117 protein-coding genes (2 of these 117 only partly in view) are annotated in these 111,537 nt (G+C 57.0%); 54 read left to right on the plus strand and 63 right to left on the minus strand.

The annotated features are described in order from the left end of the window. From FIL88_RS02850 to FIL88_RS02895, 10 genes are all read right to left on the minus strand, one after another. Window positions 1-692 carry the 5' portion of a P1 family peptidase gene (locus tag FIL88_RS02850; RefSeq protein WP_142852293.1) on the minus strand. The gene continues 295 nt to the left of window position 1, outside the view, so only the first 692 of its 987 coding nucleotides appear in the window; it begins with the start codon at window positions 690-692; its stop codon lies beyond the left edge, outside the window. An 87-nt stretch (window positions 693-779) separates the two neighbouring features. Beyond that, window positions 780-1,991 carry a hypothetical protein gene (locus tag FIL88_RS02855; RefSeq protein WP_142852294.1) on the minus strand — a complete coding sequence of 404 codons (1,212 nt, stop codon included), beginning with the start codon at window positions 1,989-1,991 and terminating at the stop codon, window positions 780-782. A 131-nt stretch (window positions 1,992-2,122) separates the two neighbouring features. Continuing rightward, window positions 2,123-2,863 (minus strand): SDR family oxidoreductase, encoded by a 741-nt coding sequence (locus FIL88_RS02860; protein WP_142852295.1) that lies wholly within the window; start codon window positions 2,861-2,863, stop codon window positions 2,123-2,125. Window positions 2,864-2,916: 53 nt separating this feature from the next. Then, a complete protein-coding gene (locus FIL88_RS02865; RefSeq protein ID WP_142852296.1) occupies window positions 2,917-4,074 on the minus strand; it encodes a winged helix-turn-helix domain-containing protein in 1,158 nt (385 codons plus the stop codon). A 2-nt stretch (window positions 4,075-4,076) separates the two neighbouring features. Further along, entirely contained in the window at window positions 4,077-4,499 is a 423-nt protein-coding gene (locus FIL88_RS02870; RefSeq protein WP_142852297.1) for an acyl-CoA thioesterase, read from the minus strand. Between the two features lie 11 nt (window positions 4,500-4,510). Then, window positions 4,511-5,950: an aldehyde dehydrogenase family protein gene (locus FIL88_RS02875; protein ID WP_142852298.1), complete on the minus strand. Its 1,440-nt coding sequence runs from the start codon at window positions 5,948-5,950 to the stop codon at window positions 4,511-4,513. Next, window positions 5,951-7,528: an ABC transporter ATP-binding protein gene (locus FIL88_RS02880; RefSeq protein ID WP_142852299.1), complete on the minus strand. Its 1,578-nt coding sequence runs from the start codon at window positions 7,526-7,528 to the stop codon at window positions 5,951-5,953. Beyond that, window positions 7,525-8,349, minus strand: a complete 825-nt coding sequence (locus FIL88_RS02885; RefSeq protein WP_142852300.1) for an ABC transporter permease — start codon at window positions 8,347-8,349, stop codon at window positions 7,525-7,527. The genes FIL88_RS02880 and FIL88_RS02885 overlap by 4 nt, the downstream gene beginning before the upstream one ends. Further along, entirely contained in the window at window positions 8,346-9,293 is a 948-nt protein-coding gene (locus FIL88_RS02890; RefSeq protein WP_142852301.1) for an ABC transporter permease, read from the minus strand. The genes FIL88_RS02885 and FIL88_RS02890 overlap by 4 nt, the downstream gene beginning before the upstream one ends. A 62-nt stretch (window positions 9,294-9,355) precedes the next feature. After that, complete coding sequence (locus FIL88_RS02895; protein WP_142852302.1) at window positions 9,356-10,168, minus strand: division plane positioning ATPase MipZ; 813 nt, start codon at window positions 10,166-10,168, stop codon at window positions 9,356-9,358. Window positions 10,169-10,434: 266 nt separating this feature from the next. Between FIL88_RS02895 and FIL88_RS02900 the strand changes: the two genes are divergently transcribed. From FIL88_RS02900 to FIL88_RS02910, 3 genes are all read left to right on the plus strand, one after another. Then, entirely contained in the window at window positions 10,435-10,779 is a 345-nt protein-coding gene (locus FIL88_RS02900; protein ID WP_142852303.1) for a Lin0512 family protein, read from the plus strand. Then, on the plus strand, window positions 10,779-11,144 hold the full coding sequence (locus FIL88_RS02905; protein ID WP_142852304.1) for a Lin0512 family protein: 366 nt from the start codon (window positions 10,779-10,781) through the stop codon (window positions 11,142-11,144). Before FIL88_RS02900 ends, FIL88_RS02905 begins: the two co-directional genes overlap by 1 nt. 80 nt (window positions 11,145-11,224) lie before the next feature. Next, window positions 11,225-11,479: a peptidase gene (locus FIL88_RS02910; RefSeq protein WP_185960821.1), complete on the plus strand. Its 255-nt coding sequence runs from the start codon at window positions 11,225-11,227 to the stop codon at window positions 11,477-11,479. A 52-nt stretch (window positions 11,480-11,531) separates the two neighbouring features. On the opposite strand, the gene rpmE is transcribed toward FIL88_RS02910, so the two are convergent. The 3 genes from rpmE to FIL88_RS02925 form a co-directional block, all read right to left on the minus strand. After that, the gene (gene rpmE / locus FIL88_RS02915; protein ID WP_142852305.1) at window positions 11,532-11,753 is read right to left on the minus strand and encodes a 50S ribosomal protein L31; all 222 of its coding nucleotides are present in this window, start codon (window positions 11,751-11,753) and stop codon (window positions 11,532-11,534) included. Between the two features lie 11 nt (window positions 11,754-11,764). Next, window positions 11,765-12,139, minus strand: a complete 375-nt coding sequence (gene rplS / locus FIL88_RS02920; RefSeq protein WP_142852306.1) for a 50S ribosomal protein L19 — start codon at window positions 12,137-12,139, stop codon at window positions 11,765-11,767. Between the two features lie 218 nt (window positions 12,140-12,357). Further along, the gene (locus tag FIL88_RS02925; protein WP_142852307.1) at window positions 12,358-12,954 is read right to left on the minus strand and encodes a TetR/AcrR family transcriptional regulator; all 597 of its coding nucleotides are present in this window, start codon (window positions 12,952-12,954) and stop codon (window positions 12,358-12,360) included. A 101-nt stretch (window positions 12,955-13,055) separates the two neighbouring features. On the opposite strand from FIL88_RS02925, the gene FIL88_RS02930 reads away from it, so the two are divergent. Beyond that, window positions 13,056-13,640: an NAD(P)H-dependent oxidoreductase gene (locus FIL88_RS02930; RefSeq protein WP_142852308.1), complete on the plus strand. Its 585-nt coding sequence runs from the start codon at window positions 13,056-13,058 to the stop codon at window positions 13,638-13,640. A gap of 92 nt (window positions 13,641-13,732) precedes the next feature. Here the strand turns inward: FIL88_RS02930 and FIL88_RS02935 are convergent, their stop codons facing one another. Together FIL88_RS02935 and trmD are read right to left on the minus strand one after the other, a co-directional pair. Then, entirely contained in the window at window positions 13,733-14,539 is an 807-nt protein-coding gene (locus FIL88_RS02935; protein WP_142852309.1) for a mechanosensitive ion channel family protein, read from the minus strand. A 36-nt stretch (window positions 14,540-14,575) separates the two neighbouring features. Continuing rightward, entirely contained in the window at window positions 14,576-15,424 is an 849-nt protein-coding gene (trmD, locus tag FIL88_RS02940; protein WP_142852310.1) for a tRNA (guanosine(37)-N1)-methyltransferase TrmD, read from the minus strand. A 51-nt stretch (window positions 15,425-15,475) separates the two neighbouring features. Here trmD and FIL88_RS02945 point away from each other — a divergent pair, with 51 nt between their 5' ends. After that, window positions 15,476-16,462: a phosphotransferase gene (locus FIL88_RS02945; protein WP_142852311.1), complete on the plus strand. Its 987-nt coding sequence runs from the start codon at window positions 15,476-15,478 to the stop codon at window positions 16,460-16,462. On the opposite strand, the gene rimM is transcribed toward FIL88_RS02945, so the two are convergent. The 9 genes from rimM to FIL88_RS02985 form a co-directional block, all read right to left on the minus strand. Further along, complete coding sequence (gene rimM, locus FIL88_RS02950; protein WP_142852312.1) at window positions 16,459-16,983, minus strand: ribosome maturation factor RimM; 525 nt, start codon at window positions 16,981-16,983, stop codon at window positions 16,459-16,461. The two genes, FIL88_RS02945 and rimM, sit on opposite strands and share 4 nt — an antisense overlap. Next, window positions 16,980-17,129: a hypothetical protein gene (locus FIL88_RS16610; protein WP_185960822.1), complete on the minus strand. Its 150-nt coding sequence runs from the start codon at window positions 17,127-17,129 to the stop codon at window positions 16,980-16,982. Before FIL88_RS16610 ends, rimM begins: the two co-directional genes overlap by 4 nt. Window positions 17,130-17,135: 6 nt before the next feature. Continuing rightward, window positions 17,136-17,765 carry a 5,6-dimethylbenzimidazole synthase gene (gene bluB / locus FIL88_RS02955; RefSeq protein ID WP_142852313.1) on the minus strand — a complete coding sequence of 210 codons (630 nt, stop codon included), beginning with the start codon at window positions 17,763-17,765 and terminating at the stop codon, window positions 17,136-17,138. A gap of 21 nt (window positions 17,766-17,786) precedes the next feature. Further along, the gene (rpsP, locus tag FIL88_RS02960; RefSeq protein ID WP_142852314.1) at window positions 17,787-18,176 is read right to left on the minus strand and encodes a 30S ribosomal protein S16; all 390 of its coding nucleotides are present in this window, start codon (window positions 18,174-18,176) and stop codon (window positions 17,787-17,789) included. A gap of 44 nt (window positions 18,177-18,220) precedes the next feature. Beyond that, window positions 18,221-18,517 (minus strand): chorismate mutase, encoded by a 297-nt coding sequence (locus FIL88_RS02965; RefSeq protein ID WP_142852315.1) that lies wholly within the window; start codon window positions 18,515-18,517, stop codon window positions 18,221-18,223. Further along, window positions 18,514-19,038 carry a GNAT family N-acetyltransferase gene (locus FIL88_RS02970; RefSeq protein ID WP_142852316.1) on the minus strand — a complete coding sequence of 175 codons (525 nt, stop codon included), beginning with the start codon at window positions 19,036-19,038 and terminating at the stop codon, window positions 18,514-18,516. The genes FIL88_RS02965 and FIL88_RS02970 overlap by 4 nt, the downstream gene beginning before the upstream one ends. Beyond that, entirely contained in the window at window positions 19,035-19,589 is a 555-nt protein-coding gene (locus tag FIL88_RS02975) for a GNAT family N-acetyltransferase (RefSeq protein ID WP_142852317.1), read from the minus strand. The genes FIL88_RS02970 and FIL88_RS02975 overlap by 4 nt, the downstream gene beginning before the upstream one ends. A 6-nt stretch (window positions 19,590-19,595) precedes the next feature. After that, window positions 19,596-21,110 carry a signal recognition particle protein gene (ffh, locus tag FIL88_RS02980; RefSeq protein ID WP_142852318.1) on the minus strand — a complete coding sequence of 505 codons (1,515 nt, stop codon included), beginning with the start codon at window positions 21,108-21,110 and terminating at the stop codon, window positions 19,596-19,598. 167 nt (window positions 21,111-21,277) lie between these two features. After that, on the minus strand, window positions 21,278-21,781 hold the full coding sequence (locus FIL88_RS02985; RefSeq protein WP_142852319.1) for a hypothetical protein: 504 nt from the start codon (window positions 21,779-21,781) through the stop codon (window positions 21,278-21,280). A gap of 125 nt (window positions 21,782-21,906) precedes the next feature. On the opposite strand from FIL88_RS02985, the gene FIL88_RS02990 reads away from it, so the two are divergent. From FIL88_RS02990 to FIL88_RS03010, 5 genes are all read left to right on the plus strand, one after another. After that, the gene (locus FIL88_RS02990; RefSeq protein ID WP_142852320.1) at window positions 21,907-22,314 is read left to right on the plus strand and encodes a universal stress protein; all 408 of its coding nucleotides are present in this window, start codon (window positions 21,907-21,909) and stop codon (window positions 22,312-22,314) included. Window positions 22,315-22,404: 90 nt separating this feature from the next. Then, complete coding sequence (locus FIL88_RS02995; protein WP_142852321.1) at window positions 22,405-22,791, plus strand: TFIIB-type zinc ribbon-containing protein; 387 nt, start codon at window positions 22,405-22,407, stop codon at window positions 22,789-22,791. 70 nt (window positions 22,792-22,861) lie between these two features. Then, entirely contained in the window at window positions 22,862-23,182 is a 321-nt protein-coding gene (locus FIL88_RS03000) for an antibiotic biosynthesis monooxygenase family protein (protein WP_108857005.1), read from the plus strand. Window positions 23,183-23,202: 20 nt separating this feature from the next. Continuing rightward, the gene (locus tag FIL88_RS03005; RefSeq protein ID WP_142852322.1) at window positions 23,203-23,787 is read left to right on the plus strand and encodes a rhodanese-like domain-containing protein; all 585 of its coding nucleotides are present in this window, start codon (window positions 23,203-23,205) and stop codon (window positions 23,785-23,787) included. A gap of 92 nt (window positions 23,788-23,879) precedes the next feature. Continuing rightward, a complete protein-coding gene (locus FIL88_RS03010) occupies window positions 23,880-24,275 on the plus strand; it encodes a hypothetical protein (protein ID WP_142852323.1) in 396 nt (131 codons plus the stop codon). Window positions 24,276-24,313: 38 nt separating this feature from the next. Here the strand turns inward: FIL88_RS03010 and FIL88_RS03015 are convergent, their stop codons facing one another. After that, a complete protein-coding gene (locus FIL88_RS03015) occupies window positions 24,314-24,706 on the minus strand; it encodes a hypothetical protein (protein WP_142852324.1) in 393 nt (130 codons plus the stop codon). Window positions 24,707-24,864: 158 nt separating this feature from the next. Between FIL88_RS03015 and FIL88_RS03020 the strand changes: the two genes are divergently transcribed. The 4 genes from FIL88_RS03020 to FIL88_RS03035 all read left to right on the plus strand — a co-directional run bounded on the left by FIL88_RS03020 (window position 24,865) and on the right by FIL88_RS03035 (window position 31,451). Continuing rightward, window positions 24,865-26,661, plus strand: a complete 1,797-nt coding sequence (locus tag FIL88_RS03020; RefSeq protein WP_142852325.1) for an ABC transporter transmembrane domain-containing protein — start codon at window positions 24,865-24,867, stop codon at window positions 26,659-26,661. A gap of 135 nt (window positions 26,662-26,796) precedes the next feature. Continuing rightward, on the plus strand, window positions 26,797-28,692 hold the full coding sequence (locus FIL88_RS03025) for an acyl-CoA synthetase (RefSeq protein WP_246066594.1): 1,896 nt from the start codon (window positions 26,797-26,799) through the stop codon (window positions 28,690-28,692). A gap of 796 nt (window positions 28,693-29,488) precedes the next feature. After that, on the plus strand, window positions 29,489-30,376 hold the full coding sequence (locus FIL88_RS03030; protein ID WP_142852326.1) for a LysR family transcriptional regulator: 888 nt from the start codon (window positions 29,489-29,491) through the stop codon (window positions 30,374-30,376). A gap of 175 nt (window positions 30,377-30,551) precedes the next feature. Then, on the plus strand, window positions 30,552-31,451 hold the full coding sequence (locus tag FIL88_RS03035) for an EamA family transporter (protein WP_142852327.1): 900 nt from the start codon (window positions 30,552-30,554) through the stop codon (window positions 31,449-31,451). 234 nt (window positions 31,452-31,685) lie between these two features. Here the strand turns inward: FIL88_RS03035 and FIL88_RS03040 are convergent, their stop codons facing one another. Further along, a complete protein-coding gene (locus FIL88_RS03040) occupies window positions 31,686-32,207 on the minus strand; it encodes a CBS domain-containing protein (RefSeq protein ID WP_142852328.1) in 522 nt (173 codons plus the stop codon). Between the two features lie 79 nt (window positions 32,208-32,286). On the opposite strand from FIL88_RS03040, the gene FIL88_RS03045 reads away from it, so the two are divergent. Further along, a complete protein-coding gene (locus FIL88_RS03045) occupies window positions 32,287-32,472 on the plus strand; it encodes a hypothetical protein (protein ID WP_142852329.1) in 186 nt (61 codons plus the stop codon). A 10-nt stretch (window positions 32,473-32,482) separates the two neighbouring features. Here the strand turns inward: FIL88_RS03045 and nqrM are convergent, their stop codons facing one another. Both nqrM and FIL88_RS03055 read right to left on the minus strand, forming a co-directional pair. Next, on the minus strand, window positions 32,483-32,722 hold the full coding sequence (nqrM, locus tag FIL88_RS03050) for a (Na+)-NQR maturation NqrM (protein WP_142852330.1): 240 nt from the start codon (window positions 32,720-32,722) through the stop codon (window positions 32,483-32,485). Between the two features lie 17 nt (window positions 32,723-32,739). Then, window positions 32,740-33,762: an FAD:protein FMN transferase gene (locus FIL88_RS03055; RefSeq protein ID WP_246066595.1), complete on the minus strand. Its 1,023-nt coding sequence runs from the start codon at window positions 33,760-33,762 to the stop codon at window positions 32,740-32,742. Between the two features lie 202 nt (window positions 33,763-33,964). Here FIL88_RS03055 and FIL88_RS03060 point away from each other — a divergent pair, with 202 nt between their 5' ends. The 7 genes from FIL88_RS03060 (at window position 33,965) to FIL88_RS03090 (ending at window position 40,638) form a co-directional block, all read left to right on the plus strand. Continuing rightward, a complete protein-coding gene (locus FIL88_RS03060; protein ID WP_142852331.1) occupies window positions 33,965-35,308 on the plus strand; it encodes a Na(+)-translocating NADH-quinone reductase subunit A in 1,344 nt (447 codons plus the stop codon). A gap of 4 nt (window positions 35,309-35,312) precedes the next feature. Further along, on the plus strand, window positions 35,313-36,512 hold the full coding sequence (locus tag FIL88_RS03065) for an NADH:ubiquinone reductase (Na(+)-transporting) subunit B (RefSeq protein ID WP_142852332.1): 1,200 nt from the start codon (window positions 35,313-35,315) through the stop codon (window positions 36,510-36,512). Next, window positions 36,505-37,317 (plus strand): Na(+)-translocating NADH-quinone reductase subunit C, encoded by an 813-nt coding sequence (locus FIL88_RS03070; RefSeq protein WP_142852333.1) that lies wholly within the window; start codon window positions 36,505-36,507, stop codon window positions 37,315-37,317. Before FIL88_RS03065 ends, FIL88_RS03070 begins: the two co-directional genes overlap by 8 nt. Further along, entirely contained in the window at window positions 37,317-37,970 is a 654-nt protein-coding gene (locus FIL88_RS03075; protein ID WP_142852334.1) for an NADH:ubiquinone reductase (Na(+)-transporting) subunit D, read from the plus strand. Before FIL88_RS03070 ends, FIL88_RS03075 begins: the two co-directional genes overlap by 1 nt. Further along, on the plus strand, window positions 37,970-38,578 hold the full coding sequence (gene nqrE, locus FIL88_RS03080; protein ID WP_108856976.1) for an NADH:ubiquinone reductase (Na(+)-transporting) subunit E: 609 nt from the start codon (window positions 37,970-37,972) through the stop codon (window positions 38,576-38,578). Before FIL88_RS03075 ends, nqrE begins: the two co-directional genes overlap by 1 nt. A gap of 11 nt (window positions 38,579-38,589) precedes the next feature. Next, window positions 38,590-39,813 (plus strand): NADH:ubiquinone reductase (Na(+)-transporting) subunit F, encoded by a 1,224-nt coding sequence (gene nqrF, locus FIL88_RS03085; RefSeq protein WP_142852335.1) that lies wholly within the window; start codon window positions 38,590-38,592, stop codon window positions 39,811-39,813. Window positions 39,814-39,981: 168 nt separating this feature from the next. Beyond that, window positions 39,982-40,638, plus strand: coding sequence for a Crp/Fnr family transcriptional regulator (locus tag FIL88_RS03090; RefSeq protein WP_142852336.1), 657 nt, complete (start codon window positions 39,982-39,984; stop codon window positions 40,636-40,638). A 310-nt stretch (window positions 40,639-40,948) separates the two neighbouring features. Here FIL88_RS03090 and FIL88_RS03095 read toward each other — a convergent pair whose 3' ends face one another. The 3 genes from FIL88_RS03095 to FIL88_RS03105 form a co-directional block, all read right to left on the minus strand. Continuing rightward, window positions 40,949-43,822: an ATP-binding protein gene (locus tag FIL88_RS03095; RefSeq protein WP_221931121.1), complete on the minus strand. Its 2,874-nt coding sequence runs from the start codon at window positions 43,820-43,822 to the stop codon at window positions 40,949-40,951. A 20-nt stretch (window positions 43,823-43,842) separates the two neighbouring features. Continuing rightward, window positions 43,843-46,761: an acetoacetate decarboxylase family protein gene (locus FIL88_RS03100; protein ID WP_142852338.1), complete on the minus strand. Its 2,919-nt coding sequence runs from the start codon at window positions 46,759-46,761 to the stop codon at window positions 43,843-43,845. Between the two features lie 493 nt (window positions 46,762-47,254). After that, complete coding sequence (locus FIL88_RS03105; RefSeq protein WP_185960823.1) at window positions 47,255-47,989, minus strand: helix-turn-helix transcriptional regulator; 735 nt, start codon at window positions 47,987-47,989, stop codon at window positions 47,255-47,257. Between the two features lie 84 nt (window positions 47,990-48,073). Between FIL88_RS03105 and FIL88_RS03110 the strand changes: the two genes are divergently transcribed. Beyond that, window positions 48,074-48,430: a VOC family protein gene (locus FIL88_RS03110; protein ID WP_142852339.1), complete on the plus strand. Its 357-nt coding sequence runs from the start codon at window positions 48,074-48,076 to the stop codon at window positions 48,428-48,430. Window positions 48,431-48,529: 99 nt separating this feature from the next. Here the strand turns inward: FIL88_RS03110 and FIL88_RS03115 are convergent, their stop codons facing one another. The 5 genes from FIL88_RS03115 to FIL88_RS03135 form a co-directional block, all read right to left on the minus strand. Beyond that, entirely contained in the window at window positions 48,530-49,765 is a 1,236-nt protein-coding gene (locus tag FIL88_RS03115; RefSeq protein WP_142852340.1) for an aspartate kinase, read from the minus strand. Between the two features lie 166 nt (window positions 49,766-49,931). Next, complete coding sequence (locus FIL88_RS03120) at window positions 49,932-50,576, minus strand: SDR family oxidoreductase (protein ID WP_142852341.1); 645 nt, start codon at window positions 50,574-50,576, stop codon at window positions 49,932-49,934. 89 nt (window positions 50,577-50,665) lie between these two features. After that, complete coding sequence (locus tag FIL88_RS03125; protein ID WP_142852342.1) at window positions 50,666-51,118, minus strand: GNAT family N-acetyltransferase; 453 nt, start codon at window positions 51,116-51,118, stop codon at window positions 50,666-50,668. Window positions 51,119-51,179: 61 nt separating this feature from the next. Continuing rightward, on the minus strand, window positions 51,180-51,665 hold the full coding sequence (locus tag FIL88_RS03130; RefSeq protein ID WP_142852343.1) for a DUF1178 family protein: 486 nt from the start codon (window positions 51,663-51,665) through the stop codon (window positions 51,180-51,182). A gap of 88 nt (window positions 51,666-51,753) precedes the next feature. Further along, window positions 51,754-52,248: an NUDIX hydrolase gene (locus tag FIL88_RS03135; RefSeq protein ID WP_142852344.1), complete on the minus strand. Its 495-nt coding sequence runs from the start codon at window positions 52,246-52,248 to the stop codon at window positions 51,754-51,756. A gap of 296 nt (window positions 52,249-52,544) precedes the next feature. Here FIL88_RS03135 and FIL88_RS03140 point away from each other — a divergent pair, with 296 nt between their 5' ends. After that, window positions 52,545-53,354: a M90 family metallopeptidase gene (locus FIL88_RS03140; protein WP_142852345.1), complete on the plus strand. Its 810-nt coding sequence runs from the start codon at window positions 52,545-52,547 to the stop codon at window positions 53,352-53,354. A 17-nt stretch (window positions 53,355-53,371) separates the two neighbouring features. Here FIL88_RS03140 and metG read toward each other — a convergent pair whose 3' ends face one another. Together metG and FIL88_RS03150 are read right to left on the minus strand one after the other, a co-directional pair. Next, window positions 53,372-55,087 (minus strand): methionine--tRNA ligase, encoded by a 1,716-nt coding sequence (gene metG / locus FIL88_RS03145; protein ID WP_142852346.1) that lies wholly within the window; start codon window positions 55,085-55,087, stop codon window positions 53,372-53,374. Between the two features lie 63 nt (window positions 55,088-55,150). Continuing rightward, a complete protein-coding gene (locus tag FIL88_RS03150) occupies window positions 55,151-56,389 on the minus strand; it encodes an Hsp70 family protein (protein ID WP_142852347.1) in 1,239 nt (412 codons plus the stop codon). Between the two features lie 237 nt (window positions 56,390-56,626). Between FIL88_RS03150 and FIL88_RS03155 the strand changes: the two genes are divergently transcribed. The 6 genes from FIL88_RS03155 to FIL88_RS03180 all read left to right on the plus strand — a co-directional run bounded on the left by FIL88_RS03155 (window position 56,627) and on the right by FIL88_RS03180 (window position 61,950). Then, window positions 56,627-57,718, plus strand: a complete 1,092-nt coding sequence (locus tag FIL88_RS03155; RefSeq protein WP_407642318.1) for an ABC transporter ATP-binding protein — start codon at window positions 56,627-56,629, stop codon at window positions 57,716-57,718. Between the two features lie 224 nt (window positions 57,719-57,942). After that, a complete protein-coding gene (locus FIL88_RS03160) occupies window positions 57,943-58,158 on the plus strand; it encodes a twin-arginine translocase TatA/TatE family subunit (RefSeq protein ID WP_142852349.1) in 216 nt (71 codons plus the stop codon). Between the two features lie 24 nt (window positions 58,159-58,182). Then, window positions 58,183-58,809 carry a Sec-independent protein translocase protein TatB gene (gene tatB / locus FIL88_RS03165; protein WP_142852350.1) on the plus strand — a complete coding sequence of 209 codons (627 nt, stop codon included), beginning with the start codon at window positions 58,183-58,185 and terminating at the stop codon, window positions 58,807-58,809. Beyond that, on the plus strand, window positions 58,806-59,747 hold the full coding sequence (gene tatC, locus FIL88_RS03170) for a twin-arginine translocase subunit TatC (RefSeq protein WP_142852351.1): 942 nt from the start codon (window positions 58,806-58,808) through the stop codon (window positions 59,745-59,747). Before tatB ends, tatC begins: the two co-directional genes overlap by 4 nt. A 141-nt stretch (window positions 59,748-59,888) precedes the next feature. Further along, complete coding sequence (locus FIL88_RS03175) at window positions 59,889-60,743, plus strand: ATP-binding protein (protein WP_407642319.1); 855 nt, start codon at window positions 59,889-59,891, stop codon at window positions 60,741-60,743. 61 nt (window positions 60,744-60,804) lie between these two features. After that, complete coding sequence (locus tag FIL88_RS03180) at window positions 60,805-61,950, plus strand: DUF2235 domain-containing protein (protein ID WP_142852353.1); 1,146 nt, start codon at window positions 60,805-60,807, stop codon at window positions 61,948-61,950. A 9-nt stretch (window positions 61,951-61,959) separates the two neighbouring features. On the opposite strand, the gene serS is transcribed toward FIL88_RS03180, so the two are convergent. After that, a complete protein-coding gene (serS, locus tag FIL88_RS03185; protein WP_142852354.1) occupies window positions 61,960-63,252 on the minus strand; it encodes a serine--tRNA ligase in 1,293 nt (430 codons plus the stop codon). 165 nt (window positions 63,253-63,417) lie between these two features. Between serS and yajC the strand changes: the two genes are divergently transcribed. The 9 genes from yajC (at window position 63,418) to FIL88_RS03230 (ending at window position 70,347) form a co-directional block, all read left to right on the plus strand. After that, the gene (yajC, locus tag FIL88_RS03190) at window positions 63,418-63,747 is read left to right on the plus strand and encodes a preprotein translocase subunit YajC (protein ID WP_142852355.1); all 330 of its coding nucleotides are present in this window, start codon (window positions 63,418-63,420) and stop codon (window positions 63,745-63,747) included. A 55-nt stretch (window positions 63,748-63,802) separates the two neighbouring features. Then, the gene (gene secD / locus FIL88_RS03195) at window positions 63,803-66,433 is read left to right on the plus strand and encodes a protein translocase subunit SecD (protein WP_142852356.1); all 2,631 of its coding nucleotides are present in this window, start codon (window positions 63,803-63,805) and stop codon (window positions 66,431-66,433) included. Further along, a complete protein-coding gene (locus tag FIL88_RS03200) occupies window positions 66,426-67,181 on the plus strand; it encodes a sulfite exporter TauE/SafE family protein (protein WP_142852357.1) in 756 nt (251 codons plus the stop codon). The genes secD and FIL88_RS03200 overlap by 8 nt, the downstream gene beginning before the upstream one ends. A gap of 10 nt (window positions 67,182-67,191) precedes the next feature. Then, a complete protein-coding gene (locus tag FIL88_RS03205; protein ID WP_142852358.1) occupies window positions 67,192-67,545 on the plus strand; it encodes an Mth938-like domain-containing protein in 354 nt (117 codons plus the stop codon). A gap of 9 nt (window positions 67,546-67,554) precedes the next feature. Next, on the plus strand, window positions 67,555-68,196 hold the full coding sequence (gene ccmA, locus FIL88_RS03210) for a heme ABC exporter ATP-binding protein CcmA (protein ID WP_142852359.1): 642 nt from the start codon (window positions 67,555-67,557) through the stop codon (window positions 68,194-68,196). Further along, the gene (gene ccmB / locus FIL88_RS03215; RefSeq protein ID WP_142852360.1) at window positions 68,193-68,849 is read left to right on the plus strand and encodes a heme exporter protein CcmB; all 657 of its coding nucleotides are present in this window, start codon (window positions 68,193-68,195) and stop codon (window positions 68,847-68,849) included. The genes ccmA and ccmB overlap by 4 nt, the downstream gene beginning before the upstream one ends. A 71-nt stretch (window positions 68,850-68,920) precedes the next feature. Continuing rightward, a complete protein-coding gene (locus FIL88_RS03220; protein WP_142852361.1) occupies window positions 68,921-69,655 on the plus strand; it encodes a heme ABC transporter permease in 735 nt (244 codons plus the stop codon). Next, window positions 69,648-69,803 (plus strand): heme exporter protein CcmD, encoded by a 156-nt coding sequence (locus FIL88_RS03225; protein WP_142852362.1) that lies wholly within the window; start codon window positions 69,648-69,650, stop codon window positions 69,801-69,803. The genes FIL88_RS03220 and FIL88_RS03225 overlap by 8 nt, the downstream gene beginning before the upstream one ends. Beyond that, window positions 69,796-70,347, plus strand: a complete 552-nt coding sequence (locus tag FIL88_RS03230) for a DsbE family thiol:disulfide interchange protein (protein WP_246066596.1) — start codon at window positions 69,796-69,798, stop codon at window positions 70,345-70,347. Before FIL88_RS03225 ends, FIL88_RS03230 begins: the two co-directional genes overlap by 8 nt. Window positions 70,348-70,716: 369 nt before the next feature. On the opposite strand, the gene acnA is transcribed toward FIL88_RS03230, so the two are convergent. Beyond that, window positions 70,717-73,407 carry an aconitate hydratase AcnA gene (gene acnA, locus FIL88_RS03235; protein WP_142852363.1) on the minus strand — a complete coding sequence of 897 codons (2,691 nt, stop codon included), beginning with the start codon at window positions 73,405-73,407 and terminating at the stop codon, window positions 70,717-70,719. Between the two features lie 226 nt (window positions 73,408-73,633). On the opposite strand from acnA, the gene FIL88_RS03240 reads away from it, so the two are divergent. Beyond that, the gene (locus FIL88_RS03240) at window positions 73,634-74,365 is read left to right on the plus strand and encodes a DUF1223 domain-containing protein (RefSeq protein ID WP_142852364.1); all 732 of its coding nucleotides are present in this window, start codon (window positions 73,634-73,636) and stop codon (window positions 74,363-74,365) included. A gap of 3 nt (window positions 74,366-74,368) precedes the next feature. Here FIL88_RS03240 and FIL88_RS03245 read toward each other — a convergent pair whose 3' ends face one another. From FIL88_RS03245 to urtA, 9 genes are all read right to left on the minus strand, one after another. Further along, entirely contained in the window at window positions 74,369-75,250 is an 882-nt protein-coding gene (locus FIL88_RS03245) for a lysophospholipid acyltransferase family protein (RefSeq protein ID WP_142852365.1), read from the minus strand. An 89-nt stretch (window positions 75,251-75,339) separates the two neighbouring features. Next, window positions 75,340-76,458 carry a flagellar motor switch protein FliG gene (locus tag FIL88_RS03250; protein ID WP_246066597.1) on the minus strand — a complete coding sequence of 373 codons (1,119 nt, stop codon included), beginning with the start codon at window positions 76,456-76,458 and terminating at the stop codon, window positions 75,340-75,342. 61 nt (window positions 76,459-76,519) lie between these two features. Further along, window positions 76,520-76,681 carry a hypothetical protein gene (locus FIL88_RS16615; protein ID WP_185960825.1) on the minus strand — a complete coding sequence of 54 codons (162 nt, stop codon included), beginning with the start codon at window positions 76,679-76,681 and terminating at the stop codon, window positions 76,520-76,522. A gap of 67 nt (window positions 76,682-76,748) precedes the next feature. Next, the gene (purB, locus tag FIL88_RS03255; protein ID WP_142852367.1) at window positions 76,749-78,056 is read right to left on the minus strand and encodes an adenylosuccinate lyase; all 1,308 of its coding nucleotides are present in this window, start codon (window positions 78,054-78,056) and stop codon (window positions 76,749-76,751) included. Between the two features lie 311 nt (window positions 78,057-78,367). After that, window positions 78,368-79,063, minus strand: a complete 696-nt coding sequence (urtE, locus tag FIL88_RS03260) for an urea ABC transporter ATP-binding subunit UrtE (protein WP_142852368.1) — start codon at window positions 79,061-79,063, stop codon at window positions 78,368-78,370. Between the two features lie 3 nt (window positions 79,064-79,066). Beyond that, window positions 79,067-79,807 (minus strand): urea ABC transporter ATP-binding protein UrtD, encoded by a 741-nt coding sequence (gene urtD, locus FIL88_RS03265; protein ID WP_142852369.1) that lies wholly within the window; start codon window positions 79,805-79,807, stop codon window positions 79,067-79,069. Then, window positions 79,804-81,036, minus strand: coding sequence for an urea ABC transporter permease subunit UrtC (urtC, locus tag FIL88_RS03270; protein WP_142852370.1), 1,233 nt, complete (start codon window positions 81,034-81,036; stop codon window positions 79,804-79,806). Before urtC ends, urtD begins: the two co-directional genes overlap by 4 nt. 3 nt (window positions 81,037-81,039) lie before the next feature. Further along, window positions 81,040-83,007, minus strand: a complete 1,968-nt coding sequence (gene urtB / locus FIL88_RS03275) for an urea ABC transporter permease subunit UrtB (protein ID WP_142852371.1) — start codon at window positions 83,005-83,007, stop codon at window positions 81,040-81,042. Between the two features lie 59 nt (window positions 83,008-83,066). Beyond that, window positions 83,067-84,347 (minus strand): urea ABC transporter substrate-binding protein, encoded by a 1,281-nt coding sequence (urtA, locus tag FIL88_RS03280; RefSeq protein WP_142852372.1) that lies wholly within the window; start codon window positions 84,345-84,347, stop codon window positions 83,067-83,069. A gap of 453 nt (window positions 84,348-84,800) precedes the next feature. Here urtA and FIL88_RS03285 point away from each other — a divergent pair, with 453 nt between their 5' ends. Genes FIL88_RS03285 through ureG form a run of 7 tightly spaced genes read left to right on the plus strand, consistent with a single transcriptional unit; the run spans window position 84,801 to window position 89,611 of the window. After that, window positions 84,801-85,562 carry an urease accessory protein UreD gene (locus FIL88_RS03285; RefSeq protein WP_281281297.1) on the plus strand — a complete coding sequence of 254 codons (762 nt, stop codon included), beginning with the start codon at window positions 84,801-84,803 and terminating at the stop codon, window positions 85,560-85,562. 1 nt (window position 85,563) lies between these two features. Further along, a complete protein-coding gene (locus FIL88_RS03290; protein WP_142852373.1) occupies window positions 85,564-85,866 on the plus strand; it encodes an urease subunit gamma in 303 nt (100 codons plus the stop codon). Window positions 85,867-85,875: 9 nt separating this feature from the next. After that, on the plus strand, window positions 85,876-86,181 hold the full coding sequence (locus FIL88_RS03295; RefSeq protein WP_142852374.1) for an urease subunit beta: 306 nt from the start codon (window positions 85,876-85,878) through the stop codon (window positions 86,179-86,181). After that, window positions 86,181-87,923 carry an urease subunit alpha gene (gene ureC / locus FIL88_RS03300; protein WP_142852375.1) on the plus strand — a complete coding sequence of 581 codons (1,743 nt, stop codon included), beginning with the start codon at window positions 86,181-86,183 and terminating at the stop codon, window positions 87,921-87,923. The genes FIL88_RS03295 and ureC overlap by 1 nt, the downstream gene beginning before the upstream one ends. Then, complete coding sequence (locus tag FIL88_RS03305) at window positions 87,923-88,369, plus strand: urease accessory protein UreE (protein ID WP_142852376.1); 447 nt, start codon at window positions 87,923-87,925, stop codon at window positions 88,367-88,369. The genes ureC and FIL88_RS03305 overlap by 1 nt, the downstream gene beginning before the upstream one ends. Further along, window positions 88,335-89,003 carry an urease accessory protein UreF gene (locus FIL88_RS03310; protein WP_246066598.1) on the plus strand — a complete coding sequence of 223 codons (669 nt, stop codon included), beginning with the start codon at window positions 88,335-88,337 and terminating at the stop codon, window positions 89,001-89,003. The genes FIL88_RS03305 and FIL88_RS03310 overlap by 35 nt, the downstream gene beginning before the upstream one ends. Then, entirely contained in the window at window positions 89,000-89,611 is a 612-nt protein-coding gene (gene ureG / locus FIL88_RS03315; RefSeq protein ID WP_142852377.1) for an urease accessory protein UreG, read from the plus strand. The genes FIL88_RS03310 and ureG overlap by 4 nt, the downstream gene beginning before the upstream one ends. A 219-nt stretch (window positions 89,612-89,830) precedes the next feature. On the opposite strand, the gene FIL88_RS03320 is transcribed toward ureG, so the two are convergent. After that, window positions 89,831-90,802 (minus strand): helix-turn-helix domain-containing protein, encoded by a 972-nt coding sequence (locus FIL88_RS03320; protein ID WP_185960826.1) that lies wholly within the window; start codon window positions 90,800-90,802, stop codon window positions 89,831-89,833. 554 nt (window positions 90,803-91,356) lie between these two features. Here FIL88_RS03320 and FIL88_RS03325 point away from each other — a divergent pair. Continuing rightward, window positions 91,357-91,683: a hypothetical protein gene (locus FIL88_RS03325; RefSeq protein ID WP_142852379.1), complete on the plus strand. Its 327-nt coding sequence runs from the start codon at window positions 91,357-91,359 to the stop codon at window positions 91,681-91,683. Window positions 91,684-92,289: 606 nt separating this feature from the next. On the opposite strand, the gene FIL88_RS03330 is transcribed toward FIL88_RS03325, so the two are convergent. The 6 genes from FIL88_RS03330 to FIL88_RS03355 form a co-directional block, all read right to left on the minus strand. Next, complete coding sequence (locus tag FIL88_RS03330; RefSeq protein WP_142852380.1) at window positions 92,290-93,423, minus strand: Gfo/Idh/MocA family protein; 1,134 nt, start codon at window positions 93,421-93,423, stop codon at window positions 92,290-92,292. A 9-nt stretch (window positions 93,424-93,432) separates the two neighbouring features. After that, the gene (locus FIL88_RS03335; protein ID WP_142852381.1) at window positions 93,433-94,176 is read right to left on the minus strand and encodes a sugar phosphate isomerase/epimerase family protein; all 744 of its coding nucleotides are present in this window, start codon (window positions 94,174-94,176) and stop codon (window positions 93,433-93,435) included. A gap of 25 nt (window positions 94,177-94,201) precedes the next feature. Continuing rightward, entirely contained in the window at window positions 94,202-95,290 is a 1,089-nt protein-coding gene (locus tag FIL88_RS03340) for an ABC transporter ATP-binding protein (protein WP_142852382.1), read from the minus strand. 4 nt (window positions 95,291-95,294) lie between these two features. Continuing rightward, window positions 95,295-96,200 carry a carbohydrate ABC transporter permease gene (locus FIL88_RS03345; RefSeq protein ID WP_142853436.1) on the minus strand — a complete coding sequence of 302 codons (906 nt, stop codon included), beginning with the start codon at window positions 96,198-96,200 and terminating at the stop codon, window positions 95,295-95,297. 4 nt (window positions 96,201-96,204) lie between these two features. Beyond that, window positions 96,205-97,128 (minus strand): carbohydrate ABC transporter permease, encoded by a 924-nt coding sequence (locus tag FIL88_RS03350; RefSeq protein WP_142852383.1) that lies wholly within the window; start codon window positions 97,126-97,128, stop codon window positions 96,205-96,207. Window positions 97,129-97,228: 100 nt separating this feature from the next. Further along, a complete protein-coding gene (locus FIL88_RS03355; protein ID WP_142852384.1) occupies window positions 97,229-98,458 on the minus strand; it encodes an ABC transporter substrate-binding protein in 1,230 nt (409 codons plus the stop codon). 147 nt (window positions 98,459-98,605) lie between these two features. Here FIL88_RS03355 and FIL88_RS03360 point away from each other — a divergent pair, with 147 nt between their 5' ends. From FIL88_RS03360 to FIL88_RS03370, 3 genes are read left to right on the plus strand one after another with little or no spacing between them, the layout of a single operon-like run. Continuing rightward, complete coding sequence (locus FIL88_RS03360) at window positions 98,606-99,640, plus strand: LacI family transcriptional regulator (protein WP_142852385.1); 1,035 nt, start codon at window positions 98,606-98,608, stop codon at window positions 99,638-99,640. Window positions 99,641-99,665: 25 nt separating this feature from the next. Then, a complete protein-coding gene (locus tag FIL88_RS03365) occupies window positions 99,666-100,721 on the plus strand; it encodes a sugar phosphate isomerase/epimerase family protein (RefSeq protein WP_142852386.1) in 1,056 nt (351 codons plus the stop codon). After that, window positions 100,718-101,830, plus strand: coding sequence for a Gfo/Idh/MocA family protein (locus FIL88_RS03370; RefSeq protein WP_142852387.1), 1,113 nt, complete (start codon window positions 100,718-100,720; stop codon window positions 101,828-101,830). The genes FIL88_RS03365 and FIL88_RS03370 overlap by 4 nt, the downstream gene beginning before the upstream one ends. A gap of 19 nt (window positions 101,831-101,849) precedes the next feature. On the opposite strand, the gene FIL88_RS03375 is transcribed toward FIL88_RS03370, so the two are convergent. Then, entirely contained in the window at window positions 101,850-102,371 is a 522-nt protein-coding gene (locus tag FIL88_RS03375) for a gluconokinase (protein WP_142852388.1), read from the minus strand. A gap of 493 nt (window positions 102,372-102,864) precedes the next feature. On the opposite strand from FIL88_RS03375, the gene FIL88_RS03380 reads away from it, so the two are divergent. From FIL88_RS03380 to FIL88_RS03390, 3 genes are read left to right on the plus strand one after another with little or no spacing between them, the layout of a single operon-like run. Continuing rightward, complete coding sequence (locus FIL88_RS03380; protein WP_407642320.1) at window positions 102,865-103,758, plus strand: sulfotransferase; 894 nt, start codon at window positions 102,865-102,867, stop codon at window positions 103,756-103,758. A gap of 49 nt (window positions 103,759-103,807) precedes the next feature. Further along, the gene (locus FIL88_RS03385; RefSeq protein ID WP_142852390.1) at window positions 103,808-104,779 is read left to right on the plus strand and encodes an ATP-grasp domain-containing protein; all 972 of its coding nucleotides are present in this window, start codon (window positions 103,808-103,810) and stop codon (window positions 104,777-104,779) included. A gap of 4 nt (window positions 104,780-104,783) precedes the next feature. Beyond that, window positions 104,784-105,434: an HAD family hydrolase gene (locus tag FIL88_RS03390; RefSeq protein WP_185960827.1), complete on the plus strand. Its 651-nt coding sequence runs from the start codon at window positions 104,784-104,786 to the stop codon at window positions 105,432-105,434. Here the strand turns inward: FIL88_RS03390 and FIL88_RS03395 are convergent. The 6 genes in view from FIL88_RS03395 to FIL88_RS03420 are tightly spaced (at most 8 nt apart) and all read right to left on the minus strand, a layout consistent with a single transcriptional unit that may run on beyond the window. Next, on the minus strand, window positions 105,431-106,501 hold the full coding sequence (locus FIL88_RS03395; RefSeq protein WP_142852392.1) for a glycosyltransferase family 4 protein: 1,071 nt from the start codon (window positions 106,499-106,501) through the stop codon (window positions 105,431-105,433). The genes FIL88_RS03390 and FIL88_RS03395 overlap by 4 nt on opposite strands. A 3-nt stretch (window positions 106,502-106,504) precedes the next feature. Further along, window positions 106,505-107,506 carry a glycosyltransferase family 2 protein gene (locus FIL88_RS03400; RefSeq protein WP_142852393.1) on the minus strand — a complete coding sequence of 334 codons (1,002 nt, stop codon included), beginning with the start codon at window positions 107,504-107,506 and terminating at the stop codon, window positions 106,505-106,507. Further along, the gene (locus tag FIL88_RS03405; protein WP_142852394.1) at window positions 107,503-108,465 is read right to left on the minus strand and encodes an NAD-dependent epimerase/dehydratase family protein; all 963 of its coding nucleotides are present in this window, start codon (window positions 108,463-108,465) and stop codon (window positions 107,503-107,505) included. Before FIL88_RS03405 ends, FIL88_RS03400 begins: the two co-directional genes overlap by 4 nt. 8 nt (window positions 108,466-108,473) lie before the next feature. Next, entirely contained in the window at window positions 108,474-109,718 is a 1,245-nt protein-coding gene (locus FIL88_RS03410) for a class I SAM-dependent methyltransferase (RefSeq protein ID WP_142852395.1), read from the minus strand. Further along, window positions 109,715-110,818: an acyltransferase family protein gene (locus FIL88_RS03415; RefSeq protein ID WP_142852396.1), complete on the minus strand. Its 1,104-nt coding sequence runs from the start codon at window positions 110,816-110,818 to the stop codon at window positions 109,715-109,717. The genes FIL88_RS03410 and FIL88_RS03415 overlap by 4 nt, the downstream gene beginning before the upstream one ends. Next, window positions 110,815-111,537, minus strand: partial view of a DegT/DnrJ/EryC1/StrS family aminotransferase gene (locus FIL88_RS03420; RefSeq protein WP_142852397.1) — the 3' portion only. The gene runs 483 nt beyond the window's last position; only the last 723 of its 1,206 coding nucleotides appear in the window; its start codon lies beyond the right edge, outside the window; the stop codon is at window positions 110,815-110,817. Before FIL88_RS03420 ends, FIL88_RS03415 begins: the two co-directional genes overlap by 4 nt.

Consider the following 111,537-nt stretch of genomic DNA (forward strand, 5'->3'; position numbering starts at 1 on the left):
GTGGTGTTTTCGCCCAACTGCGCTTCGGGGCGCGGTTCAAGCCCTGGATTATGCTGCCCCATCCCGCGCGCGCCGAATTCGCCGTCCATCTCCCACGGGGCGGCCCAGAACGCGGCGCCGTCGCCCATCGTAACAGACCCCAGCGCGTTAACGGCGACCAAAGCCCCCACTGTAACGCCATTGTCCAAAACCAAAGACGCCGATCCAAGCCCGCCTTTCAGGCCTGCAGTGGTTGCGCCAAACCCGGCGCCATGACTGCCAATCATGAATTCGGTCGATGCCGACGAATAGGCTGCGCGCCCAAACCCCTTATAGGGGTTCTGGGCCCAACCCTTGTCGCCACCATTCAGAAGGTCAAACAGGATGGCTCCGGAAACGATGGGCACGTGTTGGTCGCCCACCTGAAACCCGCGCCCTTCTTCGCGCAACGCATCCGCGACACCTGACGCGGCGTCCAGCCCGAAGGCAGACCCGCCGGACAACACTAAGGCGTCCACCTGTTGCACCAGTTTGTCCGGGGCCAGCAGATCCGTCTCGCGCGTGCCGGGGGCACCGCCCATGACATGGACACCTGTGGTAAAGGGCGCATCGCCCACCAAGACTGTGGCGCCGGTCTTGATGACCGGATCGTCAGCATTGCCAACACGCAGCCCTGCGACGTCTGTGATCAGATTTCGGGATCCCGGTTTCATGGGCGGTCCTTCCGTTGCTTACCAATTTCTAACGCGATGTGGCGTGCAACAGAAGGATCAACTTAAACGCGGGTCATTGGGGTCGGCCTATAGCTGGTCCACCGCAATGTCGCGATCATGGAAGCGCAGGATTTCTATGTTGCGCAACGTATCAGTTCCAATTCCGTCACCACTGACCTGAACACCCGCGGCGTTTTTGCTTACGGTCACTTGTGACGATGCCATGTCGAACTGCACCACATCCTGTCCGGCCTGCCCGTCGATCATATTGTCGCCTGCATTGCCGATCAGGATGTTGTCGTGGTCATTGCCTGACAGGCCAGAGGGCAGATCGCCCAGAAGTCGCGCGTTCAGCAGATATTGCGATTTATGCGTATAGGGCTGGTCAGAGTTCAGGCTCATGTCGAAGGTGCCGCTGAAACTCGGGTCGATCCGGGCCATATAAGTGATCATGTCGGGCAGGAAGCTTTCGACCAGTGCGGTGCCCTGCGGGTCCAGCTTGCGGACATCCGCGCGCGTCTTCGGCTCGTAAATCCCCCACATGCCATATTGGCCGTCCGTCCAGCCTGCCCAATAGCCATAATAGCTGTCCAAAATGGCAGCGAGGTATTCTTGCTGCAGACTGCCTTCAGCGCCCAGCTCTTTGATCCAGCCCGCGATGTCGGGCATGCGTTCGGTGCTTCCCCACACACCGCTTTCCATTGCGTCCGCAGTGGCCTTGGCGGCCTCCACCTGGAACGTATCTTTCAGTGCGCCATCTGTGTTGCGGGTTCCGATGCCATAGTCATGGACCATGTGGAAGATTTCTTCGAAACCGGCGTCTCGCTGCTCGTAGTCATTGGTCAGATAGGGCAGGGATCCTTCGACGGGGAATTCAAGTTCGTAAAGGGGTTGGCCGACCAATGCCCAGCCCCAAATCGGGCTGCTGCCGTCGGCGCCGCCGGGCAGGACCATTTGCGCACCGTTTTCGGCCATGGTGTTTGCAACAGCAGTTTTGTCTGCACCATAGCGAGAGCCGGGAACATCAGTCAGATAAAAGTCCAGAATGTTATACGCGCGCAACAATTGCTCGTCCGAGACATCATCTGTCGCCAGAAGTGGGACGGTGCCACCATTCGGGGTCTTGTAGGCGATGAACTTGTCATAGTTGCGTCGCACGATAAGCCCGAATTCCCCAAGATCTCGCTGGATCAACGAAGGTTCGGGATAGGAAGTATAGTTCGGGTTTTCATAGGTTTGTGCAAGTGCACCAGATGCGGCGCAAATTGCGATTGCGGTCGCTGCATAGACACGTTTCATATTTTCATCCTCGATGATGCGCGTTCTCAGAGATGTCGTGATTGAGATGTGTAAGCGTTTGAGAAAAATCAACGTTGGGCAGGGCGTTTTAGCTTTCCCATTGCGGTCAGCAGCGGAATTTTGCCGCCGCCTTAAATACAACGCCCGCCGTCGACTTCCATTGCCACGCCCGTCACCATCGACGCTTCGTCGGAGCAAAGGAAACATGCCGCATTCCCCATATCCTCGGGGGTCGAGAAGCGCCCGATCGGAATGGTCGACACGAACTTTTCGCGCATCTCGGGCGTGTCTTCCCCCATGAAGCTGGACAACAGCGGAGTTTCCCCAGCAACCGGGCAGATCGCGTTCACGCGGACGCCATGCGGGGCCAGTTCGACGGCCATGGTCTTGGTCGCAGTGATCATCCAGCCTTTTGAGGCGTTGTACCAATTCAGGTTCGGGCGCGGACTGAGGCCAGCCGTCGAGGCGACGTTCAACACGGCCCCGGTGCCAGCGGCCTTCATGCCCGGTACGAAATAGCGGGCGGTTAGGTAAACGGATTTGGCATTCACAGCCAACACGCGGTCAAATTCACCCTCATCGACCTCTTCCATCGGTTTGGGCAGGTGGGTGATGCCCGCATTGTTCACCACGATGTCCACATGGCCCCACAGCTCGTGCGCGGCGCGTGCCATCTGGGCAACGCTGTCCCCGGACGAGACATCGACATGATGTGCCACGCCTTCGATGTCAGCAGCGACCGCGCGGGCCAGTTCGTCATTCAGATCGGCAACCATGACGCGGGCGCCCTCGGCTGCGAATTTGCGCACGATGCCAGCACCAAAGCCTGACGCGCCGCCTGTGATGATGGCTGTTTTGTCCTGAAGCCGCATGGTCACCTCCTGATTTTACGGGCAGCTTGCGCCCAATCGGATCGATGTGCAAGTCAGCTGCGCGGGGTGTGCCAAGTGGTGTTGGTCAGCCCTGCAAATCGCGCAAATCGAGTCAATTCAGCGTCAAGTTTTGCGTGGCGTGCCGCGCCCCAGCGGGTGCCGGATTCGGGCCAAAAACCGATGACGGACAAGTCGCCACTTTTGCGATCCGCTTTCAACTCGATCCGGCCGACGAAACGGTCGCCCTCCAGCAGCGGATAGACATAGTAACCCCAGCGCCGTTTGGCTTTCGGTACGAACATTTCGTTTCGGTAATCAAAGCCAAACAGCTTCTCAAGCCGCGCGCGGTCGCGGATGGCGGGGTCAAATGGGTTGAGAATGCGCAGGCGCGTTGTTGGGGCTGGCAGGGTTTCGAGGCGCACCTCGATATCCTGTGGGGCGAGCGCGGCATAGATGTTCCCGTCCGCGGTTTCGATCTGAACCGGAATCAGGTCGGCATGCTCGCACCACGCCTTTGCCTCGTGCGCACGCATCGCGTCCCAGAAGCGTCCAATTTCGCCCGTCGTACCAAAGGATAACCGATCCAGCGCGGCGCTGCACAGCCAATCAACGGCATCCGAGTCCGGTATTGGATCATGGGTGGGGAAGACCCGCTTCCCCAGATCATAGAACTTCACGAAATTCTTTCGGTGGCAGGTGGCAAGCTCGCCTGCATACCACATCTGATCCAACGCTTTTTTATGCGGAGGTCGCGCCCACATCTCGCGCTTTTCGACCTTGGTGTCGAAGGCATGGGTGGACAAGGCACCTTCGCGTTCGATGCGATCCCGGATCTCGGTGATTTGCGCCTTGGCAAGGCCAGACTGATACCACTCGCTGCGCCCAACATGTGCGCCCAGACGGTCAAACTGCCGCGTCCAGTATGGCAAGACACGTATGTCGATCAAGCTGGCATCATGGGTGAAATGTTCGAAGATTGTGCGATCCGAAAGCTGCTTCCAAATCGCGCCCTCGCGGACGTTCTGGTTGCGGCTCCACAGGATGTGATTATGCGCACGGGTCACGTTTCGGATCGTGTCGATCTGCACGAAACCGAGCCGCCAGATCATGTCTTGCAGATCGAACGCTCCCGTCGGCGTTTCCGCCAACAGGTTCGTTGACAGCCAAAGGTGCCGCGCCTGCCGGTTCGAGATCTTAAACGCGGCGCTCATGATCAGCCCTCGACCAGAAAGGCTTGCATCTGAGTTTTTAGATCCTCGTCGATCACCGTGGCTTTGCGCGCCTTAAGATCCATTAATACGCATTTCGCCGTCACATCGAACAAGAGCGTGTCATCTGCCCCGCGATACATCCAGTGCTGGAACGTTGCCGAGCGACGCCCGACATCTGCAATCCCCGAACGCATATAGATCCATTCGCCCGCCAGAACCTCGCGGTGATAGGTGGCGTCAGAATGGACCATCGCAAAGGCTTGGCGACGCCCGCCTGTCAGCTGGTCATGCCCCAGCCCGAAGGCCGTCATCAAGCCCAGACCTGCATCCGAAACACAGCCAAAATAGCGGCTGATGTTCATATGCCCCAGCATGTCACAGTCAGTTGGGTCGATCACCCGGCGGTAGGTTTCGATGATGGCCATTGGGCCTCCTGTCAGTCGTGTTTCGCGGCGACGGTTTTCAGTTGCGAGAACCCATAAAGCGCCTCGAACCCTTTTTCGCGTCCATGGCCCGATTTGCCAACCCCGCCGAAGGGCAATTCGACGCCGCCGCCCGCACCGTAATTGTTGATAAAGACCTGACCGGCGCGCAGGCGTTTGGCCAGCCGCATTTGCCGTGCACCATTGGCAGTCCAGATGCTGGCGACCAAACCATAGTCGGTGTTGTTGGCGATGTGGACGGCGTCCTCTTCTGTGTCAAACGGGATGATGACCTGAACCGGGCCGAAGATCTCGTCGCGGGCCAAGGGGTGATCCGGTGGAACATCGGCGAAAAGGGTGGGGGCCACATAGTGTCCGCCGTCCGGCGCGTTGGTGACCTTGCCTTGGCCGACGCGTCTCAAATCTGCGCCCTGTGCCAAGAAGCCCTCGACAATTTCTTTTTGTCGGGCCGAGATCAGCGGCCCGACATTCAAATCGGCGGTTGCGGGGCCGACCCGCAGCGCGCCATAGGCGGCCCCCAAACGCGTGACCAAGTCGTCATAAACGCTGCGCTGGACCAAAATACGCGAGCTGGCCGAGCAGGTCTGCCCCGCGTTCTGAATGCAGGCCCCGACAAGGAAAGGCAGGGCTGCATCAAGATCGGCGTCTTCAAAGACCAGTTGAGGCGACTTGCCCCCAAGCTCTAGCGTCACGGGCACCACGTTTTGGGCCGCCGCGGCCTGCACCAGACCACCCACCGGAACTGACCCGGTGAAGCTGATATGATCGACGTCTGGATGCGCTGACAGGGCGGCCCCAGCTTCCTCGCCTAGACCCGTCACGACGTTGAGCGCGCCTTTGGGTAGGCCCGCTTCCTCGGCCAATCGCGCGAAGGCGAGGGCGGTCAGGCAGGCCTCTTCCGCAGGTTTCAAGACGCAGGCATTGCCCATCGCCAATGCCGCCCCGACCGACCGCCCGATGATCTGCATGGGGTAATTCCACGGCACGATATGACCCGTCACGCCATGCGGTTCACGTAGGGTATAGACGGTGTAGCCGTCTAGATAAGGGATCGTCTCGCCCATCACCTTGTCCGCCGCGCCGCCGTAGAATTCCATATATCGGGCCAGTGCAATGGCGTCGTTTCTGGCCTGTGTCAGAGGCTTGCCGACATCGCGGGCTTCCAGCGCCGTCAGATCGTCAATGCGGGTCTGAACCAGCTGGCCGATACGTGTCAGGATGCGGCCACGTTCGACCGCTGTCATGCGGCCCCAATCGCCATCCAAAGCGGTTCGCGCAGCTAAGACCGCCGCGTCCACATCCTTTGCGCTGCCCCGGCCAATACGGGTGAATTTTTCGCCAGTCGAGGGGTCTTCGACAGGCAAAGTATCCGTCGCCTTTTGCCAGTCTCCGCCGATCAGGATTTCCGTGGGATCAAACCAAAGCGCGTCCATTCAAGCCGTCCTCCACGCAGGCGGGATTTTCGGCGCCGCGTTTATCAGGTTTCGAGTGTAGTCATGTTGTGGGGTGGTGAACACGGTTTCCGTTTCACCTTCTTCCACGATCTGGCCTGCGCGCATCACCAAAACGCGGCCGGTGACATTGCGCACAACGCCAAGATCGTGGCTGATAAACAGATAGGCCAGCCCGTGCTTGGCCTGTAAATCTGCGAGCAGGTCAAGAATATCTGCGCGGATCGAGACATCCAGCGCCGATACGGCCTCGTCCAACACAATCAGTTCGGGGCGCAGGATCAAGGCGCGGGCAATGGCGATGCGCTGACGTTGACCGCCGGAAAACTCGTGCGGATAGCGTGTCATGGCCTCACCCGGCAAGCCGACCTCGGCCAGCGCTTGACGCACCTGATCACGCCAATCTTCGGGCCGCGCGCCCAGCAGATGGAATGGCTCGGCCACCAGTTTTTCAACCTTCCAGCGCGGGTTGAAGCTGCCATAGGGGTCTTGGAACACGACCTGAAGTCCAGCGCGTCGCGCCGTGTCCATGTCGGGCGAGATCGGGTCTCCGTTCAACAGGATGTCCCCACCTTGCAGCGCCTCAAGCCCCAAAATCGCGCGGCTGAGTGTAGACTTTCCACAGCCGCTTTCCCCCACCAGACCAAGGCTTTCGCCCTTGTTCAGCGTAAAGCTGACGCCATCCACCGCGCGAAACTGCGGGGCAGGGCCCAACAGCCGTGTGCGGGGCAGGGGGTAGTCGCGGATGGCGTTGTTTACTTGCAGAAGTGGAGCGGCACTTGGCTGCGCGATGCCCGCAGGCGCGTGGTTGGAAGCCTCAAGCAGTTGGCGCGTATAGGGGTGTGACATGGTGCGAAACAGTATCTCGGTTTCGCCCTGTTCGACGATCTTGCCTTTGCGCATGACCGCAACGCGATCGGCCATGCCCGCGACCACGGCCAGATCGTGGGTGATCAGAAGCAGGCCCATGCCTTCTTCCGCGACGAGTTCTTTCAACAAATCGAGGATCTGCGCCTGTGTGGTCACATCCAGCGCGGTGGTCGGTTCGTCCGCGATCAAAAGGTCGGGGTGCAGCGCGATGGCCATGGCGATGCAGACACGCTGGCGTTGCCCGCCCGACAGCTCGTGTGGGTAACGATCCAGTGGGACGCGATCTTGTGGCAGGCCAACACGGGTCAGTTTCTCGGCCGCCAGACGCAGTGCGCCGTCGCGCGAGATGGTCCTGTGGATACGTGCGCATTCCGCGACCTGATCACCAATTGTTTGGACAGGATTTAGCGCGGTCATCGGTTCCTGAAAGATCATCGAGATCCTGCGCCCCCGCAGAGAACACAACGCGTCATCGTCCAACCCGTTCAGGTCCAGCCCATCAAACATGATCTGGCCCGAGGCTTTTGCCCCGCGCGGCAAAAGGCCCATCACAGCCAGCGCTGTCATCGACTTGCCCGACCCGCTTTCGCCCACCAAGCCGATCACCTGGCCTGGCGCAATCGACAGGCCCACGTCTTGCAGAATGGGCGTATCGTGGATCGACACCGAAAGGTTTTGCAGATCAATCATTCGCGCGCCCTTCTGATCCGTGGGTCCAGAAGATCGCGCAGTCCGTCGCCGATCAGGTTCAGCCCAAGAACCATGGCAACAATCGCCAGTCCGGGTGCGATGGCAAGGCGAGGCGTGGTATAGATCATGGTTTGTGCGTCCGCCAGCATCCGGCCCCAACTGGGCGTGGGCGGCTGCGCGCCAAGGCCAACATATGAAAGACCCGCTTCGGCCAGAATGCCCAGCGAGAACTGGATTGTTCCCTGCACGATCAACAGGTTGGCGATGTTGGGTAGAATGTGTTCGACACTGATCCGGATCTTTCCTTTTCCGGCCACCTTCGCCGCCATAATGAACTCTCGCGTCCAGATGGTCAGCGCGCCGCCACGGGCGACACGGGCGAAGACTGGGATGTTGAAAATTCCGATGGCGATGATGGCGTTGGTGGCTGATGGACCAAATGTGGCGGTGATCAGGATCGCGATGACCAGCGACGGGAAGGCGAAGATCAGGTCATTGCCGCGCATGATGACCTCGTCCAGCCAACTGCCGCGATTGGCGGCGGCCATCAGCCCCAAGGGAACGCCCAGCCCCATGCCAATCCCAACAGCCAGCACGGCCACCGAAATGGAGATCCGCCCGCCCTCCATCAGCATGGACAGAAGGTCTCGGCCAAAGTGGTCCGTACCAAGAAGATAGCTGGCCGACGGGGCTTTCAGCTTCTCTGCAATGTTCAGCGTCGTAACGTCATACGGGGTCCAAAGAAACGAGATCAACACAGCGGCAAGCAGCGACGTGCTGAGCGCGGCGCCGATCCAAAGCTGAACAGGGAGGCGGGTCATGCGCGCCTCCTAAGCCGGGGGTCCACGACCGCATAGGCGACGTCAACAAGAAAGGTGACAAGGATGACCGCGAAAACCAAAAGCATCACCACGCTTTCGACTACTACAAGGTCGCGCTGGGTGATGGCCTGAAAGATCAATCGCCCTAGGCCGGGCAGGAAGAACACGTTCTCGATGATGATCGCGCCGGCCAGAAGGAAACTGAATTGCAGGCCGATGATGGTCAGAACCGGGATCAACGCATTGCGCAGCGCGTGGCGACGGGTGGCCTGTGCGATGCTTAACCCCTTGGCACGGGCGGTGCGCATATAATCTTGGTGCAGCACATCCAGAAGAGACGAGCGCATAACGCGGGCGAGGATCGATGCTTGAGGCAGCGCCAGCGCGATGGCGGGAAGGGTGAGGGATTTCAACGCTGGGCCAATCCCCGCGTCCCAGCCGGGAAAACCGCCGGCCGAGAACCACCGCAGCTGCACGGCAAAGACCAAGACCAGCAGCATGGCAAACCAGAAATTTGGAACGGCAATGCCCATCTGGGTCGCGCCCATGATGGTGTAATCCGTCATCTCGCCGCGCCGTGTGGCTGCGATCAACCCAACAGGAATGGCAATCAGCGTGGACAGTAACAGCGCAAAGATGGCGAGCGGGAGCGAGACTTGAAGCCGCTCAACTACAAGTTCGGCGACAGGTACGCGATAGGTATAGGATGTCCCGAAATCCCCGGCCACAAGCCCGCCAATCCAATTCAGATAGCGTGTGCTTAGGGTCCCATTCAATCCCAGCTCATCACGTAGCGCGGCAACGGTGTCTTCAGACGCGTTCAAGCCCAGCATGAAGGATGCGGGGTCGCCGGGGATGACCTCGATCATAGTGAAGATCACCAGCGAGGCCACGACGAGGCTGGCCCCTAGCGACAGGGCGCGGGTGATCAGATACCTTAACATGGGCCGAGCCTAGCCCCCGAAAATGCCAGCGAAAAGAGAATTCTGCAGAATACGGGACCGTGTCAGATCTTGACCTCGACACCAGGCAGGTTCAGGGCCTTCATCAGCTCGCGCAGTTCCTGACGTGCGGCCACGTTGGAAATGTTCATTTGCCCCATCACACCGATGTCGCGCAGGTCCAAAAGGGTCAAGCCGCGGGTGAACAGCTCGCGGAAAATGACACGCTCGTTAAAGCCAGGGGCCGCGCGGAAGCCGATGCGGCGCGAGAGCTCTTCGATCGCATCCCCCATCTTCTTCTTGTTGTGCATCATCTGAGCGCCCAGACGGTTGCGCACGACGACCCAATCCATCGGCTTTAATCCAGCTTTTGCACGCAGTTGTCGGGCGTTCCAGACCATCTCGGAATAGACCGAGGGGCCGGTTACTTTGCCAGTGGTTGGCTCGGTCCGTGCCAGCAGGTCGAAGTCTACGAAACTGTCATTCAATGGGGTAATCAGTGTATCAGCCAACGAATGCGCCACTTGGCTAAGGCGGGTATGCGATCCGGGGCAGTCGATCAGGATGAAGTCCTGACTGTTCTCCAGTGATGCGATGGCCATGGCCAAACGGCGGTCATAAGGGTTCTCGCCCTCTTTCAGATCCGCAGGGTCGACCTCGGGCAGCTCGTGATACTCTGGCGAGGGCAGCTCTTTGCCTTCACGTTCCATCGTGATCTTGCGATTTTCGATAAAGCGGCCAAAGGTTTGCTGGCGAAGATCCAAATCCAGCACACCCACGCGGTGCCCCAATCGCGACAGAGACGTTGCCACATGCATCGACACGGTGGACTTGCCCGCACCGCCCTTTTCGTTCCCGACAACAATAATATGTGCCACGCCACTATCCCCGGTATCTTGAGTGTTTTTATCTTTCGGCCACTATATGTCGCATCATTCGCAGGGGGAAGAGGCACAAAACCAATTTGTATAACTCTTTCTTGAAGGCGTTTCATTTTTGTCTAACGGCAGCCTCAAGGGTAGACATTCCACATCTAATCAACGTTGGTAGTGTTTCTGGACAGATGCCTGCCCAGAAACATCTCAGCTGGCTCTATGATCACAGATGGGCAGCGGTAAGCATGCCCGGAACCCAAGGAGACCCGATGGAAAAGAAACGCGTACTTGTTGAGTTTGGCATGGGCACATCGCTGCGCCGCGCAGACTATACTGAAGCCGCCGCCCGCGCGATCCGGGATGCGCTGTGGCACAACTCGGTCAATATGGCCGAACTGTTCGGGTTCGAGAAGACCGATATGATTGTGGATGTCGAGATCGCCGTTCAAGCGCCTGATCAGGTCGATACCAGCCGGCTGGCCAAGGATTTTCCCTATGGCAATATCTCGTTCGTTGTGACGCAGGGCGGTCTGGACATCGACAAACCGCAGGGCGGCAAGACGGTGATCGCCAACGTTGCCATTGCCGTATCCTTCATGATGGAGGCCGCGTGATGGGCGAGAAACGTATGATCCTTGAGATGGGGATGGGCAACGATCTGTATGGTCAGGACTATACCAAAGCGGCGTGCCGTGCGGTGCAGGATGCGCTGCATCATTCGTCAATCACGTTGTTTTCCACGTTGGGGCTGGATCACCAAGACATGCGCGTGTCGGTGACCATTGGCGTCGCCGAGCCCGAGAAACTGGACCTGGAAGTCGTCCGCGCCGAACTGCCCCGTGGTCGCGCCGAGGTGCGCGCGGTGAAGGGCGGGATGAACACAGATAGCGCTGGGCAGGTGCATGTGGTGGCGACGGCCGCAATCGAGGCATGGTTGCCGGATCAAGCGGGGAAGTGGAAGGTTGCATCTAGCGCCTGATTGTCAGGACATCCATTCGGTGGTATTTCAGGTAAAGCAGAACGCCGGGTTCACGGCGCTGTTTATCTGAAAGACTGACTATGACGCTTATGACGTTTGCTGCTTACGAGCAGCCGTTGAAGTGGATCGCGTTTGGCCTTGGACTGGCCAGCACGATCTCAATCGTGCAGGGGTGGCAGCTTGCAGCAATGTGCCTAAGCCTGCCCTTTTGCCTGATCTGGATCTACTGCGCATGGCTGCGCACTGAGAAGCAGCTAAAATACATCAACATCTTGTTTGCTGGGCTCTATGTCTATGGCATAGCGCGGCATTTTGTGTTGGCTCAGGTGGCCTGAAAAAAACGCCGCTTCGATTGAAGCGGCGTTTTCCATTCGAAAGAGGCGTGGTTTAGAAGCCAAAGCCTTCGTATTTCGATTTGAACTTCGACACGCGACCGCCGGTGTCCAGAAGACGGGTGCTGCCGCCGTTCCATGCCGGGTGTGCCGTGGGGTCGATGTCCAGCGCCAGTGTGTCGCCTTCGTTGCCCCAAGTCGATTTCATCTGAACGACGGTGCCGTCGGTCATTTTGACGTCGATCAGGTGGTAGTCGGGATGCAGATCCTTTTTCATATCGACGCTCCTTAAGCTTTTTTGGCTTTGTATGTGGTGTCTTCAGCGATACGTGCCGACTTACCACGACGCGAACGCAGGTAGTACAGTTTGGCGCGACGTACGCGGCCACGACGAACTACGGTGATCGAGTCAATATTGGTCGAGTGCAGCGGGAATACACGTTCCACGCCTTCACCGAAGGAAATCTTACGAACGGTGAACGAGCCGGCAATGCCTTCGCCGTTCTTACGGCTGATGCAAACGCCTTCATAGTTCTGAACACGGGTGCGCGAGCCTTCGGTCACCTTAAAGCCTACGCGAACAGTGTCGCCGGCTTTGAAATCGGGGATGTCTTTCCCCAGGGCGGCAACTTGTTCCGCCTCTAGCTGTGCGATCAGGTCCATCTGATCATCTCCTATCTGCTTGCGGTTGGTCCGCAAAGTTGGTGCCGTCCAAGAGCTCCGCGTCTTCACCGGGTCCGTTTTTCACGCCCGCGGGAGGGTAGTCCGTCGTTTCTTTGTCTGTTCCCCTGTGCTGTATGGCTGCCGAAGAAAGGCATCAGCCCAAAGGAAAACGGCCCGTGCGACTCGAAAGAGCGCCGGACGGGCGGTGTATAGGCGCTTTAGCCCTGTGGATCAAGCGCTTTGGCAGGGTGAAGCCACAGTTCAAGATAGGGGCGCAACCGGTCATGGACAGAGCGCTGATTGTTTATCGCGCAGAAGTTCAAAGCAAGGGCCTGGAACATGAAGGCTTGCACGCCTTCGGCAAGCGTCGCCGGGTCGGCGTCTTGTCGAAACGGCCCGTCGATGAACCAATCCGACAGCACCAACACGAAGCGTTCAAATGTTGCAGCAATCGGTCCAATTTCTTCTACCGTTGTGGCGCCTGAATAGCGCAGAATGACCCCGAAGACCTCACGTTCGCTGCCGATGAAGGTCATCAGCGGTGTCAGGGCGACCATAATCTGATCCACCGATGTCGGTGCGGCCCCTGCGCCAATTTGATCAAGGTGTTGGTCGATGATTTCCCCGATCATTCGGTCCAGAAGCGCGTCTTTGTCTTTGAAATGGGCAAAGAACGTACCTTTGGCAACGCCAGCACGACGCACAACTTCTTCAACCCGTAACTCGGTAAAGCTGCTGTCTTCGACAATGGCAGTTGCGGCCTCGATCAGGCGTGCGCGGGTTTTCAGAGTTCGGGGTTGGATGGCGGTCGTCATGGCGCTTTATCCCACATATTTTGACCATGGTCAAAATTCATTATTGACCGCGGTCAATTTTGTGTGCGAAGAAAATGACCGTGGTCAATTTGGAGAGTGACATGACGCAGAAACGGATATTGGTGTTGAACGGTCATCCCGCCGAAACATCGCTGAACAAGCACTTGGCAGTGCAATATGCGGACGCGGCCAAGGCGGCAGGGCACGATGTTCGCATGCTGCATATTCACGACATGGCGTTTGATGCGGATTACGGCTTTGGTGGATACAAACAGAACAAACCGCTTGAGCCGGTGCTTGAGCAGTTTCTGGAGGATTTGAAATGGGCGGGTCACGTGGTGATCGTCAGCCCGATGTGGTGGGGCGGATTGCCTGCCAAACTGAAAGGCTTGATTGACCGCACGTTTCTGCCGGGCATCGTCTTTGATTCGCGCGGTAAGGGCCTGCCGAAGCCCCTGTTGACGGGTCGATCGGCACGGGTCATCCTGACCTCGGACAGCCCGTGGTGGTATTTCCGTTTCTTCCTGCATCGCCCGCTGTTTTGGCAGCTCAGGAAACAAATCCTAGAGTTTGTGGGGCTAAAGCCTGCCCGTGTGATCCACTTCGCACAGGCCAGCCACCCTACCGATAAACAGGTTGAAAAATGGGAGCACGCGGTTGCCGCGCTTGGGCATCGCGGGGAATGAGCGACTGACCCGCGCATAAAGCCCGCGCATAAAGAAAGAGGCCGCGTCTTTGCAGAGCGGCCTCGTCCAACTTGGCGCAGGGGAAGGCGGGATTACGCCTCTTTCTTGATTTCCACCGAATGCGGATAAGGGATCGAGATGCCCTTGGCGTCGAACGCCTCTTTCACCGCTTTGGTCAGTTCGAACTTCACATTCCAGTATTCCGCGTTGTCGCACCAGACACGGGTGGTCAGGTCGACGCTGCTGTCACCCAGATTGGTCACGCGGACCCATGGGGCAGGGTCGGCGTGGATGCGGTCGTCTGCTTGTGCCAGTTCGGTGATGATCTGCATCGCCTTGTCGATGTCGTCAGCATAATCAATGCCAAAGACCAGATCGACGCGACGCGTATCGTGATGCGAGAAGTTGCGGATGATCGAGCCCCAGGCCTGTCCGTTTGGCACAATCACCTGCACGTTATCCGGGGTCACCAGCTCGGTCACGAAGAGGTTCAGGTCTTTCACCGTACCCGCCGTGCCGCCGATATCGACGAACTGTCCCAGCTTGTAGGGGCGAAAGAGCGTCAGCATGAAACCAGCCGCAATGTCGCTAAGCGTGCCCTGCAGTGCCAGACCAATGGCCAGCGTCGCCGCACTGAGCATGGCAACCAGGCTTGTCGCCTGAATGCCAAAGATGCTCAGAACAGCAGCAAGGACCATCAGAAGAATGACCCATCTGACCATCGAAGCGATGAAATTACCAAGGGTCGGGTCAATGTCGGGTGTGTTGTTCACCTTGCGACGGGCCAAGGATCCAAGGGCGTTGGCGACGATCCAGCCGATGATCAGCGTGGCAAAAGCCTTGGTAACGCTCAGGGCCAAAGGTCCATAGCTTTGGACCTGTTCAAGAAGGGTTTCCATTGTTGTGCAACCTTTAGAAAGTCAAAGAGAACGTGATCAGGTGTCGTCCTGATCCGGCGACAGGGCATCCCACAGATCTGGCCTGCGCTCACGGGTAATTTTCTCGCTCATTTCCCGTCTCCACGCGGCAACTTTGCCATGGTGGCCCGAGGTCAGGACCTCGGGAATTGTGCGGCCACGCCATTCGGCGGGGCGGGTGTATTGCGGATGTTCAAGAAGCCCGGCTGAAAAGCTTTCTTCTTCGGTCGAGGCCTCGTTGCCCAGAACGCCGGGAAGCAGTCGGACGGTGGCATCCAGCATGGCTTGGGCGGCGATCTCTCCACCTGTTAGAACGAAGTCGCCAAGGCTGATCTCTTCGATCTGGTATTCTTCCAGCACGCGTTCGTCGACACCTTCGAAGCGCCCGCACAAGATGGTCATTCCGTCGCAATCTGCAAACCGGCGCGCGGTGGCCTGATCCATTGGTTTCCCGCGTGGCGACATGTAGACGATTGGCCATTTCGCCCGATCCGACGGCACGCCACGCTGCGCCATGTCGATGGCGCGGCCCAGAATATCCGCGCGCAGCACCATACCGGCCCCGCCACCAGCGGGCGTGTCATCCACGTTGCGGTGTTTGCCTTCACCAAAGACGCGCAGGTCAATGGGCTCTAAGGCCCAGCCGCCGTCTTTCAGGGCCTTTCCGGTCAGGCTTTCGCCAAGCACACCGGGAAACGCGCCCGGGAACAGCGTGATCACCTTGGCCGTCCATGTGCCCGCAATACGCGGTGTATCCGTCATCAGCTCGCGCGGCTTTAGGCTTGCCGAAATGGCAAGGCGGCCATGAGAACGGCCACGGGATTTCGGGGAACGAGACGGCGCGCTATTTTTGTTGACCTTGGACATGTCGGCTATCTACGACAGTCAGAGTGAAATGCAAACCGTCGAGGTGCTCTTTTGCGCGAAGTTGAAGATTGCCATTCTGTCGAGAGCCAAGCGCGAGTGATTGCTGCCCAACATGATTGGCTGCGTCCGCATCTGGCCCACCTGACGTCGGTGGTTTTGGCACATCGGGTGTCGAACAAAGGGCGGCGGTTCGTTGTGCGCCTGACCAATCTTGATTGTGTGGATGATGTAGATGCCGTTGATGTCGTTCTAAAGGCCTTTGCAAGTGGGGATTCACTGGAAGAGTTCGAGCGCTGCCTAGGCGGGCATCAGAAGGCCCTCGACAATCTCGGACCGTGCGCGGTTCCCGAGATCTTATCGATCCATCCCGAAACGCGAAGTCTGCTCATGCGTCACATCGGAGGCAGAACCGCACATGACATGCTTGGACTGGCCGAATTGGGTTTGGCTAAATCTGACGACATACTGGAAGCCTGCGGTCGGTGGATCGGCCGTTTTCATCGGTCGACCTTGCAAAGCCCGCGCCCCATCGACCCGAATTTTATGCTGCGCTGGGTTGCCACAATGCGGTCCGAGGTCATGGATCGCAGTCACGATGTGCCTAGGCGGGACCTTTTCATGGCCTATGTCGATCAGATCCCTGCGATGGCCGAGGCCGTCACAGGGGAAGAAACCCCAATCGCCGTGGCACACGGAGACTTGCATCTGCGCAATCTATTGATCACGGAGAAGGGTGCCCTCGGATTGGATTTCGATGGGGTTCGAACCGTGACTACCGCGCATGACCTTGCGAAGTTTCTGGTGCGTTTCCATGGCTGGTTTGACGCCGACCCAGATACGCCAGCGCTGGATCCGTTCTGGCGGGGATATGGGGGCGATCTGAAAGACCTGTCACAGCCCGCGCTGCGCTACATCCTGCCCATTCGCCTGTTGGGGGACTGGCGGGATATTCCGAAGCAGCGCACTGACCGGCGGTCCGGGCAGCAACACCGGTTTCGGAACATCCTGAAATGCGCTGAAAAGGTATTCCGGCTTTAGGCGCCGTCTGCGTCGGGGAAAACGCCTTCGGGCGGATCCGCGACAATCCGACCTGATGCCAAATCGACCGTTGGGACCGCCTCCAACGTGAATGGCAAAAGAGCGGTGGCCGAGCTTCCGGGCAGTCTGATTTCAAGCACATCAGATGCGCCGTGATTGTGCACGGCATGGACTTTGCCAAGTTCCTGCCCGCCAGTGTCCAATACAGTCAGGCCGACCAGATCGGTGTGATAGTATTCGTCATCCGGCAAACTGGGCAGGGCATCACGGCTTACGTAAAGCTTTACGCCTTTCAGGGCGTCGGCCTCTTCCTTCGTTGCAACGCCGTCGATCCGCACAGAGAAACCGTTCTTGATCGGACGCAGCAACGTCAGGCGAATGCTGTGTTTTCCGTCTTCCGACGCAAGCGGGCCGTAATCCGCAATGGCCGTCGGTTCGGCACAGAAGCTTTTGATGCGCACATCGCCCTGAACGCCATAAGCGCCCGCGATGCTTCCTACACAAATCCGGTCGTCACTCATTTTGCACCTATGCAGACACCTTGTTCCATTTTGCCACCGCGCGCCTCGCACTTATCGCCCAAGACGCCGCGTTCATAGACCACGCCGGCGGTAAACCCTGCGCTGACAAGTATGATCAACTTCACCGGATGAAAAAGCAAACCCATTTGGCATCACCTTATATCGACAGGAAGCGAACCACGGCGGCGTTCCCACCCGGCCTTTTCCAGTTCAGGACTATCGGCGGTTTCCTCGGGCCAGCCAAGGCAGAAATAACCGACAAGGCTCCAGTTCTTGGGCACGTCCAGATCGCGGCAGAGTTGGTCAGGATTAAGGATCGACACCCAACCCAGCCCCAGCCCGCGCGAGCGCACTGCCAGCCAGAACAACATAATGGCCGAGACAACGGAATAGCGCCGCATCTCGGGCATAGTTTTTGCGCCAAGACCCGCGCCTTTGTCGGTTGCGTCGTCGCAGAAAATCGCCAGTTGGATGGGGGCGTTCTCCATCCCGGACAGTTTCAGGCCAGAATAAAGCTGCGCCTTGTCGCCGGAATAGCCGGACAGTGCATCAGCGTTGGCGGCCTTGAAATTCTCAAGCGCGGCGGCGCGGGCTGGGTCACTTTGGACCCGCACCACCCGCCACGGTTCGGACAACCCCACCGAAGGGGCCATCAAAAACGCGTCGAGGCACTGCGTCAGCAATGCCTCGTCCACAGGATCCGTGCGGAAGCGGCGCACGTCGCGCCGCCAACGCATCAGATCTTCCAGATCCGACTGAAACTCGTCTGAAAAGGCGTGCATGTCAGATCCAGTCCGAAGGATTTATTCCTCGGCAGCAGCTTCTTCAGCCGGAGCAGCGGCAGCTTCAGCAGCGGCAGCAGCTTTTTCAGCTTTCTCGGCAGCACGATCCTTGGCTTTCTGGCCCGGCTCGGCTTTTTTCATGTTGGCGCGCTCTTTCTTGGCCAGAACACCGGCGGCTTCCAGGAAGCGGCTTACGCGGTCCGACGGCTGTGCGCCTTGGTCCAGCCAGTACTGAACGCGTTCCATGTCCAGCTTTACGCGCTCTTCCGAATCTTTCGGCAGCAGCGGGTTATAGGTGCCCAGCTTTTCGATGAAACGGCCATCGCGCGGCATGCGCGAGTCTGCAGCAACAACGCGATAGAAGGGACGTTTTTTCGAGCCACCACGGGCAAGACGGATTTTCATAGCCATGAGAGTTTTCCTTTTTACTAGCTATTTGAAGGGCGTGTGCCCTGTCATTCCTGATGTTTTTTGTGATGCCTGATGACCTCATCAATGATGAAGTTCAGGAATTTCTTGGCGAATTCGGGGTCCAGATTGGCGCGGGTGGCCAGATCTTCCAGACGTTCGATTTGTTTGGCTTCCCGATCCGGGTCGGATGGGGGCAGGGCGTGTTCGGCTTTCAATTGACCCACGGCTTGCGTATGCTTGAACCGCTCGCCCAGCGTATAGACAAGGATCGCGTCCAGCCGATCAATCGACTCGCGATGTTCTTTAAGAAGGTCAGCAGCGCGGGTGGATGCGTCGGTCATAAGAAGCTTCCCTTTGGGTGACGAAAGACATTCAGGTCATCATATTTCGGCCACGGGGTGGCGGTTGGATCCTGCGTCGCACCAATGCGCAGTACAAGCGCCGCCGAACGGTGATTGTCCGGGGCGATATAGCTGACCAGAGTGTCAAGCCCAAGCGCCCCAAATCCCCACTCACGCAGAGCAACCGCAGCCTCCGAGGCAAACCCTTGCCCCTCGTGATCTGACGAATACAGCGCGTATGCGATCTCGGCTTCCGGGCGGTCATCGCCACTTCGGATACCTGCACGGCCGATGGTTTCGCCGGTATCGCGCAGCGCGATGGACAGGTAACATTCGCCTTGCGAAGCTGCGTCGGCCATGGACATCCAAGTGTCGAAAGCATCGCGTGCGTCGGATGAGGTCAGCGGTCCACCGAACCATTTTGAACGCTCATCCATGCAGAAGCCAACAAAGGCATCGCGGTCACGCGCTTCGGGGGCGCGAAGGATCAGGCGATCGGTGGTCAGGACTGCGGGGCTCATGCGTAAGCCTCCGGGGTGCCATCCGTATCGGGTGCCGGGTGGCGCCAGATGTGATAGGGGGCGTCTTCCCCCATCTCTTCATCATCCTCGAAACGCCGGGCGTTCGGGTCGATTTCGCAGCCCAAGCGCCGGGCCAGCGCGGCCGAACGGGTGTTGGCTTCGTCGATATAGCTGACGGCAGTGGTCCAGCCCAATTCTGTGAACGCCCAGTCGCGGGTCGCCAATGCCGCCTCATGGGCCAGCCCGGTTCCCTCGGCCTCTTCTGCCCAGACGGACCATGCAATTTCGTGCTCGGGCCAGCCTTCGGGATACCACGGACCGGCAGATAGAACTGGCTGGCTGCTGGCCTTGTCGACACCAACAAAAATGCCAAAGCCGCGCAGGGTCCAGTGGCCGACCATGTGGCCAAAACCGCGCCATGCATTGCGACGGGTATAGGGCCCACCGATCATACGCGCACGATCCGACCCAAGAAAGGCGGCGATGGCCTCCCAGTCGCCCATTTCGGGCTGGCGCAGCAACAGGCGCGGGGTTTCGATCGTGACGGTCATGCGGGGTTACTTCTTCTTCCCGAACCCGGACAGGCCGGGGGGCAGTCCACCGCCGCCCAGACCGGGTAGGCCACCGGGCAGCTTGCCGCCCATTGCCTTAGCCGCTTGTTCCAGCGCTTTCGGGTCCATCTGGCTGGGGTCCATACCGCCCATATCGGGCATGCCACCGCCTTTGCCGAACATGCCACCCATGGCTTGTTTCAGCATCTTGCCTTTGCCCATCTTGCCCATCTTCTTCATCATGTCGCCCATCTGGCGCTGCATTTTCAGAAGCTTGTTCAGGTCGCTGACCTCCATGCCGGCACCAGCGGCAATACGCTTTTTACGGCTGGCTTGAAGGATCTGAGGGTTGGCACGTTCGCGCTTGGTCATCGACTGGATCAGCGCGATCTGCTGTTTCAGGACCTTATCGTCCATGCCAGCGTCTTCGGCCTGTTTGGCCATTTTCTTCATGCCCGGCATCATTCCCATGATCCCCTGCATACCGCCCATCTTGATCATCTGCTCCAGCTGCATCTTCAGGTCGTTCATGTTGAACTGACCCTTCTGGAAGCGCTTCATCATACGCTCGGCCTGCTGGGCCTCGATGGTTTCTTGGGCTTTCTCAACCAGAGCAACGATGTCGCCCATGCCAAGAATACGGCCTGCGATCCGGTCGGGCTCGAAGGTTTCCAGCGCGTCCATCTTTTCGCCAAGGCCGACGAACTTGATCGGCTTACCGGTGACAGCACGCATCGACAGGGCTGCACCACCGCGTCCGTCGCCATCCATACGGGTCAGAACGACGCCCGAGATGCCGACCTTGTCGTCAAACTCCTGCGCGACTTCGACAGCGACCTGACCGGTCAGGCCGTCAACCACCAGCAGGGTCTCGCGCGGGTTCACAACGGCCGAGACTTCTTCGACCTCGCCCATCAGGACTTCGTCGATGTGCAAACGACCGGCAGTGTCGAGCATATAGACGTCATAGCCGCCCATCGTTGCCTGTTGCTTGGCACGCTTGGCGATGTCGACGGGTTTCTGGCCGGGAACGATCGGCAGGGTATCCACGCCGATCTGCGTGCCCAGAACCGCCAACTGATCCATAGCGGCGGGACGGTAGACGTCGAGCGAGGCCATCAGAACCCGCTTGCCGTCTTTTTCGGTCAGGCGCTTGGCCAGCTTCGCGGTCGTAGTCGTCTTACCGCCACCTTGCAGACCGACCATCAGGATCGGGGCAGGGGGGCTGTCGACCTTCAGTGCGCCGGGTTCGCCTTCGCCGGTCAGAACATCAACCAGCGCATCATGTACGATCTTGACGACCTGCTGGCCGGGGGTCACAGATTTGGTGACGGCCTGACCTGTGGCTTGTTCTTGGACTTTCTTGACGAAATCACGCGCGACAGGCAGCGAGACGTCAGCCTCAAGCAGCGCCACACGCACCTCGCGCAGGGCAGTTTTCACATCATCTTCGGACAGCGCACCCTGTTTCGTCAGACGGTCAAAGACGCCAGACAGGCGATCTGAGAGACTCTCGAACATATCTCGGCTCCTTTGCCGTTTCGTTTCCCCAAAGATAGGGGCGGGTTTGCGCTTTTCCAAACGCCCAAAACACGATGGCCCCTGTGGGCGTAACACGCTGACAGGGGGCGATCCCGGCATTGGGCCATGGGACCGGAAGTTTCGCACTTCCGAGATTTGGGGTGGGATTACGGCTTTGACGAGTCAGAGTCAAGCTGCATTGGGGTAGATCGCGTTTCCAGCCACCGATTGACGGCCTCGGTCGTGCGGCGTGGGCCGGACCCGTTGGTGTAATAGGACACAACCGGAAGGTTTGGCTGCCCCGTCATGACCAAGACGGGCCGGTACATGCTTGAACCGTCGCGGCGAGTCTCTTCCAGCTCGGCCCCACATAATGGGGACAGTGGATAAACGTCCTGAGCATACCCAAAGAACGATCGCGTGCGTTTGACGATCTGCCCGGCATGGGTGTCAAAGATGATCTGAACCCGTTTGGTGAAGACCAAAAAGCAGATGCCCCAGACCGATCCGCCAATCCCGCCGAACATTAGACCAAAGACCCACTCGCCCTGCGTGATGGCCGTGATGCCGACGCCCAGAAAGATCAGCATTCCCGCCATCATGGCCAAAGATATCAGCCATGGCTTGTGGTCCAGAACTAGCAGCTCAGGCGTGTTGGTCAGTATTTTCATGGTGTCAGAGTAAAAAGGAAAGCCCGACAAGAAAAGAGGGGTATTTGACCTGTGTCATGTTGCCGGGATCTTTCGCGCGTTATGTTTTTGATAAGACGACTTGAAGCCCATGAAGGAGCTGACCCATGTACAAGAACGTTCTGGTCCCGATCGCACTTGACCACGATCGCGACACCGCAGAAGCACTGGAAATTGCCAACGCGATTGCCGAAGATGGCGCAAAGATCACGGCATTGCACGTCATGGAAGAAGTGCCCGCTTACGTTGCGCAATATCTGCCGCAAGGCCAATTGGAAGACAATGTGAACGAGCTGGAACGCCGTTTGCAAGAGGAACTGAAAGACACTCCAGGTGTGGCGATTGCCGTAATCTCGGGCCATGCGGGCCATGCAATTGTCGATTATGCGAAAGACAACAATGTCGACTGCATCGTTGTCGCCTCGCACCGCCCGGGCCTGACGGATTTCTTCCTGGGATCGACGGCCGCGCGTGTTGTACGCCACGCACCCTGTGCGGTTCACGTGTCGCGCTGACCTGCATTCCCATCTGGCGTGATCGAAAAGCGGGCCCCTTGCGGCCCGCTTTTTCGTTCTTACATGATCCCCAGAACAGGAGGATCCAAGATGAAATGTCCGGTAGACGGAACCGAGCTTTTGATGACCGAACGCCAAGGGGTCGAGATCGACTATTGCCCCAAATGCCGTGGTGTATGGTTGGACCGGGGAGAGCTGGACAAGATCATCGAAAAGGCCACGCCTGCGGTCGAACTGGACGATCCGGACCCGTATGTGGCGCCGCCTCCGCCACCGTCTGACCCCGTTCGTCAAAGCGAACCCCGGCGTATGCGGTCGCGCGAAGACATGGAACGCGGCGCGGGGATGAAGCCCGGAGCGTCGCGCAAGCGCAAGTATGATGACGACTATGACGACGACGATTATCGCCACGCCAAACGCTATAAGAAAAAGCGCCGCAAATCGGTTCTGTCCGAGCTTTTCGACATTTTTGACTGACCCAAAGGCAAGATAACATATTCATATGTAATCCAAATCGGGCTAGGCTTCTTCGTATAAGGAGGAAGCCATGCCCAAAATCAGCAAAGCCCCCGACTATCAAACCGTTATCACCACGTTCGAGATGACGCCCGGCACCTGTCAGGATCTTCTGGACGCGCTGTCGGATGCCTATGAGAGCTTCATCTCGAAGCAGCCGGGTTTCGTCGGCGCGGGGCTTCATGTGAATGATGCCCAGACGCGGATTGCCAATTACAGCCAATGGACCCGGCGCGAGGATTTCCAGGCGATGCTGCGCACCGAAGAAATGCGCGAGCGGAACCGCAAGATCGCGACCCTGTGTAAAAGCTTTGAACCCGTCATGTATGATGTGTTCGAGACGTTTAACTGATCCTGATCATAGGAACCGACATGAAATCTTTTCTGATTGCGGCGGCCATTGGCCTTTGTGCCGCCCCCGTATTTGCTGACGTCAACATTACCCCGGATATGCCCGGGGTGACGGTTCAGACTGAAAATGGCGCGGTCGAAATCTCGCGCATTGATGACCCCGCGCACGAGCTGTCGGGTGAATGGGCGCGCACCTCGCGCAACTGTCCGAATTTCTGCGTGCAGCCGATGGTGCCTGCGCCCGGCGTCACACCTATCGGCGAGCTTGAGCTTCTCGAGATGTTGCAAGATCCCGAGGCGATTGTGGTCGATAGTCGGGTCACCTCCGACCACGAAACGGGCACCATCCCGGGTGCGATTTCGATCCCCTACAACGAAGCGCCAGATCGTCTGGATGAACTGGGTTGCGAGCTGGATTTCGACGGGTTTGTCTGTGACGCGGCCAAGCCAGTTGCATTGTTCTGCAACGGAAACTGGTGTGGTCAGTCCCCCACCGCCGCCCGTCGTATGATCGAAGCCGGCTTTCCGGCCGACAAAATCTACTATTATCGTGGTGGCATGCACGCGTGGCGAATGCTGGGTTTAACGGTCACGGGTGGCAGATAAGCCACGGTCAGGCTGCCCACCATTGACCTTGGGGTGCGGGATCCCCATTCTTTTGTCACGCCGCTGGTCGGTGTGTAGGTAAGGAATGGGGCATGAGCCAGCACACTCAAATGTTGAAAAGGGCTGCATTGACGCTGGTTATGGCCATGGCGTCACAAGTCGCTGTGGCGCAAGAGCAGCTTGGCTCTTTCACAGTCTTCATCGGGAAGTCAGACCTCACGAATGACAAGGGGGCGGCCCTGTCAGAGCCGTGGAAAGTTTTGCGCCGGGATCGGGCAAACTATCACCGTTTTGGCGTCAGCCAGCCTGGAGATCAGTGGGACCCTTATTTTGGCAGCAGCCAAAGTCGCAAAAGCCTTCAAAAACTTGTCGCCCGCGGTGGTGTTGATTCCAAAGCCGCGCAAAGGCTTAAGAATGGAGGCAGTATCTTGGTGCGTGTCTTCGGGCAGGGTGGTAAACCTTCGGCGATCAAGATTTCTGTTCCCTAGATAAGCGCGCAAATTGCCTTTTGGGAGACAAGTCGCGGCTATTCTGGGTAGGCCCGGATACACGCGTCACGTGCGGCGGCTGCGGAAGGGGAAAGCTTGACGCGCTGCGCCTTTAGCCGCTCCAGCTTTTTGCGCACATCCCCCATGTCTACGCTCACGGGTGTCTCGATCGTGCGAAAACGCGTTCTGGGGCAGAGAAAAGGCTCTTTTCCTTTCACGCGACAGATGCGTGTATCGGTATAGGGGATGGTTTGCCGGTGCAGCGCATATCCACGTGCCGACGTTTCTTCCAACTTCTTTATTTGTGCGCTGACGGCGCGATACTCGGCCGTTTCACGCGCAATACACTGTTTTTGTGGTGTGGCGCAGGCCCCGAGCAATGCAAGGGAAATCCCGATAGCGGCCAGACGCTGATTTGATGCAGTGAACATGATATGCGCTCCGATACTCGATATTCTTGCATCCCATTAATAGCGGGAATGAGTCATTGAAGAAAGCACGTCCGCTCGGGTCCCTTTGACGCAGATATTCAATGCCGCTTGTGTGCAAAGGGTGGTTTCGGTATCCGTGCATCAAAGGAGCAGTTCACATGGCAAGACAGGCAGGGGCGTCCAGCGTCGAGATGGACGAGCGCGAGAAATCCAAACGTATCGGAGCATTGTCGGGTCTGTGGCCGTTCATGCGCCCTTATCGCGCCTGGATCTTCGCCGCCCTCATCGCCTTGGTGTTTACCGCCGGGATTTCGTTGATCCTGCCCATCGCGGTGCGCCGCGTGGTTGATGGCTTCGGTGAAGCGACGCCGCAGCTTCTGGACAAGTATTTCCTTGCAGCCCTCGCTGTTGCGTCGCTGCTCGCATTGGGGACTGGGCTTCGCTATTATCTTGTCACCCGATTGGGTGAACGGATCGTGTCAGATATCCGCAAAGCGGTGTTTGATCGTGTCGTCGGGATGAGCCCCGCTTTCTATGAAAATATTATGACCGGAGAGGTGCTGTCGCGCATCACAACCGACACGACGCTGATCCTGTCTGTGATCGGTTCGTCCGTTTCTGTCGCGTTGCGCAACGTGTTTATCTTTATCGGTGGGCTGATCCTGATGTTATTCACTTCGGCCAAGCTGACCGGGTTGGTGCTGCTGATCGTGCCCGCTGTGATCGTGCCAATCGTCGTGCTGGGCCGCCGTCTTCGTGTGCTGGGGCGCGAAAATCAGGAATGGATCGCCAAAAGCTCGGGCAACGCGTCCGAGGCGCTTTCGTCTGTGCAAACCGTGCAGGCTTTCACCCACGAAAACCTTAGCCGCAGCGAGTTTTCCTGTCTGACCGAGGAAAGCTTTTTGTCCGCCAAACGGCGCATCCTGACGCGTGCAATCATGACAGTGATCGTGATATCACTGATTTTCTCGGGTGTGGTCGGCGTCTTGTGGATCGGCATGCGCGATGTGACGGCGGGCGAGGTCTCGATTGGGGCGCTGGTGCAATTTGTCATATATTCGGTGATGGTGGCAGGCGCAGTTGGCGCGCTGTCTGAGATCTGGAGCGAAATTCAGCGCGCAGCAGGGGCCACGGAACGTCTGGTCGAGCTTTTGAACGCCGAAGATCAGGTCAATGACCCCGCACAGCCCACGGCGATCACATCACGCCCGACCGGTGCGCTGGCATTTGAAGACGTCACATTCCACTATCCTGCACGCCCCAGCCAGGCGGCGCTTGAAGGCATCACCTTAAATGTCACCGCGGGCGAAACCGTCGCACTTGTCGGTCCTTCGGGCGCGGGTAAAACCACAATCATTCAGTTGATCCAGCGTTTCTATGATCCCGAAAGCGGGGCGGTGAAGCTGGATGGTGTCGATCTGCGCGACATGCGCCGCGATGACTTCCGCAAGCACGTGGCGCTGGTCCCGCAGGACGCGGTGATCTTTGCCGCCTCAGCGCGCGACAATATCCGCTTTGGCCGTCCTGATGCGACGGATGCGGAAGTGGAAGCTGCTGCCAAAGCCGCCGCTGCACACGACTTCCTGTCGCGCCTGCCCGAAGGCTATGACACCTATGTGGGTGAACGCGGCGTGATGCTGTCGGGCGGTCAAAAGCAGCGGATCGCCATTGCGCGCGCGATCCTGCGCGACGCGCCGATTTTGCTGTTGGACGAGGCGACGTCGGCCCTTGATGCGGAAAGCGAACGTCTGGTGCAAGGCGCGGTAGATGAGCTGGCCCAAGGCCGCACGACCCTGATCGTGGCGCACCGGTTGGCGACTGTGAAGAAAGCCGACCGTATCGTTGTCTTCGATGAAGGCCGGATCGTCGCGCAGGGCACCCATGACGAGCTTGTGGCGCAAGACGGCCTATATGCTCGTCTGGCGCGGTTGCAGTTCACCGAAGGACAGATCTAAAGCCACTTGCTTCGACTTTCATGGCGCTTACCTTCCGTAAACGTAAATTCCACGTCACGTCAGACTTGCGAGAATGGACGTTTCAGATCATTCTCAGCTTCCAAACAGGCCTGAAATCGGGCGTAGGGAGGACGAATGATGTATGAATTTGGATCGATGATCGATCGGGATGCTGTCGAAGCAGAAATGAGCTGGGAGGCGCGGGATAAACCCAAGACGCTTTACCAGATGATCGAGCGCACAGCGCGCGCTTTCCCGGATCGCCCTGCGGCCTCGTTCCAGATCACATCCGGCCCGACGGATCCCAAGGAAACTGTGACATGGCAACAGATGTTCGAACGTTCGTGTCAGGCTGCGAACATGTACCGTGCGCTGGGCATCGAAGAAAATGATGTGGTGGCCTTTCTGCTGCCGAACTCTAACGAAACGATCTATGCGCTGATGGGGGCAGGGATCGCCGGGATCGTAAACCCGATCAACCCGCTGTTGGATGCCGAACAGGTGGCGGGTATCCTGAAAGAAACCAATGCCAAGGTTCTGGTGACCTTGAAGGCTTTCCCGAAATCCGAAGTTGCCCAACTGGCGAACGAAGCCGTCGCAATGGCCCCGAACGTCAAGACGGTGCTTGAGATTGACCTGAACAAGTATCTGAAGCCGCCGAAAAGCTGGATTGTACCGCTGATCCGCCCGAAGAACCCGGTGAAGCACAACGCAAAAGTGCTGGACTTTGTGACCGAGCTGAAGCGCCAGAACACCACCCTGGATTTCGAGGACAAGACAGACGATCGGGTCGCAGCGTATTTCCACACCGGCGGAACCACGGGCACGCCCAAGGTCGCGCAGCACAAGTATTCCGGCATGGTCTATAACGGTTGGCTGGGTGCAAACCTGCTGTTCAATGAAAAAGACGTGATCATGTGTCCGCTACCGCTGTTCCACGTCTTTGCGGTTCACGTGATTTGGATGGCCTGTCTGATGTCTGGTGCGCATTTTGTGCACCCAACGCCCGCAGGCTATCGCGGCGATGGCGTCTTTGACAATTTCTGGAAGCTGATCGAACGCTATAAAGTTAGCTTTATGATCACGGTGCCCACTGCGATTTCCGCCCTGATGCAGCGTCCGGTCGATGCAGATGTCTCGTCCTTGAAAACTGCGTTCTCGGGGTCAGCACCGCTGCCCATCGAGCTTTATAACCGCTTTGTTGACGCGACCGGTGTGAATATCGTCGAAGGCTATGGTCTGACGGAAGCCACCTGCCTGGTGTCCTGCAACCCGCCCACCGGCGCGAAGAAGGTGGGTTCGGTGGGCGTGCCGTTCCCCTACACAGATGTGAAAATCCTGACCTGCGATGGGGATGGAAACGTGTCGAAAGAGCATGGCGTGGACGAGGTCGGCGAGATCTGCTTGTCCAACCCCGGTGTCTTTGCGGGCCATACCTATACCGAAGCCGCCAAGAACCGCGATCTGTTCGCGCAAGGGACGCATTTGCGTACTGGAGATTTGGGGCGGCTGGATGAAGATGGATACCTGTGGATCACCGGCCGGGCCAAGGATCTGATTATTCGTGGGGGCCACAACATTGACCCCGCAGAGATCGAAGAAGTTCTGGCTGGACACGAGGCCGTCGCCATGGTTGGCGCCATTGGTCAGCCTGACAGCTACGCGGGCGAATTGCCCTGTGCCTATGTCGAACTTGTGGGCGGTGCTCAGGTCACTACGGAAGAGCTGATGGTCTTTGCCAAAAGCCACATCCACGAGAAAGCTGCGTTGCCCAAGCATATCGAGATCTTGGACGAATTGCCCAAGACCGCTGTTGGGAAGGTGTTTAAGCCCGACCTGCGCAAATCAGCAATTACTCGGATCTATAACAAAGCTTTGGCGGATGCAGGCCACGCTGCCCATGTGGCCGAGGTGCTGGACGACAAGAAACGTGGTCTGGTGGCCCGCCTGCAAGCCACGGGCGATGTGGACTATGATGCGGTCAAACATTGTCTGGGCGAATTCACGCGCCCATTTGAATGGATGGACTGATCCACCGGATCACTTCAAAATGGGCGGCCATGGTGTGTAGTGTCATGGCCGTTCTTGATGGATTTTGCTGCCATCATTTGCCGAGCGATGGATGAACAACATCAAAATCCAAGGCCCTTGACTTGTCGGCCATATAGGGCTGGTCGCAGCTGCCCAGAGGCACACGAAACTGCTATGGGTGTCGGTCAAAATGCCTTGTCTGTGTGTTTCTGACGGTTGGGTGAACAGAAACGCCAAGATCAGTGTGGAATCCCGGGGCGTCGACATTCTGACATTCCTTCTTCGTGGCAGCAAGCCACAGTCAAGGAAGCGAAGCGACCCTGTATACGGCCCGTTCGTTTGGGGAGCGTTTACTGGATCTATCATAGTGAGGTATCAGTTTGTTCTCCGCAGCGCGAACGACCAACTTCGAGTATTGTAAGCATAGCGGATGGATTGCGCCGGTGTGTTCGGGCGGCATCGGGTCACCATTGCCTAGGTCTACTCGGGACCGGAAATGGCGGGCGATGTCGGTTGTGTGTGAAATTTCTGAGATGCAATTAAAGGCAGCCTCGCGCCCAAGCTGGCGTAAGCTTTGGGCGCGATGATTGACTGGAATACTCTTCATGGCAGCAGTCTAGAAAAGCATTCCGCTGCTGGGGCCTCACACCTGCGGATGTCGCGGAAGGCGCCGATGAAGGAGAGATGAGCTCACAATCAATTCCCCTGGAACCTCTCGCGCGAAGCTGTCTTGCAGGTGTACTTAGACGTGTGCGAACACTAAAGTTAGGTGTTCCCCAAGATGATCGAGACAAAAATGGACAAACTCTCTGTCATGAACGCCTTTCGCCGTATCGTTGAGCGAGGCAGCTTTGCGCGCGCTGCGGAAGATCTTGGGGTTTCGCCTGCACTTTTGAGCCGCGAAGTTAAGCTGCTTGAGGAAAGTCTGGGAGCCGTATTGCTCGCCCGCACGACACGTTCGATGTCGCTTACCGAAGCCGGGCAGCTCTACTACGACGAAGCGACGGGCATTCTTGAGGGCGTGTCTCAGATGGAAACACGCATACGCGACGGGGCCGGGGCGGTTCGCGGTCATCTTAAAGTGAATGCCTCCAGTTCTTTCGGGCAGACGGTGATTGCACCTGTCCTGCCAAAATTTCTCGACACCTATCCTGACCTGCGCTTTTCACTGTCAATGGATGACCGGGTGGTCGACATGGTGGAAGGCGGATTTGATGTTTCGATCCGAATCCGTGCGGCCATGCCTGACTCTGCGCTTGTGGCGCGCAAGCTAGGCACGGTGCGGCAGCAGGTTTTTGCGGCTCCATCCTACCTAGATCGCGTCGGAAGCTTGCACTCGCCGCAAGACATTCCGAACCACCGCATCATCGGCTTTCTGTTGGCAGATCACCTTGCGGCTTGGACTCTTCATGGTCAGTCTGAAACGGTGACCTTGGATCTCGACCCAACCATCCGGGTCGGTAACAGTCTTGTATTGCGCGATCTGTTGATCTCGGGACAAGGCATCGGCACATTGCCAGACTTCGTTTCAAAGGATGCGGTCGCGCGTGGCGAGCTGGTTAGAGTGCTTCCCGACTGGGAACTGCCCGCACCTGAAATCTTTGCTGTGACATCCTCACGGCTCGGCATGGATAAAAAGGTAACGGCGTTTCTCGATCATCTGCGCATTATAATGCACCCCTAGTATTCCTTAATAGGCGTGAAGAGTGAAATTACTGCGGGCCGGTTAATCCCGGCGGCCACTTCTCCGATCCTCTCAGGCAACAAAACCTTAAGCCCTGAGAGGTTCCTATGACCCGTGTTCTTTACTGTTCCGGCTCCGAATATGTCTGCCCACTTGGCAATTGGGAGGTATGAGAATGTCTCGCATAGCCGATGTTGTTCTTACGGCGCTTGCGCCAGTGGTTTGGGGGAGCACTTACCTTGTCACGACTGAGACATTGCCTGCAGGCTATCCGGTAACCATCGCGGCGCTGCGGGCGTTTCCCGCGGGGCTGCTATTGTTGATGCTCACGCGGTGTCTTCCGCCACGCGTATGGCTTGGGCGCGTCTTCTTGCTTGGCAGCTTTAACTTTGCCTTGTTCTGGGTGCTATTGTTCGTCGCCGCCTACCGGCTTCCCGGTGGGGTCGCGGCGACACTTGGAGCGCTTCAAGCGATGATGGTCATTTTGATGGCGCGCGGTTGGCTTGGAACACCGATCAGAGCAGGAGCCGTTGCCGCGGCTGCCTTGGGCATCCTTGGCGTTGCATTGTTGTTGGTTGGGCCCGAAGCAGCGCTTGATCCCTTAGGCGTCGCCGCTGGTCTGGGCGGTGCGGGCTCCATGGCAGCCGGCACGGTGCTTAGCCGCAAATGGCAACCGCCGGTTTCAGCCCTTAGCTTCACCGCCTGGCAGCTGACCGCCGGGGGGCTGATATTGTTGCCGTTTGCACTGATGTTCGAGCCACCCTTGCCGCCGCTATCGGCGACCAGTGTCGCAGGACTGATCTGGCTGAGCCTTATCGGTGCGGCCGCATCCTATGTGCTTTGGTTCCGGGGCGTGGCCCGTATCGAACCCAGTGCTGTTTCCATGTTAGGCATGATGAGCCCGGTGACAGCGGTTCTGCTGGGCTGGGTGGTGTTGGGGCAATCGCTGTCGTTCTTGCAGGCGATTGGCGCGGTCATTGTTTTGGTCTCGGTCTGGGCAGGGCAGCGCGCGAACCGCCCCGGCGTCAATGCCACGATAGTGAAGCACACGAGCACACGCGCGCGAAACGCATAACGACCAGTGAAGAGATAGCCAACCTAGCTCCGACGCGCGACCTAGCTCGCGAAGCTGGGTTCGCTGAATTGCAGTATCTTGTAATCATCGCTACAGGGCTTGGTGCGGAACTTGGTCAACGCGCTGACGATCCTTGCAGAGACAGCCTTCTGCGTCAGGTTGCTTGCGCAATCGCGTGATACATCTCATGCCTTATGGGGCACACGGAATTGATGCCGCCACGGTCTGAGGGCGTTATCCCACTATCAACTGCTTAAGCTGCAAGGCTTCGTGTTCGACCTCGTTCAAGCGGTGGCTAATGACATCCCCGATTGTCACCATACCAACCGGCCCCGCGTCGCCCATAACTGGCATGTGGCGAAAGCGCCCGTCGCTCATCCGTTTCAGAACCGAAACGAGCCCGTCTTCGGCGCTGCAGGTTTCGACCTCTTTGGTCATGACGTCCTGAACAAGCTGCGGCAGGGTTTGGCCTGGCGTATCCGCCAATTTTCGCACAATGTCGCGTTCTGACAGGATCCCGCACAGCGCGCCGGCCTCATCCGTAACGACCAAAGCACCGATTCGTTCATCCCGAAGCACCTCGACGGCACGCCCAAGTGTTTCGCCGGGGCGAATAGCAATCACAGCAGCGCCTTTGCGGCTCAGGATATCTCCTACAACGGCAGACTTGGTCTTGAGATTGCTGGTCGGATCCTGGCTATGGCTTTGCGATCCTTCGCGATCTTTCCGCATGGGGGCCTGATACGACGTGGGCATGAATGCTCTCCTCCCTGAACTGTTTGCTGTAGGCGCGTATAGGTAGCATAACCCAGCAATCGCATTCAGGAGACAAAAAATGTCACAGCTCGCGCTTTCATCCCCGCTTGCCACGGTGATTTTCGTGTTGGCATGCTTTTGTGGGTATCAATATCGCCGGGTCTGGAAAGCAGAAGGCCCACGCTATTTGCTGTGGGCCTATGGGATATTGGCAGCCGCCGGGCTGTTGATTTTGGGCTTTGTCCCATTGTCGCCAGCAGGGTAGGGCGCGTGCCTTAGCTTTCGGCCTGTATGCTCTCCAGCATCTTGCGCTTGCGCGGGCATCCTTGCAGGCGGTCGCGCAGCGGGCTGTTGGGGTCAATTTCCTTGCTGCACACAAGGCATTGATCCGCGTCGCTGATCGCATTCAGGCCACCACAGCTGCCTTTGATGGTGCGCCCTGCCATGATCACGCCAAGCGCCATGCCCAGCATGATGATCAGCAAAACGCCAAAGGTCAGAAGAAAGGTGGCCATGAGAATGCTCCGATTCGTTAGGCGGTCAGGCGGGTGAAGGCGTCGCTTGCGGACGACTTGAACTGCAGTGTCGACGCTTCGGTATCACGCTCGACAAACAGCACAGCAACGTCATGGGCAGCCGCAATTTCCAGACCTCGTTCGCGGCCCAGAATCAGCATCGCGGTGGCCCATGCGTCAGCCATCATCGAATCCTCAGCCAGAACCGTGGCCGAGGCAGTGCGGTGCGTGATCGGCTGGCCGGTGGCCGGATCAATCACGTGCGAATAGCGCTGGCCGTCCTGTTCGAAATAGTTGCGGTAGTCGCCGGACGACGCCAGCCCCAGACCCGAGATGCCAACCACGTCAAAGACGCCGTTGTTCAGCGAAGCTGGGGTTTCGATGCCAATCTGCCAGGGTAGGCCATCGGGATTGCGGCCCGAAGCGTAAAGGTCGCCGCCGATCTCGACCATATAGTCGGTGATGCCCAGAGCTTCGAGCGCCTGACCCACGCGATCAGCGCCATAGCCTTTGCCGATGGCAGCCAGATAAACCTGTGCATCTGCTTGTTTTTTCTGAAGCGCGTCGGCGCCAACGCTGATCGTGTTGTGGTGACCGACCGATGCCAAAGCGTTGTCAATTTCGGCCTGTGCGGGCATCGGGCGCTTGCCCGGCGCTCCAAAGCCCCACAGCTCGATCAGTGGGCCCATTGTGGTGTCGAAGCGGCCTTCGCTTGCTGTATATACGGTGTCGGCTGCTTTCATCACATGCGCCAGTTCCGGCGAGACCTGAACCGGCGCCGTGTTGGCGGCTGCGTTGAAGCGCGAAATCTCGGAGTTGGGATCCCAGTTCGACATCTGCTGGTTTACTTCCGCCAGCGCGCCATTGATCGCAGATTTCACATCCGCTTCGTTCGTGCTTTTCGACGAGTCGATGGCCACAACGTTATATGTGGTCCCCATCGTCAGGCCCGACAGGTTGAAGACACGAGCAGCGGATCCTTTGCAAGCGGCCAAGGCCAGCGGCATGAACAGGATGGAACGGCGTGAGAATTTGATCATGTCGGGCACAGCGGAACCTCTTTCAGTCGCGATCGGATCGTATTTCGATAATCAGTCAGGCTTCTCTTAGAGAATTATGCTCTTTTCAACAAGAAAATGGCGTTCACAATTTCAAGAAATGCTATTCACAGTGAAAAAAGGGCCTTTCGACCACGGCTGAGTTCGGGCATATAGCGGCAAGTCAATCTAAGAGGTGAACACTGTGCAGCGTTTTCAGCTACGCAAAGGATTGAACATTCCGATTACTGGCGCCCCCAAACCGGGCGTGGAAGATGGCCCGTCGCCGCGCATGGTTGCGGTGCTGGGGGATGACTATGTCGGCTGGAAGCCGCGGATCTTGGTCGCAGAAGGCGATGTGGTTGGGGCAGGTGCTCCGATCCTGATCAGCAAAGATATGCCGGATGTGCATGTCGTGTCGCCCGTGGCAGGTACCGTCAAAGCGATCAACCGTGGCGCGCGCCGCAAACTGATCAGCGTCGAAATCGAAGTGTCCAATGATGCCGCCCAACCGGTGGATTTCTCAAATGCCGGTGACCTGTCAACGCCTGAGGGCCTGACCCAGCGCCTGTGCGCGGCCGGTTTGTGGACCGCGTTCCGTACACGTCCCTATTCTAAGGTGCCTGACCCGGCCAGCCGTCCGGCGGCGATCTTCGTGAACGCCATGGATACCGAGCCGCTGGCCGCCGATCCTGCCGTGATCATTGCTGAGGATGCGGACGCTTTCGCCAATGGTCTGGAAGCGGTTGCTGCGCTGAGCGACGGTAAGACCTATCTGTGTCAGGCTGATGGTGTGACCCTACCAGGGCAAGACATCGCCGGTGTTGAAGCCGCCGCATTTGCAGGTCCGCACCCGGCAGGTCTGCCCGGCACGCATATGCATTTCCTAGAGCCGCCCCGCGCGGACAAGACGGTTTGGACCATCAGCTATCAGGACGTGATCGTCATTGGTCGTCTGTTGGCAACCGGCACGTATGATGCGTCCTGCGTCATCTCGCTGGCTGGCCCGGCATGTGCCAACCCGCGTCTGGTTCGCACCATTGCGGGTGCGTCGATGGCGGATCTGGTGACAGGTGATATTCCCGCGGATCTGCAGGTGCGCATGATCTCGGGCTCGGTCCTCAGCGGTCGTGCGGGCGAGGGCGCGGATGGCTATCTTGGCCGCTACGCCCGTCAAATCACCTTGATCGAAGAAGATACGAAGCAGATCCCGATGGGTTGGATCCGCCCGATGTTCGCCAAATACGCGGTTCAGCCGGTTCTGGGATCAGCCTTTGCCAAGCGAGAATTCCCGCTGACCTCGAACTTGAACGGCGGTCGCCGCGCGATGGTGCCCACCGGCACATTTGAAGAGCTGATGCCGCAGGACTTTCTGCCCACGCAGCTTCTGCGCGCGCTTCTGGTGATGGACACGGATCAGGCACAGGCGCTGGGTGCGCTTGAACTGGACGAAGAAGACCTTGGTCTTGTCGGCTTTGCCTGTCCTGCGAAATATGAATACGGGATGGCGCTGCGCGACAACCTGACTAAGATCGAGAAAGAGGGGTAGACCTTTGGGCTTGCGTAATTTTTTCGATCGGATCGAACCGAACTTCGTAAAAGGCGGCAAATACGAGCGATATTTCCCCATCTACGAGATGGTGGAAAGCATTCTCTACACGCCGAAAACGGTCACAACCGTGGCGCCCCATGCGCGGTCATATGTCGATATGAAACGCATCATGACCTATGTGGTGCTGTCGACGATCCCTTGTATCCTGATGGCGCTGTATAACACCGGCTTTCAGACCAACATGGCGATTGCCGAGTTCGGTGCCGCGGGCTGGCGTGCCGCAATCATTGAGGCGCTGGGCATCGGGTTCAACCCGGCCAGCACCTTTGCCAACATGGCGCATGGGCTTCTATACTTCCTGCCGATCTATATCGTCACGCTAGTTGCAGGCGGTGTTTTCGAGGTCATTTTCGCTACGGTGCGCAAGCACGAAGTGAACGAAGGCTTCCTTGTTTCCTCAATGCTTTACGCTCTGATCGTGCCCGCAACCACGCCCCTATGGCAGGTCGCGCTTGGCATCATCTTCGGAGTGGTTATCGGTAAAGAGGTCTTCGGCGGCACCGGCAAGAACTTCCTGAACCCTGCACTGACGGGCCGTGCGTTCCTGTACTTTGCCTATCCCGCACAGCTGTCGGGCGACAGCGTCTGGGTGCCGGTCGATGGCTTCACCGGCGCAACCGCGCTGGCAGTATCCGCTTCGGACGGCGTTCAGGCACTGGCCGCGCGCGGTATCACCTGGTGGGACAGCTTCTATGGCTTCGTGCCCGGCTCGATGGGCGAGACCTCGACCCTTGCCTGTATCCTTGGTCTGATTTTCCTTCTGGTCACCAAGATTGCCAACTACCGCATGGTTGTCGGCTGTCTGGCTGGGATGATCGGCTTCTCACTGCTTCTGAACTGGATCGGCTCTGACACCAACCCGATGTTCGCGATGCCGTGGTACTGGCACCTTGTGCTGGGCGGTTATGCCTTCGGTCTGGTCTTCATGGTGACCGAGCCCGTTTCGGGCGCGCACACCAACACGGGCCGCTATATCTATGGCGCGCTGATCGGCTTCATGGTCGTGATGATCCGCGTCATCAACCCGGCTTTCCCGGAAGGCATGATGCTGGCGATCCTGTTCGGCAACGTCTTCGCTCCGCTGATCGACTATTTCGTCGTTCAGGCCAACATCAAACGCAGGGCAAAACGCCATGTCTGATAACGATCTGAACACCAAAAAAGGCCCCATCCGCCGCTTTCTTGATGCGCCCGCCGACTCGGTTGGCAAAACGGTCTTCGTGGCTGTGGCGCTCTGCCTTGTCGCCTCGATGATCGTGTCGGCCGCTGCCGTGGCGCTGCGCCCGCTGCAAGAGGTCAACGCGCTGAAAGACAAGCAGATCAACATTCTGCAAGTCGCAGGCATCTATGATCCGAACGCAGATGTGGTCGAAAGCTTCCAAGCTTTTGAGGCCCGCGTTCTTGAACTGGAAACCGGTACCTTCACAGACGCATTTGACGTGGCCAGCTTTGATGACCGCACCGCTGCAGACGATCCTGCAACTTCGGTTGCTCTGGATGACGACCCGGCAGGCATCGTGCGTCAGGGCAAGTTCGTCACCGTTTATCTACTGCGCGACGACGCGGGCGCGATCGACAAGGTGATCCTGCCGATCCACGGCTATGGCTTGTGGTCGACGCTCTATGGTTTCATTGCGCTGGAAGAGAACGGCAACGACATCTTCGCACTGCAATTCTATGAACACGCCGAGACCCCGGGTCTGGGTGCCGAAGTGGACAATCCACGTTGGAAGTCGCTTTGGAATGGCAAGAAACTGGCCGACGAAAGCGGGCAGCTTCAGATCAGCGTGACCAAAGCGGTTCCGGCAGCTGGTAAGGACTACCACATCGACGCGCTGGCAGGGGCGACCTTGACCACTGCTGGTGTTCACAACCTTCTGAACTTCTGGATGGGTGAGAGCGGCTATGCGCCCTTCCTGGCAAATCTGAAAGCGGGGGATATCTGATGGCCCATAAACGCAGAGAGATGCTGATCGACCCCTTGGTCGACAACAACCCGATCACCCTGCAGGTGCTAGGGATCTGTTCGGCACTGGCGGTGACCTCGTCGCTTCAGGTGGCCTTCGTTATGGCCATCGCGGTGACCTTGGTGACGGCGTTTTCATCCATGTTTATCTCGATGATCCGCAGCCAGATCCCCGGGTCGATCCGTATTATCGTACAGATGGTGATCATCGCTTCACTGGTGATCCTGGTGGATCAGGTGCTGAAGGCCTTCGCTTACGAGATCTCGAAAACCCTGTCGGTTTTCGTGGGCCTGATCATCACTAACTGTATCGTGATGGGCCGGGCCGAGGCTTTCGCCATGAAAAACGGCCCGATCGACAGCTTCATTGACGGCGTCGGCAACGGGCTGGGCTATGGCCTGATCCTGATGCTGGTCGGCGTGATCCGCGAGCTGTTTGGCTCGGGCAGCCTGTTTGGCGTGACCATTCTGGAAACTGTGAATAACGGTGGCTGGTATGTCCCTAACGGTCTGCTGCTTCTGCCCCCGTCTGCATTCTTCATTATTGGCCTGCTGATCTGGGCGTTCCGTACATGGAAACCCGGTCAGGTCGAAGAGCGTGAATACAAAATTCAAACGGTCGAGGCCCACTGATGGAAGCGCTTCTCTCCCTCGCCGTGAAGGCGATCTTCGTTGAAAACCTGGCTCTGTCCTTCTTTCTTGGCATGTGTACCTTCATCGCTGTCTCGAAGAAGATCTCGACCGCGATTGGTCTGGGCATTTCGGTCATGGTCGTGCAGTCGATTACGGTCCCGGCCAACAACCTGATCCTGACCTATCTGTTGGCACCCGGTGCGCTAAGTTGGGCAGGCTTTGCGGATGTCGACCTGACGTTTCTTGGTCTGATTTCCTATATCGGCGTGATCGCCGCTCTGGTGCAGATCCTCGAGATGGTTTTGGATAAATACTTCCCGCCGCTTTACAATGCGCTGGGTGTATTCCTGCCGCTGATCACGGTGAACTGCGCCATCTTGGGTGGCTCGTTGTTCATGGTGGAACGCAGCTATGACTTCGCGGAATCGGTGACCTACGGCATCTCGTCGGGCTTCGGCTGGGCGCTGGCCATCACTGCGATGGCAGGGGTGCGCGAAAAGCTGAAATACTCGGACATTCCTGATGGCCTGCAAGGGCTGGGGATCACCTTTATCACGGCTGGACTGATGGCGATGGCCTTTATGTCCTTCTCTGGCGTGAAACTGTAAGGAAGAAAGATATGGCAACCTTTAGCCTTGGCATCATCCTTTTCACTCTGATCGTTCTGGCGCTGGTCACGATCATTCTGGCCGCGCGCTCGAAGCTGGTGTCGACGGGCAATGTGAACATCACCATCAATGGCGAGAAGACCGTGTCGGTCCCCGCCGGTGGCAAGCTTTTGCAGACGTTGGCCGAGCAACAGCTATTCGTGCCGTCTGCCTGTGGCGGCGGCGGGACCTGTGCGCAGTGCCGTGTGAAAATCCATTCGGGCGGCGGATCGATCCTGCCGACCGAGGAAAGCCACATCACCAAGCGTGAAGCCGCCTGTGGCGACCGCCTGTCATGTCAGGTGGCTGTGAAGCAAGACATGAACATCGAAGTCCCGGAAGAAGTCTTCGGCGTGAAAAAGTGGGAATGCACCGTGCGTTCCAATGACAACGTCGCAACCTTCATCAAGAACTTGGTTCTTGAGCTGCCGGAAGGCGAGGACGTGAACTTCCGCGCGGGTGGTTACATCCAGATCGAGGCTCCGGCCCACAAGTTGAACTATAAAGAGTTCGACATTGGCGAAGAGTATCACGAGGATTGGGACAAGTTTAATCTGTGGCAGTACGAAAGCACCGTAGGCGAACCGATTGAACGTGCCTATTCCATGGCAAACTACCCGGACGAAAAGGGCCTGATCATGCTGAACGTGCGTGTGGCCTCGCCGCCGCCGGGATCGCAGGGCATTCCACCCGGTCAGATGTCGTCCTATATCTTCAACCTGAAGCCGGGCGACAAAGTCACGATCTCGGGTCCGTTCGGCGAGTTCTTCGCCCGCGAGACCGAGAAGGAAATGGTCTTCATCGGCGGTGGTGCGGGTATGGCGCCCATGCGTTCACACATCTTCGACCAGCTGAAGCGTCTGAAGAACAAAGATCGCAAGATCACCTTCTGGTATGGTGCACGCTCGAAGAAAGAGATGTTCTTTGTCGAGGATTTCGACAGTCTGGCCGCGGAATTCCCGAACTTCACATGGCATGTGGCCCTGTCGGATGCGCTGCCCGAGGATGATTGGGGCGGTTATACTGGATTCATCCACAATGTCCTGTATGACGAATATCTGAAAGATCATCCGAATCCAGAGGACTGCGAGTATTACATGTGTGGCCCTCCCATCATGAACCAGTCGGTGATCAACATGCTGCTGGATCTTGGCGTCGACCGCGAAGACATCATGCTGGATGATTTTGGCGGGTAAGCGCAAAAACATTCGCATATATGAGACTGAAAAGATGCCCCGAGTAAGCCTTGCTCGGGGCATCTTTTATAGGCGATGGTGGCTTTGAATGCGGATCGGTCTCGAAGTCGATCAGTTGACCGTGGAATGTCGATCTTCTAGTTTGATAGATCGCAAGCTGAGGATGCAATGGTTCTAAGCTCTTTAAGTGCCGGTGCGCTGGAACGACTGCGGCAGCGTGGTCATACCCGCATCTTTAAAAAGAAAGATGTGGTGTTTCGTTTTGGCGATCCCGGTCTAACACTTTTGATTGTGACGTCCGGAAGGGCCGAAGTCAGTGTGACCTCTGTTCTGGGGCAGAAATCCATTTTGGGCGTGGCCACGGAAGGGGACGTGCTGGGTGACATTGCTTGTCTGGATGGTGGCCCGCGCAGCGCTGATGTGATCGCTTTGGATCGCATGGAGGTGGTCGAGGTGCAGCGCGGTGAGGTGTTGCTGATGCTGCGCGAAGACCCAGACAGCGCCATACTCGTGATCGAAGCGCTATGCCAGAAAGCCCGTAATGCGTCTGAAATGTTTGAGGTGCAGACGTTGCATAGTGGGCAGGCGCGCTTGGCTGCCTGCCTTTTACGTCTTCTGACAACATCCACGCAAACGGATGAGGGTGTGCCGGCGATCAAGGTGAGCCAAAGCTGGCTGGGGGCCTATGCCAGCCTCACGCGTGAGAACGTAAACAGGCAGCTGAAGACTTGGGCTCGCGAAGGTGTCGCCCGCTTCGAGAAGGGGTTTGTCGTGATCGATGATCTTGAGCGCTTGGAAGAGATTTCGCTGGGCGATGATCAATAAAGTGACCTAAAGGGCACATCAATAGATTGAAAATGCAGAAATTTCGCTAGATTTTATCCAATATGTGACGCGCGTCACAGCTAGCCAGATGGCGGCATGCTATCCAAATGGAGAAGACGCTGAAAGCTTTTGGGGAAAGTTATTTTAGCACGCTTAGATAGATGGAGCTCGCTTTGGGTGGCGCTGGAAACGGCGTTTTGGAGTGAGAATTTTACCCGGACTCCGGGACGCCTAAGTGTCTTCCCCCGTCAGATGACGGACGGGGTTTGGCTATGCCATTTTTGGCTGCCGTGAGTGGTGAGGCGCTACGTCAACTCTGGGTTTTCAAATCCGGAGGCGCCGACTCACCGCTTTGAAGTCGCGTTAGCTCTGTCCGTATATCACGGATGGAGTGGTCCCATTCGTGTTCACCGCAGGTTTCAGACAAATGTTCGGCTCGTTCAATCAATGCCTGCGCGGTCTCAAGATCTCCGTTCGCCAGATGTGCCTTTGCCAATGTCGCTGTATAGAAAGGTGCGTTGAGATCGGCCCCAATATTACTGGCTTTCTGTGTCAAAATCTCAAGTGCCGCAGGTGCCTCGGATGTATCGCCCTGATAGATTAGTAGAATCGTTAACCAGACGCGCCCCATTAGCGACCAATATTGTGCTTTTTGGGCGTCTGCGATTTCGATCCCAGCCTCAACTTCCTGCACTGCAAGCTCCAAATGACCGCCTGCGAGCAGGGCCTGCCCCCCAAAAATGTGAATCCATGGGATCTGTGCGATTGCGCCGATCTCATCCAGATGTTCTTGTGCTTGCGCCATGGCCTCCAGCGCCCCATCAAGATTTCCCATCCGGCTGGCCACGTGCGCATCTGCGGAAAGCACGGAGGCCAAGGGGTCCGCGCCGAGCTCTAAGAATAGGCGACCGTGATCTTTCGTCCGATAAAATGCCTTCAGTTGTGCGCTGGCCTTAGCTGCCTTATCGAACTCACCAGCATAAAGCGCATACGCGGTTTCGTTCACAAGCCAAATGACCTTCAACTCATCATCGCCGTTCTGGGCCAGCTGGCGCATCATGTCGACATATTCTGCACTTTCGTGCACACGACCATTGATGATGCGATGCGCAAACAATCCGTACAGCGCCGTCATGCGCTGGCGGTCGGTTCCTTCGGCAAAGGCGATGGCGTCTTCCAGCAACTGATAGCGCTCTAGCACAATCGGGTGCGAGAAACCCATGCGTTGCACAGTGGCGCTGGCCAGAAGCGACAGAACGGGCAAATATTCGGGGCGTGTAACCTTCTCGGGCGCGGCCTGATCTTCCATATCGGCGCGGGCTTGGTCCAGATAGGTCATAGACTGATCAAAGTTCACCGCCATCAGCATGTGAATGCCTGCGGCCATACAAGTGGCCGGCATTTGATCATGGTCACGCGCTGCAATCCGGTGGTCGGCCAATAGATGCGGGAAAGCCGCGCAGTAGGCTGGATCGTGAGTTTGCATGGCGTCGGCAAATGCCTTGTGCAGCTTACGACGCCTTTTGCCTGGTATCATCTCGTACGCCGCATCGCGAAGCAGGACGTGATCGAAGAACAGTCCACCATCCGCGTAAGGGTTAAAGATCCCGCGAATGGTCAGAACCCGCAGCTCATCTTCAAGGTTTGGGCGATCCGGTAGCAAATGCGCCACGCGTTCCGGGAGGAACACACGCCCAAGGACCGAGGCGCATTGGATCACATCGCGCAAGGGGCCAAAGCTGTTCAGAATGGCTTGGAACGTTGCCTCGATTGTTTGCGGCAGCTGCTGTGCCCCATCATCCTTCCAGAATTGGCGGGCGTGGGTCGCGAGTGCGGACAGGAACAGAGGGTTGCCTTCAGCGGCTTCAATAATGCTTTTGCGCTTCGTGTCATCCAACTCTGGATAAGAAGCCAGCGCGTTTTGTGCAGCAGCATCGCTTAGCGGCGACAGGTGCACGGCTTCGATTTGGTTGCTCGTCAAAAGCGCGTCGATTTTCTCAGATGGGCGGCTGGTTACGACGACGCGAGTTGCACTACCTTCCTCGCCCAGCAATGCACGAAGCACGGCAATCGTATCATCATCGAACCAGTGTAGATCGTCGAAGGTCAGTGCGGCATTGCGTGATTGCGCCAACGCTCCAAGCGTGCGGGAGGTTAGGTCAATCCGTAGGGATTGAAGCTGTTCAGGTGTTAACAAAACGGGAGACGCGGATTGCAGACCCAAGGTTCCTGCCATGACCGATGCGTCTTGATCCGTCACTGTAAGACCAATCGCCCGAAGTTGCGCCGCCAAGTCTGCTTGCGTTGACGTCTCGGTTAGACCCAGAGTGCGCTGAATGCTCTCGATCACTGGGAACAGCGCAGTTTGTTGCAGGTTCGCCCGCGCATCTATTCGGATGACGCCCCCGTCTTGGCGATTGCGGCTAAAGGCATTCAGCAACACCGTTTTTCCGATCCCTGCGGGCCCAATTAGCGCGTGCGCTCGCTGTGCGCCCTCCTGAAGCAGCGCAAGTTCCTTGTCGCGCTCAAGAAGCGCATCTGCGTCAGTATGGTCCTCCCGAAAGTGGAAGCCCGTCACTTCGATCAACTCGACAGGTTGGTCGATGCCTTTCAGCTTCTTGATGTCATGCGATGCTTCTTCAAGTTTCGCCAACCGCGACAGAAACGACCTGGTCTGACCCGAGATCATGACACCGCCAGGTTTTGCCTGCTCCTGCAAGCGCGCGGCGCGGTTTACATACAGGCCAGTCAGTTGCGGGAACAGAGCGCCCTGTTGACCCACACGGCACATAATCTGCCCCGTGTCGATCCCAACACGCACCTGCAACCCGCTCACCCGTTCAGGCATGGCTTTGGCAATTGACAAACCTGAGGCAATTGCAGACAGCGCTGAATCTTCACCATCGTGATCCAGCCCGAAACAGGATAACACCCCGTCGCCATAGCGTTGCAGGACGTGACCACGGTAAGTCTCGACCGTTTCGTTTACTTGCTGGTGAAAGGCAGCAATGCTGTCGTCATAGGCTTCAAGTTCGTTTGAATTGGCGAATGCCGTCGACCCGACAAGGTCAATGAATTGTATGGTCAGGATGCGCAGCTCGGGGTTGTCATCCGCGGTCACGACCTCGGTCCCGCAAAAGCTGCAAAACCGGGCGTTTTCATGCAGCGGTTCACCGCATGACATACAATTCATTGCCTGCATTCTTACCTCATCGACTTTTGACGCACCCACTCCCTTGCCATAGCAGCATGACGCACTCGTTTCGAGTCCAATGGGTTGGTCATCGCCCAAGAGCACCAAATCCGGAATGCACCGGGAAGGCGGTCGCCAGTCTGCAACTGAAGCGGTGCTGCGTCAAACGTTGTTGTTGGAAAACCCTGCGGATCCGGGTCTTTTACGTGGATTTGGGCAGATACGGGCGCGACATAGGCGCGGTCCAGCTGCAGATCAAAGGCATTATAGAGCATTCGCCCAGAGATGTTGCGCGTGACGAAAGTCATGTTCAGAAGGTTTGAAATAGCTCCCTGCGCCGGATGGCCAGGCAGGGGATCTGGATCCATATGCTGTTGGAAACAGGCGTCAATCTTCATGCCTCGCGGCCCCGAAGCCTTGAAACGCGTGTTCTCAAGCTTGATGTCGGACCAGACTTTGGGCATCGCATAGAACACCTTGCCCGCCATGATCGCAGAGTTGCTGTTGACGTAAAGCCTGCGCGGATAAAGCAGCGGTGCCTGCCGGGCTTCGGCTGTGCGGGTATAGGGGATCGCGAAAGTGGCTTCTCCATAAGGTGACATTGCCAGGAAGTCTGGAATGAATGATCCCCGGACGTCGTGATAACTGCAAAAGGACATCCCAACCGGATGAGATCCGGGGCGGGTCAAAGGGCTGGGGGCCAGCTCGATCCCCGGCGGCAGCATGGCCTGCACTTCGGCGCGGGGCATTTCGTAGAAAACAAAGACGCCGGACATCTCTCCGCGTGCGAAAAATGGGGTCAGCGGCCATTTCGCACCCGAGATCGAGTTCGTTTCGAACATCGCTTTTTCAGTGGCCGTTTCCTCGCGTGCGATGTCATTGGCGCCGACATTCAAAAGTGTTTCACCAGTGACGGCCGAGGCGCAGGCGATCCCCGACATGGTTGCACCCTCCACGCAGCCAGCGTTTAGTCCGCAGCGTGTCCAATCGCCCGCCAGGTACAAGTTCGCAAAGCCGCTTTGCGAGGGGGCAAGCCGGTGGTACACGCTGTTCGTGACCGACAGGACATAGCGCTCGGATCCGAACATGTTCACGCGGGAATAGATCCCCGACTCCTCTCCTTCATGCAGCAGGCCGCGATCAAACTTTCCGTCCTTTTCTGCACCGGGCCATAACTTGACCAGATCCTTGTCCATCCACTTGTGGAAACTGTCGCGGAATTCGTGCAGGTCTTCCCCATCCGGTGCGGGCGAGCAGAAATAGGCGATCGAGCTTGGCTTGTCGCTGCCCCATTTTTCGTGCGGGATCAGGTGAGTCATATCGGCCCATGTATCCAACGGCTCGGCAAAGCCGGTGATGACCGTTCGCATCGGGGAAGCGGGCAGAGATTTTTGCGAGTTGTGCGCTTTCACGCGTTTCTCCCAGCCCATCTGTTTTGGCGTCTTGTTCAGCCACAGCTGCAGCGCGTGGGTTGGAACAGTTTTCACGCGATCCAACATGTTGCGCCAACGCTCGGATGCGATTGACAGCTCTTGCGACATATATGGCAGTGATCCGATGGATGCGCCAAGGATCACAAGGTCGAAATCCTCGCCGTGGTTGAGCGTATATTCTTCGCCCTTTGGTGGCGTGCGCTCGCTTTCGAAGTTGACGCCGCTGTCTTTCAGATGCGCGCCGTCGACCAGCTGATCCCAAAGCGGCTCTGACGGCCAGCTGGGCAAACCGTCCACATCGACCAAGGGGTCATAGCTGCCGGATTTCACCTTGGCCTGACGGACCATGCTGATGCGATCGATATGCGTGCGGTCGTGATCCAAATGCAGATTGCGCGCGGCGTTAAAGAATTCGAATTTCACGCCTAGTTCTTTCAAAACAAGGTAATAAGGTCCAAAGATCGTATCCCCCATCCCGGCCTGCATCTTGTGAAAAATCGCTTTGGAATAGGTGAAAATCAGGCGTGTCATCGCGCGTAGTGCAGTGCCCGCGCCGACGTCACCTTGCCGTTCTGTATTCCCCATGGGGAAGCCGAAGACAAAGTCATAGCAGCCACGGATTGCCACCCATTTCAACGCCTGATCGCCTGCACCATTCATACGCAGCCAGTCGGTGAACTCCCACTGGTCCAACACGTCATAGCCATTGGTGAACGTGTCCGAACTGACCATGCCATGCATATAAGCCAGCCCGATGTCCAATAGGAACAGTCCCCGCCGCACGCTATCGCGCGCTAGATTTTCTGGTGTTTGCTGGCTGTGGATTTCCGCCTGAGCTTCCTCGATCACCTCAATCAGAATGTTTGTGTTGCCTGGCCCCACTGGCAATCCGGCGCCGGGCAGTGCTTTTAGTTGCGACAGGATGTTTTCGTGCAGATCAAGAAGCCCATCCGGCACCTCAATCCCTAAAGGGCCATCCGCGCCCCCCTCAAGCTCGCCCCGGCGCAGGAATTCCACAATGATTTGCAGGATTCGCATCATCATCTCGAAAGGCGAGGGGACCTTGGTTTCGCTTCCGGGCACCTCATCATTCTCAGGCAGGTCGACCACCCACGGGCGCCAAGGGTTTTCATCCGGATCGTCTGTGGGCACGTTTTCCGCAAGAAACAGATGCGATAGGGGCTTGAAAGCTTTGTCCATTGTCCCCAACGGATCGCTTTTCTTCCGCAACCCAAGCTCGACCATCTGCTCATAGCAACGACGCATGTTGCGAAAGGCGTTTTGGTAAAATCCGGCCCAAATATGCAGGCCATGCTCTTCAATACGTTGTCCGAACTCGGCGTTACGTCCGCTGGCCCCCTTTCCGCCCGTCCGCCAGCCGAGCTGATAAACGGTTATGTCGTATTTTTTGTCCCAATCTTTAGTTTGCGTAATTGCGTAGACGGCTGTCATCGCCCCCACACCGCCGCCAATCACGGCGATTTTCTTCTTTTCCATCCCAGGTCCTCAAAATTATGTTTCTCAATCTGATAGCTAGAAATTGCTGATCATCGTTAACCATAGCCTAGCATTGCCGATGAGCGGTGATCCGCCAACATGGATCATTCCAAAATGAGCCTTATCGACGAAGTTTTTGCAGTTTGATCGCTAAAAGGAAGTGACATTATCTGGATTTCTATTGGGACAGGGCTGTCGCCTGATAGTTTTCGTCCCTGGGGACTTGTTCTGCGTGAGAATTTGGGTTGTGCAAATGTAGCCCTTGGGGGCGCATTGCGGCCACAGTTGCGATTCATTCAAGCCCCTTGCAGAGCGTTGAGTTGCTTTTGGCCCCCCCGTGTCGGTGCGGATTGCGGATTTTCGCTGCAGCGTAAGGATAGTCTGCGCCGGGCTGTCGCGATATCAAGTCCATGCAGCTATTGAATGTGTTGGTAGCGGCATGGCAAAGGCCCAACGCTTCGAACGTTCTCCATGTGATTGCGTTCCTATTCGCTTATCGGAATAGATCACTACTCATCACTGAGGGCTGGAAGGAAGTAATAGGCATCAACTTAAATGGCGTGCCGTCGCGTTGTGCGGACAGAATGCGGTCACAGCGAAAGGTCCTGGGACCATCGGTTAACGCGTCAAAGGCGACCACGTACCAGACAGGATACTTGAGCAAAAGATAATGTGGCGCGATCTGTCGGGTGGATTGCCGCCCGTCCTCACGTTGGTATCGGATCGTCAAATTCTCCTGATCGACAAATGCTTGATGGAGCGTCTGGCTGATCCGCTTGGGTGGTGCAGTAACGCCTGACTGCACATAGATGGATGCGGTGACACCAATCAGGATACGGGACTTTAGGCGGTTGATCTTATCCCGTTTTGCGGGCGCGAACGAGGCTTCAAGTTGTCGTTTCACTGATCCCAAATTGGCCAGGAATATTGGCGAGTTCATACGCTCAGCCACGGCAATGCTGATCAGCAAATCAACCGCTTCGGCATAGGACAGGTTCATGCGACCAACGCCCCAGCGCTGATCAAGCCGCACACCGCCGCCACGCCCGCGATCCGCGTCGATCTGCATGCCTTGCTCGCGCATCAGCGCCAGATCCCGGGTGATCGTTCGCACGCTGACCCCGTGCTGTCGCGCCAGATCAGCCACTGTACAATGCACATCCTGCTTCAGCTGTGCCGCCAGAAGATCAATCCGCTTTAGTCGTTCCTGTGCATTTGTCCGTGCCATCGAACAAATAGGACATAAAATGGCGTATTAATCAATAAGAGGGTGAGGAACCAAAACCTGAATCTAAAATATGGAGATCACCCAATGAAAATGAACTACTTCGTCGTCGGAACGAACGATATGGATGCGGCAAAGAGCTTCTACAATGCGTTGTTTGACAGATCCGGGCTTCAGTGCCTGTCTCCCTCGGATCGGATGACCTATTGGGTCGGCGAGGAATTCGCCTTTGCCGCAGCAATTCCCTTTAACAAGAAGAGCGCCACAATCGGAAACGGCATGATGGTTGGGTTTAACGTCGGGAACGCAGATGAGGTCATTCGGATGCATGCGTTGGCAATCGACCTTGGGGGCACGTGCGAAGGCAAGCCGGGGCAACGTGGGCCGCGGTTCTCGGCTTATGTACGGGATCTGGACGGGAACAAGCTGTGCTTCTCGGACTAAGCGGGTAGGGGATTGGCATTCAGCATGCCGTGCCCGAAATAGAAACGGCCCCGCATCCTTGCGAGGCCGTTCAAATTTCCAATCGTAAGCCTGTTTCGCTTACGCTTTTTCCAGCTCGAACGCATCGTGCAGCGCCTGCACGGCAAGTTCCATATACTTACGATCGATCAGGACCGAGATTTTGATTTCCGAGGTGGTGATAACTTTGATGTTCACGCCTTCATTGGAAAGCACCTCGAACATCTTGGCCGCGATACCAGCCTGCGACCGCATTCCGATGCCCACGATCGAGACCTTGGCCACATCCTGATCTGCCACGATGTCGTGGAAGTTGATGTCGCCAGCGTCCTTTGCATCCGTCATGGCTTTCTGCGCGCGTGCGACCTGATCCACAGGGCACGAGAAGGTCATATCCGTGCGACCCTCTTCCGAGATGTTCTGTACGATCATATCCACGTTTACGCCTGCTTCCGCCAACGGGCTGAAGATGGCGGACGCGATGCCGGGGCGGTCGGCCACCGAGATCAGGGTCATTTTCGCTTCGTCGCGGCTGTATGCGACGCCAGAAACTACATTGCTTTCCACGATATCCTCCTCGTCGCAGACCAAGGTGCCTGCTTCCGGGTCATATTCTTCGAAACTGCTCAGAACCCGCAGTTTCACCTTATAGCGCATTGCCAGCTCGACCGAGCGGGTTTGCAGAACCTTCGCACCAAGCGATGCCAGCTCCAGCATTTCCTCGAACGCGATCTTGTCCAGCTTGCGTGCTTTGTCCGAGATGCGCGGGTCGGTCGTATAGACGCCGTCAACGTCGGTATAAATATCGCAGCGTTCCGCATCGAAGGCAGCGGCAAAGGCCACGGCGGTGGTGTCCGACCCGCCACGTCCCAGCGTGGTGATCCGGCCATCATCTGCAATGCCCTGAAAGCCCGCCACGACCGCAACACGCATGCCTTCGCCGAACTTGGCTTTGATGTTGTCTGATGGGATCTCTTCAATCCGGGCGGCCGAGTGTACGCCCGTGGTTTTCACCGGAACCTGCCAGCCCTGCCAACTGCGTGCAGGAATATCCATTTCCTGCAAACGCAGCGCCATCAGCCCTGCGGTCACCTGCTCGCCCGAGCTGACAACGGCGTCATATTCACGCGCGTCATAAAGATGCGAGGTCTCGTTCACCCAGCCCACCAGCTCGTTGGTCTTGCCCGCCATGGCCGAGACGATGACGATCACGTCATAGCCATTTGCCACCTCACGCGCGACCCGCTTGGATGCTCGTGCAATACGATCCAGATTGGCGACCGACGTGCCACCGAATTTCATCACCAGAATTGGCATGGAACCCCATCCCTTTCTATAAGTCCGGCTTCTCTTACGCAGGAAGGACCGAAAGGGCAAGGGCGGAAGGGGTCTGCGATAGTTTCCTATCACCCAACCCGCATTTTCTTGTCACAAATATCCCGGGGTGAGCCCGATACGGGCGAGGGGCAGCGCCCCTCAACGTTCAATAGGGCATGGCTTTCCCGTCCCAAGCCTCGAAGCACCCAGTATTGCTCAAAGATAAATCTGTGAAACGGTCCATCAGACCCGAAACCGAAGTTCCTACGTCTATCTCGGCGTTATCGCCCCCCATATCCGTCTGAACCCATCCCGGATGATAGATCCCCACAGAAATCCCATCGCGGGATAGATCCGTTGCCAAGTTGCGCCCAAGATTTAGAACTGCGGCTTTCGAGGCACGATAGATATAGCTACCACCCGGGGCGCGTGTGTGGCTGGCCATTTGGGACGAGATAATGGCAATCTTTCCGCGTGCTTCCTGAATGTTTGGCAGCAGCGCCTGCACCGTCAGAAAGACACCGGTAACATTGGTTGCCCATCCCTCTTGCCACATCTGGGCGGGATAGCCATCGGGCATGGTTTCATACTTGTCTGGATAGATGCCCGCATTGCAAATCAGCAGCTCTATCGGCGCGTCGCCTATGGTTTTCTTAAGTGTGAGTAGGGCATCCGGATCGGTTACATCCAGTGCGACCAAACCGTTTTCCCCACTGCGTGAAGTGCCGATCACCTCGTGACCCTGCGCTTGATACCGTTGGGAAAGCTCTTGCCCAATCCCTCGGCTTGCACCCGTAATGACGATCCGCATGTGAACTCCTGTGTACGGCTATGCTTTGCAACGTAACGACAGACAGGAGGTGATCAATGTATTTGCGGCCAGGGTGCTAAATTGTCCCCTCAGCCCTTCTTCGCATACTTGATAAACGGCGTCTTCGTGGCGACCTGATCATACAGCATCCGGCCTTTGTAGTTGAATTCCTGCGTCATCCAATAGGTGCCCGAACAGCCGTTCTCCTTGGCGATCTGATGGACGGCGTCGATCAGGCGGCGTCCGACGCCACCGCCGCGCAAGTTGGGATCAACATACAGGTCCATCAGATAGCAGGTGTTCTCAACACTCCACATGCTGCGGTGAAAAAGATAGTGGGTCAGACCAACCAACAGGCCATCTTGTTCGGCCACCAACCCCTGAAATTCACCCGCCTCGCCCGAGAGCATGCGCGCAAACGAGCTGTCATAGACAGCGTCGTCTAGTTTGGTCTCATAAAAATCCAAATAGGCTGTCCACAACACACGCCACGCGGGCTTGTCATCGGCGCAGATGGGGCGAATGATTAAGGTCTCGGGCATGGCTGTATCCTTGGTTCCAGTGACGCCAGCCTAGCCATAGATCGCCAAATCTCAAGCTGCTTCAGTTCACCTTTTTCGTCGGTGTGAAAGGCAGAGGCATGACCGGCACGCCGTCTTCGATCAATTCCTTGGCATCTTCCAATTTGGTTTCGCCATAGATTGCACGTTCCGGTGCATCACCCAGATGCATGGCGCGGGCTTCTTTGGCAAAGTCTTCGCCAACGTAATCGCTTTCAGCTTCGACCTTGGCGCGCAGCTTGGCGATTTCTTCCGCGATCTCGGCTTGTACCTCGGGTGGCGGGGCGACATGCGGGGTTGCTTGCGCTGATGGTGCGGGCGCAGGTGGTGCCTTGGGCGTTTCAGGTTTCACTGCAGCGCTGCGCGCTGGGCGTACCTTCGGGGCCATCAGGGTTTTTGCCACATCGGATGACCCGCATTCTGGGCAGGTAACATGGCCTGCCGCCGTCAACGCATCAAAGGCGTCGGCGTTCTGAAACCAGCTTTCAAATCGGTGGTCATGGTCACATTTCAGTGCATAGCGGATCATGGGGCGCGTGCGTCCAATTGGTGTTGCGTCATAGGTATATGAAACCCGGGCAGGACCAGCGCAAGTCCCCAACAGAGCGCCTGACCAGTCAGCGCAACGCTTTCGGGTCGAAATCTTTGATAATCTGGCGCAGCTCTGGTTCGCTTACCATTTGCCCGGCCTTCTTTAGGCTGACCCATTTTCGGCGGCGTTCGTGCTTTTCCGGATAGCTCTTCAGTTGCTTTTTCACTTTCAAAGGAAACACGGCCACGACACAGGGTAGTTTTTCGCCCGCATGACCCTTGTCATAGGCGTAGAACCCCAGCACCTGATGGAACAGTTTGCCTTCCACCCCGGCTTCTTCATAGGCCTCGGTTGCGGCTGCCCCTGCAGGGGTTTCCCCGTCCATCGGCCAACCTTTGGGAATAATCCACCGCCCCGTCCCGCGCGAGGTGATCAGCAAGATCTCGACCTTGCCATCGTGGATGCGGAAGGGCAGCGCACCAAACTGCGTGCGCACGGATCGCTTATCAGAAAGCGACAGCCTGATTGGCTTCTGTTTGCCCTTCGCAATCGTCAACTTCTTACCGCTCGTTTTACCCATGGCCCGGCCATCTTATCCGGCAATTGTTATTCTTCTTTGAAGATAGACGGTTTTGGACCGAAATAAAGGGAAAATGGCTGATTTGGTGGCTCTTAAGTCGCAAGGCGCGAGATGTGGGCGGCGCTTTCACCTGATCGCCTTCCGCGTCGCGGGTGTTGGACGCAGACACGACCGACCTCAGTGCCGCGTGGCGTTTGGTGGCATGTGGAAACGTGCGTCACGTTGAAAGATGGATGGAAATGCCCCACTTCTAACAGTGATCCGCAGTTTGTCTTTCATCCAAGTCCGGTTTGCTCATGCCTGTTGTCCTACTGATCTTCGTTTCAATTGCCGGTTTCATAGGCTTTAGGTTCTGGTCGCGCCGACGCCTGCGAAAGCGCATACAGTCGCAGCCGCTGTCGTCAGGTGCGCGCCAGATTGTGGAAAAGCAGGTGCCACTTTCTGTGCGCTTGCCAGGCAATTTGCGCCCTGCCTTCGAAGGCAAAATCAACTTGTTTCTGCATCAGGTGACGTTTCACGGCTGTGAGGGCCTTGAGGTCACGGATGAAATGAAGTTGTCGATTGCAGCGCAAGCGTGCCTGCTGATTTCGGGCAGCGACGCTTGGTATCGCCATTTGCGAACCGTGCTGGTGTACCCTGCGGCTTTTCAGTCTGTGGGTCGGGGGCAAGACGGTTACGTCGTGACCGAACGGCGCACAGTTCGTAGCGGCGAAAGCTGGCAATACGGCCCCATCATCCTGTCATGGATGGACAGCGAACAAGGCGCTTTGAACGAATTCGATGGACGCAACGTTGTGTTGCACGAATTTGCGCATCAGCTGGACGGCCTGTCTGGTCAAACCGATGGTGCGCCGCTGATGGCGAAGGGGCAAAGTTTTGAGACGTGGCGTCGGGTCTTTGTGACCGCATACGAACATCACGTCGCGCAGGTTCACGCCGGGCGCCGCACCGTGATCGACGAATACGGCGCGGAAGGCCCCGAGGAGTTCTTTGCGGTCGCGATCGAGTTGTTCTTTGAAAAGCCCGATACGCTGAAGGCAGACGAGCCCGAGGTCTATCAACAGCTGTCCGAGCTGTTGCAGTTGGACCCATCAAGCTGGCGCTGACAGGTCCAACAGATTCATCAGTCGCGCGTGCCCGCAAATTTCTCTTGCCATTCTTCGCGCTGTTCGTCGGCGATCTTGGCAAACAGGTTTTCCGGCACCGTAAATGCGTGACCCGGCTTCAGCGTGTCCAATGCTTCGGCCACGTCGCCCGGCCAATCCATGTCTGTATCCATCGCCGCGCGCAGGGTTTCGGATGCATCCGGGATGAATGGGGCCGACAGGACCGCGTAAAGGCGGATCAGGTTTAGGGCCAGCCGGATTTGTGCGGCGGCCTGATCGGGGTCGGTCTTGAAGGTCGCCCACGGCGCGGCGGCTTGCAGATATTCGTTGCCAGCGACCCAGATGCCACGCAGTTCCTGCGCCGCTTTGCGCACGTCCATGGCCTCCATGTGGCCCTCATAGGCGCGGACCTTGGTATTTAGATCGGCGATCAGCGCGGTTTCGGCCTCGCCGTATGCTCCGCCTTCCGGCACCGCCTCCGAGAATTTCGAGCGGCAGAACTTGGTGACCCGGCTGACAAAGTTGCCCAGCACGTCGGCAAGGTCTTTGTTCACGCTGACCTGGAAGTTCTCCCACGTGAATTCGGCATCCGAGTTCTCGGGCGCATGGCTCAGAAGCCACCAGCGCCAGTAATCTGCGGGCAGGATCGACAGCGCTTGGTCCATAAACACGCCGCGCCCTTTCGAGGTCGAGAACTGCCCGCCATCATAGTTCAGATAGTTGAAGGACTTGATGTAATCGACCAGCTTCCACGGCTCTTCCGACCCCATGATTGTGGCTGGAAAGGACAGAGTGTGGAACGGCACGTTGTCTTTGCCCATGAACTGAACATAGCGCACGTCATCAGCGCCCTTATCGGTGCGCCACCAGCGCTCCCAGAACTCGGGGCCTTCGCCTTTTTCGTCCGCCAGCTCGGCTGTGGCCGCGATATATTCGATGGGCGCGTCGAACCAGACATAAAAGACCTTGCCTTCCATGCCGGGCCAGTCCTGATCGCCCTTCTTGACCGGAACACCCCAGTCCAGATCCCGCGTGATGCCGCGATCTTGCAGCCCGTCACCATCATGCAGCCATTTCTTCGCGATCGAGGTCGTCAGCACGGGCCAATCGGTCTTCTGGTCGATCCACGCGTCCAGCTTGTCCTTCAGCGCGGATTGTTTCAGATACAGGTGCTTGGTCTCGCGCACTTCCAGATCTGTCGAGCCCGAAATCGCCGAGCGCGGGTTGATCAGGTCGGTCGGGTCCAACTGCTTGGTGCAGTTTTCACATTGGTCGCCACGCGCGCCGTCATAACCGCAGTTCGGGCATTCGCCTTCGATATAGCGGTCGGGCAGAAAACGGCCATCGGCGTTGGAATAGACCTGCTTTTCGCTGACTTCCTCGATGAACCCGTTCTCGGCCAGCTTGCCTGCGAAATGCTGGGTCAGCTTGTGGTTCTGCGGGCTGGACGAACGCCCGAAATTGTCAAACGACAGGCGAAAGCCCTTTGCGATTTCGGCCTGAACCGCGTGCATCTCGGCACAGAATTCGGCGACGGGTTTGCCCGCTTTCGCAGCCGCCAGCTCGGCAGGCGTGCCGTGTTCGTCGGTTGCGCAGATGAACATGACCTCGCGGCCCCGGCAGCGGTTGTAGCGGGCATAAAGGTCTGCGGGCAGCTGCGAGCCAACCAGATTGCCAAGGTGCTTGATCCCGTTGATGTAAGGGATCGCCGAAGTGATAAGGACGCGGTTCATGTGAGCTCCCAATACGTGTTTGCGGTTGTTTAGGCTGAAATCCCCGAAAGGGCCAGTGCGGACTTACGCTGTGGCCAACGCCAAGCCGTCCACAACTGCGGTGAAGGCTTCGGACCGTTCCAGTCGCGCAGCAGGGCAGGTGGCGGTGACTTCGTCTGCGACCAGTTGCATTAAGCTGGAGCCGCCAACCAGAATGGCCGTTGTGACCGCGCCCGGCGCCACACCCGCCCGCGCACAGGTTTCATACATCGCCATACGCAGATCATCGCGGAAGCCTTGCAGCGCTGCGTTCATGCTGCCTGCAGTGATCTGGGCGCTTAACCCACGCTCGACGAACCCCATCTGAATCCGAGCCTGCGCCTGATCTGCATTGGCTGAAATTTTGCCGTCCTCGACCGCGAAAGCCAGTTCGTGCCCCGATCTGTCCACGATCACCTCTTGCAGGCGCGTCACTTTCTCGGGTTCGACCGCATGGGCCAGCAGGTCTTCAATTTTCCGCTCGGTCTCGCGCGAATACAGGAAGGGGATCTTCGCCCAGGTGGCCAGCTCGTTGAAAATCGCGTTGGGCATGGGCAGAAGCTCGTCGCCGAAGGTGCGGCGCAGCTGCCCGCCATAGCCCAGCAAAGGCATCACATGCGCGACCGAGATCTTCTGGTCGAAATCCGTGCCCCCCAGCCGGATCCCGTGGCTGGCCAAAACCTCGATCTTATCGCCATCCGCGCGATACACGCTGAAGTCGGATGTACCCCCGCCGATATCGACGATCAGCCCAATCCCCTGAGCGTCCCCCAAATGGCGACAAGCCAATGCTGCCGCCTCGGGTTCGTACAAAAAGCGGACGTCTTGAAACCCTGCTGCAATATAGCAGGAACGCAAATCGTCTTCGGCCTGTTTGTCGCGTGTTGAGTTGTTCGAGTGAAACTGCACAGGGCGGCCTGAGAGCACCCGATCAAATACCATCCCTGTCTCTGCCTCGGCCCGTGTCTTGAAAGCGATCAGGAACGATGTCACGACATCCGCCAGAGTTTGGCGCTTCCCCCCGACAAAGCGGCTTTCATGCAAAAGGTCATGGCCCAGAATGCTTTTCAGCGCCCGCATATAGCGCCCATCATCGCCGTCAATCAGTGCCGTGCTGGCGGCGCGTCCGATCCGCATCCCTCCGCCTTCGGTCGGGAAGAATACTGCGGTGGGCAGAGTGTCGGCGTCGCCCTCAATAGGGATGCGCCGGACCGCGCCTGCCTGCATCACCGCGGCAGCCGAGTTCGAGGTGCCGAAATCTACGGCCAGTACAGGAGAGGTCATGACGGCATACCTTTCTATAAAGGAAGGGCGCGTGATTACTCAGCCCTGCCTATGCTGTCAAGCATTGTCACTGGACCGACTATTAAGACCGCCAAACATTCACCCGACCACCTTCACGCCGGTCGTTTTTTGCTGTTTCGCTTGCGGGGCATCGGGGGGGCTGGTAAGCGAAGGAAACCTGATGGAAATCATAGGATTTGCATCCGGTGAAAGGGTAGTCCGGGGAAGGCAAGACGGATGGACATGACTGGCCAAAACACGGCACGGCTTGAAGTGCGCGGGTTGAAGCGCAATTTTGGCGGGCTTGACGTGGTGAGTGACGTGTCCCTGTCGCTTCAGGCTGGTCAGGTAACCGGGCTTCTGGGACCATCAGGATGCGGCAAGTCCACCACGCTGCGCATCATCGCAGGTGTGGACCAGCAGACCGAAGGCGAGGTCTGGATTGATGGTCAGATGGTTGCTGGGCCCGGCGTTTTCGTCCCTCCTGAAAAACGCCATATTGGCTTGATGTTTCAGGATTTCGCCCTGTTTCCGCACCTGTCTGTCGGGGAAAACGTGGCATTTGGCCTTACCGGCACACGGACCGAAAAACGCCAACGCGTGCACACGCTGCTTGAAAAAGTCGGGCTAGGTTCATTCATCGACAAATACCCGCACGAGCTGTCGGGTGGCGAACAGCAACGCGTCGCCTTGGCCCGTGCGCTTGCGCCCAAGCCGTCAATAATGCTGATGGACGAGCCCTTCTCGGGGCTTGATAACCGTCTGCGTGATGGCATTCGGGACGAAGCGCTGAGCATCCTGAAAGAGGAAGGCGCCGCGGTTCTTCTGGTCACGCATGAACCGGAAGAGGCCATGCGCATGGCGGATGAGATTGCGTTGATGCGGGCAGGCCAGATCGTTCAGCGGGGTGCGCCCTACAACATCTATAATGCGCCTGTGGATTTGCAGGCTGCTGCATTTTTCTCGGATGTGAATGTGATTCCCGGAACTGTCGAAGGTGCCCTGACCCAGACCGCCTTTGGTCAGTTTTTGGCCCCCGGCGTACCGGACGGGTCGCAGGTCGATATTGTGATCCGCCCACAGCACCTGAAGATTGACTTTGATCGCGGCGGCGTTGGCCCCAGCCCGACACCTGATCACGGGGTCTGGGCGCGTGGCCTTGTGAAGCGGGCGCGTTTCATCGGCAAGGAAAGCCTTGTGGAATTCCAGATGGAGCGGGACGGGACATTGCTGACGGCCTCGGTTCCATCGGTGTTTCTGCCCAAATCGGACACGCCCCTTTGGATCGCCATTCGCCGCGACCGCTGCTTTGTCTTTCCGCGCCACTGACCGCCCTGCGACAACAGATTCGGCAAAAATCACCGCCTAACGTATCCTCAGCACCGTCGCCATCTTTTGGCATTCTTGCGACATTGCGCCCGGATACGGCGAAATCCTTGCTGTTTTTCCAGTTTTTTCCCATTGGGGCTTTGATCTTCCCGCGCGACACAATAAATGTTCTGGGCGATATATCTGCGAAAGCCGCCCAAGGCTTTCGGTTTAGGGAGAATAACATGCTCAACAATATCGGCCTTCCGGGCCTTCTGCTGATTGCCGTCGTGGTGCTGGTTCTATTCGGCCGCGGCAAGATCTCGTCCTTGATGGGGGAAGTTGGCAAGGGCATCACTGCGTTCAAGAAGGGCGTAGATGATGGCAAGAAGGAAATAGAAGACGAAGCCGCCGAGGTGGCCAAGGACGTAACGCCCGAGACTGATAACGAAAAGGCGTAAGCCGCCTAAGGAAAGGCGCAGCCTATGTTCGATATCGGGTTTACCGAGCTTCTGGTCATCGGTGTTGTGGCCCTGATCGTGGTGGGTCCGAAGGATCTGCCCGGCATGTTTCGCACGCTTGGACGTTTCACCGCGCGCGCGCGCCAGATGGGGCGTGAGTTCACGCAAGCCATGAATGATGCGGCGGATGAAACTGGGGCAAAAGACATTGCCAGCAGTTTGAAATCTGCCACATCGGCCAAGTCGATGGGGTTGGATACGCTGAATAAGGCCGCCGAAGGGTTCGAAAAATGGGACCCCTCTAAGGCGTTGCGCGACCAGAAAGAAGCTGACGCCGCTTTGAAAGCCAAAGCTGACGAGGAAAGCGCAAAGCTGGCAGAGAAGACCGCGAAGGCCGCAGAAAAGATCGGTGCGGCCAGTGCGAAATCTGGCGCCAAGTCAGCGGATGCATCGGACGCGCCCAAGGCAAAGACCAAAACGGCCAAGAAGCCTGCTGCAAAGAAACCGGCAGCAAAGAAGGCAGCCGCAAAGAAGGCAGCGGCAAAGAAGCCAGCGGCAAAAAAGCCCGTAGCGAAAAAGCCAGCAGCCAAAAAAACGGCTGCGAAGAAACCTGCGGCCAAACCCAAACCCACGGATACATCTGACGCATGAGCGACACTGACGAGATCGAAGACAGCTCGGCCCCGCTGATCGAGCATCTGGCCGAGCTGCGCACGAGGCTGATCCATTCCGCCATCGCCTTCATCATCGGCATGGTGATCTGTTTCACGGTCTGGAACCCAATTTTCAATTTCCTGACCGAGCCCTTGTGTTCAACGATGGCAGACCGCGGTCAGGCTGATTGCGGGCTGATCCTGATCAAGCTGCAAGAAGGCTTCTTCGTTGCGGTCTCAATCTCGCTTTTCGGGGGCTTGGTTTTGTCCTTCCCCTATATCAGCTACCAACTTTGGCGTTTCGTGGCGCCGGGGCTGTATAAGAACGAAAAGAATGCGTTCCTGCCCTTTATGCTGGCCTCGCCGATTATGTTCCTGATTGGGGCTTCTTTCGCATTCTACGTGGTCATGCCGCTGGCCTTCGACTTCTTCCTTGGCTTCCAACAGGCGGGGAATGTCGGCGAAACAGGGGTTGAGGCGTCCATTGATTTCCAAGGATCGGTGCAGGAATATCTGCGCCTATCGATCAAGTTTATCGTGGCCTTTGGCCTGTGCTTCCAGCTTCCGGTGCTTCTGACCCTGATGGGCAAGGCCGGTCTTGTATCGTCGCAGGGGCTTGCGGATGTTCGCAAATACGCCGTGGTCGGTATTCTTGTTCTGGCCGCGCTGGTTACCCCGCCGGATGTGATTACGCAGGTGATCCTGTTTGTCGTTGTCTATGGTCTCTATGAAATTTCGATCCAGCTGGTGAAGCGGGTCGAGACCAAACGCGAAGCCGATCTGCGCGCTCAAGGTCTGTGGTTTGAAGATGACGACGAAGAAGTCGAAGACGAGCTTATGGCCGAATTCGACGAAGAAGACGACGAGGATGATCCTGATGGCGGTCCAGATGACGACCCCGATGATGATCCAGGCATGGTTGAAACCGGCCGTTGATCTTTCTGACGTCAAAAGACACCAAAGCGCGCCCAACTGGGCGCGCTTTTTCCTTTGCGTGTTTGCTAAAAAGCTTCCAAACCTGCCCCAAGCAGGTTTTAAGGGTTTGAAGTTCTACGACCGGTTAGAAGGACCATGACCATGGCGGATCACGACATGATGAAACGCATTGCCGAGGCTTTGGAACGCATGTCACCCGCGCCGTTCGAAGCTCCGAATTTCGACAGCGCCAATGCCTTCGTCTGGCATGTTGCCCCGGATCGTCTGGAACCAGTGCAGAAGGTGTCGCGTGTTGCACTGGATCTGTTGGTCGGTGTGAGCCGTTCGCGTGACACTTTACTTGAAAATACGCTGCAATTTGCGGACGGCCTGCCTGCCAACAACGCGCTTCTTTGGGGCGCGCGGGGTATGGGGAAATCATCCTTGGTTAAGGCCGTCCATGCCGAGGTTCTGAGCCGCGGAAAGCCGTTGAAAATCATCGAATTGCAACGGGAAGACTTGCCGTCTGTGTCGCGCCTTCTGAACCTTCTGCGCGGCTCCGCGCATCGTTTCTTGTTGTTTTGTGATGACCTGTCGTTCAGCCATGACGACCAGCACTATAAATCTTTGAAAGCGGTGCTGGATGGCGGGATCGAAGGCCGCCCGGACAATGTGGTGTTCTATGCCACGTCGAACCGTCGCCACCTGATGCCGCGCGACATGATCGAGAACGAACGCCAATCCGCGATTAACCCCTCCGAGGCGGTCGAGGAAAAGGTATCGCTCTCTGATCGTTTCGGGTTGTGGCTGGGTTTCCACCCCTGCGATCAGGATGAATACCTGTCGATGATCCGGGGCTATTGCGAGGCATACGGCGTCGAGATCGACGACGATACGTTGTGGGCGGAAGCAATCGAGTGGCAGGCGACACGCGGCGCGCGTTCGGGGCGTGTGGCGTGGCAATACTTCATCGATCTGGCGGGGCGCAAAGGCGTATCCTTGGATAATCCCGCGTAAGCAAAAGGTTTTTCAACCCTGTGTGGCATGCTAGGCTTCAGCGTCCAAACACGAGGCTGACATGAAACGCATTGCCATTTTCTGTGACGGAACGTGGAACCGATCTGACGCACAAATCCCCACCCATGTGTTGCGCATTGCGCAAGCCGTGCGTCCAACCGCGCGCGACGGCGTTACGCAGGTCGTGCACTATCTGCCGGGCGTGGGCAGCGGGCAGGGTGTGACCAAGCTGTCGCGTTTTCTGGATCGGGTGTTGGGGGGCGCACTGGGCTGGGGTTTGGATGACCGTATTCTGGAAGCCTACCGTGCGCTGTTGTTCACATATGAACCCGGCGACCAGATCTATATTTTCGGGTTTTCCCGTGGGGCTTATACCGCGCGATCCCTTGCGGGTATGATCCGCACGGCAGGTATATTGCCGTCAAACCGCACTGACCTGATCCCCGAAGCGATGCGCATGTATCGTACGCGCGATGGGCGCAGGTCGCATCCAGACAGTGACACAACCATGGCCGCGCGTCTGGCCATGTCGCCCAAGATCGCCACCAGCCCCAAAGACGCGGCATGGCGGAAGGATCAGGGCATCGACTGTCACCTTCTGGACATCACCTATGTCGGCGTCTGGGACACGGTAGGTGCACTGGGTGTTCCTGCCTTCCTCGGTCCTCTCGCCCGTTTTGTGAATGCACGCTATGCGTTCCACGACGCTGATCTGTCGCGCTCGGTCGGGGCAGCGCGCCACGCGGTGGCTATCGATGAGCGCCGCAAACACTTCCCGCCGGCGCTGTGGACCAACCTAGACACGCTGAACGGAGAGACCACGGACAGCAATTCACGCTATCAACAGCTTTGGTTTGCCGGAAATCATGGGATTGTCGGGGGCTCGGGCGCAGCCCCAGAACTGTCCGCCTTTCCGACGGCATGGATTGTGGCTGGGGCACAAGAGCGCGATCTTGAATTCGATCCGTTCCGGTTGCAACCGTTGTTGATGTCTGCAGATGTGAACGCCGATGACTGTGGCGCTGCGTTGCAACCGTCGTGGCGCAATCTGTGGGGGGCTTTGTTGTGTGATCGTGATCTTCTACGCGATCCAGACAGCCACGAGATTCCCGCCCGCCAAATCTCAGGCGCTGCAAAAGAAAGGGTGCGCCAGACGTCTTATCGTCCGCGCACCCTTGATCCCGTTATCGAGGATCTTTTGAAATAGATCAGCGTCTTAAGCCAGCTGACCTTCCGCTGTGATCCGGGTCTTTCCGCCCAAATAGGGGTGTAGAACCTCGGGCAGGGTGACCGATCCGTCCTGTTCCTGACCGTTTTCCAGAACCGCGATCAGCGTGCGGCCAACGGCAAGGCCCGACCCGTTCAGCGTGTGCAGGAATACCGGTTTGCCGCCTTCAGCAGGCTTCATGCGTGCGTTCATGCGTCGCGCCTGAAAGTCCCCACATGTCGAGATCGAGCTGATCTCGCGATAGGTATTCTGTCCGGGCAGCCAGACTTCGATATCGTGGGTGCGGATCGCACCAAAGCCGATGTCGCCCGTGCACAGAACGACGGTGCGGTAGGGCAGGCCGAGACGTTCCAGAATATCCTCGGCACAGCGGGTCATGTGCTTGTGTTCGGCGTCAGATTCGTCGGGTTTGGTGATCGACACCATTTCGACCTTCTCGAATTGGTGCTGACGCAGCATGCCTGCGGTGTCGCGCCCGGCTGATCCAGCCTCGGACCGGAAGCACTGCGTGTGGGCCACATAGCGGCGGGGCAAATAGCTTTCTTCGACCGTTGCGCCATTGACGATATTGGTCAGCGGAACTTCAGCAGTCGGCACCAGCCACCAGCCATTGGTGGTCTGATAGCTGTCTTCGCCAAATTTTGGCAACTGGCCCGTGCCATACATCATCTCTTCCTTGACCAGAACGGGTGTCCACGTTTCGGTCAGATCATTGTCATTGACGTGAACGTCCAGCATGAACTGCGCCAAAGCGCGGTGCAGACGCGCGACAGCGCCCGACAAAACCATGAAGCGCGAGCCAGACAGCTTTGCTGCGGTTTCGAAATCCAGACCGTCCTGAACGGCGGGCAGCTCGTAATGTTCGATCGGCGTAAAGGCGAAATTGCGCGGGTTGCCCCAGCGGTTGATCTCGACGTTATCGTCTTCGTCTTCCCCATCCGGCACGTCATCGGCCACGATGTTGGGCAGGCCCATCAGCAGATCTGTCAGCTTTCCGTCCAGCTCTTTCGCTTGCTCGTTCAGGCTGGCGATCTCGGCCTTCTTTTCGCCGACAAGGGCGCGCAGACGTTCGAATTCCGCCTCGTCGCCTGATGCTTTCGCAGCACCAACCGATTTCGCGGCTTTATTGGCCTCGGCTTGCGCAGTTTCGGCGGCCAGAATGGCGGCGCGGCGGTTTTCATCCAGCGACAAAACCTCGCCTGACAACGCCGAGAGGCCCCGACGGGCCATAGCCTTGTCGAATGCGTCAGGATTGTCGCGGATCAGGCGGATGTCATGCATGGATCTTTCCTTCAATTATACCTGATGCGCATATGCCAGAACGGCGTGCCGGGGGGAAGAGAAAACCACCCCCCTGCTTGCTGGACAACCCATAGGCCCCCATATAGGGTGCGCCGGACATTTGGGCTGGCACAGGGACTAGCTCACGAAGAAAGGGACAAAACGATGTTTGTAACTCCTGCATTTGCACAAGCCGCGGGCGCGCCTGCGGGCGGAATTCTGAACGGGATGCTGGTTCCCATGGTGCTGGTTTTCGCCATCATGTATTTCTTCATGATCCGCCCTCAGCAAAAGAAGATGAAAGAGCATCAGGCGATGCTGGGCGCGCTGCGCAAGGGCGATCAGGTCGTCACGCAGGGCGGTGTGATTGGCAAAGTCACAAAGGTCAAAGACGACACCGAAGTTGAAGTCGAAATCGCAAGTGGCGTGAAGGTACGCGTTGTGCGTTCAACCATCGTGAACGTCATGGGTAAGACCGAGCCGGTCGAAAATTGATCTGCGGCGTATGCCGTGTAAAACACTGATATAAAAACGCTATAAGGCAGAGCACATGCTTCAAATCGCGACTTGGAAACGTCTTGTGATCTGGGGGCTTGTGCTCCTTGGCTTGTATTTCGCGTCCCCGAATGGATTTTATGACCGTGTCGAGACGCATAATGATGCGGTGGCCACGATCGAAACCACGGGCACCACACCCGAGCTGGAAGCTGATCGTTCTGCGTGGCCCGATTGGGCACCAAATGCGCTGGTCAATCTAGGTCTGGACCTTCGTGGCGGCGCGCATCTTCTTGCCGAAGTTCAAGTCGAAGATGTCTATGAAGCACGGATGGATGGCTATTGGCCGGAAATCCGGAATGCTTTGCGGGACGAACGTGCCACCATTGGGACGATCCGCCGCCAAGACAGCTCACCGTCTGAACTGCGTGTGAAAATCTCGAAGCCCGAGGCATTGCCGCAGGCGATCGAACTGGTGCGCGGTCTGGCGCAGCCGGTGGTCAGTCTGTCGGGTGTCGGATCCACAGATATCGAGGTGAACGCCGGTCGCGAGGGCGAGTTCGTCGTTACCCTGTCTGAAGCTGAACGCGTCGCAACGGATGATCGTACCATCCAGCAATCGCTTGAAATCATTCGCCGCCGCGTGGACGAGGTCGGCACCCGCGAACCCACCATTCAGCGTCAGGGGACAGACCGCATTCTGATTCAGGTGCCGGGTATTGGGTCCGCTTCCGAGCTGAAAGAGATCATTGGTAAAACGGCCAAGTTGACGTTCAACCCGGTTGTAAGCCGCACGACAGATGCGGCAACCACACCTGGTCCGCGCAATGTTCTGTATCCGTCAATTGACGAAGAAGGCGTTTTCTATGTGCTGGAGCAGACTCCGGTCGTGACAGGCGAACAACTGAACGACGCCCAACCTGCGTTTGACCAAAACGGCCAGCCCGCTGTGAACTTCCGGTTCAACGTCTCGGGCGCCCGTCTGTTCTGCGACTATACCGGCGCCAATGTTGGTGCGCCGTTTGCGATTGTTCTGGATGAAGAGGTCATCTCGGCCCCGCGGATCAACGAGCAGATCTGTGGCGGCTCCGGCATCATCACCGGAAATTTCTCGATCGAGGAATCGACCAATCTTGCGGTGCTTCTGCGCGCCGGTGCTCTGCCTGCAGAACTGACTTATGTCGAAGAGCGCACCATCGGCCCGGAACTGGGTCAGGACAGCATTGATGCAGGCAAAATCGCGTCGATTGTTGCCTTCGCGGCGGTTCTGATCTTCATGGTCGCCTCTTATGGCTGGTTCGGTGTGATCGCCAATATCGCGTTGATCCTGAACGTCGGCATGATCTTCGGCCTTCTGTCGATGATCGGGGCGACGCTGACCCTGCCGGGTATTGCCGGTATCGTTCTGACCATCGGTATGGCTGTGGATGCCAACGTGCTGGTCTTTGAGCGGATCCGGGAAGAGCTTAAGGCGGGCAGGGGGCCAGCGCGTGCCATCGAACTTGGCTATGAAAAAGCGCTATCGGCCATTCTGGACGCCAACATCACCACCTTTATTACTGCGGTTATCCTGTTTGTCATGGGGTCGGGCCCGGTACGCGGCTTCTCGGTCACGCTGGGGCTGGGGATCATCACCTCGGTCTTCACCGCGATATTCCTGACACGTCTGATGGTTGTCATGTGGTTCGAACGCAAACGTCCGCGTAACTTCCAGATCAAAGGCATTCGCCTTGCTCCGCAAGGTCGCGTTTTTGACTTCTTCAAACGGACCATCGTGTCGCTGGGCGCATCCGGCGCGGCGATGGTTGCATCCATCATGTTGTTCTTGGTTATCGGCCTGAACTTTGGCATCGACTTCCGGGGCGGCACCACAATTCGCACGGAAAGCACATTGGCTGTTGATGTGGGAAGCTACCGCGAGGCCCTGACGCCGCTTGCCCTTGGTGACATCTCGATTGTTCAGGTGAACGACGTGAACTTCCGCGCCGATCAGCACGTCAGCCAAATCCGCATCGAAGCCCAAGAAGGGCAAGAGGCAATCACGCCAGAAACCATGGTTCTGATTGAACAGGCCTTGGCCGAGGTTGATCCCGCCATCACCTTCCCAAGTGTCGAAAGTGTTGGTCCGAAGGTCTCGGGCGAATTGGTGACGACGGCTGTTCTTGCCGTTGTGGCCGCGATTGCTGCCGTTCTGGTCTATATCTGGCTTCGGTTTGAATGGCAGTTCAGCTTGGGCGCGGTGGCCGCACTTGTGCATGACGTGGTGCTGACCATCGGGATTTTCAGCCTGTTGGGCATCAAGTTCGACCTGGCCATCATCGCGGCCCTTCTGACCATCGTGGGCTATTCGTTGAACGACACTGTGGTTGTCTTCGACCGGGTACGCGAAAACCTGCGCCGCTATAAGAAGATGGACCTGAAAGAGGTTTTGAACCTGTCGATCAACGAAACGCTGGCTCGGACCATGATGACCTCGGTCACCACGCTTCTGGCGCTGATCGCACTCTATGTGCTGGGTGGCGACGTGATCCGCGGCTTTGTCTTCGCGATGATCTGGGGCGTGGTCGTCGGGACCTATTCGTCGATCTTCGTGGCCTCGGCCATCCTGCTGCGCCTTGGCGTCAAGCGGGATTGGTCCAAGCCCGATGCCACCGCCGGCAACCAGTTTGCCAACGTGGATGCCTGATCTTCTGACCCAAGCCTTGGCCTTGCCGGGGCTTGGGTGGATTCTGGCAGCTGCTTTTACGGCAGGATTGGTGCGTGGTTTTGCGGGATTTGGCACAGCACTGATATTTCTGCCGATCACGTCGCAAGTGGTCGAGCCGGTTCTGGCAATCGCAATTCTTATCGTGATGGATCTGGCAGGTCCTGCACCAGCCATTCCGCGTGCTCTGAAAGATGGACATCCAAAAGATCTGGCGCGACTTGTGATCGGCATGGCAATAGCATTGCCATTGGGACTCGCTGCGCTTTTTGTGGTCGAGCCCACGCTGTTCAAGCTCGTTGTGTCGGTTGTGAGCCTTGCCATGTTGGTGGTTCTTATGAGCGGTTGGCGATATCATGGCTCCGTGACACCGCGAACAGTCTGGGCGACGGGCAGCGTGGCAGGTCTTTTGGGCGGGGCTGCGGGCATACCCGGGCCTCCGGTCATCTTGCTGTACATGGCGTCGCCGCATAGCCCGCGCGTGATCCGAGCCAACACAACCGCATTCTTGTTCTTTTTTGATCTGATCATGCTGGCGGCTTTCTTGATTACGGGCCAGCTTCTGGGGCTTCCGTTGGTGCTTGGGTTATTAACGATGGTACCAAGCATCTTGGGGAACTGGATTGGTGGCTGGATTTTCAATCCGGAATACGAACGCCTTTATCGCCGCGTGGCCTATGCAATTATTGCTGGGTCGGCCCTGTCGGGGCTATATGCAGTCTCAGGTTAAGGAGATCCCAATGCAGTTTCACGAAGTCCGATATGACAGCGCGCAACCGGTGGACAGCTATGGCCCGGGCTTTTTCCGCGTGGCGGGCGAGGTGATTGAAGGCCCGGTTCTTGTCACGGCCGAGACTGCGACCGGTTGGGGTGGGCTTGATGACATCGCAGCACTAACCGCGTTGAAAGGTCAGATCGACGTCTTGTTTTTGGGTATGGGGACCGAAATCGCGCACCCGCCGGCGCCGCTGCGTGAGGCGTTGGAAGAAGCCGGGATCGGGATCGAGATGATGGGATCCGCACAGGCCTGCCGCACCTATAACGTGTTGATCGCCGAAGGCCGCCGCATTGCGCTGGCCGCCCTTCCAGTCTAAGGCTTTTCTATGGAACTTCGGGTCGAAAATCTGACCGTGGCACGTGGTGGCGTGCCGGTGCTGGAGGGGCTGGCTTTCACCCTGTCCCCCGGTCAGGTTTTGATCCTGTGCGGCCCGAATGGATCGGGAAAAACCACGCTGTTGCGGACCCTTGCAGGATTGCAGCCCCCTTTGGTGGGCAGCGTGTCTGCAGATCCCGAGCAAATCACCTATGGCGCGCATGCGGATGGGTTAAAAGCCACACTCAGCGTTGAAGAGAACCTGCGCTTCTGGGCATCGGTACATGGGCTGTCGGATATCGCGCCTGCCGTGGATGGATTCAATTTGCGGGGGCTGCTGGAACGCCCTTCTGCCAACCTGTCAGCGGGGCAAAAACGTCGCCTGGGGTTGGCGCGTCTACTGGTTACTGGCCGGCCGATCTGGCTTCTTGACGAGCCTACTGTGTCGTTGGACGCGGCATCGGTCACGTTGTTCGCCGATGCAGTACGTTCACATGTAGCTGGTGGAGGCTCAGCCCTGATTGCCACCCATATCGACTTGGGCTTGCAGGCCGAAACCTTGGACGTTGGACCCTTCAAAGCGAATGCGAACCGTCCGCGCAGCGACGACCAACGCGACGCCTATGCCGATTTCGACGAGGCATTCTTATGATCGCTTTGCTGGTTCGGGATCTCAGGCTTGCCATGCGGGCAGGGGGCGGCTTCGGGTTGGGGCTTGCGTTCTTCCTGATTGTCTCGACCCTTGTGCCCTTTGGCGTGGGGCCGGAAGCCAAAATACTGTCACGCATCGCGCCGGGCATCCTGTGGGTAGGCGCACTTTTGGCCTGCCTGCTGTCTCTGGATCGTATCTTTCAGTTGGATTTCGAGGACGGATCGCTAGATCTTCTGGCCACCGCGCCCATCCCGATGGAAGGCATTGTCACCGTCAAAGCACTGGCACATTGGTTGGTGACGGGATTGCCGCTGACGCTGGCGGCCCCCCTGCTTGGGATGCTGATGAATTTGGAACGCCCCGGACATTTCTGGATCTTCCTGACGCTTCTGATCGGCACGCCAGCCTTGTCGATGATCGGCGCGTTTGGGGCAGCATTGACCGTCGGTCTGAAACGCGGCGGATTGCTTTTGTCGCTACTTGTCCTTCCGCTCTACATCCCCACACTGATATTCGGTGCCGAAGCCGCCACGCGGGGAACCGCTGGTCTGCCTGCGTCGACACCACTGTTGATGATGGCGGGAATCACCGCCGGATCCATTGCCCTGCTACCATTTGCCGCCGCCGCTGCCTTGCGTGTGAACCTGAGATAAGTCAAACCAATCCTAGGCACATGCTCTATGCTGCCCGCGCCACCGTCTGAAGGAAGCCACAGAGGAAACATATGTCACTTTGGGAATTCGCAAACCCGGTCAAGTTCATGGCACTCAGCGGCAAGGTCCTGCCTTGGGTGATCGGACTGTGTACCGTGACCCTGATTCCGGGTCTGATCTGGGGCTTCTTCTTCACACCCGAGGCATCTAATTTCGGCAATTCGGTTAAGATCATATATATCCATGTGCCGAGTGCCATGATGGCGATCAATATCTGGGTGATGATGCTTGTGACGTCACTGATCTGGGTCGTGCGCCGTCACCATGTCTCTGTTCGGGCAGCCAAGGCCGCTGCGTTGATTGGCGTCACCATGACGGTGATCGCACTGATCACTGGCGCAATCTGGGGCCAGCCCATGTGGGGTACCTATTGGGCTTGGGATCCGCGCTTGACCAGCTTCCTGATTCTGTTTCTGTTCTATCTTGGGTACATGGCGCTTTGGGCTGCGATTGATAATCCAGATACGGCAGCAGATCTGACGTCTGTCCTGTGCATCGTCGGATCCGTCTTTGCCGTACTTAGCCGCTATGCGGTGAATTTCTGGAATCAGGGCCTACATCAGGGCGCGTCTCTGTCGCTGGACAAGGAAGAGCACGTGTCTGACGTCTATTTTCAGCCCCTGCTTCTGTGCCTTGCAGGGTTCACACTGCTTTTTGTAGCCCTGCTTTTGGTCCGAACTCGGACGGAACTGCGCTTGGTGCGCCTGCACCGTTTGGAAGTCCGCGAAAGGATGAAAGATGCTTGAGCTGGGAAAATATACCGACGCCATTCTGTCGTCCTGGACTATCACTCTCGGGCTTTTGATCGCGCTTATCCTTGTGACTTGGCGCCGTTCGGTCCAAGTGAAACAAAGACTTGATGCGGCCGAAGAAAGGGCAAAGCAGAATGACTGAACAGAAGAAACGTATCTCGTGGCTGATGATTCTGCCGCCGGTTCTGTTTTTAGGCCTTGCTGCGATGTTCTTGTGGGGGATGACCCAAGACAATCGCAATGCTCTTCCGTCAACACGTGAGGGCGGCGTCGTCCCGGCCCTGCAAGTCACTGCCTTCAATGGCGAACCCAGCTTTACCCAAGAAGATCTGAAAACCGGTGGCGTGAAACTGGTGAATTTCTGGGCCAGCTGGTGCGCACCCTGCCGGGCCGAGCATCCATTGTTGGAAAAGCTGGCCGAAGAAGGCGTGCAGATCAACGGAATCAACTACAAGGACGATCCGGCGAATGCGAAGCGTTTCCTGTCTCAGCTCGGCAATCCTTATGCCGCGTTGATGACCGATGGCGACGGGCGCACAGGGCTTGAATGGGGGCTTTATGGCGTGCCTGAAACCTTTGTGATCGCAGGCGATGGCACCGTTGTGAAACGCTTTGCCGGGCCCATCACAGAGGGCATCCTGGAAAGCATCATCCGCCCCGCGATTGCCGCAGCTGAAGCCCGCTAGGACGCGGTGCTAAACATCAGGATGATGATTGCGAAAGCAGCAAATTCCAGCACTGGCAGCGGAATGCGTCTAAATAAATTACCCACGATTACTTTACCCCATAAAAGCCGTCGGTTATCTGAAATTTGATCGTCCCCACGATCACCTTATTGATAGTACGCGACGTCGCCGCGATCCAGATCGAATGGTGAAACGATCTGTTTTCCTTCTCCTAACGTAACCCTTGCGTGTGGGCGTGGCAGTGACGCACATCACAACGCGCAAAGGTTCTTTTATAGGTGGAGCTGACGGCCGCGCCCGGTCGGAACAGGCGATGTCGGTAAAGGTGAAAAGGCCACCAATTCGGCCGCCTTTTCCCGTGTGTTTGCCTTAGCTTTTCGCCAGATCACGCAGCACGTAGTGCAATACGCCGCCGTTTTCGACATACTCGACCTCGACTTCGGTATCGATGCGGCATTTCAACGTGATGTCTTTCACGGTGCCGTCAGCGCACGTGATCTTGCAGGGCACGTCTGACAAGGGTTTCAAATCCCCCTCAAGCCCAGTGATCGATACGGTTTCATCCCCCGTCAAACCCAATGACTTGCGCGTGTCACCGCCTGTGAATTCGAACGGGATAACCCCCATGCCCACAAGGTTCGAACGGTGGATGCGCTCGAAGCTTTCGGCAATGACGGCCTTCACACCCAGAAGATTTGTGCCCTTCGCGGCCCAGTCGCGGGATGATCCGGCACCATATTGTTCCCCGCCAAACACGACCAACGGCGTTCCGTTTTCTTGATACGCCATTGCCGCGTCATAGATTGACATCTGCGTCCCATCCGGGCCCTTCGTATAGCCGCCTTCGATGCCCGGCAGCATTTCGTTCTTGATGCGGATATTGGCGAACGTGCCGCGCATCATGACCTCGTGATTGCCGCGCCGCGACCCGTACGAATTGAACTCGCGTGGTTGGACTTGGCGTTCGATCAAATACCGGCCTGCGGGCGATGAGGTTGGGAAAGATCCGGCGGGTGAAATGTGGTCCGTCGTGACGAAATCCCCCAACACGGCCAACACCTTGGCGTCGTCGATGTTCGAGATCACGCCGGGATCTTTCGACATGCCCTGAAAATAGGGCGGGTTCTGAATATAGGTCGACGCTGCCGGCCAGTCATAGGTTTCGTTATCTGTGGTTTCGACGGCACGCCATTGCGCATCACCTTTGAAAACATCCGCATATTTCGACTGGAACGCCTCGCGGGTGACAGTTTGCTCGACCAGTTCCGCGATTTCTTGCGTTGTGGGCCAGATGTCGTGCAGATAAACGTCATTCCCATCTCGGTCCTGCCCAAGCGGATCGTTGGTCAGGTCGATATCCATCGTGCCCGCCAAGGCATAGGCAACGACCAACGGCGGCGAGGCCAGATAGTTGGCGCGCACATCCGGGCTGATGCGACCTTCGAAATTGCGGTTGCCGGACAGTACTGATGTGGCAACCAGATCGCCCTCGGCAATGGCGTCAGACAGCTCTTTCTGGATGGGGCCGGAATTACCGATGCAGGTGGTGCAGCCATAGCCCACAAGGTTGAAGCCGATCTTGTCCAGATCCTTTTGTAAGTCGGCAGCTTCAAGATAGGCCGATACGACCTGCGATCCCGGTGCAAGCGACGTCTTTACCCATGGCTTGCGGTTCAGTCCAAGGGCAGCTGCCTTACGCGCCACCAGGCCTGCGCCGATCATTACATAGGGGTTCGATGTGTTGGTGCACGAGGTGATCGAGGCGATAACAACATCGCCCGACGACAGGGTATAATCCTCTCCTGCGACTGCGACCTCTTTGTCCATTGGGCGCTTGAAGGTCTCGGCCATTTCCTGATGGAATGCGGCGCGGGCCTCGGTCAGCGCTACGAAATCCTGTGGGCGTTTCGGGCCAGAAATCGCTGGCACGATCGTTCCCATGTCCAGCGACAGCGTGTCAGTATAGATTGGCGCGTACGCCGCATCCCGCCACAGCCCGTTTTCTTTCGCATAGGCCTCGACCAATGCGATGCGGGCCTCGTCCCGACCTGTGGTGCGCATATAGCGCAAGGTCTCGTCATCAATCGGGAAGAAGCCACAGGTCGCGCCGTATTCCGGCGCCATATTGGCGATGGTCGCGCGGTCTGCCAGCGGCAGACGGTCCAAACCCTCGCCGAAGAACTCGACAAACTTGCCGACCACGCCTTTCTCGCGCAACATTTCGACCACTTTCAGCACCAGATCGGTGCCGGTGGTTCCCTCGCGCATCTCGCCGGTCAGTTCGAACCCGACAACATCGGGGATCAGCATCGAAATCGGCTGGCCAAGCATTGCGGCTTCGGCCTCGATCCCGCCAACACCCCAGCCCAAAACCGCCAGACCGTTTACCATGGTCGTATGGCTGTCGGTCCCGACCAACGTGTCGGGATAGGCGACCTCTTCCCCGTTCTGATCCGTGTCCGTCCAGACGGCTTGCGCCAGATATTCAAGGTTTACCTGATGGCAAATGCCCGTGCCCGGCGGGACAACGCGGAAATTGTTGAAGGCCGATTGGCCCCATTTCAAGAATGTGTAGCGTTCCAGATTGCGTTCATATTCGCGATCTACGTTCATCTGGAATGCGCGCGGATTGCCAAACTCGTCAATCATAACAGAGTGGTCGATGACCAGATCTACAGGGGTCAGCGGATTGATCTTTTGCGCGTCGCCCCCCAGCGCCTTGATCCCATCGCGCATCGCGGCCAGATCGACGACGGCCGGAACGCCGGTGAAGTCCTGCATCAAAACGCGGGCAGGGCGGTATGCAATCTCGCGCGGGTTCTGGCCGCCATTCGCGCCCCAATCCGAGAAGGCTTTGATGTCATCCACGCTGATCGTACGCCCGCCATCTTCGAACCGCAGCATGTTTTCCAACACGACTTTCAGCGCGGCGGGCAGGCGAGTGAAATCGCCCAAACCAGCATCCTGCGCGGCGCGGATCGAATAGTATGACACGGTAGCACCTGATGCGGTCAGGCTGCGGCGGGTATTCGAGGTGTCGGTTCCTACGGTAATCGGCATTGTCTGGCATCCTTCAAAGGGGAGTCGCTAATCCAAGTGAACCCCGCCAATGGATGTCGATGCAAGAGCTTTCCATCATGTCCTGATAAGCAATCAAAGGTGGAATTCACACCACGCGCGCGATCGGTGAAAAGAAACTGTAACACAAACCTCGCAAATCGTTGATTGGCAGGTTAGGCACGGGGTCGCTATCTAGGGATCAGAGCGAAATCAGAAAGAGACACCGATGCGGGCATTTTTGAGCGGACTGACCGCCCTTTTCCTAAGCAGTTTTGCCGGGCTGGCTGTGGCAGCCGATCGCCCTGTTGTGGTGGTCGAGCTGTTCACCTCGCAAGGCTGTTCTTCTTGCCCGCCCGCGGATGAGTTTCTGGGTGAGTTGGCGCATCAGAAGGATGTTCTGCCTTTGGCGATGCATGTGGATTATTGGGACTATATCGGGTGGAAAGACACATTTGCCCGGCCCGAGCACACGAAGCGGCAAAAGGCCTATGCCTATGGGTTCGGGACCAAGTCGATCTATACGCCGCAAATGGTGATCGGCGGTGTGGATCAGGCCGTAGGCAGCCATGTCATGAAAGTGATGGAGATCTTGCATCGCCATCAAATGGCCGTGGGGCGCGTCAGTCTGTCAACGCATGATGGCGCCGATGGTCGGATTGTGCGGGCGACGAACATCTCGAATGTGCCATTGCCAGATGTTGTCATTGCGCAAATCGTTCATTTCGCGCCCAAAGCAACAGTGGCTGTGAAACGCGGAGAGAACGCGGGGCGTTCAATCACTTCGACCAATATCGTGACCAATATCCAAGCATTCGGGAAATGGAACGGCAAAGGCGAGATCGAGTTTACGCTGCCAAACCCTGTGGCCCCTGAAGGACAGAGTGCTGCAATCTTGTTGCAGGCGACGCGGATGGGGGACTATCCCGGCGAAATCGTCGCCGCAATCGCGTTGGATTGATGCCTAAGCGCTGCCGGGCATCTGCCAACGGTTATGGATCCACAGAAACTGATCCATGTTCTGTCGCACGCGCGCTTCGAACCGGTCATTGAATTCCTGCATCATAGTTTCCGGGTCGGTATGAGCGATTGGTTCGTCCACGACGATGTCAAAATCTAAGCCGTTTTCTTTTCGGATCGCAAAGACAGGGATGAACAGCGTATCGTACTTCAGGGCCATTTCGGCGATGGCAAGCGTGGTCATTGCCGGCTGCCCAAAGAAGCGGAGCTTCACCCCTTGATCCTCGCGTTGATCCAGTAGGATTGCCAGGAGGCCGCCTTTGCGCAGGTGCTTTACCATGCTGCCCATTCCGCGCCGGGATTGCTCGAAAGCTTCTCCTTCGAAGCCTTCCATGCGCTTAATGTAGCTTTCGTTAAAATACGCGTTCGACATAGGGCGATATAGCGCCCCGGTATCAAAGCCCGCTTGAACCAGAACAGCGCGCGCCGCGTCATAGTTCCCGAAATGACCTGATGTGGCAATGATTGGACGTCGATCTGCCTTCGCTTTTTCCAGTGCGATCACACCTGGGCCGGAAAGCTGGGTCCCCTTCATGCGATTAAACAGCGCGTTACCTGACCACATTTCGGCTAGGAAACGTCCCGTATTATGTAGTACGGCGCGTTCCATCTGCTTTACTTCGTCGGGCGTCATTTCCGGGCAGGTTAAGGCCAAGTTTTTACGAATCCGCTTGTCGTAACCAGCGACTGGCCCGATCACATGCGCGGCGAACCAGCCCACGACAGGCAGTCGCATTGTATAGGGTAAGAAGCGGGGAAGATTCAGCATGCTGGCCAGCGCCAGATTGGTTACATACGGCCCAAGCCCACGTTTTTCTTGCACCATGCGGTCGCTCCTGGTCCTTTGCCCAACTCTTTGGTCGGCCGTCGGTCACACATAGCGTTCTGCGTTGCTGCCTGCAAGCATCAGGAGGGCTACTCGTCTTCGTCGGGAACGATTAGCGTAATTTCGCCACCGGTTTCCAGTGTGCGGATCTGTGCGATGATCTCGTTCATTGCAGCGTCTCCCTCTGCCGGCTTGACCGCGCTGCGTTCGGCCATCTCTTCGCGGATCCCCTCGGCCAAACGTTTTGACATCGCGTCGAGAATGAAATTCGCGACGTTCTCTTGATCGCCCGTTGCAGCTGCAAGTGCGGTGACTAGAACTGCCTGATCAATGTCCTTTGTGACTTTTGGCACGTCACCGGGTTGTAGGCGTTCAGGAATATTGGCGAAGGTGAAGATTGATTTACGCACAGCACTTGCAAAGGCGGTATCCTCTTCTTCGAGCCCGTCCAGCACCTCTTCGCGAGTGGCGGCGGGCGAGACATTCAGGATTGATCCGACTCTCTCGCTCGGATCGTCCTCGAATGCGCGGGGCGGCTGAGCCCCAAGCTGTTCGGCCAGTGATCGGCCGATCCGCGAGACAACATCGGGGGCGATTGTGCCTGTCATCGAGACCGCATAGGCAATCTTGCGGGCGCGCTGGCCAGGCAACTTTCCCAGAAGCTCAGCCGCGAGCGAGGTTTTCAGTTTCGACAGCAGCACTGCCGAGACCTCCGGGCTTTCGTTTTCCAGAAGCGGCAAGAGCTGCTCTGAGGTCATGGTTGATACGGCAGACCATGGATCATGCGCGATCTGTACACCAGACAGCTTGCGTACGCGCGCTGCAGTGGCCGGGCTAATCGTGCCGTCAAGCACCGATAATGTATCTTCCAGCCCGCCGGGGAATGACAGGCCAACCTCTTCTATTTCAAAGACAAACTCGTCAATTACGGCTTTCAGTGTGGCCCGATCCACATACCGCATCGTGGACATCTGATGAACCAGTTCACCTTGCAGGCTGTCTGGAAGATCCTGCAGGGCCAGCTCTGCCCCTTCAGCTAACAAAAGCCGCACGATTATCGCAGCTTTCTGTCGTCTGGACAATTGTCGGGGCAGCTGTCGAAGCGGTGGAGCAAGGTCGATCTGCGATTCAGGTGCCGTGTTGTTGCTGATCTGGCCCGGACCTTCCCCCAGCACCAAGTCCGTTCCCATCGTCATATCGTTTGGCACGTCGCCACCTCTGCCTTGTTTTCAGACAGAGTGCCATCCGTGGGTTAAGGCCGCCTTTACGTCAGGCAGATTTTTCATCAATACAGGCTTGAAGTTTCTCGTTCCATACCTGACCGACGGCGCAGGGCGAGGCTTCATGTGTACCGCGGTTGCATTGACCAGCGATGGACGCTGCAGGCACCAAGGTTAACAGAAGCGAGAAGAGCAGGGTTTTAAATTGCATAGGGGCCTCCTGTTCAGAAGGCCCCTAGCATAACACAGATGGGCAATTCGCCCAAATTCAACTGGGCTTAGCTGTCGCCAAAGACCCGCTTGAAAATCGTATCGACGTGCTTCGTGTGATAGCCCATGTCGAATTTCTCGTTGATCGCGTCGACACCTAGCGCGTCGACCACGGCCTCGTCTGCCAGCAGCAGCTCGCGGAAATCCAGACGCTCTTCCCAGACTTTCAACGCGTTGCGCTGAACCATCGAATAGGCGTCTTCACGCGACACACCAGCTTGCGTAAGCGCCAGCAGCACGCGCTGCGACATGACCAGCCCGGGGAACTTGTTCATGTTGTCCAGCATGTTGTCCGGGAAGACCAGCATCTTGTCGATTACGCCCGCCAGACGGTGCAGGGCGAAATCCAGCGTGACGGTGGCGTCCGGGCCAATGCCACGCTCGACCGACGAATGCGAGATATCGCGTTCGTGCCAAAGCGCCACGTTTTCCATCGCGGGGATCACGGTCATGCGCACCAGACGGGCCAGACCCGTCAGGTTTTCGGTCAGAACCGGGTTCTTCTTGTGCGGCATCGCTGACGAGCCTTTTTGTCCCATCGAGAAGAACTCGGCGCCTTCCAGAACCTCGGTACGTTGCATGTGGCGGATTTCGACGGCAATGTTTTCAATCGACGAGGCAATGACGCCCAGCGTGGCGAAGAACATGGCGTGGCGGTCACGCGGGATGACCTGTGTGCTGATCGGCTCGGGGCGCAGGCCCAGCTTTTCGCAGACGTGTTCTTCAACTGCCGGGTCGATATTGGCGAAAGTGCCAACCGCGCCCGAGATTGCGCCGGTTGCGACTTCCCAGCGGGCTTTTTCCAGACGGTTCTTGTTGCGGTCCATTTCCGCATAGAAACGCGCGAAGGTCAGACCCATCGTGGTGGGTTCGGCATGAATACCGTGCGAGCGGCCCACACGGACCGTGTCTTTGTGCTCCAACGCGCGTTTTTTCAAAGCGGCCAGCAGTTTGTCCATACCCACCAGCAGCAGATCAGCGGCGCGTACCAGCTGCACGTTCAGGCAGGTGTCCAACACGTCGGAGGAGGTCATGCCTTGGTGTACGAAACGGGCCTCTTCACTGCCTACATGTTCGGCCAAATGGGTCAGGAAGGCGATGACGTCATGTTTGGTGACGGCTTCAATTTCGTCGATGCGGGCGACGTCGAATTCAACATCCTTGGCTTTCCACACGGCGTCCGCGTTTTCACGCGGGATCACGCCCAGATCGGCCATGGCGTCGCAGGCATGCGCCTCGATCTCGTACCAGATTTTGAACTTGGTTTCGGGCGACCAGATGGCGACCATATCGGGGCGGGCATAACGAGGGATCATCGGCGAAGCCTTTTTCGGTTGGTTGGCAGTCGCGCTTCTCATAAACTGCCGCGATGCAGCGAACAAGAGAGGCGTGCGGGGATTGGGTGCGACAAGACTATGTTTGCGACATAAGCGGGGCAAATATGGCGTGAATCGCGCGCTTTTCGATCCTGTCAAAATGTGCGGTCAGCTGAAGTCGCACACATTTTGTTGCCTGAAAACTTCGGCCCGGCGACCTGGGCAAAAAATTCTAACACCGGGAAAGCCAATGTGTGCAATTCGGCACTTGGTGCTTCACTCCGAACAAGATCACAACAACACAGTTCCGTTCATACTGAGACGGCACTAAGAAGTAAGCTTCTATCCGTGTCGCGCTTACTTCCAGATATCGTGACCTCGCCCCTACGCAATACGACAAAGTCATCCGCAAGATCATAGGCAAAGTCAAAATACTGTTCGACGAGGACAATCGCCATGTCGCCTCGATCTCGTAGCAGTTTGATCACTTCGCCAATCTGCTGAATGATGTTGGGCTGGATGCCTTCGGTTGGTTCGTCCAACAGCAGAAGCTTGGGCTTGGTGATCAATGCACGGGCAATGGCAAGCTGTTGTTGTTGACCGCCCGAAAGATCTCCGCCGCGACGATTGATGAACTTGCGCAATATGGGGAATAGCTCGAACATCTCGTTAGGGATGAAGTGCTCGGATTTGGGCAAGCACGAGAATCCAGTCTCAAGATTTTCACGTACGGTAAGCAAAGGGAAAATCTCGCGGCCCTGTGGTACGACGGCGATGCCTTTCTGAGCCAACGCATGGGCAGACAATACCTCAAGCGGCTCGCCATCAAGTGTCACCTCCCCGCCCGAGCGCGGGTGAGCGCCAGATATAGCACGCATCAGGCTTGTCTTTCCTACACCGTTTGTCCCCATCACACAGGTGACCTTGCCAGTCTCAGCTTCAAGAGAGACTCCGTTTAAAATCTGCGAATGCCCATAATGCAGGGTCAGGTTATTCACGCTCAGCATATTTCAACGCCCCAAATAAACATCGATGACTTCTTGATTGGCCGTGATGTGGTCAAGGCTGCCTTCGGCCAGAACGGACCCTTCATGCAGCACTGTGACCCGGCAGTTCAAACGGCGGACAAATTCCATGTCGTGTTCCACCACGACGACCGCACAGGTTTTGGCGGCCTCGACCAGCAAGGCTGTGGTGTGCTCCCGTTCGGCTGGGGTCATCCCGGCGGCGGGTTCATCGACCAAAAGCAACTGGGGATCCTGCGCCAAAAGCATCCCGATTTCCAACCACTGCTTCTGCCCATGACTCAGTTCACCAGCTTTGCGGTACAGCTGATCGGCAAGGTTAATCTCGCCCGCCAATTCCTCGACTCGCCTCATGTCCCCAGGGCTGCGCTTATAGAAGAGCGCGGCAAACGGGCTGCGTTTGCTCTTCAACGCCATAACCAGGTTTTCTTCGACAGTCTGGTCTTCGAACACTGTAGGTTTTTGAAACTTCCGACCAATACCAGCTTGTGCGATTTTGGCCTCTGACATGCCCAACAGCGATCGGCTGAGATCACCCCATATAATGCGCCCTTCATCCGGTTTGGTTTTGCCGGTGACGATGTCCATAAAGGTGGTTTTTCCAGCGCCGTTCGGGCCGATGATAGCGCGCAGTTCTGCGGACCTGATTGCAAAGCTGAGGTTGTTAATGGCTTTGAATCCATCAAAGCTAACCGAAACACCTGAAACTTCCAGTAGCGAGTTCATTCAACGGCCTCCTTTTCCTGAAGTGATCCCGCGCTGGGGCCAAGATCTGCACCGTGACGGTTTGGGCTTCTATGCTCTGACCAGAGATCAAACAGCCCGCCGATACCTTTCGGGGCAAACAAGGTGACGGCGACAAAGCTTAGTCCCAGCACGATCAGCCACCAATCCACCCATTTGACGGTGTAAAATCCGAGATTCACATCTGGCACCTGTCCGCCAGTGAACCATGAAGACACTAGGCTGACGAAGGCTGCGCCAATCACAGCGCCATAAAGACGCCCGCGCCCCCCAATGGCAACCCAGACCGCCAGATAGATCGACGCAATGGGCGCGACTTCGGCGGGGTTGATGATCCCGGCTTGCGGATAATACAGCGCGCCAGCAATTCCGGCGATCATGGCTGTGACTGTGAATAGGAATAGCTTATAGGTTTCGACCGGATATCCAAGGAAGCGAACGCGCGCTTCGTTGTCCCGAATGCCCCGGATAACCGAACCAAACTTGCCCGAGACCATCCATGCCGCGAACAGATACCCCAGCGCTAGGGCGAATGCCGACGCCCAGAAAAACCAGATGGACACTGTCGATTGAGCGACGTGATCCAATCCGGGAAGGTTTTGCAGGCCAGAAAGGCCGTTATTCCCGCGCAATCCGCTGTCGTTTTGGAACAGATACAATGCAAGAGCCAGTGTCATGGCTTGCGTCAGGATCGAAAGATACACCCCCGTTACACGTGACCGGAAGGCCAGCCATCCGAATGCTGCCGCCAACGCACCGGGAACCAGCACGACCAACGCCAACTGCAAGGCAAGGCTGTCTGCGACGCTCCAGATGATTGGAAATTCACTTGATCCAACCACGCCAAAGATTTGGTTGCCGATTGCATCCGTCACTTCCTGAGCTGTCGGCGGGATCTTGGCCTCGGCCAGCGAGGCTTCGACGATCCCCCGTGTGCGCTCGTACATCAACCACATGCCAATCATGTAGCCGCCAAGACCGAAGAAAGCGAAGTGACCAAGGCTCAGGATACCTGTGTACCCCCAGACCAAATCCATCGCGACCGCGATCAGCGCAAGGCATAGCGTCTTACCCAGTGTTTTTACAAAACTTGTGGATATCAAACCGGCGCCCGATCCTTCGGCCAGTACGGTCACGAGGATCGTAAACATCGCCAGTGCCCCGAGAAACACAAGTGTGGACGGATTGCGCATGACAAAGGACTTCTGCATGGCTCAGTCTCCTGCTGCGCGACCTTTGAGGGCGATAATCCCTCGCGGTCGGAACTGAATGAAAATGATGATGAAGATGATCATGTATGTCTGAGCAGCAAGCGTGTTCGACGGGTTCATCCATTCGACACCCTTCTGGAAGAAGCCGATCATGGTGGCCCCAGCAAGCGTGCCCCAGATGTTGCCGACACCGCCAACCACAACAGTCATGAAGCTTTGAACGATATAGTCGGATCCAAGCTCTGACGTGACCTTTGCAAAAAGCCCAATTGCGACGCCCGCAACACCAGCGATGCCCGAGCCAAGGCCAAAGGTCAGCATGTTCACACGCCCCGGATTAATCCCCATCGCACCAGCCATTTGCGGGTTTTGGGTCACCGCACGGGTTTCAAGCCCAAGCCGCGTTCGCTTCATGATGTACAGAAACACGCCCAGAAAGATCAGGGCCAACACAAAGATGGCGATCCGAATGTAACTGATTGAGATCACCGGGTTCAGAACCAGCGCCCCGTCAAGCCATTCAGGTGCGGTCAGCGGACGCGCTTGCGTGCCAAATATGTTCTTGGCCAGCTGTTGAAGCGCAATCGAGACGCCAAAAGTTGCCAGCAGCGTTTCAAGGGGGCGGTTGTAAAGCCAGCGGATCACCAGCCGTTCCAACGCAACGCCCGCAGCGAAGGTCACCGCAAAGGCCAGCGGGACCGCAACGATAATTGACACCGTGTGATTGGGAATGAGCTGTTGAACGACATAGCCGGTATACGCACCCATCATGATAAATTCACCATGGGCCATATTGATCACGCCCATGACGCCAAAGGTGATGGCCAACCCGATTGCCGCCAGAAAATAGATCGACGCCAGTGACAGTGCATCCAGGGTCAGATCCGCGGTTTGGCTAAGCGAAACACGGGTCGAAATGCTCGAAAGCGCAGCCTCGGCTGCCTTCGAGACATCTGGGGATGGCTCGGCATAAATATCCGCAAACGAGAACGAGCTTAGCGTGCTTTCGATATCCGCATCTGAAACAAGTGGGGGAACTTTCCCAGCGGTGGCCAGCGCAGAATATGCACGAATACGGGCATCTTCATCGCCAAGCTGCACGATTGGGACACCGCCAACCAGACCACCATCAATGTGTTCACCAAGAGCCACCCTGATCTGATCACCCGTGATCTGGGCGGGCGCTTTACCCGCATCGACAAGCAACTGATATGCGATCGCCTTGGTAAACTCATCACGACCGGGAATGCGCGTTTGCGCGACATTCAGACTGCTGGGGATCTCTCCTTCAAAAGCTTTGGTCACCTTTGAGACTAAGGGGTTAAGCGCACCGCGTACATCCAATCCCAGATCGCCAGACAACGCTTCAATTGCGGCGATACGCGCGGGGCCGTCGTCGCTGAAGGAAATGGTCAGCAATTTGGCGAGCCGGGACTTACGCGCTTTCAATTCGGGATCCGTCTCGCTGTCGATAGACGCAAGAAGGGGCTTCAGAAGCGATGCGTCTGGTGCCCGCTCGATGCCGGTCAGACCTTTTGCGCGTATCAACGGATCGGGATCTTCAAGCTGAAAGCGGACAAGCGCCGTCGCAATCAGGGCACGAATGCCGCTGTTTGGTTTGATCTGTTTCAGATCACTTTTATCGACCTCGTCTACGATATCGCCAGTGTCGAGGTCCAAAAGGCGATAGATTTTGCCTTCGGCCTTCTGAGCTTGGTAAAACAGCCCGCTCGGCTTGTGGTGCCACATGTTTTTGCTTTGCCAAACGTTCAACATTGAACGCGCTTGCGGCAACTTGCTTGCGACAACAGCATCGATGGCAGGGCCGATCGTTTTACGCGAACTTTTGAGGATCGTTTCTTTGTGGTTCTGCAACACGGTTTGAATCGGGCCCACAGGGCTGTCCGTCTGGGCAAGCGTCATTACCGCCGAGCCAAGGAACATCAACGCGGCCAAAACATAGGTTCTCATGGAAAGAAGCCTTTGGTCAAAGGGATCAGAGGGGCCAAGGCCCCCCTGAAAATTTCAGATCAATAATTGGATTTCAGCTGAACGCAGCTGTCGGTTTCGGTGTTGTACATACCGCACCCCAAATCCTTCCAATCCGACTTAAGCACAGCGGATTCCGCCAAGAAGTCGGTCCAAGCATCGCCCGGAACCTCTTCGGTTTGGCTGATGATGTCGAATTGACCATCCTCTTGGATTTCGCCGATCAGGACTGGCTTGGCCAAGTGGTGGTTTGGCAACATCACAGCTGTACCACCTGTCAGGTTCGGGAATTCTTGTCCGTACATCGCAGTGCGCACAGCATCCACATCGGTAGACCCTGCGGCCTCGGCTGCATTTACCCACATGTTGAAGCCAATATAGTGTGCTTCCATCGGATCGTTGGTGACACGGCTTTCACCCATCTTGGCCTTCCAAGCTTCGATGAATGCCGTGTTGGCGTCAGATTCTGCCGATTGGAAATAGTTCCAAGCCGCCAGATGACCAACGAGGTTCGAGGTATCCAGACCCGACAGCTCTTCTTCACCCACCGAGAAAGCAATCACTGGAATATCGTCCGCCGAGATACCAGCCGCTGCCAGCTCTTTGTAAAAGCCGATGTTCGCGTCACCGTTAATGGTCGAGATCACGCCAACTTTCTTTCCGTCAGCACCCATTGCGACAACGTCGGCGACGATCTTGGACCAGTCCGAATGGCCAAAAGGCGTGTAGTTTACAAAGATATCTTCAGCGGCGATGCCTTTGCCTTTCAGATAGCTTTCCAGAATGTTGTTTGTGGTGCGCGGATAAACATAATCAGTGCCCAGCAGCGCGAACTTCTCAACGCCCAGCTCGTCCAAGAAGTAGTCAGTGGCGGGGATGGCCTGTTGGTTTGGGGCAGCGCCGGTGTAAAACACGTTCTTCGAGCTTTCTTCACCCTCATACTGAACCGGATAGAACAGCAGACCGTTCAATTCTTCGATCACGGGCAAAACCGATTTACGTGAAACCGAAGTCCAGTTACCGAAAATCACGTCGACCTCGTGAACACTTAGAAGCTCACGCGCTTTTTCGGCAAACAGGGGCCAATCGGATGCTGGATCTACGACCACAGCTTCCAGTTCACATCCAAGCACGCCCCCTTTGGCATTTTGCTCGTCCACCAGCATCAGCATCGTGTCTTTCAACGTGGTCTCCGAGATCGCCATGGTTCCGGAGAGGGAATGCAGAACACCAACCTTGATTGGACAGTCAGCAGCATTGGCAGCCGTCGCAACAGCAGTAATCGCAACCGTGGTCAGCGCCGTGGATTTCAAAAAATTCATGTATTTCTCCTTGCAGAGAAGACCACGGATACTTGCGCAAACACGCATGTTTCACTAGGCATTGTCTCTGCAACTTCTTGTGTTGCACCCGTGTGGCGGCTTGATGCGAGCACTACTTCGTCTTGCCGTCACACACCTGTTCCCAAGCATCGCTCAGCAGGTAGACAGAGCTTCGCTGCGACGTGGCAGGAATTGCAACACTGCGCGGGGTGCAACGCAGAGGATTTTCTTACACGCCAAAACTTTCAGCACATCGACACGCAAAAGCGCGTTTTTCGCGCAGCTGAAGTTTGAGGCGCCCAGAAAGACAGAATTAGGTGGTCTTATGAACGCGTGTGAAAAATGAAGGGACAACTCTGACGAACGAGAAGTCCGATCAACCAATCTGTGAACATAGAGCATTCTGCAGCCACGCAGATCCAGCCGCGCGCAATCGGGGGCGTTAACCTTACGGTGACTGCGTCGGGCCAGACAACTCGTTTGCGCCACCTCAGGCAATCGGGGTCATTGAAATGCCTTTTCCCGCGCAATACGAAGGGTGGGTGCGAAGCCGTTTTGATCAATACAGCAGGCGGCATCACCAGCGGAGACCGGTTTTCTGTCGACGCGACAGTGCAATCAAATGCTCGGTTGACCCTCACAACCCAAGCATCAGAACGGGCCTACGCCAGTGCTGGCGAAGTTGGTGGGCAGATCGCCACTTCACTTGCGGTCAAGAGCAAAGGCCATATCAACTGGCTTCCCCAAGAAACCATCCTGTTCAACAATTGTCACCTAAGCCGATCGCTTCATGTCGAGCTGGAACAGGATGCGCGCGCGCTTATCTGTGAGCCGGTGATATTCGGGCGCACGCTTATGGGCGAGAAGCTTTCATGCGCACAGTTTGAAGATCGCGTTGAGATCACTCGGGATGGCAAGCCCATCTATCTGGATCAACTAAAACTCAGCGGTAACGTCGAACAGACGTTGGCGCGACCTCACACTGCGGCAGGCAATCTCGCCATGGCGTCTTTGGTCTATGTCGCACCGGACGCCGAGGCGCACCTGTCCACCATACGAAGCTTTCTGCCGGATACTGGCGCTGCAAGTTTGGTCCAAGAAGGCCTGCTGGTCTGCCGGATGCTTGCTCCGGATGGATACCTTCTGCGCAAGCATCTGCTGCCGGTGCTCAATCACCTCACACGCAATCAACTGCCCAAATGCTGGATGATCTGATATGAACCTGACCCCCCGCGAAAAAGATAAGCTGCTGGTCGCAATGGCCGCTGAGGTTGCCCGAAAGCGCCTGGCCCGTGGCGTGAAGCTCAACCACCCAGAAGCAATCGCGCTGATCACAGACGCCGTGGTCGAAGGCGCACGCGACGGTCGGTCTGTTGCCGACATGATGGAATTCGGCGCCGAAGTGGTCACCAAGGACCAATGCATGGCAGGCGTGTCCGAAATGATCCACGAGGTGCAGGTCGAGGCAACATTCCCTGACGGCACCAAGCTTGTCACCGTGCACACCCCTATTCGATAGGAGACTGTAATGACCCCCGGAGAACTCTTTCCCGCCGATGGCGAGCTGATCCTGAACGCAGATCGTGACGCCATCACGCTTATGGTCGCAAATACCGGCGACCGTCCCGTACAGGTGGGCAGTCACTATCACTTCGCTGAAAGCAATTCGGCGCTCGATTTTGATCGGAGCGCGGCCCATGGGATGCGGTTGGACATTGCCGCCGGAACGGCTGTGCGCTTTGAGCCTGGCCAGCGTCGCGAAGTTCAGCTGATCCCCTTCTCTGGCGGTCGCAAGATCTTTGGATTCAACCAAAAAGTAATGGGAGCCCTCTGATGCCCGCCACGATTTCCCGCGCTGACTACGCCGCCATGTTTGGCCCAACCACGGGCGATAAGTTGCGCTTGGCGGATACCGATCTGATCATCGAGGTCGAACGCGACCTGACCGCCGATCTTGCAGGACGGCAGGGCGCTCAACCGCTCTATGGTGAAGAAGTGAAATTTGGTGGAGGAAAGGTGATCCGTGACGGAATGGGGCAGGCGCAGACTACTCGTAGCGAAGGTGCAGTAGATACGGTCATCACCAACGCACTGATCCTAGATCACACAGGCATTTTCAAAGCAGACATCGGTCTGAAAGATGGACGCATCGCCGGAATTGGTAAGGCGGGAAATCCGGATACACAGCCCGGAGTAACGATTATTGTGGGACCGGGCACCGAAGCCATCGCCGGCGAAGGGCGCATTCTTACAGCTGGCGGGTTTGACAGCCACATCCACTTTATCTGTCCACAGCAAATCGAGGAAGCACTGCACTCAGGACTGACAACGATGCTGGGTGGTGGGACAGGTCCAGCCCATGGCACACTTGCCACAACCTGCACCCCCGGACCATGGCACATCGGGCGTATGCTGCAGGCGGCGGATGCATTTCCGATGAACCTTGCCTTTGCAGGGAAAGGCAACGCGTCACTTCCCGCCGCTATTGAAGAGCAAGTTCTGAGTGGCGCATGTGCTTTGAAGCTTCACGAGGACTGGGGCACGACCCCCGGCGCTACCGACTGCTGTTTGGGCGTCGCCGATGACATGGATGTGCAGGTGATGATCCACACAGACACGCTTAATGAAAGCGGGTTCGTTGAGAATACTGTGGCAGCCATGAAGGGGCGCACCATCCACGCCTTTCATACCGAGGGCGCAGGTGGAGGGCATGCGCCGGACATTATCAAGATCTGTGGCGAAGACTATGTTTTGCCGTCGTCCACCAACCCCACGCGACCGTTTACGGTCAACACAGTCGAAGAACATTTGGACATGCTGATGGTCTGTCACCATTTGGACAAGTCGATCCCTGAAGATGTCGCCTTTGCCGAAAGCCGTATTCGTCGCGAAACTATCGCCGCTGAAGACATTCTTCACGATATGGGTGCCTTTTCGATCATCGCTTCCGATAGCCAAGCCATGGGCCGTGTCGGAGAAGTTTTGATCCGCACCTGGCAGACTGCAGATAAGATGAAAAAACAGCGCGGTAGGTTGCCAGAAGAAACCGGAGACAACGACAACTTCCGCGTGCGCCGCTACGTGGCCAAGTACACGATAAATCCGGCCATAGCTCATGGTATTGGCCACGAGATCGGTTCGGTCGACGTCGGCAAGCGCGCTGATTTGGTGCTTTGGGATCCAGCATTTTTTGGTGTGAAGCCGGAAATGGTGCTGATTGGCGGTACTATCGTCATGGCACAGATGGGGGATCCTAACGCGTCGATTCCGACACCACAGCCTGTCTATTCCAGGCCAATGTTCGGAGCGTATGGCCGGTCGGTTGAAAACTCTGCAGTGTGTTTTGTCAGCGAGGCAGCGCAAGCCTCTGACGTCAGATCGTCTCTTGGGCTTGCGAAGCAAACAATTGCGGTGCGCAACACAAGAAACATCGGAAAGAAAAACCTGATGCTGAACAACGCCACGCCTGAGATCGAAGTACACCCAGAAACTTACGAGGTGCGCGCAGACGGAGAGTTGTTGACCTGCCAACCCGCCGAAAATTTACCCATGGCCCAAAGGTATTTTTTGTTCTGATGGCTGACTATACAACATATAAGATCGCCAAAGCAGGAAGCTGGGAAGGCGCGTTCGAGCTCTGCATTTTAACGTATGACGAGCGGTTCATCCGGCGCAAAGTGTTGAACACGGTGCATGGAGGCTCGCTATTGGTTGATCTTCCCAGCGCAACGTCTTTGGGTGACAGGGACGCGTTTGTTCTGACGGATGGCCGGCAAATTGAAATCATAGCCGCGGAAGAAGACCTTTATGAAATACGCGGCGATCTGACCCGGTTGGCGTGGCACATCGGGAACCGGCACATGCCGTGCCAGATTGAGGAAAAGCGTTTGTTGATCCAACGTGATCATGTGATCCGGGACATGCTTAGCAAGCTTGGTGCTGAACTGCACGAGATCCGTGAGCCTTTCACGCCAGAAGGCGGAGCCTATGGGCACGGCCGAACGCACGCCCATGCGCATTGAGCATATATTGACGCTCAGCCAATGGCTGTCGCCAGCATTTCCAGTTGGATCTTTCGCGTATTCCCATGGTCTGGAAGCCATGGTGGAGCAAGAGTGGGTGGGCGATGCGGCAGGCCTAGAAAACTGGCTTTGCGATATCTTGGAATATGGTGGGGGATCATCTGAGGCGTTGTTTTTAAATGCGGCCTTCAATGCCGGCGATCAGGCGAAGCTGTACCTCATTGATGCCGCCTGCCGCGCTTTCGCATCTTCCAAAGAACGACTGTTGGAAACCGAGGCTCTAGGACGGGCGTTTTGTGCGGTGACCTCTCAGATCTGGGGTGAACTGCCAAAACCACTTGCATACCCCGTGGCGGTTGGGGCCGCCGCTGTACGCGAAGGCCTTCCTGCGGATTTGACGACACAATTATATCTTCAGGCGATGAGCTCGAACCTGATTGCAGTGGGTCAAAGATTGCTACCGGTTGGGCAAACTGAAGGGCAGGCGATCTTGCATCGTTTGACCCCCTTGTGCATGCAGATTGCGAAAGCGAATGCCCATGCCGATCTGGACATGCTAAGCAGTGCGGCATTCCTGTCCGATATTGGCTCGATGAAGCATGAAACCCAATATTCAAGGATCTTTCGAACATGATCAGTCCTAATGGCCCTTTGCGCATCGGAATTGGCGGCCCGGTTGGCGCTGGGAAAACCACCCTTACGGCTTCCCTGTGTGAGCACCTGCGCGACCGTCATTCCATCGCTGTCGTCACAAATGACATCTACACCCAAGAGGACGCCGAAGCACTGATGCGGATGCAAGTCCTGCCTTCAGATCGCGTAATCGGCGTCGAAACCGGAGGTTGCCCCCATACTGCCATCCGCGAAGATGCGTCCATAAACCTGGCGGCGGTTGCGGATCTGACCACGAAGCACCCAGACCTCGAAATCGTATTGATCGAAAGCGGCGGCGACAATCTGTCTGCGACGTTCAGCCCTGAGCTTGCGGATCTTACAATCTATGTCATCGATGTTGCTGCCGGTGAAGAGATCCCCCGCAAAGGCGGTCCTGCCATTACCCGATCGGACATACTGGTGATCAATAAAACAGATCTCGCGCCACATGTAGGGGCCGACCTGACTGTGATGGGGCGCGACGCAGCAAAAATGCGGGGCGAACGCCCATTTGTGTTTTGTGCGCTCAAACACCGAACCGGGATTGAGGATGTTGTCGCGCTGCTGGCGAACTTGTCCGGTCTGTAGCGCCAGAGATCATAGAGACCGCAGATTTGCGCTCGGGGGCAATCTGTATTCGCTCAAACCTTGAGCATATGCTCTCTGCACGAATGGTGAGATTGGACTGTGCCCGAAACTTGATTGTGCCGGGACGTGTATATGTCTGGAATATGTCTTCACAGTAGTCATTAATGGCCGCAGGCAGACGGCTTGAAAGCAAGCTCTGCGCTGGAACTTAACACGCTCTTATCCTTTGCGAAGGTCAGATGGTGTTTTCCCAGTTTCGCGTTTGAATGCCTTGTAGAACGCTGATCGAGAATTGAAGCCGACATCGTAAGCGATCACCAAGATTGTTTCATCAGTCGTGTTCAGCTGCTCGATTGCGTCTTTGATCCGCCAGCTATTGATATAGTCAAAGAAACTGGTGCTCAGGTGGGAGTTCAGAGTCTGCGAGATATAGTGCGATGTGACGCCGATATGCTTGCCGAGATCCCAAAGGCTGAGATTGGGTTCGCGATACAGCAGATCCGTTGTCATTGCGGTGTCAATTTTCCGTGCGATCCGTGCCGCGCGTTCGTCATCCAACGCTGATTTCTCGTATTTCTTTGCGATGGGCGCAGGTGGTTCTTCCACCTCAGCCACGGGTTCACGGATCAGGCCTGGGCGCTGGCGAAGGCCCCAAATACCGATAACCCAGAGTAAGATGAGCAACGCCAAGCTTTCGAAGAAGCTGATGAGGTCATTGTTTTCATCACCGCTTAGTGCACCACCCCATGTTGCCACGCTGAGGGCTACAGAAAGCAGCCAAAAGCCGATGCTGGCAAAGATGATCGCCCAGATCCACGTCAGTTCCCGGTTCTCGGTACTGGCAAAAACTTCGTGAAGGCGTTGATGGTATTTTCTAAGTCGCCTGATGATAAGGGCTAGGTATGTTCCGATTACGATCTTGAACACTATGTCTCCAAGAAAAATAGCTAATGTAATCAAAAGCGCCTTAATCACAATAGGATGATCTTCAGGCAGATCCGCTTGTGTAATCTCTTCGGGAACGAATGCGAGCGTCGCCAGTAAGGCCGATCCAATGATGATCGGCGGCAGGTGGTATCGCAATCTCGGAATGCTCGCGGCTTCGCCTTCGCAGGTAAGTCCACGCACATACATCCAAAATAGAAACGGGCTGGCGAAGTCCAGAATAACAAATAGAACCGAGATGCGCATGACGTTGTTGATTTGATCCGCTCCGCCCGAGAGTTCTGCGACGAGAAAAGCCAGAGAGGACACACCCCGGAAAAGGAAAAACAGGGCCAAAGGTAAATACACCCCCGGTTCGTTCCTTCGTAGAAATAGCAGGTTGGCACAGAATAGGCTGATTCCGATGGCCGCGATGTCGACGGTGTTGGAGGCAGTTTCCAGTGTCATATTCTTACTCAGATTAGATTGAACGTATTGGTGTCATGCAGGTCTAAGGCTAAAACGAGGCTGCTCTGTTGCGGAACGCCGTGCTGACTTGGCATTCGTTTGTTGAATTGTATCGGGTCCACACAAGGAACTGCGGCTTTAGATGCTGTGTCGTCTTTTTCGGTCGGGAAGGACAGAGTTTTCCATCATTTCGTACCCAGATTGGATCTGTGAGTGCCTGGTTATCGCATTTCACATGTCCTTACCGGCTGGGGTGGACGACATCTGGACGCCCAGATGAAATTTAGACCGTGTCAACAGAGATTGGCTGCCGTCCGAGAACGGTACACTACAACACAGAAAGAAGAGCTAGTATGACACGTATTAAATCAGCCGCCATCACGTTGCTTGGCCTCGCGTTGGGTGGGCTTTCCGCCTGCGGTGAATCTAAAGACCAGTTGTCCTCGGCGTGGTCAAAAAGCTGCACAGAATTGGCCCGTGAGATCGGCAAACGTGAGCAACGGCGCGATTCCGCGAAGATCGACGGATGGATCAACATCGCAGAATCAGCGTTTGCAGAGGACTCAAATGCGGCGGCTGCAGCGGATATCGAATATGCTGCCAATGCGTTTGACGAAGCCGACGCGGAAAAGTCCTTTGATCAGCTGACCAAAATCTATCGCAGTAAAGGTTGCAGATAGTCGTTGCCGGGTGTGGTGTTGTCGCGTTCGAGCACACCATGTACCTGACCCCAAAGTGGACATGCCAATCTGCCTGCCCAGTGGTGGGCAGGAACGCTCGTATGGGGTCGCGCTGTGTGGCATAGGCACGACACCCAATCCTCAACTTCATGTTTTCGAACGGGGCAGACGAGACATTTGGCTCCCGTCAGATGTTGAGCTTCTTCAAGCACATCAATTCGTCACGCGTCGGTCACCTTGCAATGCTTGCGTGATCTACGACGCCGAGGGTGTTGATATGCGGGCCACTTGCAGTGAGGCCAGTTCTGAAGGGCGCGCAACCAGGTCGCTGATTGTCTCGTCGCGCGTGCGTACATCGGGAAAATTGGGGTGCCTGTGCGCATCATGTGGTCAACACCAATTGGCGCGTTCCCGTACCTTGTAGTTGTCGGAAATGCTACTTCACCAACTCGGAACGGATGCGGTGGCATCGATAATGAATGTGGATTTGCGAACTGATCTAGGGGGTGGGTGTATTGCACACCTATCCCATTACTGGGTTCCCGTCGTTTAAGTTTACTTAGGCGAAGGTAGTCTGCGGGCCAATTGGCTGCCCGCAGACATACGCTATTTTAGCAAAGCTGTGGCATCTTCCGTGGTCAGCTGCGCTGGTCGCTCGCAAGTGGTTGTCATCTCGACCCAGTCCCGGATTTCGCCAGCTTTCAGGATCGAAACCATGACGTCGATCGCATGCACGGCAATGTCGATATTGCAGCGGTGCTGTTTGCCTGCGTAGATCGCGTTGACCATCTCGGCCAGACCTGCGGTGCGATAATTCGCCTGCGGATTGTCACCATCCAGCCCCTCGTTCGGAATACCAAACGGATGGTCCTGTTGTGGCAGGCGGGCCAGCCCCGCGTCCTTTTCGGACATCATGATATCGCCCCCAAAGAAGTTGGGGTCGGGCACCTGCATGCTGCCTTCGGTGCCGTAAAGCTCCATATTGGGGTGGGTGTGCGCGTAGACGTCCCAGCTTGCGCCGAAGGTCACGATCGCCCCGTTCTCGAATTCGAGAAGCGCATGGATGTTGGTTGGCGTATCTACCGGGATCTCTTCCCCGTTGCGCGGGCCATTTGAAATCGTCCGCGTCGGGAAGCTGGCCGCCGTCATGGCGCTGACAGCTTTCACCGGTCCAATCAACTGGATCAGGTTGGTGATGTAGTAAGGACCAAGATCAAGGATGGGACCTGCGCCGGGCTGGAAGAAGAAGTCCGGGTTGGGGTGCCAATGCTCCATCCCGCGTGACATGACATGGCAGGTGCCGCCGATCACGCGACCGATTTTCCCGTCATCAATCACGTCGCGTGCTTGCTGATGCGCCCCACCCAAAAATGTGTCGGGGGCCGAGCCGATGCGCAGGCCTTTGCTGGCGGCGAGATCCCGAAGGGCTTTGCCTTGCTCCAGCGTTAGCACCAGAGGTTTCTCTGAATAGGCATGTTTGCCGGCCTCAAGGATCTGACGGGTCAGATCGTAATGTGCCTCGGGGATGGTCAGGTTCACGACAATGTCGATGTCGTCAGAGGCCAGCAGCCCCTCGACCGTCTCGGCACGAAGCCCGAACTCGGCCGCACGGGCCGTTGCCGCGTCCAAGTTGATGTCTGCAACCGCGCGCATTTCAAGCCCTTTGAACAGGGGCGCGAATTTAAGATAGCTGGCGGAAATGTTCCCGCATCCAATGATGCCAACGCCGAAAGTAGCCATGGGTGGTCCTTAGAAAGATTTTACGGTGGCCAGCGAACGCGACGCGAAACGCTGGTGGTCATTGGGGTTATCGTGCTCGACGACGTAGCGGGTCACGCCAGCGGCCTGCAAAGCCGCATGGATGGCGGCCCAATCGGTCGTGCCATAGCCAACATCCGCCCATCCGTCTTCGTCAGTGCAGTCCCCAGCGGGGGCGACGTCCTTGATATGCGCCGTGTGGATCTGGCTGCCAAAGGTTTTGATCACGTCGACCGGATCAAGCCCGGCGCGTACGACCCACCCCAGATCAAGCTCAAGCTTCATGTCAGGGGATGCGGCCGCAATAATACCCAGCGGGGTGGTGCCATCACCAAGGTCAACCAGTTCGAAGTCGTGGTTATGCCAGCCAAAAGTAAGCCCGGCATCTTGCAGCGGCTTTCCGGCAGCGCAAAGACGCTGGGCAAATGCCTCCCACCCGGCACGGTTTGTGGGACGGTCGTCAGCGTCCAGATAGGGTGCGAACACCGCTTCAGCCCCAACAGCGCGCGCCAGATCGATCGCGGCTTGCGGGTCGGCTTCCAAATCATCCAGACCGTAATGCAGCGTGGGCATGCTGAGCCCTGCGGCTGCAAGGTCATCGGCTAGCGAAGGCGCCTGGGCAAACAATGCTCCATAGCCTTCGACATCACTGAACCCGGTTGCCTTCACCATGGTCAGCGTGTCGGGCAGCGGCCAATTGCGGGATCCGTAAAGCTGGTAAGAAATAGCAGTCATGATGTGTCCTTTCATCCGCGCGGCGTTACAGCCGAGCTTCGCTAGAGGCGTCAAATAACGAGGCACGAGAGGTGTCGAACCCAACGGTGATCCGATCACCGGCTTTCACGGCGCTGAGGCCGTCCATGCGCAGGCGCAGATTGTGGGTGCCTAGTGATGCATGAACCAATGTGTCCGAGCCCAATTTCTCGACGATCTGCACTTCGACTTCGGCCTTTGCCGCGACCGAGGCTGCGGCGTCGCCGGTCAGCACGTGTTCGGGTCGGATACCGATCACGGCGGCCTGCGAGGCGGGCGCTGCGCCTATGAATTCATAGCCATCCAGCGGCAGTGACAGCCCGTCAGCCACGAACTCAGCGCCTTGGATCTGTCCTTCGATCATGTTCATTGCAGGGCTGCCAATGAACCCTGCCACATAGATGTTCTGCGGGCGGTTATAGATCTCGTCCGGGGTGCCCAGCTGCATGATTTTGCCGCCCTTCATGATCGCGATGCGATCGGCCAGCGTCATGGCTTCGACCTGATCATGGGTCACATAGATCATGGTATTTTCAAGCTGTTGATGCAGACGCTTCAACTCGACCCGCAGATCAGTACGCAGCTTGGCGTCGAGATTCGACAGCGGCTCGTCAAACAGGAAGACATCCACGTCGCGCACCAGCGCGCGACCAATGGCGACCCGCTGACGCTGCCCGCCCGACAGAGCGCCGGGTTTGCGTTTCAAAAGCGGCTCGATCTGCAGGACGTCGGCGGCGCGGGCGACACGTTTTTCGATCTCGGCCTTGGGAACGCGTGCGTTCTTCAGGCCGAAGGACAGATTTCCTTCGACCGTCATCTGCGGATAGAGCGCATAGGATTGGAACACCATGCCGATGCCGCGATCCGAGGGCTCGGCCCAAGTGACGTTGTCGCCTTTGATAAAGATCTGGCCATCGGTCACGTCCAGCAGGCCAGCGATACAGTTCAGAAGCGTCGATTTCCCGCAGCCGGATGAGCCCAGAAGCACCAGAAATTCGCCTTCATGGATGTCGATATTCAGCTTCTGCAGGACTTTGACGTCACCGAAGTGAAGGTCCAGATCACGGACTTCAACAGAGTTTGCGTTCATGTTCATGGGATCAGCCTTTCACAGCGCCGGCAGCGATGCCGCGCACGAAGAGTTTGCCTGAGACAAAATAGATGATGAGGGGAACAAGACCGGTCAGCAGCGTGGCGGCCATGTTGACATTGTATTCTTTGACGCCTTGCACCGAGTTCACGATGTTGTTCAGCTGCACTGTCATCGGATAAGTTTCCGGCTTGGTGTAGATCACGCCGAACAGGAAGTCGTTCCAAATTCCGGTGACTTGCAGGATCATCGCGACAACAAAGATCGGGATCGACATGGGCAGCATCACACGGAAATAGATGCCCCAGAAACCTGCGCCGTCTACGCGGGCTGCTTTGAACAGCTCTTCCGGAAGCGACGTGAAATAGTTGCGGAACAGCAGCGTCAGGATGGGCATGCCGAAGACAGTGTGCACCAGAACAAGCCCCCACAGCGACCCCATCAGCTTGATCTCGCGCAGCATGATCACGATGGGATAGATCATCGTCTGATAGGGGATAAAGGCCCCGATGATCAGGATGGTGAAGAACACTTCCGAGCCTTTGAATTTCCAGTTGGCAAGCGCATAGCCATTTACGCTGGCGATTGCGATGGAGAGGGCGACGGACGGGACCAAGATCTTGATCGAGTTGCCAAAGCCGCGGCTCAGGCCATCGCAATTGATGCCGGTACAAGCCTCGGCCCATGCTTTGACCCAAGGTTCAAAGGTGATGTCGACGGGTGGCGCAAAGATGTTGCCCAGTCGGATTTCTGGCATGCCTTTCAGCGACGTTACCACCATCACGTAAAGTGGAAGCAGGTAATAAACGGACACCAGCAAAAGCGTGCCATAGAGGAATATGTTGCGGCGGGAAAACCGGGATTTCGGCTTGCTGCCACGCGGGCCGTCCAGAAGGCGGCTTTTGGGGGGCGACATCGTCTCAGCCACGTTTCTTTCCTCCGAATTCAAGATAAGCCCATGGGACAAGCACGATGATGACTGACAGCAACATCATGGTTGAGGCCGCAAAGCCCTGCCCAAGGTTCTGGGCTTGGAACATATAATTGATGACGTATTTCGCGGGCACTTCGGACGAGATGCCGGGACCGCCATTGGTTTGCGCCACCACCAGGTCATAAAGCTTGATGATACCGCTGGCGATAATGACCAGCGCGGTAACGAAAACCGGGCGCATCATCGGAATAATGACGCGGACATAGGTTTTTGCGACGCCGATGCCATCCACGCGTGAGGCCTTCCAGATATCTTCGTCAATACCACGCAAGCCTGCCAGCATGATCACCATGACAAAGCCGGTGCCTTGCCACAGACCCGCGATCAGGACGCCAAAGATAACGATGTCGGGATTGTTCAGCGGATCGAAAGTAAAGCTTTCCCATCCCCAACCGCGGACAACGCCCTGAAGGCCAAAATCGGGGTTCAGGATCCATTGCCACGCCAAACCGGTCACGATGAAGGACAATGCGAACGGATACAGGAAGATGGTACGGAATGCGCTTTCGAACCGGATTTTGCGATCCAAAAGGGCCGCCAGCGTGAAGCCCAGAACCATGGTCAGAACCAAAGAACAGACGCCATAGATCATCAGGTTTTCGACAGAAATCATCCAACGATTGCTGTTCCAGAGGCGTTCATATTGATCGAAGCCTACAAAGTCCCACTTTGGCAGCAAGCGCGATTTGGTGAAGGAATGGGCGACGGTCCAAGCGGTGCCACCAACAAAGACCACCAGCGCGGTCAGGATCATCGGCAGCGATGCGAACTTAGCGTTCAGATTTCGAAACAACTGTCTCGGGCGGCGCGCCGATCTCTCGGCCCCGCGGGGGTTCTCGGCATGAGACATGGGATTAGCCTTTGGGAAAGGGGCGTTTAGCGCAAAAGGGGGCAGAGCGGCGCTTGGGGTTTTGGGGTGGGGGCGCCGCTCTGCGCTGCTGTCACGTCACTTAGTCAGCGTCAGCAATAATCGCTGCATAGCTCGCCTGAGCGTCAGCGGCGGGCATATCAGATGCCCAGAACTCGGCCAGAAGATCCTGGATCTGTGTCTGAGTATCTGCGGTCAGCGTCTGGTCGGCATTGGGAAGCACGCCGCCATCAGCGAGGATGGACAGACCTTTCTGCATGCAGTCATTGGCGGCCGACAGGTCAATATCGCCACGCACCGGCAACGATCCTTTGGCCAGATTGAAGTTCACCTGTGCCTCTTTCGAGATCAAGATTGATGCCATTTCCAGCTGTGCGGCTTTGACTTCGGCGTCATCCACAACGGGGAAATAGAACGCGTCGCCACCAGTGTCGATGATCTGGTTCAGACCCAGTCCCGGCAGGCAGGAATAGTCCTGACCAGCAACCTGTTCAGCAACCGCAAATTCACCTTGCGCCCAATCACCCATGATTTGACCGCCAGCTTTGCCGGTAATCACCATGTTGGTGGCAAGGTTCCAGTCCTGAACGTTGCTTTCACGTGCCAGTTCGCGGGCGTCTGCCGCAGCTTGGAACACTTTGGCATATTCGGGGCCCGCAGCGACATCGGCGTTCTTTTCAACGGTCACTTTGCGCCAAGTGTCTACACCGACGATGCTGATGGTGATTGCACCAAATGCGATCGACTGCTGCCAGCCTTGCTGACCCATTGCCAGAGGGACCAGCCCAGCTTTTTCCAGTGCAGGAGCTGCGGAAACGAACTCAAACCAATCCTTCGGAACCTCGACACCAGCCTTTTCAAAAGCGTCGTGGCTTAGCCACAGCCATTGGGTCGAGTGGATATTCACCGGCACACAATAAATGCGGCCTTCAAAGGTACAGCTATCCAGCAGTGACGAGGGGTTCACGATGTCGCGCCAGCCTTCGGCCTCGGCCAACTCGGTCAGGTCTGTCATCAGACCCGCCTCGATCAGCTCTTCGGCCTGGCGGCCATGGTTCAACTGCGTTGCGGCCATCGGGTCGCCGCCCAGAATGCGGCTGATAATGATGGGCCGTGCGGTGCCGCCGGAGCCTGCGATCGCACCATCAATCCAGTTGTGCGATGTCTTGGCGTCCACGGCTTTTGCAAATTCGGCCACCGCAGCAGCTTCGCCTCCCGAAGTCCACCAGTGCGTGACCTCCAGATCAGCTGCCATTGCGCCGCTAGCGCTAACAAATGCAACCGATGCTGCCAGTGCTGTTTTGAGTTTCATGTCGTTTTTCCTCCCGTCTAAAACGATGTAGTAATTTCTATAACGTTTTAGTTTTCTGTTGCAACAGAATTTTTCTGAGATAGTTTAGGTCTGCTCTGGCTAAAAGGTCTCGGTAGCGCATGCGATGGCAAAAAGAGGTTGATAATCATGACTGACAAGGCTTCCTCGCCGCAAGCGCGCCCGCAGAAACCCACGTTGAAAACAATTGCGCAAGTCAGTGGAATGGCTGTGCCGACCGTGTCTCGCGCGCTGGCGGATGCGCCGGATATCAGCGAAACGACTAAGGAAAGAATTCGCCGAATCGCGAACGAGCTGGGTTATATCCCAAACCGCGCGGGTGTCGGTTTGCGCACAGGTCGTACGAATGTCGTCTCGCTTGTGATGTCTGCAGAACGTGAAATGATGAACGTTACCGCGCGCCTTTTGTCATCGATAGGTGTCTCCTTGCGCGCGACCCCGTTTCACCTGAACGTGGTGCCTGTTTTGCCGGATGACGATCCGATGCAGGCCGTCCGCTATATCGTCGAAAACAGGACCGCTGACGGTATCATATTCAACCAAGTTCGGACAGAAGACCCACGCGCGCAGTTCCTTATGGAACGAAAATTCCCCTTCGCCACCCACGGGCGCACAAAATGGGCAGGGCAGCACGCTTATTATGACTTTGACAACTTCACATATGCCCGGTTGGGGGTAGACGAGCTGGTGCGCAAAGGGCGTAAAAATCTGATTTTGGTCGCACCGCCAATCGAACATAACTATGCGTTAGAGATGGTCGAGGGGGCGCAAAAGGCTGCCGCCGCACATGGGGTTAAGCTGCACGTCGCCAAGCAGGTGGACAGTGATGCGACGACGTTGGAAACCCGTGATTGGGCGACGCGAAAAATGACGTCGGATCCCAATATCGACGGGATCATTTGTGCATCTACTAGTGCTACGATGGCGGTTGTTGCCGGGATGGAAAGTACCGGTCGAAAAGTTGGCCATGATTTCGACGTGGTGGCGAAGGAGGCGATTCCCATGCTGCAGTTGATGCGGCCTGAAATCATCGTCGTGAACGAGAATGTAGATATTACGGGCGCCTTCTTGGCAGACGCGATTGTGCAAGCCATTCGCACCCCCGAGAATGCGCCGCTGCAATGTTTGGAAGTGCCCAACAAAGACGCACTTCACAGCTTATGACACCTGTCTGACAAGGAGAGTTGACGTGACCACTCAGATCAAAGGCCCCGCGCTGTTTTTGGCGCAGTTCGCCGGGGATGACGCCCCATTTAATTCCCTAGCGGATATCACACGCTGGGCGGCTGGATTGGGCTATAAGGGTGTGCAGATCCCCACATTTGATGCGCGGTTGTTTGATCTGGAAAAGGCGTCGGACAGCCAGACATATTGTGACGAGGTAAAGGGTATCTGTGCAGATTCCGGTGTCGAAATCACCGAGCTATCCACCCATCTTCAAGGCCAATTGGTTGCGGTTAATCCGGTCTATGACACGGCCTTTGATGCCTTCGCCCCCGAAGCGTGCCGTGGCAATCCAGCCAAGCGGCAGGCTTGGGCGGTTGAGCAGATGAAGATGGCGGCTGTTGCAAGTGAACGGCTGGGGCTGAAGCACACCGTCAGCTTCACCGGATCGCTTGCTTTTCCGTTTCTCTACCCATGGCCCCAACGCCCCGAAGGTCTGATTGAAGAAGCTTTCGCCGAGCTGGGCCGTCGATGGACACCAATCTTGAACCACTATGCAGATCACGGACAGGATATCGGGTTTGAAATCCACCCCGGCGAAGACGTGTTCGACGGCGCAACATTCGAGATGTTTGTGGATGCCTGCGACGGGCACGATGCGGCAATGATCAACTATGATCCCAGCCATTTCCTGCTGCAACAGCTGGATTATCTGGCCTTCATCGACCTGTATCACGACCGCATTAACGCCTTCCACGTCAAGGATGCCGAGTTTAATCCCGACGGGCGGCAGGGCGTCTATTCCGGCTATCAAGGCTGGATGAACCGTGCCGGACGCTTCCGGTCCTTGGGCGATGGTCAGGTGGATTTCGCGGGCATCTTCTCGAAGCTCACACAATATGGCTATGACAGCTGGGCCGTTTTGGAATGGGAATGCTGCATCAAGTCGCCAGAGCAGGGCGCAGCCGAGGGCGCGCCTTTCATCGACCGCCATCTGATTGAAGTCACTGAGAAGACATTCGATGATTTTGCAGGTGGCGAGCGGGACGAAGCTGCAATCAAAGGGATGCTGGGCCTATGACACGGTTAAAGCTGGGAATGGTCGGCGGCGGCCAAGGGGCGTTCATCGGCGGCGTCCACCGCATCGCGTCACGTATTGACGGCCGGTTCGACCTTGTCGCCGGCGCGCTGTCTTCGGACCCGGATCGTGCGGCGGCGAGCGCTGCGGAACTGGGAATCGCGCCCGACCGCTCCTACGCAAGCTTTGAGGATATGGCGGTGTCCGAGGCCACCCGCGAAGATGGGATCGACGCAGTTGCAATCGTCACGCCCAATCACATGCATGCGGGGCCTGCGATTGCCTTCCTGAACGCAGGTATTCACGTGATCTGCGACAAGCCTTTGGCGGCGAGTTTGGAAGATGGCGAGGCGATAGCCGCTGCGGCGGCTGCCAGCAGCGCCCGTTTTTTCCTGACCCATAACTACACCGGGTATCCGCTGATGCGGCAGGCCCGCGCGATGGTGGCCCGGGGTGATCTGGGGGCGATCCGGTTGGTTCAGGTGGAATATGCGCAAGACTGGCTGACCGAACCGCTGGAGCAAGATGGCCACAAACAGGCAAGCTGGCGCACCGATCCCAGCAAGTCGGGTGGTGGCGCCATTGGCGATATCGGCACCCATGCGTTCAATCTGGCCAATTTCGTATCCGGTCTTGATGTCGAAGCCCTGTCCGCCGACCTGCAAAGCTTTGGTGCGGGTCGTGCAGTGGATGATAACGCCCATGTCTTGCTGCGCTATGCAGGCGGCGCACGTGGGATGCTGTGGGCCAGTCAAGTTGCGGTCGGATGTGAAAACGGTTTGCGACTGCGCATTTACGGCGACAAGGGCGGCATTGAATGGGCGCAGGAATCGCCGAACCAGATGACCTTCACCCCGTTTGGCTACCCAAAACAGATCCTGACTCGCGGCGGTGCAGGAACCGGTCCGGAATGGACCCGCATTCCGCCCGGCCACCCTGAAGGGTATCTGGAAGGCTTTGCGACGCTTTATGATGACATCGCATCCGTGATTTCGTCGGGACAAGAGAATGACCTGCTACCCAATCTACAGGATGGGTTGGACGGGATGTGGTTTATCAACGCTGCGCGCAGATCTTCGGATGACAACGGGACATGGATCGCGCGGACGTGAACGCATTCAGGCAATTAGGTTAGCAGAGAAATTCTTCTGGCAGCAGTCGCAGGGCTTTATCTATGGTTTCTGATTTGCTGCCGGAAACATCGACGGTGCAACTTGCCTCGTCACGGTTGGGCGGTTCCAGTGTTGCAAACTGGCTGTCGAGCAAGCTTGAGGGCATGAAGTGATCCGTCCGCGCAGACATCCTGCCTTCAATCTTGTGCTGGTCCCCATGTAGATGGACAAAAAACACGTCAGGCAAGCGGTCGCGCAGCGTGTCACGGTAGCTTTTTTTGAGCGCTGAGCACGCGGCCACAACAACCTGCCCATCTTGTGCTGCTTGAGTGTCCGCAATACCCTCGGCCAAGGCTGTTAGCCAAGGATGGCGCATCTCGTCGGTCAGAGGGATGCCAGCACGCATCGCATCAACATTTTTCTGCGGATGGAAGTCGTCGGCTTCGACATAAATCGCACCGAGTTGCCGGGCGATTCCGAGTGCGACCGAGGTCTTTCCGACGCCGCTTACGCCCATCACGACAATCACTTTTTTCTGCATGGAAACCTCCCAGAGTTCTCATGTATCTATATATGATTGCGCTAACATTTGACAGCCCTCAATGCCTGATTGAAGCGCGCAAGTGTCACGTGATATCCAGTGCCCGCTGTGCCGTAAGGTATGTTCCGGATATAAATTTTCTCATCGGCTTACGCCGAGATAACGTTCAAAATCCCGGACAATACTGGTTCAATCGATGTTGGCCGCAGTGTTGGCTGACTGCCCAGAGTAGCGTCGAAGCCGTGCAGTCCGACCCGTTTCTTATCCTTTAGTCAGGCTGTAACTGGCGGAAGCACTCTATCCTATACTTTTTGAAGAAGTTTTGATTGCTTTTTAGAATGGAATAGTGGTGAATCCTTAGTACACGCAGCTGGCAGCCATATTTTTAGGCCAGTTTCGGATTTTGCATTTTGTTTTGTGCAGTTGTTGGTTGATATTAGGGGTGCTCGTTCACGAAATGAATTTATCCAGCGATGAGAAGCAGTTTCATTTTATGACCCAATCCGCGCCGACTTTCATCCATATCGGGATACACAAGACCGGCTCGTCAACCTTGCAGCACTCGTTCCGTACGCATGCGTCGATTTATTACGTCGAACGCGCAGATGTTCGAAATGCATTCATTGGACATTCTCTGGAATTTGACGCAGTCCCTTTCCCTGCCGAAGCGGAGCGCGCAGAGGATCAATCCAAGGCGCTCGTCATGTCGCACGAACGATTATCGGGCTATCCCGCGTCAGGCGGGTTCGATCGCGAACTGATCGCTGGCCGATTGGCCGAGGCCTTTCCCGAGGCGAAGATCCTGATCATTTTCCGCGAACAGTCCCGCTGGATCAAAAGCTTCTATCAACAATATGTTGCAGATGGTGGCAGCCTGAAACTGCGTGAGTTTCTGACTAATCCGCAGCCGCAAATCTATAAGATTCCCGCATTCGAGCTGGACTACCTGAATTACCATCAGCTGGTGACGCTGTATCACAACCACTTTGGTGCGCAGAACGTGTTGGCGCTTCCATTCGAGTTGATGGCGCAGGAGTTCGATGCCTTTGCCGATCGCCTGAACACATTCTTTGGCTTTGATCTTGAGCTAGAGAATGAGCTGACCAATCAGTCACGGCCATTGCTGCCGCTCTTACTTATGCGGTTTGTGAACGGAACGATCGGGAATACGCAGCTGTCTCCTGGTGGATTTGTTCCCTTGGGCTATCTGAAGCTGGCCACCAAGTTTTTGGGGGCGATGCCGGGCGCGCGGTCTTTCGATGACCGGATTGCGGCCAGATATGAGCGGCTGATCAAAGAGAAAATCGAGAGTCATTATAATGAAAGCAACACGCGGCTGGCATCATTGATCGGAATGGATCTGAGCGAATACGGGTATAGTTGCTGACAGATTTGGCTGATGTCTAGCCGTTGTTTTATTGATTGAGGAGTTCACCATGACGCGGTCGGCGCTTTCCATTCTTATCTGCTCTGCCGGGCGTCGTGTCGGTTTGATCGAGGCATTTCGTGTCGCCGCCGATCGGCTTTCTTTGGATTTGACGATACTAGCCTGCGACCTTGAGCCTGATCTTAGCGCCGCCTGCGCCGTTGCGGATCGCGCTTTCAAAGTTCCCCGATGCAATGACCCAGCCTATGTTGCTGCGATCAAGGACATCGTGCGGGATTTCAACGTGGCGCTTGTGGTGCCGACAATTGATCCCGAGCTTCAGCCGCTGGCGCAGGCTGTTGATGAGTTCACAGCGCTGGGCGCGCGGGTGCATGTCTCGGATCTGTCGGTGATCCAGATCGCGCGGGACAAGGCACGGACCTCTAACGTCTTTGCAGGCGCCGGCGTTCCGGTTCCGCGTACTTTGGATGAAACGCAGTTGCGGGCTGATCCGACCGCTCTGACATGGCCGGTCTTCGCCAAGCCCAGTGGGGGAAGCGCAAGTCGCGGATTGGCCGTCTATCACAGCATGCCGGACGTGCCGGATGCCTTTAACGAGCCGATGATCTTTCAGGATACGCTGGAAGGGCCGGAATATACGATCAACATGTTCGTGGATCAGTCGGGGGTGCTGAAATGCGTCGTTCCGCATATCAGGCTGAGCATTCGGGCAGGAGAGGTCGAAAAGGGCCGCACTGAACGGCGCGAGGATTTGAAGAAAATCGCACAGGGCATTGCAAGCGCATTACCCGGGCTGCGCGGAGTGGCCTGTTTTCAGGTCATCGATGACCCGACGCATGGCCCCCGCGTGATCGAGATTAACGCACGGTTTGGTGGTGGCTATCCGCTGGCCGACAACGCCGGGGCGACGTTTGCGCAATGGCTGTTGGAAGAGGTCTGTGATCTGCCCTCAAGCGCCAATGATGATTGGCGTGATGGTGTTTTGATGCTGCGCTATGATCGCGCGGTCTATCAGGGCTAAGCGCGTGCTGGTCTTCGATCTGGATGACACGCTGTATCTAGAGCGTGACTTTGCGTTCAGCGGCTACGTTCATGTCGGTGACTGGGTGCAGCAGCAGTTTGGCGCGCCTGATTTCGGGCTTCATTGTCGGCAGGCGTTTGAGCGCGGCGAGCGGACCCGCATTTTCAACCACGCCTGTCAGGCCGTTGGGCTCGAGGCGGACCCGGATCTGATCTCGCGTCTGATCGATGTCTATCGCAACCATCCCCCGGCCATTGATCTGTGCGCGGATGTAGCACGTTTCTTTGCACGCTCATCAGGTCCGTTTGGGCTGGTAACGGACGGACCCGAGCAGATGCAGCGCAACAAAATCGCAGCTTTGGGGCTTGAAGCAATTATCGCGCATATCTGCCCAACAGGGGCATGGCCCAAAGGATATAGGAAGCCACATCCGCGCGCCTATGAGTTGATGGAGCAGGCGGCATCGGGTGCGCGCATGGTCTATGTCGCGGACAATCCGGCCAAGGATTTTGTTACCCCAAGGGCGCGGGGCTGGGTCACGGTGCAGATCAATCGGCCAGGCAGGGTACATGCGCCGGATGCGCCGGATGACCTTCATGCGGCTGGCCACGTGATCGACAGTCTTGATGATCTGGACGCGGTCTTGGCAAACTAAAGTTTTGCGGCCCGCGAAATCACCTTATCCCAATCGGACAAGATCTGGCCAGGGGCCAAACGATCGCGATTGATCGCGGCTTGCCCGGCCATATGCGCGCGCAATGGGCTGTCTTGCATCAAACTACTGACCGCGCCGGCCAGCGCTGACGGGTTATCCACCGGGACCAGAAGTCCGTTCTCGCCCTCGACGATCATCTCACGCGGGCCGAAATCGCAATCGGTCGCGATGGCGGGAAGGCCAGCGACAGTCGCTTCAGCAAGGACGTTTGGAAAGCCTTCGAAACGCGAGGGCATGACCAGAATGTCGGCCTGCGACAGCCACGCCCCTGGGGAAAGGCTGGCGCCGGGCAGGGCGACGGTGTCTTCCAGCTGCAGGTCCTTTCGCAATGCCTCAAGCCTGTCGCGTTCGGGGCCGTCGCCATAGATTGTCAGGCGCACATTGGGGCAAGCCGCACGTACATCCGCCATGGCGCGGATCAACACGTCGAAGCCTTTTTGCGTGTCCAGCCGCCCCACCGCAACCAGACGATGGCCCGCCGGGTCGGGCTGTGCGGGATAGTTTGGATGAGGCGCGCAGGGGTTCGGAATGACAACAGATGTAGCTTGGACGGCTCGGGGCAGATCCGCGCGGGCGCGGTCTGTTTGCATGACAGCACAGGCAGCGCGGCGTACCAGAAGGTTCTGCGCGTGCCGCCAGATCGGATGCGCCTTCTGCGCGCGTGGATTATTCCGTTCGGAGATCACAACAGGCACACCCGTGCCAATTGCGGCAGCAAGGCTCAGTACATTCACCTTGGTGAGAAAAGACAGTACCAGATCGGGTTGCGTAGTGCGGATCGTGTGCCGGATCATCCCAAGACGGGCAAGCGGGTTACCGGTTTTTGCCCCATCCGGAAGGAACAGCTGCACGTCATCTGGGTAGGGGAAATAAGATCCATCCGCTGGCATATCGAAGCCCATGGCCGTGACTTCATCGCCCATCTGGGCGCGGTGTGCAGCGATCATTGCGACGACTTTTTCAGCGCCACCTGCGCCGAAACCACCCTGAACGATAAGGATTTTCACAGCTTACTCCGCAGCGCTGGGAAGTGATGATTTGCCGCCGCTATGCGGTGGAGTCACATTGTCACTCTGATCAGGTGTGTTTAATTGCGTCTCGATAAGGGGGCGATGCAGGTCTTTCGATTGCATGAAGATCCGACCGATATATTCGCCCAAAATGCCCAGAAACATCGCGTTCAATGTCATCGAGAGCAGCAGCAATACGGTGGTGGTTGCGAAACCAGCAGGCCAATCCTGCCCGAAGACCAGCTTGGCGATGATATAGAACATCATCAGAAGGAACGTACACAATCCGACGATCAGGCTGATATACGAGGCCAGCCTGAGCGGCAAAAGTGAATGGTTTATCATGCCGTCGATGGCCAGCGACAGCATGGCGCGGAACGGGAATTTTGACTCGCCTTCAAGCCGGGCCTGCCGGTCATATTCAAAGCCGATCTGGCTGAAGCCCATGCCGCTGATCAGCCCGCGCACATATGGCGAACGGTCGTCGACACGCTTCAATTCGTCCAGAATACGCCGGTCGGTCAGGCGGAATTCGCCTGCGTTCCGGGGCAGGTTGTCATCGCTGATCCGATCAATCAGCATGTAATAGAAACGGCGCGCAAAAGCGGTGATGCGTCCATCCGGCAGGCTGCGACGCACACCATAGACCACCTGATGCCCCTGTTTCCACAGGTCCAGCATTTGCGGGATCAGCTCGGGTGGATCTTGCAGGTCGCAATCCAGCTGAATAGCGCAGGCGCCACGCGCAGCACGATATCCGGTCAGGACTGACGCCTGATAGCCAACGTTTTTCGAAAAACGGATGACACGGACACGGGGGTCATTCTGCGCGATCTCGGACAGGATCAGGAAAGTGTCATCGTCCGAGTGATTGTCGGTGAAAATGATCTCTGGCTCATAACCGTCCAGTTCGGCGAATACGGCGAGCAGGCGGTCATAGGCGCGGCGGACATTCGCCTCTTCATTCAAGGCAGGGATGAGGATTGAAACAAGTGTTTTCATGCTGATCTCCTGTTCGTGGAATGGGGAAGGCTTGGGCGGGTGATCTGGGCCAGCATGGCGATCCCGTCCTTCAGATTGATGTCCGGGGTCCAGCGCAGCACATCGCTTTGGGTGCGTGGATCAATCCGAAGTTCAACCGCGTCGTCGTCCCGCTGGTCCTTGAATTGCACAAGCTGATCTGACGCCCCCATGGCCGTGATGACGGCAAGGGCGACCTCGCGCATGGTTGGGGCGCTCCCGGTTCCAATGTTTATGACCTCTGGCAGCGCGTCCGACAGCGTGCCCATGCGCAGCAGTGCCGTGACCACATCATCGACATGAATAAGATCGCGACGATCTTTGGGGCGGGCGAGGGCTATCGGCTGCTGGGCCGCACATGCGTTGATCAACGAGGGCAAAAGAAAATCCGCCGACTGCACTGGGCCATAGGTCAGCGCCAGACGTGCGGTTGAGGCTACGAATGGGAGCCGACCTCGGATGCCTGTCAGAAACTGGGTTCCGGCCAACATGGACAAGCCATAGGCGTTGACGGGCTTTTCCTTGGTGCTTTCGTGATAGGGGGCGGCAATTGGGCCATATTCCGCGATGGTTCCGGCGCGGATAAATGCCTTTGGTGCGTGAGCCGCACGGGCGCAAGCGGACAGAAGCGCCATGAGCGGCACAAGATTTGCGTCCAGCCCGGCTTGCAGATCCGACAGGTCGTCTTGCGGGGTAAAGCGGGTTCTGGCCCCAAGATGAAAGACAATTTCGGGCCGCGTGCGTGTCAGACAGGTGTCCAGCTTGCCCTGATCGGAAAGCTGAACGCGCTGAATATCAAGGCGCGCGGCAATGTTGGCGACCCGCTCAAGCGTCGAGGTCGGGCGCACCAGCAGCGTCACCTCGTCCCCGCGCGCAAGGCATCTGCGCGTAAGGTGAGAGCCAATGAAGCCCGTGCCGCCAGTGATCAGAACCCGTGCCATTCCGTCACCTATGGCACAAGACGCGGCATCGGCAGGGGCACGATGAACTTGCCGCCGCGTGCTTCGAAGTCGGACATCTGATCGCGGATTTCATCAAAGAAATTCCACGCGAGAACCAACAGATAGTCAGGCTTGCGCTCTGCCACCACGTCGGGCGACAGGATCGGAAGGCGCGTGCCGGGGGTGAACAGGCCCTGCTTCAGCGGGTTCTTGTCCACCACGAAATCAAGCGTCTCGGCACCAATGCCGAAATAGTTTAGCAGCGTGTTACCTTTGGCTGGTGCGCCGTAGGCCGCGACGGTTTTCCCCTCGGCCTTGATGTCGGACAGCATCTGTTTCAACTGGCGTCCCAGCTCGTCGACACGTTCGGCAAAGGCCTCGTAGGTGGCGCGCTGGGTCAGCCCTGCTGTATCTTCCTCGGCCAGCATTTCGGCGACGACTGGCGCGGGGGCCTGCCCAAGGCTGGCGCGTTTCATGAAGACTCGCATGGATCCGCCATGCACCGGCAGTTTGGTAACATCCACCACATCCATCCCGCGCGATTGACCAAGCCGGACAATCGACAGCAGGCTCAGCTCGGACATGTGCTCGTGATAGACATTGTCGAACTGGTTGGCCTCGACGATCTTCTTGCCCCACGGCACCTCGATCACGAAAACACCGTCATCATCCAGCAGAACAAGAACTGCGTCCATGAACCCGTGCAAATCGTCGATGTGATTAAACGTGTTCGTGGTGGTGATGACTTTCGCGGGCCCCTTGTCTTTCAGAACCGCGCTTGCGGTTTCGGGATTGAAATAGGCGGTCAGCACATCAACGCCGCGCTCTTTTGCAAGCGGCGCAAGGTTGGCTGCCGGGTCGATACCAAGAACCGTGGCACCCGCTTTCACGGCATGGCCCAGCATCAGGCCGTCATTGCAGCCCACATCGACGATCAAGCCGCCATCCGCATGCTCACTGGCCACTGACGCAAGCCCCGCGAAGTGTTCGTGCATGGTGGCAGCGCCCGAGGGAACGTATAGATAATCCTCGAAAAACGCGTCGGGCACCTGATCGGCGACCTGAATGAGTCCGCAATCCAGACAGGCTTGGGTATTCAGCTCGAATGCTGGTTGGCGCTGTTCCGGGTCTGCGGTTTTAGCAAACATGTTTGCGGGCGGATGCGCGCCCATTGGCAGGAAAAGAAACAGGTTCTTAGATCCGCATGTGCGGCACTGAGACAGGGTCGATGCGGGTTTGGATTGCACATTCATGAAAGCGTTCCCTTTTGAATAATTTTAGGTCGAGTGGCCCAATTCTTGACCAGTTTCTGAGGATATTTTTCAAACAATATGAAAGAAATATGAGCTGCCGCGATGGACAGGATGAAGGTGACGACGCCGAACAGAAAAACACTGAGCCACGCGTTGTCCGAGAAGAAGTCAAGCTTTTGAAACACGACGCGGGTGGGCATGTAGATATAGGGATGCACCAGATACAGGCTGTAGCTGATCGTCCCCAGATATTGCGCCCAGCGCGCAGACAGAATCCGTGCGGTGACGCTGTCTTTCTCGACCGCGAAGAGGAAATATAGAAAGGTCAGCGCCATGCAGATCAGGGTGATCGGCTCGCGCAGTTCCCCGGCACGGAAGTCGAAATGCGCGCGCGAGGCGGCATAGGCCAGCGACAGCGCGGCGATGATTTCCAGCAGCGGGCGGGCGGGTAGCTTCTGGACGATCTGCCTGCCATGCAGCACGAAGACCAGAATGCCTGCGACGAAATAGATGGATTTCGGGAAGATCACCAGAAACGCGATCGAGGCAAGAGTGATGAGCATCTGCAGCCCGCGCATCCTTTGGGTGATCGCGAATGCGCCTAGACCGGCAAGGATGTAGAACATCATCTCATAGGTCAGGCTCCACGCGTTCGGGGTCAGCTGTTCGGTGCCCGCCAGCAGGTTGGTGAAGGTCAACGCATATAGGATCGTGGGCAGGTCGTTCATCTGCGGTTGCAGGTTGGTGACCGCATTCCCAGCGATGAAGATCAGCGAGAAGACCAGAAACAGCGGATAGATCCGCAGCATTCTGCGGGTCGCGAAATCACGTGGTGTATAGCGAAAGGCGCTGGGCAGGATCACGAAACCTGAAATTGCGAAGAACAGATAGACAAAGAAGGTGCCGAAATTCCAAAGCGGCTCGGACACGGCAAGATAGGCTGCGTTGTCGGAGTAAACATGTTCCGCCGTGCCACCGACGATATGGGCAAACAGCACCATTGCAGCGGCCACGCCCCTCAACCCGTGAATGCCAGTATTCTGGCCGCCCTCATAGGGCAGCCAGTCCGGCAATTGGTGAGGGGCGCGAAGCTGGCTCATTGCGCGGCAACCCCTTGTTGCTGCTTGGCAAAGTCAGCAAACATCTCGTGCACGTATTCCACGTGCGCGGGTGTCAGCCCGTGATGCACCGCCAGAAGGATCCCGCCCTTCATCACCTGATCCGACACGGGATATCCTGCCGGATCCGACGTATAGGTGACGCTTTTCATGGCGGGTTGGCGCAGGATGTTGCCGGTAAAGACCGGGCGTGTTTGGATGTCTGCCTTTTCCAGATGGATCTGAAGATCACGCCGGGTGAAAGGCGCGCCCTCGCGCAAGGTCAGCGGGAAGGACAGCCAGCCGGTGCGGCTATTAGGCAGTTGTTTTGGCAGGATGAACCAGTCTTCATAGGCCTTGAAGAAGGCCATATGCGCGTCGAAGTTCTTTTCCCGCTCGCGGATGTTGTGATCCAGTTTATCCAACTGCACCAAGCCGAAGGCCGCACTGATTTCCGAGGGTTCAAGGTTATAGCCCAGATCTTCGAACAGGAACTTGGCGTCATAATCGATCCCGTCCACCTGCACGTTAAAGCGGTTCTCGATTGTCTCGGATTCCACAAAAAGCGATGAGCTGCGGCCCCATGAGCGCAGAAGCAGCGCTTTGCGGCCCAGCTCTTCGTCATTCACACACAGCATCCCACCATTGCCCGCGCCGTTGATCACATGCGAGCCATAGAAGCTGGTGGTCGAGACGTCCGAGAACTTGCCGGTGCTGTCCGA

Source organism: Aliiroseovarius halocynthiae (assembly GCF_007004645.1).
GTDB lineage: Bacteria > Pseudomonadota > Alphaproteobacteria > Rhodobacterales > Rhodobacteraceae > Aliiroseovarius > Aliiroseovarius halocynthiae.

Excerpts from the sequence above, each read along its gene's own strand:
- FIL88_RS02855 (WP_142852294.1), bottom strand. The coding sequence starts at position 1,991 with ATGAAACGTGTCTATGCAGCGACCGCAATCGCAATTTGCGCCGCATCT.
- FIL88_RS02860 (WP_142852295.1), bottom strand. The coding sequence starts at position 2,863 with ATGCGGCTTCAGGACAAAACAGCCATCATCACAGGCGGCGCGTCAGGC.
- FIL88_RS02865 (WP_142852296.1), bottom strand. The coding sequence starts at position 4,074 with ATGAGCGCCGCGTTTAAGATCTCGAACCGGCAGGCGCGGCACCTTTGG.
- FIL88_RS02870 (WP_142852297.1), bottom strand. The coding sequence starts at position 4,499 with ATGGCCATCATCGAAACCTACCGCCGGGTGATCGACCCAACTGACTGT.
- FIL88_RS02875 (WP_142852298.1), bottom strand. The coding sequence starts at position 5,950 with ATGGACGCGCTTTGGTTTGATCCCACGGAAATCCTGATCGGCGGAGAC.
- FIL88_RS02880 (WP_142852299.1), bottom strand. The coding sequence starts at position 7,528 with ATGATTGATCTGCAAAACCTTTCGGTGTCGATCCACGATACGCCCATT.
- FIL88_RS02885 (WP_142852300.1), bottom strand. The coding sequence starts at position 8,349 with ATGACCCGCCTCCCTGTTCAGCTTTGGATCGGCGCCGCGCTCAGCACG.
- FIL88_RS02890 (WP_142852301.1), bottom strand. The coding sequence starts at position 9,293 with ATGTTAAGGTATCTGATCACCCGCGCCCTGTCGCTAGGGGCCAGCCTC.
- FIL88_RS02900 (WP_142852303.1), top strand. The coding sequence starts at position 10,435 with ATGGAAAAGAAACGCGTACTTGTTGAGTTTGGCATGGGCACATCGCTG.
- FIL88_RS02905 (WP_142852304.1), top strand. The coding sequence starts at position 10,779 with ATGGGCGAGAAACGTATGATCCTTGAGATGGGGATGGGCAACGATCTG.
- FIL88_RS02910 (WP_185960821.1), top strand. The coding sequence starts at position 11,225 with ATGACGCTTATGACGTTTGCTGCTTACGAGCAGCCGTTGAAGTGGATC.
- rpmE (WP_142852305.1), bottom strand. The coding sequence starts at position 11,753 with ATGAAAAAGGATCTGCATCCCGACTACCACCTGATCGACGTCAAAATG.
- rplS (WP_142852306.1), bottom strand. The coding sequence starts at position 12,139 with ATGGACCTGATCGCACAGCTAGAGGCGGAACAAGTTGCCGCCCTGGGG.
- FIL88_RS02925 (WP_142852307.1), bottom strand. The coding sequence starts at position 12,954 with ATGACGACCGCCATCCAACCCCGAACTCTGAAAACCCGCGCACGCCTG.
- FIL88_RS02930 (WP_142852308.1), top strand. The coding sequence starts at position 13,056 with ATGACGCAGAAACGGATATTGGTGTTGAACGGTCATCCCGCCGAAACA.
- FIL88_RS02935 (WP_142852309.1), bottom strand. The coding sequence starts at position 14,539 with ATGGAAACCCTTCTTGAACAGGTCCAAAGCTATGGACCTTTGGCCCTG.
- trmD (WP_142852310.1), bottom strand. The coding sequence starts at position 15,424 with ATGTCCAAGGTCAACAAAAATAGCGCGCCGTCTCGTTCCCCGAAATCC.
- rimM (WP_142852312.1), bottom strand. The coding sequence starts at position 16,983 with ATGAGTGACGACCGGATTTGTGTAGGAAGCATCGCGGGCGCTTATGGC.
- FIL88_RS16610 (WP_185960822.1), bottom strand. The coding sequence starts at position 17,129 with ATGGGTTTGCTTTTTCATCCGGTGAAGTTGATCATACTTGTCAGCGCA.
- bluB (WP_142852313.1), bottom strand. The coding sequence starts at position 17,765 with ATGCACGCCTTTTCAGACGAGTTTCAGTCGGATCTGGAAGATCTGATG.
- rpsP (WP_142852314.1), bottom strand. The coding sequence starts at position 18,176 with ATGGCTATGAAAATCCGTCTTGCCCGTGGTGGCTCGAAAAAACGTCCC.
- FIL88_RS02965 (WP_142852315.1), bottom strand. The coding sequence starts at position 18,517 with ATGACCGACGCATCCACCCGCGCTGCTGACCTTCTTAAAGAACATCGC.
- FIL88_RS02970 (WP_142852316.1), bottom strand. The coding sequence starts at position 19,038 with ATGAGCCCCGCAGTCCTGACCACCGATCGCCTGATCCTTCGCGCCCCC.
- FIL88_RS02975 (WP_142852317.1), bottom strand. The coding sequence starts at position 19,589 with ATGACCGTCACGATCGAAACCCCGCGCCTGTTGCTGCGCCAGCCCGAA.
- ffh (WP_142852318.1), bottom strand. The coding sequence starts at position 21,110 with ATGTTCGAGAGTCTCTCAGATCGCCTGTCTGGCGTCTTTGACCGTCTG.
- FIL88_RS02985 (WP_142852319.1), bottom strand. The coding sequence starts at position 21,781 with ATGAAAATACTGACCAACACGCCTGAGCTGCTAGTTCTGGACCACAAG.
- FIL88_RS02990 (WP_142852320.1), top strand. The coding sequence starts at position 21,907 with ATGTACAAGAACGTTCTGGTCCCGATCGCACTTGACCACGATCGCGAC.
- FIL88_RS02995 (WP_142852321.1), top strand. The coding sequence starts at position 22,405 with ATGAAATGTCCGGTAGACGGAACCGAGCTTTTGATGACCGAACGCCAA.
- FIL88_RS03000 (WP_108857005.1), top strand. The coding sequence starts at position 22,862 with ATGCCCAAAATCAGCAAAGCCCCCGACTATCAAACCGTTATCACCACG.
- FIL88_RS03005 (WP_142852322.1), top strand. The coding sequence starts at position 23,203 with ATGAAATCTTTTCTGATTGCGGCGGCCATTGGCCTTTGTGCCGCCCCC.
- FIL88_RS03010 (WP_142852323.1), top strand. The coding sequence starts at position 23,880 with ATGAGCCAGCACACTCAAATGTTGAAAAGGGCTGCATTGACGCTGGTT.
- FIL88_RS03015 (WP_142852324.1), bottom strand. The coding sequence starts at position 24,706 with ATGTTCACTGCATCAAATCAGCGTCTGGCCGCTATCGGGATTTCCCTT.
- FIL88_RS03020 (WP_142852325.1), top strand. The coding sequence starts at position 24,865 with ATGGCAAGACAGGCAGGGGCGTCCAGCGTCGAGATGGACGAGCGCGAG.
- FIL88_RS03025 (WP_246066594.1), top strand. The coding sequence starts at position 26,797 with ATGATGTATGAATTTGGATCGATGATCGATCGGGATGCTGTCGAAGCA.
- FIL88_RS03030 (WP_142852326.1), top strand. The coding sequence starts at position 29,489 with ATGGACAAACTCTCTGTCATGAACGCCTTTCGCCGTATCGTTGAGCGA.
- FIL88_RS03035 (WP_142852327.1), top strand. The coding sequence starts at position 30,552 with ATGTCTCGCATAGCCGATGTTGTTCTTACGGCGCTTGCGCCAGTGGTT.
- FIL88_RS03040 (WP_142852328.1), bottom strand. The coding sequence starts at position 32,207 with ATGCCCACGTCGTATCAGGCCCCCATGCGGAAAGATCGCGAAGGATCG.
- FIL88_RS03045 (WP_142852329.1), top strand. The coding sequence starts at position 32,287 with ATGTCACAGCTCGCGCTTTCATCCCCGCTTGCCACGGTGATTTTCGTG.
- nqrM (WP_142852330.1), bottom strand. The coding sequence starts at position 32,722 with ATGGCCACCTTTCTTCTGACCTTTGGCGTTTTGCTGATCATCATGCTG.
- FIL88_RS03055 (WP_246066595.1), bottom strand. The coding sequence starts at position 33,762 with ATGATCAAATTCTCACGCCGTTCCATCCTGTTCATGCCGCTGGCCTTG.
- FIL88_RS03070 (WP_142852333.1), top strand. The coding sequence starts at position 36,505 with ATGTCTGATAACGATCTGAACACCAAAAAAGGCCCCATCCGCCGCTTT.
- FIL88_RS03075 (WP_142852334.1), top strand. The coding sequence starts at position 37,317 with ATGGCCCATAAACGCAGAGAGATGCTGATCGACCCCTTGGTCGACAAC.
- nqrE (WP_108856976.1), top strand. The coding sequence starts at position 37,970 with ATGGAAGCGCTTCTCTCCCTCGCCGTGAAGGCGATCTTCGTTGAAAAC.
- nqrF (WP_142852335.1), top strand. The coding sequence starts at position 38,590 with ATGGCAACCTTTAGCCTTGGCATCATCCTTTTCACTCTGATCGTTCTG.
- FIL88_RS03090 (WP_142852336.1), top strand. The coding sequence starts at position 39,982 with ATGGTTCTAAGCTCTTTAAGTGCCGGTGCGCTGGAACGACTGCGGCAG.
- FIL88_RS03095 (WP_221931121.1), bottom strand. The coding sequence starts at position 43,822 with ATGTCATGCGGTGAACCGCTGCATGAAAACGCCCGGTTTTGCAGCTTT.
- FIL88_RS03100 (WP_142852338.1), bottom strand. The coding sequence starts at position 46,761 with ATGGAAAAGAAGAAAATCGCCGTGATTGGCGGCGGTGTGGGGGCGATG.
- FIL88_RS03105 (WP_185960823.1), bottom strand. The coding sequence starts at position 47,989 with ATGGCACGGACAAATGCACAGGAACGACTAAAGCGGATTGATCTTCTG.
- FIL88_RS03110 (WP_142852339.1), top strand. The coding sequence starts at position 48,074 with ATGAAAATGAACTACTTCGTCGTCGGAACGAACGATATGGATGCGGCA.
- FIL88_RS03115 (WP_142852340.1), bottom strand. The coding sequence starts at position 49,765 with ATGCCAATTCTGGTGATGAAATTCGGTGGCACGTCGGTCGCCAATCTG.
- FIL88_RS03120 (WP_142852341.1), bottom strand. The coding sequence starts at position 50,576 with ATGCGGATCGTCATTACGGGTGCAAGCCGAGGGATTGGGCAAGAGCTT.
- FIL88_RS03125 (WP_142852342.1), bottom strand. The coding sequence starts at position 51,118 with ATGCCCGAGACCTTAATCATTCGCCCCATCTGCGCCGATGACAAGCCC.
- FIL88_RS03130 (WP_142852343.1), bottom strand. The coding sequence starts at position 51,665 with ATGATCCGCTATGCACTGAAATGTGACCATGACCACCGATTTGAAAGC.
- FIL88_RS03135 (WP_142852344.1), bottom strand. The coding sequence starts at position 52,248 with ATGGGTAAAACGAGCGGTAAGAAGTTGACGATTGCGAAGGGCAAACAG.
- FIL88_RS03140 (WP_142852345.1), top strand. The coding sequence starts at position 52,545 with ATGCCTGTTGTCCTACTGATCTTCGTTTCAATTGCCGGTTTCATAGGC.
- metG (WP_142852346.1), bottom strand. The coding sequence starts at position 55,087 with ATGAACCGCGTCCTTATCACTTCGGCGATCCCTTACATCAACGGGATC.
- FIL88_RS03150 (WP_142852347.1), bottom strand. The coding sequence starts at position 56,389 with ATGACCTCTCCTGTACTGGCCGTAGATTTCGGCACCTCGAACTCGGCT.
- FIL88_RS03155 (WP_407642318.1), top strand. The coding sequence starts at position 56,627 with ATGGACATGACTGGCCAAAACACGGCACGGCTTGAAGTGCGCGGGTTG.
- FIL88_RS03160 (WP_142852349.1), top strand. The coding sequence starts at position 57,943 with ATGCTCAACAATATCGGCCTTCCGGGCCTTCTGCTGATTGCCGTCGTG.
- tatB (WP_142852350.1), top strand. The coding sequence starts at position 58,183 with ATGTTCGATATCGGGTTTACCGAGCTTCTGGTCATCGGTGTTGTGGCC.
- tatC (WP_142852351.1), top strand. The coding sequence starts at position 58,806 with ATGAGCGACACTGACGAGATCGAAGACAGCTCGGCCCCGCTGATCGAG.
- FIL88_RS03175 (WP_407642319.1), top strand. The coding sequence starts at position 59,889 with ATGGCGGATCACGACATGATGAAACGCATTGCCGAGGCTTTGGAACGC.
- FIL88_RS03180 (WP_142852353.1), top strand. The coding sequence starts at position 60,805 with ATGAAACGCATTGCCATTTTCTGTGACGGAACGTGGAACCGATCTGAC.
- serS (WP_142852354.1), bottom strand. The coding sequence starts at position 63,252 with ATGCATGACATCCGCCTGATCCGCGACAATCCTGACGCATTCGACAAG.
- yajC (WP_142852355.1), top strand. The coding sequence starts at position 63,418 with ATGTTTGTAACTCCTGCATTTGCACAAGCCGCGGGCGCGCCTGCGGGC.
- secD (WP_142852356.1), top strand. The coding sequence starts at position 63,803 with ATGCTTCAAATCGCGACTTGGAAACGTCTTGTGATCTGGGGGCTTGTG.
- FIL88_RS03200 (WP_142852357.1), top strand. The coding sequence starts at position 66,426 with ATGCCTGATCTTCTGACCCAAGCCTTGGCCTTGCCGGGGCTTGGGTGG.
- FIL88_RS03205 (WP_142852358.1), top strand. The coding sequence starts at position 67,192 with ATGCAGTTTCACGAAGTCCGATATGACAGCGCGCAACCGGTGGACAGC.
- ccmA (WP_142852359.1), top strand. The coding sequence starts at position 67,555 with ATGGAACTTCGGGTCGAAAATCTGACCGTGGCACGTGGTGGCGTGCCG.
- ccmB (WP_142852360.1), top strand. The coding sequence starts at position 68,193 with ATGATCGCTTTGCTGGTTCGGGATCTCAGGCTTGCCATGCGGGCAGGG.
- FIL88_RS03220 (WP_142852361.1), top strand. The coding sequence starts at position 68,921 with ATGTCACTTTGGGAATTCGCAAACCCGGTCAAGTTCATGGCACTCAGC.
- FIL88_RS03225 (WP_142852362.1), top strand. The coding sequence starts at position 69,648 with ATGCTTGAGCTGGGAAAATATACCGACGCCATTCTGTCGTCCTGGACT.
- FIL88_RS03230 (WP_246066596.1), top strand. The coding sequence starts at position 69,796 with ATGACTGAACAGAAGAAACGTATCTCGTGGCTGATGATTCTGCCGCCG.
- acnA (WP_142852363.1), bottom strand. The coding sequence starts at position 73,407 with ATGCCGATTACCGTAGGAACCGACACCTCGAATACCCGCCGCAGCCTG.
- FIL88_RS03240 (WP_142852364.1), top strand. The coding sequence starts at position 73,634 with ATGCGGGCATTTTTGAGCGGACTGACCGCCCTTTTCCTAAGCAGTTTT.
- FIL88_RS03245 (WP_142852365.1), bottom strand. The coding sequence starts at position 75,250 with ATGGTGCAAGAAAAACGTGGGCTTGGGCCGTATGTAACCAATCTGGCG.
- FIL88_RS16615 (WP_185960825.1), bottom strand. The coding sequence starts at position 76,681 with ATGCAATTTAAAACCCTGCTCTTCTCGCTTCTGTTAACCTTGGTGCCT.
- purB (WP_142852367.1), bottom strand. The coding sequence starts at position 78,056 with ATGATCCCTCGTTATGCCCGCCCCGATATGGTCGCCATCTGGTCGCCC.
- urtE (WP_142852368.1), bottom strand. The coding sequence starts at position 79,063 with ATGCTGAGCGTGAATAACCTGACCCTGCATTATGGGCATTCGCAGATT.
- urtD (WP_142852369.1), bottom strand. The coding sequence starts at position 79,807 with ATGAACTCGCTACTGGAAGTTTCAGGTGTTTCGGTTAGCTTTGATGGA.
- urtC (WP_142852370.1), bottom strand. The coding sequence starts at position 81,036 with ATGCAGAAGTCCTTTGTCATGCGCAATCCGTCCACACTTGTGTTTCTC.
- urtB (WP_142852371.1), bottom strand. The coding sequence starts at position 83,007 with ATGAGAACCTATGTTTTGGCCGCGTTGATGTTCCTTGGCTCGGCGGTA.
- urtA (WP_142852372.1), bottom strand. The coding sequence starts at position 84,347 with ATGAATTTTTTGAAATCCACGGCGCTGACCACGGTTGCGATTACTGCT.
- FIL88_RS03290 (WP_142852373.1), top strand. The coding sequence starts at position 85,564 with ATGAACCTGACCCCCCGCGAAAAAGATAAGCTGCTGGTCGCAATGGCC.
- FIL88_RS03295 (WP_142852374.1), top strand. The coding sequence starts at position 85,876 with ATGACCCCCGGAGAACTCTTTCCCGCCGATGGCGAGCTGATCCTGAAC.
- ureC (WP_142852375.1), top strand. The coding sequence starts at position 86,181 with ATGCCCGCCACGATTTCCCGCGCTGACTACGCCGCCATGTTTGGCCCA.
- FIL88_RS03305 (WP_142852376.1), top strand. The coding sequence starts at position 87,923 with ATGGCTGACTATACAACATATAAGATCGCCAAAGCAGGAAGCTGGGAA.
- FIL88_RS03310 (WP_246066598.1), top strand. The coding sequence starts at position 88,335 with ATGGGCACGGCCGAACGCACGCCCATGCGCATTGAGCATATATTGACG.
- ureG (WP_142852377.1), top strand. The coding sequence starts at position 89,000 with ATGATCAGTCCTAATGGCCCTTTGCGCATCGGAATTGGCGGCCCGGTT.
- FIL88_RS03320 (WP_185960826.1), bottom strand. The coding sequence starts at position 90,802 with ATGCGCATCTCGGTTCTATTTGTTATTCTGGACTTCGCCAGCCCGTTT.
- FIL88_RS03325 (WP_142852379.1), top strand. The coding sequence starts at position 91,357 with ATGACACGTATTAAATCAGCCGCCATCACGTTGCTTGGCCTCGCGTTG.
- FIL88_RS03330 (WP_142852380.1), bottom strand. The coding sequence starts at position 93,423 with ATGGCTACTTTCGGCGTTGGCATCATTGGATGCGGGAACATTTCCGCC.
- FIL88_RS03335 (WP_142852381.1), bottom strand. The coding sequence starts at position 94,176 with ATGACTGCTATTTCTTACCAGCTTTACGGATCCCGCAATTGGCCGCTG.
- FIL88_RS03340 (WP_142852382.1), bottom strand. The coding sequence starts at position 95,290 with ATGAACATGAACGCAAACTCTGTTGAAGTCCGTGATCTGGACCTTCAC.
- FIL88_RS03345 (WP_142853436.1), bottom strand. The coding sequence starts at position 96,200 with ATGTCGCCCCCCAAAAGCCGCCTTCTGGACGGCCCGCGTGGCAGCAAG.
- FIL88_RS03350 (WP_142852383.1), bottom strand. The coding sequence starts at position 97,128 with ATGTCTCATGCCGAGAACCCCCGCGGGGCCGAGAGATCGGCGCGCCGC.
- FIL88_RS03355 (WP_142852384.1), bottom strand. The coding sequence starts at position 98,458 with ATGAAACTCAAAACAGCACTGGCAGCATCGGTTGCATTTGTTAGCGCT.
- FIL88_RS03360 (WP_142852385.1), top strand. The coding sequence starts at position 98,606 with ATGACTGACAAGGCTTCCTCGCCGCAAGCGCGCCCGCAGAAACCCACG.
- FIL88_RS03370 (WP_142852387.1), top strand. The coding sequence starts at position 100,718 with ATGACACGGTTAAAGCTGGGAATGGTCGGCGGCGGCCAAGGGGCGTTC.
- FIL88_RS03375 (WP_142852388.1), bottom strand. The coding sequence starts at position 102,371 with ATGCAGAAAAAAGTGATTGTCGTGATGGGCGTAAGCGGCGTCGGAAAG.
- FIL88_RS03380 (WP_407642320.1), top strand. The coding sequence starts at position 102,865 with ATGACCCAATCCGCGCCGACTTTCATCCATATCGGGATACACAAGACC.
- FIL88_RS03385 (WP_142852390.1), top strand. The coding sequence starts at position 103,808 with ATGACGCGGTCGGCGCTTTCCATTCTTATCTGCTCTGCCGGGCGTCGT.
- FIL88_RS03400 (WP_142852393.1), bottom strand. The coding sequence starts at position 107,506 with ATGAAAACACTTGTTTCAATCCTCATCCCTGCCTTGAATGAAGAGGCG.
- FIL88_RS03405 (WP_142852394.1), bottom strand. The coding sequence starts at position 108,465 with ATGGCACGGGTTCTGATCACTGGCGGCACGGGCTTCATTGGCTCTCAC.
- FIL88_RS03410 (WP_142852395.1), bottom strand. The coding sequence starts at position 109,718 with ATGAATGTGCAATCCAAACCCGCATCGACCCTGTCTCAGTGCCGCACA.
- FIL88_RS03415 (WP_142852396.1), bottom strand. The coding sequence starts at position 110,818 with ATGAGCCAGCTTCGCGCCCCTCACCAATTGCCGGACTGGCTGCCCTAT.